At 71.8% G+C, this 115343-nt stretch carries 82 protein-coding genes and 1 pseudogene (2 of these 83 cut by a window edge); 50 read left to right on the top strand and 33 right to left on the bottom strand.

All coding sequences use genetic code 11. From position 1 onward, the window contains the following. Positions 1 to 2713, bottom strand: partial view of a vWA domain-containing protein gene (locus tag WMF19_RS32850; protein WP_437893976.1) — the 5' portion only. The gene continues 14 nt to the left of window position 1, outside the view; only the first 2713 of its 2727 coding nucleotides appear in the window; its start codon is at positions 2711 to 2713; its stop codon lies off the left edge, out of view. A gap of 570 nt (positions 2714 to 3283) precedes the next feature. On the opposite strand from WMF19_RS32850, the gene WMF19_RS32845 reads away from it, so the two are divergent. After that, positions 3284 to 3820 carry a hypothetical protein gene (locus WMF19_RS32845; RefSeq protein ID WP_437893975.1) on the top strand — a complete coding sequence of 179 codons (537 nt, stop codon included), beginning with the start codon at positions 3284 to 3286 and terminating at the stop codon, positions 3818 to 3820. 3 nt (positions 3821 to 3823) lie between these two features. Next, complete coding sequence (locus WMF19_RS32840) at positions 3824 to 4036, top strand: hypothetical protein (protein ID WP_437893974.1); 213 nt, start codon at positions 3824 to 3826, stop codon at positions 4034 to 4036. A 263-nt stretch (positions 4037 to 4299) separates the two neighbouring features. Here the strand turns inward: WMF19_RS32840 and WMF19_RS32835 are convergent. Continuing rightward, positions 4300 to 4560, bottom strand: a pseudogene (locus WMF19_RS32835) (JAB domain-containing protein); the annotation flags it as partial. Positions 4561 to 4785: 225 nt separating this feature from the next. Here WMF19_RS32835 and WMF19_RS32830 point away from each other — a divergent pair. From WMF19_RS32830 to WMF19_RS32810, 5 genes are all read left to right on the top strand, one after another. Beyond that, positions 4786 to 6099, top strand: a complete 1314-nt coding sequence (locus WMF19_RS32830; RefSeq protein WP_437893973.1) for a hypothetical protein — start codon at positions 4786 to 4788, stop codon at positions 6097 to 6099. A 20-nt stretch (positions 6100 to 6119) separates the two neighbouring features. Continuing rightward, complete coding sequence (locus WMF19_RS32825; RefSeq protein WP_437893972.1) at positions 6120 to 7778, top strand: hypothetical protein; 1659 nt, start codon at positions 6120 to 6122, stop codon at positions 7776 to 7778. Between the two features lie 34 nt (positions 7779 to 7812). Next, positions 7813 to 9360, top strand: coding sequence for a hypothetical protein (locus WMF19_RS32820; RefSeq protein WP_437893971.1), 1548 nt, complete (start codon positions 7813 to 7815; stop codon positions 9358 to 9360). Positions 9361 to 10182: 822 nt separating this feature from the next. Continuing rightward, positions 10183 to 16176 carry a hypothetical protein gene (locus tag WMF19_RS32815; protein WP_437893970.1) on the top strand — a complete coding sequence of 1998 codons (5994 nt, stop codon included), beginning with the start codon at positions 10183 to 10185 and terminating at the stop codon, positions 16174 to 16176. A 625-nt stretch (positions 16177 to 16801) separates the two neighbouring features. Beyond that, the gene (locus WMF19_RS32810; protein WP_437893969.1) at positions 16802 to 17512 is read left to right on the top strand and encodes a hypothetical protein; all 711 of its coding nucleotides are present in this window, start codon (positions 16802 to 16804) and stop codon (positions 17510 to 17512) included. Between the two features lie 384 nt (positions 17513 to 17896). Here the strand turns inward: WMF19_RS32810 and WMF19_RS32805 are convergent, their stop codons facing one another. The 6 genes from WMF19_RS32805 to WMF19_RS32780 all read right to left on the bottom strand — a co-directional run bounded on the left by WMF19_RS32805 (position 17897) and on the right by WMF19_RS32780 (position 31633). After that, positions 17897 to 18823, bottom strand: a complete 927-nt coding sequence (locus WMF19_RS32805) for a hypothetical protein (RefSeq protein WP_437893968.1) — start codon at positions 18821 to 18823, stop codon at positions 17897 to 17899. A 1553-nt stretch (positions 18824 to 20376) separates the two neighbouring features. Continuing rightward, on the bottom strand, positions 20377 to 20685 hold the full coding sequence (locus WMF19_RS32800; RefSeq protein ID WP_437893967.1) for a DUF6968 family protein: 309 nt from the start codon (positions 20683 to 20685) through the stop codon (positions 20377 to 20379). Between the two features lie 892 nt (positions 20686 to 21577). Next, positions 21578 to 25216, bottom strand: coding sequence for an FG-GAP-like repeat-containing protein (locus WMF19_RS32795; RefSeq protein ID WP_437893966.1), 3639 nt, complete (start codon positions 25214 to 25216; stop codon positions 21578 to 21580). Positions 25217 to 25348: 132 nt separating this feature from the next. After that, on the bottom strand, positions 25349 to 26881 hold the full coding sequence (locus WMF19_RS32790; RefSeq protein ID WP_437893965.1) for a hypothetical protein: 1533 nt from the start codon (positions 26879 to 26881) through the stop codon (positions 25349 to 25351). A 20-nt stretch (positions 26882 to 26901) separates the two neighbouring features. Next, positions 26902 to 29562 carry a TonB-dependent receptor domain-containing protein gene (locus tag WMF19_RS32785; RefSeq protein ID WP_437893964.1) on the bottom strand — a complete coding sequence of 887 codons (2661 nt, stop codon included), beginning with the start codon at positions 29560 to 29562 and terminating at the stop codon, positions 26902 to 26904. A gap of 235 nt (positions 29563 to 29797) precedes the next feature. Further along, the gene (locus tag WMF19_RS32780) at positions 29798 to 31633 is read right to left on the bottom strand and encodes a protein kinase domain-containing protein (protein ID WP_437893963.1); all 1836 of its coding nucleotides are present in this window, start codon (positions 31631 to 31633) and stop codon (positions 29798 to 29800) included. 1012 nt (positions 31634 to 32645) lie between these two features. Here WMF19_RS32780 and WMF19_RS32775 point away from each other — a divergent pair. Genes WMF19_RS32775 through WMF19_RS32765 form a run of 3 tightly spaced genes read left to right on the top strand, consistent with a single transcriptional unit; the run spans position 32646 to position 36851 of the window. Then, entirely contained in the window at positions 32646 to 34331 is a 1686-nt protein-coding gene (locus tag WMF19_RS32775) for an FHA domain-containing serine/threonine-protein kinase (protein ID WP_012238434.1), read from the top strand. Positions 34332 to 34346: 15 nt separating this feature from the next. Continuing rightward, positions 34347 to 34991 carry a hypothetical protein gene (locus WMF19_RS32770; RefSeq protein WP_272094732.1) on the top strand — a complete coding sequence of 215 codons (645 nt, stop codon included), beginning with the start codon at positions 34347 to 34349 and terminating at the stop codon, positions 34989 to 34991. Positions 34992 to 35003: 12 nt separating this feature from the next. Further along, positions 35004 to 36851 (top strand): hypothetical protein, encoded by a 1848-nt coding sequence (locus WMF19_RS32765; protein ID WP_437893962.1) that lies wholly within the window; start codon positions 35004 to 35006, stop codon positions 36849 to 36851. Here WMF19_RS32765 and WMF19_RS32760 read toward each other — a convergent pair. Continuing rightward, complete coding sequence (locus tag WMF19_RS32760; RefSeq protein WP_437893961.1) at positions 36808 to 37848, bottom strand: FG-GAP repeat domain-containing protein; 1041 nt, start codon at positions 37846 to 37848, stop codon at positions 36808 to 36810. The genes WMF19_RS32765 and WMF19_RS32760 overlap by 44 nt on opposite strands. A gap of 61 nt (positions 37849 to 37909) precedes the next feature. Here WMF19_RS32760 and WMF19_RS32755 point away from each other — a divergent pair, with 61 nt between their 5' ends. The 7 genes from WMF19_RS32755 (at position 37910) to rbfA (ending at position 46919) form a co-directional block, all read left to right on the top strand. Further along, positions 37910 to 39094, top strand: a complete 1185-nt coding sequence (locus tag WMF19_RS32755) for a phosphoglycerate dehydrogenase (protein WP_437893960.1) — start codon at positions 37910 to 37912, stop codon at positions 39092 to 39094. A gap of 383 nt (positions 39095 to 39477) precedes the next feature. Next, the gene (gene rimP, locus WMF19_RS32750; RefSeq protein ID WP_437792419.1) at positions 39478 to 40125 is read left to right on the top strand and encodes a ribosome maturation factor RimP; all 648 of its coding nucleotides are present in this window, start codon (positions 39478 to 39480) and stop codon (positions 40123 to 40125) included. A gap of 30 nt (positions 40126 to 40155) precedes the next feature. Beyond that, complete coding sequence (nusA, locus tag WMF19_RS32745) at positions 40156 to 41799, top strand: transcription termination factor NusA (RefSeq protein WP_272094725.1); 1644 nt, start codon at positions 40156 to 40158, stop codon at positions 41797 to 41799. Between the two features lie 38 nt (positions 41800 to 41837). After that, positions 41838 to 42989, top strand: a complete 1152-nt coding sequence (locus tag WMF19_RS32740; protein WP_437893959.1) for a YlxR family protein — start codon at positions 41838 to 41840, stop codon at positions 42987 to 42989. Between the two features lie 15 nt (positions 42990 to 43004). After that, positions 43005 to 46145, top strand: coding sequence for a translation initiation factor IF-2 (gene infB, locus WMF19_RS32735; RefSeq protein WP_437893958.1), 3141 nt, complete (start codon positions 43005 to 43007; stop codon positions 46143 to 46145). A gap of 10 nt (positions 46146 to 46155) precedes the next feature. Continuing rightward, positions 46156 to 46551, top strand: coding sequence for a DUF503 domain-containing protein (locus WMF19_RS32730; protein ID WP_437323808.1), 396 nt, complete (start codon positions 46156 to 46158; stop codon positions 46549 to 46551). Next, positions 46548 to 46919, top strand: a complete 372-nt coding sequence (gene rbfA / locus WMF19_RS32725; RefSeq protein WP_272094721.1) for a 30S ribosome-binding factor RbfA — start codon at positions 46548 to 46550, stop codon at positions 46917 to 46919. Before WMF19_RS32730 ends, rbfA begins: the two co-directional genes overlap by 4 nt. A 39-nt stretch (positions 46920 to 46958) precedes the next feature. On the opposite strand, the gene aat is transcribed toward rbfA, so the two are convergent. The 4 genes from aat to WMF19_RS32705 form a co-directional block, all read right to left on the bottom strand. Then, complete coding sequence (aat, locus tag WMF19_RS32720; RefSeq protein ID WP_437893957.1) at positions 46959 to 47681, bottom strand: leucyl/phenylalanyl-tRNA--protein transferase; 723 nt, start codon at positions 47679 to 47681, stop codon at positions 46959 to 46961. A gap of 61 nt (positions 47682 to 47742) precedes the next feature. Then, on the bottom strand, positions 47743 to 48744 hold the full coding sequence (locus WMF19_RS32715) for a glycosyltransferase (protein ID WP_437893956.1): 1002 nt from the start codon (positions 48742 to 48744) through the stop codon (positions 47743 to 47745). 54 nt (positions 48745 to 48798) lie between these two features. Continuing rightward, positions 48799 to 49557 carry a hypothetical protein gene (locus tag WMF19_RS32710; RefSeq protein ID WP_437893955.1) on the bottom strand — a complete coding sequence of 253 codons (759 nt, stop codon included), beginning with the start codon at positions 49555 to 49557 and terminating at the stop codon, positions 48799 to 48801. 86 nt (positions 49558 to 49643) lie between these two features. After that, positions 49644 to 52595 carry a carboxypeptidase regulatory-like domain-containing protein gene (locus tag WMF19_RS32705; protein ID WP_437893954.1) on the bottom strand — a complete coding sequence of 984 codons (2952 nt, stop codon included), beginning with the start codon at positions 52593 to 52595 and terminating at the stop codon, positions 49644 to 49646. A gap of 342 nt (positions 52596 to 52937) precedes the next feature. Here WMF19_RS32705 and WMF19_RS32700 point away from each other — a divergent pair, with 342 nt between their 5' ends. Next, positions 52938 to 54365: a sigma-54-dependent transcriptional regulator gene (locus tag WMF19_RS32700; RefSeq protein ID WP_272094714.1), complete on the top strand. Its 1428-nt coding sequence runs from the start codon at positions 52938 to 52940 to the stop codon at positions 54363 to 54365. Then, positions 54362 to 55369: an ABC transporter ATP-binding protein gene (locus WMF19_RS32695; protein ID WP_437893953.1), complete on the top strand. Its 1008-nt coding sequence runs from the start codon at positions 54362 to 54364 to the stop codon at positions 55367 to 55369. Before WMF19_RS32700 ends, WMF19_RS32695 begins: the two co-directional genes overlap by 4 nt. A gap of 207 nt (positions 55370 to 55576) precedes the next feature. On the opposite strand, the gene glmM is transcribed toward WMF19_RS32695, so the two are convergent. The 6 genes from glmM to WMF19_RS32665 form a co-directional block, all read right to left on the bottom strand. Continuing rightward, positions 55577 to 57019: a phosphoglucosamine mutase gene (glmM, locus tag WMF19_RS32690; protein WP_437893952.1), complete on the bottom strand. Its 1443-nt coding sequence runs from the start codon at positions 57017 to 57019 to the stop codon at positions 55577 to 55579. A 211-nt stretch (positions 57020 to 57230) separates the two neighbouring features. Then, positions 57231 to 58346, bottom strand: a complete 1116-nt coding sequence (locus WMF19_RS32685) for an SDR family NAD(P)-dependent oxidoreductase (RefSeq protein WP_437893951.1) — start codon at positions 58344 to 58346, stop codon at positions 57231 to 57233. Positions 58347 to 58367: 21 nt separating this feature from the next. Then, positions 58368 to 59690, bottom strand: coding sequence for a bifunctional folylpolyglutamate synthase/dihydrofolate synthase (locus WMF19_RS32680; RefSeq protein ID WP_437893950.1), 1323 nt, complete (start codon positions 59688 to 59690; stop codon positions 58368 to 58370). Further along, complete coding sequence (gene accD, locus WMF19_RS32675; protein WP_272094709.1) at positions 59687 to 60544, bottom strand: acetyl-CoA carboxylase, carboxyltransferase subunit beta; 858 nt, start codon at positions 60542 to 60544, stop codon at positions 59687 to 59689. The genes WMF19_RS32680 and accD overlap by 4 nt, the downstream gene beginning before the upstream one ends. A gap of 10 nt (positions 60545 to 60554) precedes the next feature. Further along, the gene (locus tag WMF19_RS32670; RefSeq protein ID WP_272094708.1) at positions 60555 to 61220 is read right to left on the bottom strand and encodes a CoA transferase subunit B; all 666 of its coding nucleotides are present in this window, start codon (positions 61218 to 61220) and stop codon (positions 60555 to 60557) included. Between the two features lie 20 nt (positions 61221 to 61240). Next, complete coding sequence (locus WMF19_RS32665) at positions 61241 to 61999, bottom strand: CoA transferase subunit A (protein ID WP_437323795.1); 759 nt, start codon at positions 61997 to 61999, stop codon at positions 61241 to 61243. Positions 62000 to 62361: 362 nt separating this feature from the next. On the opposite strand from WMF19_RS32665, the gene WMF19_RS32660 reads away from it, so the two are divergent. Continuing rightward, the gene (locus WMF19_RS32660; protein ID WP_437893949.1) at positions 62362 to 63675 is read left to right on the top strand and encodes a penicillin-insensitive murein endopeptidase; all 1314 of its coding nucleotides are present in this window, start codon (positions 62362 to 62364) and stop codon (positions 63673 to 63675) included. 150 nt (positions 63676 to 63825) lie between these two features. Beyond that, the gene (locus tag WMF19_RS32655) at positions 63826 to 64452 is read left to right on the top strand and encodes a hypothetical protein (protein ID WP_437893948.1); all 627 of its coding nucleotides are present in this window, start codon (positions 63826 to 63828) and stop codon (positions 64450 to 64452) included. 15 nt (positions 64453 to 64467) lie between these two features. Here the strand turns inward: WMF19_RS32655 and WMF19_RS32650 are convergent, their stop codons facing one another. After that, the gene (locus WMF19_RS32650; protein ID WP_437893947.1) at positions 64468 to 65643 is read right to left on the bottom strand and encodes a hypothetical protein; all 1176 of its coding nucleotides are present in this window, start codon (positions 65641 to 65643) and stop codon (positions 64468 to 64470) included. A gap of 42 nt (positions 65644 to 65685) precedes the next feature. Here WMF19_RS32650 and WMF19_RS32645 point away from each other — a divergent pair, with 42 nt between their 5' ends. Together WMF19_RS32645 and WMF19_RS32640 are read left to right on the top strand one after the other, a co-directional pair. Beyond that, a complete protein-coding gene (locus tag WMF19_RS32645) occupies positions 65686 to 68547 on the top strand; it encodes an ATP-binding protein (RefSeq protein WP_437893946.1) in 2862 nt (953 codons plus the stop codon). A gap of 65 nt (positions 68548 to 68612) precedes the next feature. Continuing rightward, positions 68613 to 69101, top strand: coding sequence for an acyl-CoA thioesterase (locus WMF19_RS32640; RefSeq protein WP_437893945.1), 489 nt, complete (start codon positions 68613 to 68615; stop codon positions 69099 to 69101). Positions 69102 to 69117: 16 nt separating this feature from the next. Here the strand turns inward: WMF19_RS32640 and WMF19_RS32635 are convergent, their stop codons facing one another. From WMF19_RS32635 to WMF19_RS32625, 3 genes are all read right to left on the bottom strand, one after another. After that, entirely contained in the window at positions 69118 to 69855 is a 738-nt protein-coding gene (locus WMF19_RS32635) for a M15 family metallopeptidase (protein ID WP_437323789.1), read from the bottom strand. 241 nt (positions 69856 to 70096) lie between these two features. Further along, a complete protein-coding gene (locus tag WMF19_RS32630; RefSeq protein ID WP_437323788.1) occupies positions 70097 to 70492 on the bottom strand; it encodes a VOC family protein in 396 nt (131 codons plus the stop codon). Between the two features lie 67 nt (positions 70493 to 70559). Next, complete coding sequence (locus WMF19_RS32625; protein ID WP_437893944.1) at positions 70560 to 70808, bottom strand: hypothetical protein; 249 nt, start codon at positions 70806 to 70808, stop codon at positions 70560 to 70562. A gap of 684 nt (positions 70809 to 71492) precedes the next feature. Here WMF19_RS32625 and WMF19_RS32620 point away from each other — a divergent pair. From WMF19_RS32620 to WMF19_RS32610, 3 genes are all read left to right on the top strand, one after another. Beyond that, a complete protein-coding gene (locus WMF19_RS32620; RefSeq protein ID WP_437893943.1) occupies positions 71493 to 72077 on the top strand; it encodes a DUF2378 family protein in 585 nt (194 codons plus the stop codon). Positions 72078 to 72922: 845 nt separating this feature from the next. Beyond that, positions 72923 to 73366 carry a gamma-glutamylcyclotransferase family protein gene (locus tag WMF19_RS32615; protein WP_437323785.1) on the top strand — a complete coding sequence of 148 codons (444 nt, stop codon included), beginning with the start codon at positions 72923 to 72925 and terminating at the stop codon, positions 73364 to 73366. A 170-nt stretch (positions 73367 to 73536) separates the two neighbouring features. Then, a complete protein-coding gene (locus WMF19_RS32610; RefSeq protein ID WP_437893942.1) occupies positions 73537 to 75264 on the top strand; it encodes an ATP-binding protein in 1728 nt (575 codons plus the stop codon). 65 nt (positions 75265 to 75329) lie between these two features. On the opposite strand, the gene WMF19_RS32605 is transcribed toward WMF19_RS32610, so the two are convergent. Further along, entirely contained in the window at positions 75330 to 76361 is a 1032-nt protein-coding gene (locus WMF19_RS32605; protein WP_437893941.1) for an isocitrate/isopropylmalate dehydrogenase family protein, read from the bottom strand. Between the two features lie 164 nt (positions 76362 to 76525). Between WMF19_RS32605 and WMF19_RS32600 the strand changes: the two genes are divergently transcribed. Then, positions 76526 to 77581: a serine/threonine-protein kinase gene (locus WMF19_RS32600; protein WP_272094694.1), complete on the top strand. Its 1056-nt coding sequence runs from the start codon at positions 76526 to 76528 to the stop codon at positions 77579 to 77581. An 81-nt stretch (positions 77582 to 77662) separates the two neighbouring features. Here the strand turns inward: WMF19_RS32600 and WMF19_RS32595 are convergent, their stop codons facing one another. Further along, positions 77663 to 78529: an oxygenase MpaB family protein gene (locus WMF19_RS32595; RefSeq protein ID WP_437893940.1), complete on the bottom strand. Its 867-nt coding sequence runs from the start codon at positions 78527 to 78529 to the stop codon at positions 77663 to 77665. Between the two features lie 336 nt (positions 78530 to 78865). On the opposite strand from WMF19_RS32595, the gene WMF19_RS32590 reads away from it, so the two are divergent. The 10 genes from WMF19_RS32590 to WMF19_RS32545 all read left to right on the top strand — a co-directional run bounded on the left by WMF19_RS32590 (position 78866) and on the right by WMF19_RS32545 (position 90857). After that, a complete protein-coding gene (locus WMF19_RS32590; protein ID WP_437893939.1) occupies positions 78866 to 79210 on the top strand; it encodes a sigma-70 domain-containing protein in 345 nt (114 codons plus the stop codon). Between the two features lie 250 nt (positions 79211 to 79460). Continuing rightward, positions 79461 to 79829, top strand: coding sequence for a ribosome hibernation-promoting factor, HPF/YfiA family (gene hpf, locus WMF19_RS32585; protein ID WP_012238397.1), 369 nt, complete (start codon positions 79461 to 79463; stop codon positions 79827 to 79829). 420 nt (positions 79830 to 80249) lie between these two features. Next, positions 80250 to 80729 (top strand): PTS sugar transporter subunit IIA, encoded by a 480-nt coding sequence (locus WMF19_RS32580; RefSeq protein ID WP_272094690.1) that lies wholly within the window; start codon positions 80250 to 80252, stop codon positions 80727 to 80729. Between the two features lie 44 nt (positions 80730 to 80773). Continuing rightward, positions 80774 to 82021, top strand: coding sequence for an HPr(Ser) kinase/phosphatase (hprK, locus tag WMF19_RS32575; RefSeq protein ID WP_437893938.1), 1248 nt, complete (start codon positions 80774 to 80776; stop codon positions 82019 to 82021). Beyond that, the gene (gene rapZ, locus WMF19_RS32570; RefSeq protein WP_437893937.1) at positions 82018 to 83079 is read left to right on the top strand and encodes an RNase adapter RapZ; all 1062 of its coding nucleotides are present in this window, start codon (positions 82018 to 82020) and stop codon (positions 83077 to 83079) included. Before hprK ends, rapZ begins: the two co-directional genes overlap by 4 nt. Continuing rightward, positions 83076 to 83360, top strand: coding sequence for an HPr family phosphocarrier protein (locus WMF19_RS32565; RefSeq protein WP_437792365.1), 285 nt, complete (start codon positions 83076 to 83078; stop codon positions 83358 to 83360). The genes rapZ and WMF19_RS32565 overlap by 4 nt, the downstream gene beginning before the upstream one ends. Next, positions 83357 to 85327: a phosphoenolpyruvate--protein phosphotransferase gene (gene ptsP, locus WMF19_RS32560; RefSeq protein WP_437893936.1), complete on the top strand. Its 1971-nt coding sequence runs from the start codon at positions 83357 to 83359 to the stop codon at positions 85325 to 85327. Before WMF19_RS32565 ends, ptsP begins: the two co-directional genes overlap by 4 nt. Before the next feature lie 5 nt (positions 85328 to 85332). Beyond that, on the top strand, positions 85333 to 87543 hold the full coding sequence (locus WMF19_RS32555) for a bifunctional metallophosphatase/5'-nucleotidase (protein WP_437893935.1): 2211 nt from the start codon (positions 85333 to 85335) through the stop codon (positions 87541 to 87543). Further along, positions 87540 to 88985, top strand: coding sequence for a hypothetical protein (locus tag WMF19_RS32550; protein ID WP_437893934.1), 1446 nt, complete (start codon positions 87540 to 87542; stop codon positions 88983 to 88985). Before WMF19_RS32555 ends, WMF19_RS32550 begins: the two co-directional genes overlap by 4 nt. A gap of 75 nt (positions 88986 to 89060) precedes the next feature. Further along, a complete protein-coding gene (locus tag WMF19_RS32545; RefSeq protein ID WP_437893933.1) occupies positions 89061 to 90857 on the top strand; it encodes a hypothetical protein in 1797 nt (598 codons plus the stop codon). Positions 90858 to 90941: 84 nt separating this feature from the next. Here the strand turns inward: WMF19_RS32545 and WMF19_RS32540 are convergent, their stop codons facing one another. Together WMF19_RS32540 and WMF19_RS32535 are read right to left on the bottom strand one after the other, a co-directional pair. Continuing rightward, the gene (locus tag WMF19_RS32540; protein WP_437893932.1) at positions 90942 to 91748 is read right to left on the bottom strand and encodes a helix-turn-helix domain-containing protein; all 807 of its coding nucleotides are present in this window, start codon (positions 91746 to 91748) and stop codon (positions 90942 to 90944) included. A 497-nt stretch (positions 91749 to 92245) separates the two neighbouring features. Continuing rightward, the gene (locus tag WMF19_RS32535; RefSeq protein WP_437893931.1) at positions 92246 to 93934 is read right to left on the bottom strand and encodes an acyl-CoA dehydrogenase family protein; all 1689 of its coding nucleotides are present in this window, start codon (positions 93932 to 93934) and stop codon (positions 92246 to 92248) included. A gap of 296 nt (positions 93935 to 94230) precedes the next feature. On the opposite strand from WMF19_RS32535, the gene WMF19_RS32530 reads away from it, so the two are divergent. From WMF19_RS32530 to WMF19_RS32490, 9 genes are all read left to right on the top strand, one after another. Further along, positions 94231 to 94710, top strand: coding sequence for an RrF2 family transcriptional regulator (locus WMF19_RS32530; protein ID WP_437323772.1), 480 nt, complete (start codon positions 94231 to 94233; stop codon positions 94708 to 94710). 9 nt (positions 94711 to 94719) lie between these two features. Further along, the gene (cysK, locus tag WMF19_RS32525) at positions 94720 to 95799 is read left to right on the top strand and encodes a cysteine synthase A (protein ID WP_437893930.1); all 1080 of its coding nucleotides are present in this window, start codon (positions 94720 to 94722) and stop codon (positions 95797 to 95799) included. After that, positions 95796 to 96692, top strand: coding sequence for a HesA/MoeB/ThiF family protein (locus WMF19_RS32520; RefSeq protein ID WP_437893929.1), 897 nt, complete (start codon positions 95796 to 95798; stop codon positions 96690 to 96692). Before cysK ends, WMF19_RS32520 begins: the two co-directional genes overlap by 4 nt. Beyond that, positions 96685 to 96963 (top strand): MoaD/ThiS family protein, encoded by a 279-nt coding sequence (locus WMF19_RS32515; RefSeq protein ID WP_012238383.1) that lies wholly within the window; start codon positions 96685 to 96687, stop codon positions 96961 to 96963. The genes WMF19_RS32520 and WMF19_RS32515 overlap by 8 nt, the downstream gene beginning before the upstream one ends. Before the next feature lies 1 nt (position 96964). After that, positions 96965 to 97303, top strand: a complete 339-nt coding sequence (locus WMF19_RS32510; RefSeq protein WP_437893928.1) for a hypothetical protein — start codon at positions 96965 to 96967, stop codon at positions 97301 to 97303. Next, entirely contained in the window at positions 97300 to 98250 is a 951-nt protein-coding gene (locus tag WMF19_RS32505; RefSeq protein WP_437323768.1) for a PLP-dependent cysteine synthase family protein, read from the top strand. Before WMF19_RS32510 ends, WMF19_RS32505 begins: the two co-directional genes overlap by 4 nt. Continuing rightward, positions 98244 to 98816, top strand: coding sequence for a Mov34/MPN/PAD-1 family protein (locus tag WMF19_RS32500; RefSeq protein WP_437323767.1), 573 nt, complete (start codon positions 98244 to 98246; stop codon positions 98814 to 98816). The genes WMF19_RS32505 and WMF19_RS32500 overlap by 7 nt, the downstream gene beginning before the upstream one ends. A 129-nt stretch (positions 98817 to 98945) precedes the next feature. After that, complete coding sequence (gene sat, locus WMF19_RS32495; RefSeq protein ID WP_437893927.1) at positions 98946 to 100691, top strand: sulfate adenylyltransferase; 1746 nt, start codon at positions 98946 to 98948, stop codon at positions 100689 to 100691. A 34-nt stretch (positions 100692 to 100725) separates the two neighbouring features. Then, on the top strand, positions 100726 to 102096 hold the full coding sequence (locus tag WMF19_RS32490; RefSeq protein WP_437893926.1) for a hypothetical protein: 1371 nt from the start codon (positions 100726 to 100728) through the stop codon (positions 102094 to 102096). 6 nt (positions 102097 to 102102) lie between these two features. On the opposite strand, the gene WMF19_RS32485 is transcribed toward WMF19_RS32490, so the two are convergent. The 5 genes from WMF19_RS32485 to WMF19_RS32465 form a co-directional block, all read right to left on the bottom strand. Further along, positions 102103 to 104076 (bottom strand): serine/threonine protein kinase, encoded by a 1974-nt coding sequence (locus WMF19_RS32485; protein ID WP_437893925.1) that lies wholly within the window; start codon positions 104074 to 104076, stop codon positions 102103 to 102105. Positions 104077 to 104506: 430 nt separating this feature from the next. Then, positions 104507 to 104833 carry a thioredoxin gene (gene trxA / locus WMF19_RS32480; protein WP_437323763.1) on the bottom strand — a complete coding sequence of 109 codons (327 nt, stop codon included), beginning with the start codon at positions 104831 to 104833 and terminating at the stop codon, positions 104507 to 104509. 224 nt (positions 104834 to 105057) lie between these two features. Further along, positions 105058 to 105504, bottom strand: coding sequence for an Rrf2 family transcriptional regulator (locus WMF19_RS32475; protein ID WP_437792337.1), 447 nt, complete (start codon positions 105502 to 105504; stop codon positions 105058 to 105060). Positions 105505 to 105606: 102 nt separating this feature from the next. Continuing rightward, complete coding sequence (locus WMF19_RS32470; protein ID WP_437893924.1) at positions 105607 to 107328, bottom strand: hypothetical protein; 1722 nt, start codon at positions 107326 to 107328, stop codon at positions 105607 to 105609. Positions 107329 to 107434: 106 nt separating this feature from the next. Beyond that, positions 107435 to 108895, bottom strand: coding sequence for a PLP-dependent aminotransferase family protein (locus WMF19_RS32465; protein ID WP_437893923.1), 1461 nt, complete (start codon positions 108893 to 108895; stop codon positions 107435 to 107437). A gap of 154 nt (positions 108896 to 109049) precedes the next feature. On the opposite strand from WMF19_RS32465, the gene yedA reads away from it, so the two are divergent. Further along, a complete protein-coding gene (gene yedA, locus WMF19_RS32460) occupies positions 109050 to 110234 on the top strand; it encodes a drug/metabolite exporter YedA (protein ID WP_437893922.1) in 1185 nt (394 codons plus the stop codon). A 138-nt stretch (positions 110235 to 110372) separates the two neighbouring features. Then, on the top strand, positions 110373 to 111476 hold the full coding sequence (locus WMF19_RS32455) for an SMP-30/gluconolactonase/LRE family protein (protein ID WP_437893921.1): 1104 nt from the start codon (positions 110373 to 110375) through the stop codon (positions 111474 to 111476). Between the two features lie 34 nt (positions 111477 to 111510). Here WMF19_RS32455 and WMF19_RS32450 read toward each other — a convergent pair whose 3' ends face one another. Continuing rightward, positions 111511 to 111795 (bottom strand): hypothetical protein, encoded by a 285-nt coding sequence (locus WMF19_RS32450; RefSeq protein ID WP_437893920.1) that lies wholly within the window; start codon positions 111793 to 111795, stop codon positions 111511 to 111513. A gap of 383 nt (positions 111796 to 112178) precedes the next feature. Between WMF19_RS32450 and WMF19_RS32445 the strand changes: the two genes are divergently transcribed. Together WMF19_RS32445 and WMF19_RS32440 are read left to right on the top strand one after the other, a co-directional pair. After that, positions 112179 to 114404: a hypothetical protein gene (locus WMF19_RS32445; RefSeq protein ID WP_437893919.1), complete on the top strand. Its 2226-nt coding sequence runs from the start codon at positions 112179 to 112181 to the stop codon at positions 114402 to 114404. A gap of 15 nt (positions 114405 to 114419) precedes the next feature. Further along, a protein-coding gene (locus WMF19_RS32440; RefSeq protein ID WP_437893918.1) for a M20/M25/M40 family metallo-hydrolase crosses the window boundary here: on the top strand, positions 114420 to 115343 show its 5' end (the start). The gene runs 1368 nt beyond the window's last position; the window shows 924 of its 2292 coding nt (coding positions 1-924); the start codon lies at positions 114420 to 114422; its stop codon lies beyond the right edge, outside the window.

Genomic DNA, 115343 nt, shown 5'->3' with positions numbered 1-115343 from the left:
ATCGCCCCGCCGTCTCCAGCAACATCGCGAGCACGAGCGGATCGCCGAGGCCTTGCTCTGCGCCCATGTGCGCGCGGAGGCGCGACAGGCGCGCCGCGTCCTCCAGGAACAGCGGCTCGTTCAGCCGGGTCGCAGCCTCGCGCAGGATGCCCTCGCGCTCGGAGAGGAGCGCTGCGGCGCCGGCGCGATCGCCGCGCGCCACGCGGGCAGCGGCCTCCGCGAGCGACTCGCCCGCGGCGAAGCCCTGGAGCGTGCGCGCCATCGACGGGTCGGCGGACGCCGCGCTGGCGGCGTCGCTGTCCGCGTAGCGCACCTCGATGGGGATCTCCTCGATCACGTTCTTTCTGGAGAGCCGATCTTTGTACCTGAGCTCGACGGTCGCGACGGCTCGCTTCCCCGCGCCGGGGCCGGCGCTCAGCTTGAACAGCAGCGCGTGCCGATCATCGCGGGCGAACACAGGCATGAAGAAGCGCATGCCGCCCTCGGCGTCGTCGCGTCGGTCGGCCGCGATCCGGTCCCGCGACAGGGCGGCGACGTCGGCCGCGATCTCCTGGGCCCGGACGCGAGAGGCCTCGGCTTCGTCCAGCCGGCGCGAGCCGTAGACGCGGAGCAGATCGACGCCCGCCTTCAGGCGCACGCGCACCTCGACCGCTGTCGCGACCGGGTCGAGGCGCTTGTCGAGCTCTGTCGACAGCGCGGGCGCGATCTGCTCCGGGTGCCGCAGGTAGTAGTAGCCGCCGGCCCCGTCGCTCGCGATCGAGCTCATGAGCTGTCCATCGAAGTCGTCGCCGAGCCCGAGCGCGCTCGTCTGGATGCCGCGCTGGAAGGCGTCGAGGGCGAGCCGCGCCAGGCGCTCGCCGTGGGTGAGGCCGCTCGTCGCCCGACCGTCGGAGACGAGCAGCACCACGCGCACGGCGTCCTCGGGGATGCCCGGCCGGCTCGCCTGCGCGTAGCCCAGCGAGAGCCCCGCGCCGATGTTGGTGCCGCCGCCCTCGCGGAGCCCCTCGATGGCGCGGCGGATCGCCGCGCGGCGCGGGCCGACAGGGCCGTCCTCGATCACCTCCTCGGCGTCGCTCGAGAAGGTGGTGAGCGAGAAGTCGTCGGTCGGCGCGAGCCGATCGACGAGCGCCTGCGCGGCGCGGCGGGCGCTGTCGATCGGCGCGCCGGCCATCGAGCCGCTCGTGTCGAGGACGAGGTGCACCGAGAGGTGCGGCCGCGCGGGCGCCGCCGCCGCCGCGGAGCGGAGCGCGAGGCGCAGGTGGAAGGCGCCGCCGCCCGGGCCGAGCGCGGCGCGCTCCAGGTCGGTGCGCAGGCCGAGCGCCTTGTCGGGGGCGAGCGGGACCTCCGGGGCGTAGCGGGCGGCGACGTCGCCGACGAGCTCGCGCTCCGCCGCGGGCACGACGCCGCGCGCGAGGGCGGCCTCGAACGCGGCCAGGTGGCCGCCCCCGGGCCGGTACGTGGTGGCGAAGCGGCCGTTCGGATCGAGGGCGACCTCGGGCTCCGGCGCGTAGGCGGCCGCGCTCCGCGCCGAGACCGGCGGCGAGGAGGCGCCGGCGCGCCCGTGGCCGCTCCCGAACCCCTGGCCCGACCCGGCGCCCGCGCCGTGCCCGATCGTCCCGATGGATCCGCCCCCGAGCGCCGCGCCGTCGCCGGCGGGACCTCCGTAGCCGAGGAGGGGGAGGCCCGCGCCGCCTGCGGAAGACGCGGCGCCGTCGAGCCCCCACGCCGCCGTGGGCGCGCTCGGATCGCCGCCGCCCCCGGCGTTGAGCAGCCCGATCATCCCGAACTCGGCCGCGTCGCGCAGCGCCTGCTGCTGCGCCACGTGCGGATCGGGGCTGTCGCTCGGGCCCTTGACCCCCCACACGTTCCCCATCGCCTCCGCGCGGGACGCAGGCGGACGGCCCATCGCCCCTTCCTCGCCCTTGGCTCGCGTCCCTGCGCCGCCCTCCTTCGCGTCGGCGGCGGGCCCCTCGGCGCGCTCGCCCTCGCGCTCGAGCGACGCGCGCAGGTCGCGCTCGTCCGCGGACGCGAGGTACTGCTGCACGAGCGCGATCCGATCCGCGCTCATGCCGGTGGACGGGTCGACGAGGGGCGGCGCCCAGCGCGCGAGCGCGCCGAGGAGCCCGAGGTGCAGGACCGCCGAGGCGGCGTGGAGGGCGAGGCTCTTCCGGCTCACGAGCGAGCGGCGCACGCGCTCGCCGGCGGCGACGTCCGCGTGGATCTGGATCCGCACGCCCGCGATCTCGACGTCCACGCGGCCGTGCGCGGGGAGGGGCACGAGTTTGGCGCCGGGGATCGCCGCGCGCGCCGCGCCGGCGTGCAGCTCCCGCGCCGCGGCCGCGGACAGCGGCGCGCCGCCCGGGGTGAGCGTGAGCGTCCCGGTAGCGGCGCCCGGCAGGACGAAGCGGACGCGCCCCGCGCCGTCGACCTCGAGGAGCGGCGCGCGGCGCGCGCCGAGCACGCGCTCGGGGAGGAAGCAGTCGCATGGGCGGCCGTCGTCGCGCCCCTCGCCGATGTCGAACGCGCGCGGCGGCGTCAGGTGCTGGACGAAGAGCACGGTCGTGCCCCAAGAGATGACGATCTCCACGGAGCGCACCGGGGCCTCGGCGGCCTCGCCGGCGCTCGCCGCGTCGGGCTGCCTCGCGGCCGTGAGGTTCGGATCGGTGGCGGCGGCGACGCCATCCCCGGCGTCCGTCGTGTTCGCGCTGGGCATAGATCTCCCCTGTGCGCCGCGCGGAGCGGCGCGCTCACGTCATCAGGAACCGCGCGGAGGGCGCGCGGCTCGCGTCCTTCAGGCGGGCGCTCGGCCGCGCTGGCCGGCTGTCTGTCGTGCCTGCGGAAAGACAGCGGCGGCGTGCGGAGGTTCCGGGGACGAGGGGCCGCGCTGCCGCGACGGGCCGTGCTGCCCGGTCCGAGCGCGCTCCGGCGCGGGGCGCGAGCGCGCTCCGGCGCGGGCCCCCTCCGGACGGCAATGCTCAATTTCGAGCAATGTTGCCGTCAGCCTGCTCGCCCCTGGTCGTCGCTCTCCACCTGCGCCGTCTCCGCCGGGTCGAGGCCCGCCAGTTCGGTGCGGCGCCCGCGCTGCGCCTGGCCACGGTCAACCACCGGCAGCGGGCAGCCGAACTGCGGTGTGGGCACGAAGTGCCCGGGTCGCGCCGCTCGCCGGCCGGCAACGTCGAAGGCGCGGGTCGCTGATCCTCGCGCGCGCTGGTTTATGCGGCCCTGGCATGCTGCTCGCAGCCAAGGTCCGTGCGCGACGGAATGCGGCGCGGGGAGGTGGTACATGCACACCAGGATCGGCCTGGCCATGGCCGCGCTCATGGGAGCGACGGCCTGCGGCGCGGCAGACGAACCAAGCGAAGCAGGGAGCGACGGCGGCGCGGAGGGCGAGGCCGCTGCGCCGCGCAGCTTCGAGGTGGACCTCGACGGCGAGACGACGACCGAGAGCGTGATCCCGCAGATCCTCGAGGCCGGGCGCCCCGAACTCGCGGCAGCCTGCGCGGACCGTCCCGAGGCGGCGATCCGCATCTTCAACCCGCTCGACCCGGGAGCTTACGCGGACGTCCCCTGCGCATCGACGCTCCGCGACGGCGATACGCGCGCCACGACGGCCCACGACCAGGGCGATGAGCAGATCGATACAGCCCAGCAGCCGTTGAGCCCGATCGGGCTTGGGTGCAGCATCTTCATGTTCGGGGTCACGATGGTAGCGACCTCCGCGCTTTGCCCCAGGGCAAGAGATCCACGGGATGCGCAGCGCTGTTCCAACTACTCGGGCGCCGCCCTCGGTACTCTGGGCGTTCTCTGCAGCCTCATCTGAGCCATGGACAGGGCCCTGAGAACCATCGGCATCCTGGCCTCCGGCGCGGCCATCGTCGTCGCGGCGTGGTTCGACGCGCCCACTCCCGGGGCCCTCTCGTTCGTCGGCTGGCTCCGCGCCGGCTTACCGATCTACCTCTACGTCTTCGCACAGTGCTGGCTGGCTGAGGGTCGTGCCCGCGAGCGGCGCGCCCGCGGGCTCAGGGACGAGGAGTAGCCGCGCCCGCCCGGATCGCCGGACGACCCGCCGCGCCAGGCGCCCGACCAGTTTCGGACGACCCGCCCCTCGGCCTGGAAGCCCCAGGCGAGCACCCGGCAGCGCTTCGCCTCCACCAGGCGGAACTCGACCCCATCCATCGAGCACGCCGTCACCCGCACGTCGACGCGCGCGTCCTCCCGGACGGCGCACCGATCAGGCAAAGTTGAGCACTCGGGGCCAAAGTTGAGCGTTACCCTCCGGACAGTGGCGCCGGTCCGTGCCTACTCGAGGACGGCGTGGTACCGCCCGCTGGGCGTGACGATGACGTGGGCCTGGAGCGGGACGTTCAGCGCATAGGAGAGGTCGCGCAGCTCCTGGGTCATCGCTTGGTCCTCCCCGGTCGGCGTCGGATCGCCGCTCGGGTGGTTATGGGCCAGGACGAAGCGGATGGCTGCCATGTCCAGCGCAGCGCGCAGGATGGTCGCGCGGCCTGCGTAGAGGGCGTCGTCGACACCGCGGGCGAGCATGCGCGTCTCGCGGACTTCGCGGAGCTCCGCGCGGAGGCCGTTGCCGCCGCCACCCATGATGAAGGTGCCGGGATTCATGCTCGGGATCGCAGGGATGTTCGGGACCGGAGCCGTGCGCGCCATGCCGCATGCTCGCGGCGCAAAACACGCGGCGTCAACGTGGCTGTGGTGGTGCGCGTGAGGCTGTCGTGACGCGCCGGCCGTCCGAACGTCCGTGGCGGCACGACCCAGGACGACAGAATGGCGGGTACGGTGCTGTCTCAAGCGGAAAGCGTGCGGCGGACGAGGCTCCTCGACGCGCGCACAGGCTCTCCGCCGCCGGGGACGGCCGAACGCATTACGCCATCGGGCCGAATTTCTCACCCGGAGCGTCGATTTGTGGTTTTTTCTCGTCTGTTGACGCCGTACGGCCGGCATGCGTACCGTCCAGCCGTGCGTTTCGTCGCGAAATCCCTGTGGATATGCCTGGTGTTTGGCGTCGTGACCGGCTCGACGGGTTCAGTCCGCGCGGAGGACCCCTATCCGGCACCCGGAAAAGGCGGCGACTCGACGGTAACGGATTATCTACGCCGCGCTAAGCACGCTCGCGCAACGGGAAAGTTGAACGAGGCAGTTGCCGCCTACAAAGCGGCCTTCGAGGCAGCCCACTCGATGTCTGCCACCGAGCGGGAACGCACCGAGATCGCCGGTGAGCTCGGGCTCTGTGAGCTCGCGCTTCGCAAGTACCGTGACGCGGCGGAGCACCTGGCGTGGAGCCTTGAGCAGGGCGAGGCGCCGTCTCTCGCGCAGCAACAACGGTTCTCGGAGGGACTGCGTAAAGCCCTGCCGTTCGTCGCCACGCTCTTTCTGGCAGTGGATCCCCCGGACGCCGAGGTGCTCGTCGACGGCAAGAGCCTCGGCCGGACCGCGCGAACGTACAAACTGTTCTTCGAGCCGGGCAAACACATGGTGCGGGGCCGTGCCCCGGGCTGTAAGGATGCGCTTCATCACTTGCGCGCCGTGGCGGGCGCGGAGCACGAGTTCACGATTCCGTTGCTGTGTGCGGCGGCGAGCAGCGCCAAGGAGGCGAGCAGCGCCAAGGAGGCCGCGGCAACGACGCCGACCCCCGCGCGCGCTTTGCCCGCTCCGCGCGCGCAGGCCCCCAGCCCGTGGGCTTCCTGGCCGGGGACGCTGCGTATCACGGGCATCGCCGTCACGACGGGCGCCGTGCTCGGGGGCGGCATCTTCATGATCAGGGCTAACAAGCTGGATGGCGACCTGAGCGAGCGGCGCGAGGGGCTAACGCGTGATTCGACGTCGAGCTCGTCCACGTGCTGGCAAGCGCAGCAGAACTCCCCGTGCGCTGACCTGTTCCGGTTGCGAAACGCGCGCAACCTGTCCGCCGGCGTGGGGACTGGCCTGGTCATCACGGGTGGTGTGATCGGGGCACTGACCGCTGCGTCGTTCTTCACCGACTTCTCCTTCCTGGGGCGCACGCCGACGCAGGGTCGAATTCACGTTGCGCCCGTAGCGACCGGGCGAGAGGCCGGCGTGAGCATCGAGGGGCTGTGGTGAGAACATCGGGGGTAGAGGACATGCGTTCGAAGAAAGGCCGGCGCGCGGCGACGTTCGTCGTCGCTGTCGCGATCTGCGCGTGCGGCGCGAGCATGCTGACGGGGTGCGGTTACACCGATCTTTGCGCGGAGGTGGCGGCGTGCGAACCCGATCCGGAGCCTCCGCCCGACCCCTGCGAGGGAGCGCCAGGTACCACGCCGGCGCTGGACAAATGCGGGATATTCGTCAGCCCGTCGTCGGGTGACAACAGAAGCCCTGGCACGAAGGACGCGCCGGTGAAGACGTTGCAACACGCGATCGATCTCGCCGCGAGCGGCCGAGGCGACAGCGAGACGCCTACCCGGCGCGTGTATGCGTGCGGCGGGGTGTTCGAGGAGGCGATCACGTTGCCTTCCGGGGTCGACCTCTGGGGCAGCCGTCGCTGTGATGACGGCGGCGATCCGTCGGATGAATGGCTGCTCGGCGGGCCGAATGCGTCGACCGTCATTGCGCCGCCCGTGGGCATCCCGGTGCGGGTCCTCGGGGAGGACGACCAGCGGGCCATTGCAGGCGACGACGTGATGTCGGAGATCGTCGGCGTGCGCGCCGTGGCGGCCGACGCCTCGGCGCCTGACGGCAAGTCGTCGATCGCGATGATCGTGAGCCCGGGGGCCAGGGCGATCGTGCGATCGAGCGAGATCGTCGCGGGCGACGGCGAGGACGGGGAGCCGGGCGAGGACGCGGACAGCAGGCGGGCAGCGGACGGCCTGGTGGGGAACGACGGCGCGCACGGCTGCACGGCGGACGGCGAGACGGGCGCCCTCCCGGTCGTCACCGTGTGCGGCGACGGCATCGAGTCCACGGGCGGCTACGGGGGCGACGGCGGGCTCGAGTCGGGGGGCGACGGCGCGCCGGGGCAGCCGGCGCCGGCGGAGAATCCCGAGGGCAAGGGCCGCGAAGGGCTCGGCGCGGGCAGCGAGCCGTGCACGGTAGGGAGAGACGGCGCCGACGGCGCCAATCAGGGTCGCGCCGCCGGCGCCGTGGGCCCTGGCCAGCTCACCGAGCAAGACGGGTGGGTCGGTGTCCGGGGTCAGGACGGGCAACGAGGGGCCCCCGGCCAAGGAGGGGGTGGTGGAGGCGGCAGCAAAGGGCGAGGCGACATGGTCGCGTGTCGCGCGGGCAGCCCGCAGGGCGGCGCGGCCGGCGGATCGGGCGGGAGCGGCGGCTGCGGTGGCCTGGGAGGCAAGGGCGGCGGCCATGGCGGGGCAAGCATCGGCATCGTCGCGTTGCAGGGGAGCGCGCTCACGCTGGAGGCAACCAAGGTCTTCACGGGCAACGGCGGCCAAGGGGGAGTGGGCGGAACGGGCCAGCTCGGGGGCAAGGGGCGCGCAGGCGGCCGCGGCGGGAACCATCCTTTCAGTGACAACCGAGAGTGGCGTGCGTGCGATGGCGGACTCGGCGGCAACGGCGGCCGCGGAGGCGACGCTGGCGGCGGCCTCGGGGGTCCGTCGTGCGCCGTCGCGTCCGTCGCGGCCCATGTGAGCTTCGGGCCGGACGCCACGCTACGACCCGGCGTGGCCGGCGACGGCGGGCTCGCGGGCAACGCAGCCTCGCCCGAGGACGACGAGGGCAAGGGCGCTGGCGGCGACGCGGAGCCCTGGTGTCCGTTCGACGTGCCCGACCCGGAGCCGCCCCGTTGATGGGCCTGCGCCCTGCGCCGCATGGAGAAGGACCATGAAGCCGACCTTTCCCGTCCACCTCGTCTCCGCCCTCCTGCTCCTCGCCGCCGGCTGCGGGACCACAACCGGCCCGCTCGGCACGGGCCCTGCGCCCTGCGAAGGCGACGGGGCGGCGTGCCCCGATGAGCCGCCGGCGGAGTCGGTCTGTCTCGATCATCTCGCCGCCGGTGAGCTACTCGATGGCTGCGGCGTGTTCGTCGGCGGTATCTTGAGCGGCGAGGACGACGCAAACCCCGGCACGAAGGACAAGCCGCTGCGGACGCTGCAGCGCGCTGTCGAGCTCGCGCGAAAGGGACGAGGGCGCGTGTTCGCATGCGACGACGGCTTTTATGACCCCCTGACGGTTCCCTCCGGCGTGGATCTGATAGGAGGGTACAATTGCCTGAACTGGAAGCGCGACCCCGAAAGTGGTGGGCCCACGCTGCAGGTCCCGCGCGACACGAGCGTCCTGCTGACCATCGAGCCGGCGGGCCCCGAGGACACGGGCGCCGCGGACGGTGTATCGAGGATCGTCCAGTTCAGGGTGGCCGCAGCCGGCCCGACGGCGGTGCTCGTGAAGTCCGGCGCCACCGTCGAGATCGTCCGAGGCTGGATTCGCGCCTCGTATGGATGGGCGGGCCGCGATGGCAAGGAGTTGTCCGGACCGGGGCACGCGCCAGACGGCGCGAATGGGGTGCGTGGCGGGGATGCGTGCTCGGCGGACACCGTCCCCGGCGGCGCCGCGGTGGTGAACCCGTGCGACGGCGGCATCCCGAGCATCGGCGGCAAGGGGGGCGACGGGCTCGCCGATGGCGCCGGCGACGGGGACGACGGGGAGCCGGCGCCCACGCCGAACCCCAGGAACGACGGGCGGGGAGGAGACGGGGAGTCGACAGGCACCCCGTGCGACGGTGGAACGCTGGGGATCAACGGCGCGTACGGCGCCGCCGGCGTGGCGGGTGAGGGCATCGGAAATCTCGACGAGACAGGATGGAATAGCAACAAGGCCGGCGACGGCGGCAGGGGCATGCCGGGTCAAGGCGGCGGAGGAGGGGGCGGACTGCGCGGCGGGCTCAGCGTATGCGGCACGGCCACCAAGGGAGGCGCCAGCGGCGGCTCCGGAGCCGCCGGCGGATGCGGCGGCAGGGGCGGCCTGGGGGGCGAGAACGGGTACCCGAGCATCGGCCTCGTCGCGCTCCACGCCAAGGTGACGGTGCGCGACAGCGTGATCATCACGAGCGCCGGCGGCCCGGGCGGCGATGGAGGGGCCCCCGAGGAAGGCGGCCTGGGCGGCCGAGGGCTGCGGGGCGGCGCCTTGGGGGACGACCGTTGGGCCTGTCACGGCGGCGACGGGGGCAGGGGCGGCGACGGCGGCTACGGCGGCCCGGGGCGCGGCGGCGACTCGATCGGCATCGCCTACCTCGACGAGGACCAGCTCACGCTGGAGGGGGTCACCTTCGAGCTGGGGCTGCCGGGCGAGGGCGGCGTGAGCTGGGAGTGGAATGGCGACGAGATCCGAGGAGAGGACGGCAAAGCGGCCGAAACGCTTCGGTTTCCTGAATAGCCGGACTGGAGCTCGCCCAGCGAACCGCGTCGTCCAACTTCAGCGGTCGCGAACGTCCAGATGCCACCCCACGGCCCGGTTGGTCCTGCCCCCGTCTGCCGGTACATGCTCTCAAGCTGCTCCTGGAAGGCGTCGTCGAACAGCTTGTGCCGGTTCGGGTGGAGAAACCCGAACAGCGTCCGCACCCGGCTCAGGCGCTTCATGATCAACTGCCCCCCGCTTCGACAGCTCTACCGGCGGCTTCCAATGATCCATGCGCACACCTCGCGGCGTGCAAGTGGTCACGACAGGGGCACCTTGTCGATCCCCGGCGGGCAAACGATCGGAATCACCGCAAAATCAAGCTAATCGGCGCTATAGACTTGGCCGCCGTCAACGAGCTGGCCAGCACCGCGGCCGCTCCTTGGTCGGCGTCCTCACCCCAGGCGCCCTGGAGGACGCGGACATGGCTCCACGATTGGTAGCGGCGAGGGCCGGCGTTCGTAAAGCGGAGCAGCCTGCCTCACTTCCAGAAGGCACGCCTCCAGGCGGCGCGCGGCACCAGCGAGTCCGAGGTCTCCAGCGTGGCCCGGACGATGCGCAGCCGGCTCGACCTGGGCCTCTCGGGCCTCTTGCGCACCCGGTAGGGCGGGAAATTCCGGCGGACGGACCGTCCTCTGCGGTAGATGGCCGTGATGGCGGTAGATGGCCGTGATGGACGGCGGCGCGCCGCCACCCCCGGCGGACAAGGCCACCGACCGTGCCGCTCCATGAACGATGGCTACCCAAGCTCGCACCGAAGCTCTATGCAGCCGACAGGAGTTCCTCTCCGCAGAGGCGGTCATGATGCAGAGCAACACCACCCCCACGCAATTCAGCGTCCGACTGCGACTCGTCGAGAACCAGAGCCCAGCGAACGAGATCCCACAGGCTGCGATATTCGACGACTCGTACCTGGATCATTGGCTGGTTCTGGATCAGACGATGCCCCTCGTGTCACCGGGGCCCGAGATCCCCGTGATACTCGAGCCCGGCACGCACAGGCTGGACCCGGGACATCTCGTGTTCGACGTCTACCCGGACCCGGACGGGAACGTCCAACTGCACCCGAAGACGCCGGGGTTGTCCGCCGACGGGGACTGCCTGACCGTTTTGATGACGCCGCTGACCTTGGAGACGAGGGACGGCGAGAGCGGCAGGCGGCGCGTCCCCGGTCTCTTGCAGATTTCGCTCGAGACGACGGACGAGCCCCGCTTTACCTTCGAGCGTCCGTGGAACAACAAGCCGCTCTCTCCGAGCTTTGCTACCATCTACATCCCGACCGGCCACTCGGCTGATCCCACGTCGCCCACCCCGCTCGACTTGAGCCTGCAACCCCAGGGGGCACGGTTGCAGTTGAGCGCCAGCAAGGTCGAGATCTCCGAGGACGCGACCCGATCCCTGTCCACGCATGGGCTCGCGGTAACCGTGACCATGACGCCCTTCCGCTTCACGCTCCAGCACGCCGGGAACCACGATGGGCGCGGTACCTCGATCATCCTGGGCGGCACGCTCAATCAGTCCCACTCTTCCAGTAACCAGACGTTGATCTCGTGCGATTACAAGTGGTTGCTCCCGGCGACCACGCGGCCGCCGATCGTCGCGATCCAGCAGAATGCGCAGGAGGGCGGGGCGCTCCGCGTCGAGGATCAGACGCCGCTCTGCCCACCATTGCCGCTGATCTCTGACGGCACTTCCTACAGTTTGCTGGTCTCGAGGTTGGACGAGCGGTGCGACGGCGCACATACCCTCCTGGCTGGTGTCCCCAGGCTGAAATACGAGGCCGGCGACTCGATCGACTTCGTCTACGCCTACCCGAAGGGCACGCTGCCGTCGCAGGAGTGCGGGGACGACGCGCAACTCGCCGTCCTGCTGCGGCCCGAGATCTCCTCCACCCGTAAGGCGCCAGACTGGTGGCCGCTCACGCCGTCGAGCGTCGTGGGAGATCCGCAAGGGCTACGGAAGGTCACGGTCACGCTGCCGTCCGACCTTCGCACGGATCGCTATCGCCTGCGCCTGGCGATGGTCCACCAGGGTAGCACGAGCGAAGACAGCAGAATCTTTCGCGATTTCGTCATCGGGGTCGTGAACCGCCGCAAGGTCGCCGTCACTGCGCTTTTTCTTCCAGCGAAGCGCTGGAGCTACGTCGCGGGCGAAGAGATCGAGGTGCAGTGTACGGTGCAATCGACGAGGCCGGAGGCGGGGCAAACGCCGCGAGGATCCGTCGAGGGGCTCCTGTGCTTGCGCATTCGCGGGGAAAATCTGGATGCGAGGCTGCAAGCCTGCCTGGTGCAGGAGCTCGCCTCCGACGGCGCCCGTCATGCGCAGGGATGGGTGCTGAGTGGGGCGCTGACCTCTGCGTTGAAGCCGGGCGAGTACGCCCTCACCGTCGTCTTCACCGACAAGAGCGGGGATGTCGTTGACGAGTCATGCCCGCAGTACGTGACGCTGACCTCCGCCGTACGTCGCACCCTCTTCCCCGGGATCATCGACTGCTACGGCAATGACTGGCTGAACTCCTCCTGGCTCAACTGGCTACCAGAGGTCGATCAGGCGAACCGGATGATGGCATACGGCGCTCGGCGGATCCTCGGCGTCGGCGCCGACGTGCTGCGCTTCGATGGTTGGTGGCAGACGCTCACCACGGGCGGTCCGTACCCGTGCGAGTCGGAGACCGAAGAGGGCGGTGCGCTGGATCGACCCGTGCTGCCCGACGACGACGATCTGCCGCCAGTGGAGGTCACGGCTGGTCCCCGAATGCTCTGGCGAGCCTTCGATCACGCCCTTCCGTACGGCACGGCGCTGCTGCCCAGCCTCTGCCCGGGCGACACGCCGCGCATCGAGACGAAGCTCGACGGTCTCCTCGCAGAGCAACGCCGCTTCGTGCGGCTGCAGACACAGTACCTCCGCCGTTACCCGAATTTCGCCGGTACTTCCTACTCCCACTGGAGCGGCGCCACCTACACCGGCTATGTAGGAGGCACCACGAACGCGCCGCCTCCGGAGGTGGTGACCGCGACGCGCACCGCGATTTGGAGGGACTTCTGCGAGACCTGCGGATTTCAAGACGCGCTCGACGATCCACCGCCGGACACTCCGGACGGCCAAAACTGGGTCAGCATCGGCACACCCACCGGGGGAGCGGCCACACCCACCAACAACAAGGATCTCTGGAGGAGCTGGGTCCTCTACACGAACAAGCTGCTGCCCTCTGTCCATGGCGACTGGGGGAGCGCAGCCGGTGAGATTTGCCAGCGCCTCGTGAGCACCGACGCCCGCGGCGCTCCGGGCTTCTTCGCCGGTCCGCGCTCCGCGTACGACGCCTACATCCCCGGCAACCATTACCTCTCGACCCAGGGCCTGAACCTGATCGAGGCCGTGACCAACGACGACTGGGGGATCGAGCCCTATTCACTCGAGCTGATGGCGGACATCTTCGGGTTCGGCTGGCGGCAGCGCAAGCCCGTCTGGGTGGGGGGCTGGGCGCACAAGGGCGTAGCCCAATCCGAGTACATGCGCGAGGCGATCGAGACCCTCGCCCGCGGCGCGCTGCCGGCGTTGTACGGCGGCTCTCTGGCCCCCGTCTTCGCGTCCCGCGCCAACGACGACTGGATGCACCAGGACTGGGGGCGACGGCAAGCGACCGAGCGCGTCTTCCAGATGACCACGGCCTACGGCGAGTGGGCGTGGAGCTTTGCGGTCGAAAAGCCGATCGCCATCCTCGCATCCTTCACCCAGAGCGCGATGGGCGAGCTGCGCAGCGGCTATGCGCGCGTATCACGGCATGGGGCGAGCATCTACGAGGCCTACGTGGCCTGCCTGCTTGCAGGGTACTCGCCGACGTTCGTCTACGAGGAGGAGATCGTCGGCGCCGGCCCCACCGCACCCGGCGTGCTGTCCGGCTTCAAGGCCGTGCTGCTGGTCGACATCACGGAGCCGCTGCCTGACAAGGTCGTCGCCGCTCTGAGGACGTTCGCGGGCTCCGTGTTCGTCGACAAACCGAGCGAAGTCCTCCAATTGCCATTCGCGACGTGCCTCGCGAAGCCGGACAACGTCACCTTCGATGCCTACTGGACCTACGAGGCCGACAAGGATCCCGACGGTCAAACCGAGTTCTCGTTGGAGATGAACAGCAGTGAGTATTCCAGCGGCTACTGGTGGCACATGCGTCGGGCTGCCGAGGGCCACCGCAAAACGTTGGTCGACGCGCTGGACGGCATCGCTCGACCTTTTGCCCAGACCGAGCGGTCTGGCATCCTGCTTTCCACCGGCAGTTTGGGGGAGCGCTGTAAACTGATCTACGCGGTAAATGATACGCCGCTACCATACGAATACTCCGTCGAGATGCCGCGCCCCTACGCGTACATGCATCAGTGTTGGACCTCGCCTCTGGCAGAGGTGCGTGTCACCATTCACGCTGAGAAGGGTGTGCTCTACGACGCGTTGCAGATGTGCCCGGTGGATCTGTCGCACACGGAGGGCGAGCTCTCTTTTACAGCTTCCTTTGCTCAGCTGAGCGGCACCCTGTATGCGTTCCTTCCGCGTCCCATCGAAGAGGTCGTCATCGAGTGTGGGGCTTCGGAGGGCGCGATCTCTCTGTACGCCTCCGTGGTAGACAAGGGCGGCGAGCAGATCCCGGCGCCGCTGGAGATCGTCGTTACCGACGCGGCAGGAGTCGAGCGTTACCACATCTACCGCGCCGCGGGGCTGAATGGATGGCGCGAGCAGCTGCCGGTGGCCCTCAACGACACCGCGGCGGTCGACGGCTCTTCGTGGTGGACGATCACCGTCCGGGAGCTGCTCTCCGGCCAGTCGAGGACGTGCTCCATCTTCCACGTCACCCCTCCCCCGTGGGGAGCCGTGAGCGGGACGAGCGCGGCTCGCCCCCTGATCATCGTCACCGACCGCGCAGCTTTGGCGGAGCTCTTCAAGTCGCGCCGCCCGTTGACGATTGCCCTCGATCGCCGACAGGATCGGGATACACTGACGAAGCTCGCCCACGACCTGGCGGCCTGGTTGTCGAATGCCGGGCAGCCCACCAAGTGCTGCTGGCTGGATCAGCTGCCACGCGGGCAGGTCACCTACTCGAAGCTGCTCTGGTCGGGCAGCGCGCTGCTCCCCGACGAGCCGGTGGAGGGTGCGCTCATCCTCCTGGGCAGGCCAGAAGAGAACGAGCTGCTGGCGCAGCTCGCTCGGGCCGGAGTTCTGTTGCGGGAGGCCAGCGCCAGTTACCCGGGCGGCGATGGAGCCGTGATCGCACACGTCTGGTCGGCGTTCTCCGGTGATAACCCGGTGCTGGCGGTGCTGGCGGCGTCGGACGATGGATTGGCGAACGCCGTCCGGCATATCACCGGCGGCGGGTATTATTATGATCCCGTACCCAGCCTGGAGAGTGCGCGCGCGCAGATGATGCCGCCGCTCTTCCGCGCGACCTGGGCAGGGCGCGCGCTGGAGCCGTCACCCGTTGCCTCCGCCACGCGGAGCACGCTGAGGCCGCTCGACGGCGCTCCACATCGGTCCTCTCGCCCGGTGATCCACCCGGCCGGTGACACCATCCGGGCGCTGGCGGTGAGCGATGACGGTCGCGTGTACGCGGCGGGCACCGACAGCGGCAGGGCGATCCGCGTCGACGCGGTGAGCGGAGCTGTCAAGGCGGTCATGATTCCGCAGAACGGGCGGTTCGTCCAGCAGATCGCCCTCACGCCGGATGGAGAGTATACCGTCGTCGCGAGCACGCAGCCGCCCGCCGTCTTCGTGCTGAACGCCGCCGGCGACGTCCGGTGGTACAAGACGGACGTCCCGTTCGACTGGGGCAGCGATCCGCGTTCGACGTTGCAAGGCATTCCAGCTCGAGACCGCGTGCGCATGAGGCACTACGATCCGGAGTACTTTGTGCATGACGAGCCCGACTACTTCGCCCTTGCCCCGAGTGGCAAGGTGGTGGTCCGGGAGAGCCGTCAGCGGCTGGTCTGTTATGGTACGGAGGACGGCAAACAGCTCTGGGAACGATCCTATTCGCTCATCTCCCCAGGCGGGGGAGTGTTTCGGGACGCCCACCGCCTGCGCTTCGCGGGTGACGAGCGCCTCGCCGTGTCGGTGGTCTCCTACGACGTGGACGCGGGCTGGCTGGATCGAGGTGGCCACTCCCTTCTGCTGTTGGACGGCGGTGGCAAGTTGTCGGCGCAGGCGGCGGCGCGCACCGTCCCCGCGTTCGTCACCGCGCCCCGCGGATCCATTTACCCGGCGTTCGTCGTGCCCGGGCAGAGCCCACGCCAGGATCTGGACCAACGCAGGCTGGTCTTGCAACCTCGGGTGCTCGGATACCACTTGGCCGTCTCCAGCAACGGCAGTTGCGTCGTCGCCAGCGATGAGTTCGGTAACCACAACGTCTATGACGAGTGCCTCGAGTTTTCTGCCTCCTATGCGATCCCTGGCCGACCGTGCCTCAGCCCCGACGGGAAGCTCCTGGCAGTCTACCGTGACGGAGTGACGGTGGTCGAGCTCGCGACGCGCAAGCACTGGATATTGACGCTCGATGGCGAGGAGGAAGTCAGCGACGTCGCATGGTCCGCCGACAGCCAGCGCCTGGCCGTCGCGCGCTGGGACGGCCTCGTGCAGGTGTTGACTGCGGTCGGGAAAGTTCTGGGAACGGTGCGTCAACCATCCGGTGTCGGCGCCGTGCTGCTCGCCGTACCCGACCGTGGGGGCAAGATCCCCGGTGGATGGCTTGCTGGTACGAGCCATGGCCACCTGCTGGAGATCTCGGCGAAGGGAGAACTGGTGAGGCAGCCACTATGACGACATCGTCGGGGCTCGCCAGGGGCGGGATCCGCGGGTGCGCCGCCTGGAACGTTCTCGCCGAGACCTGGCTCGCGTCAGCGCGACCCGCCACCATCGGGGCGGCGCTCGCCGGCGGCCTGGGCATGTGCGAGCGAACAGACGAGCGTGGTCAGCGGGCTATTGTTAGGTGCTCTTAGCCGAGCAGTGGATCGCAACGCTCGATCCGACAACGTTGTCCGTCGGGTATCCGATCAAAGTCGAGTGCATGGATCCACCCCCTTCTGTGTCAGTCGAGCGTGAAGTGTCCATTCGCCGAGCTATGCGTGCTCGACGATTGCGGCGATGGTCGTTGCAGGACGTGCCCCGGCGTCTGGGACCTTGATAACCTCATCATCAGCGGATGGTGCACCTACACCTGCTACGTCGGCCGGGATATCGTCGGCGCAGCCATCACGCTAAAGCCCCGCATCGGGAGCAGCATAGTTCCCTGGATCCAACTCTGTAGACCGAAGTGATTGAGGTACTCGCCATGGACGATGACGAAGCCTCGACGCGTGCAGCCCGGATGGCGGAATGTCTCGTAGGAACGCTCAACCTGGCGAGCTTGCTCGCGTCGCCACGTGCAGCGCGCAAAGCCGGAGAGATGCCGTCACGCGAACACCTTGTAGAGCACCTGAGCGCTCTCCAGAGCGAGATCGACGATGCTCCCTATGCAATGCTCGGCGCTGGACAGCGGGTGCAGGATGCAGCGCCGCAGGTGAAGAGACTTCTCGCGCTGTGCCACGGGTGGTCGCCCTCTCCGGACATCCCGGCCGAGATCCAGCATGCCGCGCGTGGCGTGCTCGCTGCGTTCGCTGTCCCCGAGCCGGCCGGTGGGTGGGACACCTGGGAAGGCGCGCCACCTGAAGCGCCGCCCGATCCAGAAGGCCAGGACCCGCGCCCGCCGCCTACCGAGGCGGAGCTGGCAGCGATCCCGGATACGGCCACCTTCGCCGCAGCCCTCGTGTGGTGCGGCTATCTCGCGTCGCCCAAGATGGTCGCGAAGATCCTCCCCGCGGATCTGCGCCGTCCAGCGCTCGGCCACGTCGACAGCTTGCTCGCCACCTTCCGGCCAGTCCGCCGGAATCAGCCGGAGACGCGGGCATGGTGGCTAGCGCTGCTCGAGCGCCTCGAGAGCTTCCGGGCGCTCTGCGAAGCATGGGACGGCACCACAGCGCCGCCCATGCCGTTGCAGGAGGCCGCACGGGCGGTCCTCATGTACCTAAATCACAAGTCGAGTTCGGAGGAGTACGAGGCGCTCGACGAGGAGGTAAGCCCGTTCTATCTCCAGCCTCCCAACCCGCGGGGCGCGTAGGCTCGGCGGTCCGCCAAGTATCGGAGCTTACAGACGACCACGCTGCGTCTCCGAGCGTGGGGAGTTCGTTCGCCGAATCGGTTGAGCTCAGTGCGGGCGAGCGGCACGGCGCGGCGTCTCGGAGCGGGGCGCGGGCGCCTAGAACGGGAGCGAGGTGTTGCCCTGGCTCCCGTGACGGAGCCATCGTCGCTCCTGCAGGACCAGAGGCAACTGGGCGATCAAACGCAGGACCGCCAAGGACCGCTTCAGCCGCGCGTTGCGGCGATCACATGCACGATGAGCTGAGCAACCAGCGGGAGGGCCTGCCCATGAAGCTGCGGGGTCACTACGTAGTCGACCCCGGCCTACCCGACGAACACGCCGCGTTCTCGATCCGGCGCGGCTTCAGACCGGCGCGCCTGTCGGCTCGCCCGGCGCAGGCTCGGGCGGCGCCGGCTCGCCCGGCGCAGGCTCGGGCGGCGCCGGCTCGCCCGGCGCCGGCTCGGGCGTCGCCGGCTCGTCCGCCGCGGCGGCGCTGCCGCGGCGCTTCGGGCGGAGCCGCCGCAGGGCGTTGCGGAACGAGGTGGCGCCGAAGCGGCGCTTGACCTCGGGCATGTCCCAGCAAGCGTTGACGCCGGCGGCACGCGCCTCGTTCCCGAGCAGCGTGGCGTAGGTCACGATGGAGTTGCGGAGCACCATCGCCTCTTCCCGGTTGCGCAATCCGAGGATGCCGAGCAGGTCGCGGCCACTCACCTCGTCGAGCAGCGCGCTGCCTTCGCGCAGGAAGTCCTCGGTGAGGCCGACGGGCGCGAGGCGGGCCTGGTGCTGCTGGGCGAGCCGGAGCAGCATGGCGAGATCGCTGGTCTCCTCGGTGAGCGTGCCGCTCGAGTTCACGTCGGCGAACTGCTCGGCGACGTCCGGCTCGAACGCGAACGCCTGGTCGGCGAACGCCTTGAGTCGCGCGCGCCAGGGCCGGCTCGCCTTGATCACCTGGTCGATGGGCCGCACCTGATAGGCGCCGGTGCGCTTGCCCTCGCCGAACCAGAGGTTCGCCGTATCGAGGAGCTGGATGGCGCCGCGGAGCAGCGCGCGACGCTCGGGGCCATAGGCCTTGCTCGCGAGGTGCGCCTCGTGCTGGACGACGGCCAGATAGAGGTCCCGGAGCTCCGTGAGGGTGGTCGAGACGGGTTGGCTCGGCTCCATCACCTCGCGGACGATGCGGTCCATCTCGGGCCGCGCGGTATCGAGGAGGGCCTGGAACTCCGCGGGGGTCGCGACCGCGCGGGTCTCCTTCAGGACGGCGTGTTGTTCTTGTGAGAGTTCGATTCCCATAACCTACCTCCAGTGGGGGTGGCGAGCGGGCGAGCGTAACACCACGGTAGAACTCGTCATGACACGGACAGGCTCGGCCGCCTGGAGAGCACAATGTCGACGCCGGGGGGCTGCGCCGGCGCGCCCGGGGCGCGTCCCAGCAGGCCGGGGCGCGAATCCAGCAGACCGTGGAGCGCGGCCAGCAGACCTGGAGTGCGGCCAGCGGGCCAGGAGTGCGGCCAGCGCCGCCGAGACGGCAAGAAATCGTGTCGGCCGGTCCGGGGAGGCGTACCAGCCGGTCCGAGAAAGCGTACCAGCAGGTCCGAGAAAGCGTACCAGCAGGTCCGGGGAGCCATACCAACAGCTCCGAGAAGGTGAACCAGCAGCTCCGAGAAGGTGAACCAGCAGCTCCGAGAAGCGTGCCAGCAGCTCCAGGGCGCGGTACCAGCAGGTCCGAGGAAGCGTACCAGCAGGTTCGAGGAGCCGTACCAGCGAGTGCTGGCACGCGTCCCGGGGTTGCTGGCGGAGCCGCCGGAGGTGCCGGCGCGGCGCCGGGCGACGCGGCGCGGACAGGGTAGAACGCGCGTCGCCGACGGCCCGGATGGAGGTAGCGAAGACGACGCCCCGACCTGCGGGGCGATTCCCACCCCTGATCCCCGGAGTGAGATCATGCCACGCCCACTCTACAGCCCGATCCTCGCGCTTGTGCTGCTGCTGGAGTGAGCACCGATCTCGTTAGAGTCCCGAGGAAATCAACAGAAGGGAAGAGCAACCGCAAGGGCGCGAGGGGCGCAAGGGGCAGGCAAGAGAATATCTCGTCTTTGGTCCCTTGCGCCCCTTGCGGTTGCTCTCTTTCCCGCATTCCTTGCCCTTGGAGCCTGCTTCCCGGCAGACCGCCGCCAGGACCCAACCATGGCGTCGAGCGGATAGCGCAGCCGTGGAGGTCGAGGTGCGCGTCGGCGAGATCGACGAGGCCATGGGCTCATGACAACGAAATGTCGATCTCTGGGAACCCGACACAATCCATTTCGAGCCGCGAGAGCCGGCCAACTGCTTCAACTTTGGATAGCATCGTCGGGATCAAGTAGAGCGCGCCATACAGCGCCTGAGATGCATCGACGGGCGGCGCCTTCTCCGCGGCAGCGCGGGCCGCGGAGGTCGAGGTGGGCGTCGGCGATCTCGGCGCAGGCACCGTTCACGTGGTCGGGCTCGCCCCGAGGGCGGAGCGGCCGGCGTCGGCGGCACGGACGCGCCGCAGGGCGCTCCTGGGCCAGGGATGATCTCCTCCAGGGACAACCACGCCAGCCGAGCGACCGGGCACGAAGCCCCTACATTTCGCAACGATCTTGGGCGGCGCGGCTTTTCGGGCGGCCGCGCGTGCCGCCGTTTCCCTCACCGGCGAGCTCGCCGCCATCCAGGTGGACGCCGGCGCGCGGGGCCGCCGTCTATGTCCAACTGGCGATCCCATCGGCTTGATAGCGCGAAGCATGCTGTAGGGCAGCTGGAACACTACTTATTGTGGCCAGCGGCTCGCCCTTGGGCCGGCCGCGCGTTCGCGCGTCAGCGCGCCGGAGTCACGGCTCAGTGAGTTTGATCTCTGGGAACCCGAGCCACTCCGCATCGAGCCACGAGAGCCGGCCATCTTCCTTATAGTGGTCGAGCATCACCGGAATTAAGAAGAGCGCGCTGTACAGCGCCTGGAAAGCATCGATGCCGGTTCCGTGGGTCTTATGGTTGTGCCCCGCTCCAGCAACTTCCACATCAGCGACCCAGCTCCGAAGAGATGGACTGTACTCGGGTGCCCACACTCGAACTCGGATGCTTTCTTGCGTCCCGCTCGGAAGTGTCAGCTCGATGGTACGTTCCGCGATCACGTCCGGCATGCCCCACCAGCTAGCGCCCTCTTCGGCGATGTCAAGCGCCCTGGCTCAACAGGAGCTCAAGCACTTGCTCTGCCCGTTCTGACGCGCCTGTTCGCAGATGCTCTTCATGAGGAACGGCGAGCGCTCTTCACAGTAAAGCTCCCATCGCGTCGAAAGCGCGAAGCATGCCGTAGGGCAACTGGAGCGGCACTTCTTGTAGCCCGCGGCTCGTCCTTCGTTGCTCTCCGAGTGGCAGTGACCTGCTTGTGGACGTGCTAAATAGATATCTAGCGCTGCGCCGCACATGAGAGTCCAGGTGTTGACGCCGTCGTCTACCGCGTTGTAGCACCTTTCTTCTGCTGTGATCGACTCTTCGTGCTCTAGCGCCTCCTCGTTCAATGCGGTCTCTGATTCTGGTGTCGGGGCAACCGTGCATGAAGGGGTGGAGCAGAAAATGAAAGCTGTTGTGATGGCGGTGGTGATTGTTCGCATGTCGCGTCTATTGCGATCGGCGTGCCGGGCTCATGTGTGCTTCCCTGGGGCGTGTCGCATCTCTTCCGAACTAGAAACCAAAGGCTTTGGGGCATGAACAGGTCACGTCGGGAACCGTCCTCTTGGTTCTCGCCGCGGCGCCCACCAGCCTCTTTCCACGTCGACCGCCCTTCCTCTTTCTGCTCCTCTGCTTAAGCGACGACGTGCGATGTCCGGGAGGGAGCTGTGGGCCGATCCGGAGCAGTTCCGCGGCCGAGGCGTCGAGAGGTGCGTCGGCGAGGTCGGGTCCGTCGCTGGCGTCGAGGCGTGTGCCGGGTCCGTCGCCGGCGGGCGGAAGTCGGCCCGCTCAGCGCTGGCGTCTGCGCGGCGTACATGGCGCCCATGCAGGTAAGGCGGCCGCGGCGTCGAGGTCACCTAGCGGTCAACAGCCCCTCCGCCGCCTCCCCCTCAGCGCCATCACCCCGACCAGCGCTGCCCCCAGCGCCGCGCCCGCGCCGCGAGCGCCGGACCCGCGCCGCGGCTCGGCGCCCGCGGCCTCGCACCCGCAGCCTCCGCCCAGCTGGAGGATGAGCGGCGCCTGCTGCGGGCCTTCGCACAGGTCCACCGTGAGCGGCCGCGGCGCCCTCCGCGCGCTCCCTTGCTCGAGCGGCGTGTCGAGGTTGCCCGTGTTCTGGTTGTCGTGATGGAGGCTCTCCCAGGCGATGAGCGCGCCTGTCGTCGCCTCGGTGTGCCAGGCGAAGAGCCAGCCGTCGCGCGTGCCCACCGCGATCTCGAGCGTGCCGTCGCCGTCGAGGTCGCCCACGGCGGGCGTCGTGGTGATCGACTGGCCGGTGAACTTCGGGAACCCGCGCGGCTCCCGGCCGCACCCGTCGAAGGCGTGAAGGAAGTAGCCGCTCGAGCCGCTCAGCACCTCGGGGTAGCCGTCGCCGTTCAGATCGACGACCGCCTGGCTGCCCGAGATCGCGTAGTCCTCGAGCACGAACGGGGCGCGAGGCAGCATCGCGCCCGACCTGCCGCTCCAGATGGCGAGCAGGTGAGGCCCCGGCTGCGCCGCCCCCTGCGCGCCCGTGAGGGCGAGCGCGGCCGCGTTCGACGCGCCCGCGGCGATGACGTCGGGGGTGCCGTCCTGATCGATGTCGCCGAGCGCGGGCTGCGACAGCAGCGGGATCATCGTCCGGGCGCCGGCGGCGGGCGACAGGGGCCCGAACGTCGGGTCGAGCCCGGCCTGCGAGCCGTCGCTCGCCCGCGGCAGCGCGCCCGCCGGCGTCGCCAGGAGATCGCGCTGCTCGCCGGGCGAGGCCGGTAGGACGAGCGGCGGCGCGCCGTTGCCCTGGACGACGCCCGCCAGCGCGCCGTCGAACCGCCCGACGACGCCCGAGGCCGTGATCCCCTCCGCGGCGAGCGGGTCGAGCGAGAGCGACGGCACCGTGACGGGCCACCCCGCGAGCACGGGCCCGGAGGGCGCGGTCGTGCCCCGCCCATCGATCACGTAGACCGCCCCGGCCTCGCCGTCCTCGCCGAGCCGCTCGCTCGACGCGACCAGCAGATCCGGCAGCCCGTCGCCGTTGAAGTCGGCCACGGCGGGCGTCGCGAGGAGGCGGCTCCGCGCCGGCTCCTCGGCGAGCGGACCCGCGTAGTGCACCTCGACGGGGAAGCCGCGCAGCGCGCGGCCATCCCTGTCGAACGCGTGGACCGTGCCGTCGAACGCCGCCTGGATCACGTCGAGCCGCCCGTCGCCGTCGAGATCCGCGAGGACCGGCGAGGCGAAGGCCCCGCGCGCGATCCGCGCGGCCGCGGACATGCACGGCGCGCTCGCCGGAGCCCCGGGATCGAGGGGGCAGGAGGGGATCTCGGGGAGGCGTATCGGCCACCCGTACCGGTCGCTGCCGTCCGCGCCGATGACGTAGATCGTGCCCGGCCAGGTGGAGATGGCGATCTCCTGCCTGCCGTCGCCGTCGAGGTCCGCGATGGCGGGCGCGCTCAGGATCGGCTCGCGGCCGAGCTCACTGTTCACCTTGCTGTACGCGGGGGCGCCGAGGTAATCGGGCGTTGCCGGGGACGGCGGCGGAGCGAGCAGGCCGTCGGTGGCGCGGGTCATGAACGGGAACCCCGGCAGCGGCTGCGGCCCCTTGGGCGTCACCTTCAGCACGTGCAGCGCGCCGCCGGCCGTCGGATAGACGAGCTCGCGGACGCCGTCGCCGTCGATGTCGGCCATCTTCGGGCTGCCCTCGCCGCTGTCGCCGACGCGGACGGGGAAGCCCTGGACCAGCGTCGGATCGCTGTCGACGTGGACCGTGCGCCGCGCCTCGCTCTCCACGTTGCCGGCGGCGTAGTGGGCCCTCGCGCGGACGCGCACCGTGATCGCGCGATCGTCCTCGCCGTGGGGGCTGTCGGGGTCGCGGAGGTGGGACGTGTCGATCGTGCGCACGTCGAGGGAGGCGATCGGGCCCTCGGTGCCGGTGACGACCGTCGGCGCCAGGTTCGCCTCCTTATGGATCACCTTGAAATCCGCCTCGAGCGGCTGCGCGCCTGCAGCCCACTCGACCCAGTAGTCGTAGGCCATCGCCCGCTTCGCCGAGATGGTGCCCTCGATCGGCACCGGGCCCTGGACCTGATCCTTGTAGACGACCTCGAACCACCGCGGCGACGTGATGTCGACGGCGGGCGGCACGCGCCCCTCGCTGAGCGCCTCCACGGCGCGGTTCGCGTTGACGCGGCCGTGGCCGAACCGCTGCTCGAACCCCGCCTGCGAGAAGCGGTACAGCGACCCGGGCTCCTGCGACTCCGGCACCGCGATGTCGTCGGCGGTCGCGATGAGCAAGCTCTGCACCTCCCCCGGGGACAGCGACACGCCGCGGTCGAGGGCGACGGAGTAGAGCAGCCCCGCGACGCCGGCGAGCTCGGCGGTCGCGTCGCTGGCGCAGCCGGGGCTCGACACGGCCAGGACGTTGTTGCCGCCGAAGCTCGAGCACGGGGACGCGTCGACGAACGTGGTCGACGTCGCGACGCTCTGGCCGTCGTAGCGGACGGCGCTCACGGGCAGCGCGTGGTTGCTCGTCGCGGGCACGCCGTGGTGGCGCGAGCCCTCGTTGCCCATCGACGCGACGACGAGCGTCCCCTGGGCGTGGGCGTAGTCGAGCGCCGCCTGGACGAAGCCGGTGTTGTCGACCGCGGTCACAGGGCACTGCACGACGTTGGCCCGGCCGTCGGCCGCGTAGAGGAGCGCCTTCGCGAGGTCCTGCGCGTCGGCGACGTGGCTCTCGCCGACGCGCAGCGGGATGACCCGGCACTGCGGGCAGACGCCCGCGCCGCCCAGCTGGTTGTTCGTCTGCGCGGCCGACGTCTTCGCGCCCTCGGTGCCGTGACCGTCGCGGGCGTCGTCGAACGGATCGTTGTCGTTCTTGAAGAAGTCCCAGCCCGCGATGTCGTCGACGTAGCCGTTCTGATCGTCGTCGATCCCGTCCGAGAAGTGGAGGAGGAGGTCGCCGGCGTCGAGCTGGCCGTTCCCGTTCCGATCGCCCCGCGGTCGCCCCTCCGACGCCGCGGGCGTGAGCTCCGGCGTGTCCCTGTAGTCCGCGACGGAGAGGACCCCATCGCCGTTGCAGTCGAAGCCCTCGAGCGCGCCGTCGCCGCCGCACGCCGCGCCGTCCGCGCGCAGCGGCTTGTGGGCCGCGAGCTCGCCCTGGTTGAGCCACACCTTCTCCAGGAGATCCCCCTCTCCCCAGAGGATCCCGGAGTCGGCGACGGCGATCCTGACGCGCGGATCCCCCTGGGTGAAGCGCCAGGCGAGATCGATCGCCATGCCGGCGGCGGACTCCTCTTGCCGGACGTACCCGCTCGAGGCCGGGATGAACGAGTAGAAGCTCCACTGTCCGCTCTGCGTGACCGACGTGCCGTAGTCGGGGTCGTTCGGCCAGTGCTCGGGCTCGGCCATGTCCTCTGCGCTGGCCGACATGGGCGGCGGCCAGCCGCCGGACGCGTCGGATGGAACGAGCACGCCCGCCGCGGCGCCGCCGAGCGCCCCCAGAAGAGCAAGCGAGGGAAAGCAAGTGCAGCGCATGCCGAGACCCTACCATCGGTCCGCGCGCGCGAGGCAACCGCCGCCTCCAGCAGGAAACCGGCGCTTTCGCCGCGCCCGAGCGCGGATCGCGGCGGCCTCCGCGCCGCTCGGGACCGGACGCCGCCGCCGCGCTCAGCGCGCGCAGGCCGCCGGCGTCGGGTGCTCGGCGCAGTACGCCTCGTCGTCCGGCGGACCGATGACCAGCGCGACGCGCTGCGACGCGAGGCGCGGCCGCGCGCCGCAGATCTCGCCGTCGGAGGTCTCGGTCTCCGACGGCGCGCACACGCCGGCCTCGTTGGGCACGGTCCAGGCCTGGCCGGTGCCGTAGATGAGGCTGAGCGCGTAGCGCCCCTCGGGCAGGCACCCGAACGCGACCCTGATCTCGCGCCCGAACTGCCGGCTCAGCGCCTCCTCGACCTGGGCCACGTCCCGCTCCGCGATGATGTCGTGCCCTTCCTTGTCGGTCTTGTGGCTGAGCACGAGCACGCCCCCCTGCTGCGGCTCGGTCGGGTGCATGCACAGCGCCGCGGGCCGGACGCCGACGAGCGCGCTGTCTCGCGGCTCGTTCAGCGGCTCCGGGCCGAGCGTCGCCGTGGTCAGGAGATCGTCGTAGATCGTGAGCCCCTGGAGGAGCACCGCGGGCGCGGCCTGGCTGGTCAACGGCTCCTCGTCGTCCTGCTTGGCGAACACCGAGATCGGGAAGAGCGCCGGGATCAGGGCCGAGTCGGGGACATGGTCGTCGCTGTCGATCGCCCCGTCGCCGTTCACGTCCTGCCGCGCGTAGGTGAGGGTCGGCGCGGCCTCGCCGCCCACCGGCAGCGACAGCGGGGGCTTCGCCGCGCGCGCGACCTCGCCGTCCGGCACCCCCGCGGCGAGCCGCAGGCGCAGGAGCGACGCCTCGGTGCCGGCGGGATCGGCCTGGCTGAACGTCTCCAGCTGGAAGTCGGAGGCCATGACCACCTCGCTCGGGCTCTGCGTGACGCCGGACGCCGGCGCGAGCACCTCGGCGACGTGGAAGAGCGGCCGCTCCAGCGGGAGCGGGAGCCCGAGGGTGACGGCGATGCCGCTGACGCGCGTGCCCGTCTCGGGGATGGGGGCGGCGATGGTGATCGCGCGGTACCGCGGCGCGGCGCCAGCGAGCACCTCGGTCGCGTTCTCGATCGCGCCGCCGGCCACGTCGCCCCGGGTCGGCAGGTTGGCGATGCCGAAGGTGGGGTCGAAGTTGCCGTCGTGATCGTAAAATCCGCGGATCTGGTAGGTGCCTGCGGCCAGGGGCGAAAGCCTCCAGGTAGCGCTCACGGTGACGGGCGGCGCGTCCGGCTCGGGGCAGTGGAGCGCGCCGTCCTCGGTGCGATCGAGCGCGGCGCCGAGGCCTCCGAAGAGCTCGTCGCCGGGGATCACGTCGATGCTCGCGGCCGAGGTGCCGAGCCCCTCGGGCGGCGGCAGCAGGCGCGCGTCGAAGCCGAGCACGATCGCTGCGCCGACGACGTGGCCGTCCTTCGTGCAGGGCCTGGGTCCGGCGTACGTCACCGTGCCGTCGAGCACCCCGGCGGGGCCGCTCTGGTCCGGCAGCGGGACGAAGACCTCCACGTCGTCGCAGCCCGGGAGGGCCGCGAGGAGTGCGCCGAGCAGGAGGAGACCGGTGCGGGGGCTGGGTCGGAGCATGGCGGTGGCTAGAGCGAGCACTAGAGCGAGTAGCTGAAGAATCCCATGAAGCGCCGGCCGATGCGGTTGCCGAACGGGTGCATCTGCAGCGCGTTGTCGCCGAGCCCGTCGAGCGCGTTGAACACGGTCGCGGAGATCTCGGCGCGGTCCAGGAAGCGGTAGCCGACGCGCGCGTTGAGCAGCGTGTACGCGGGCAGCTCGTACTGCTTGGTGGCGATGACCGTCCCCGTCGGGACCTGCTCGGCCCACACCTGCGAGGACTGGTAGTGGAGCGTGACCTCGCCGTCGACGCCGATCGGCGTGCGGACCTGGACCCCTGCGTTCAACTTGTGCCGGCTGGTGCGGGCATCCTCGAGCGTGTCGCGCCCGTCAGGGCGCCGGTGCACCGAGCGGTTGAGCGCGTAGTTGGCGAAGATGTCGAGCCCCTCGATGGGGTAGACGCGGCCGCCGAGCTCGCCGCCGAAGACGTGGTAGACGTCGCTCTGGTTCTCGAAGCCGCCGAACCCCGAGGTGTATCTCCCCGTCTCCGGGTTCAGCCCCCCGGACCCGTGGGCGCGCTGCGAGAGGGTCGTGCGCTGAGGCTCGGCGAGCACGATGAGATCGCTCACGCGGTTGTAGTACGCGGTGACCTCGAACTCGAAGTAATCGCTCTGCTGGTTCAGGTAGCTCGCCTCGGCGGTGATGATCTGCTCGGGGTCGATGGGGCGCTCGGAGCTGTCCGGCGTCCTCGATGTCGAGAGGAGCTCGAGGCCGGGCAGCGCGAGCTGGATGGGCAGGTCGACGTAGGCCTCGAGCGACGTGGGCGAGCGGAACGCCGTCGAGCCGGAGACGCGGATCGCCTGGCGCTCGGTCGGCTTGAAGATGACGGAGCCGCGCGGCGACGGGATGAGCCGCTCCAGGTAGGGCACGTAGTCGAGCCTCCCGGACGCGACCACCGTGACGCGCTCGCCGAGCTTCATCGAGTCCTGGAGGAACACCGAGCCCTGGTGCTCGAGCGGCATGTCGTCCTCGAGGTAGCTCCACGACGTCGCCTTGAGCCGGTAGCCGAGGCCGATGTGGAAGTCGTGCACGACGGGGCTGGGCGCGCGGAGCGTCTTCACGAACTCGAGCTCTGCGTTCACGACGTGCTGCTGCGGCCGCCCTGCGAACAGGGTGTGCCCGAGGTAGGCGGCGTTGAGCAGCGAGTACCCGTCGAGGTTCGAGTAGTACGTCCGCGCGTTGACGTTCTCGCTGCGGTACGCGACCGCGACGTCGGCGTTGGCGACCTCCAGGTTGTAGTCGTTGAACGGGCCGATGCCGTAGATGTCGAGCTCGCTCCGGGAGTAGCCGGCGCCCACCGTGAGCTCGCGCTGCGGCCCGAGCCGCTGCGACGTCCGGAGGTCGATGCGGACGTTCTGCGCGCCGAGATCCTGGCTCTGGCCGCTCGTCTCGAGGTCGATGCGGTCGTCCGCGACCTCGCGCGACCACCGGGGGTAGCGGGTGTAGCCCGCGGAGAGGCGGTACGCGAAATCGCCCTCGCGCGCGGAGGCCCACACCGAGGCGTAGCCCTGCCGGTGATCCCCGTAGCCCGCGCGGAAGCCGCTCTTCCCGACGCCGGGCTCGATCGTGATGATGTTGACGATGCCGGCGAACGCGTCGGCGCCGTAGAGCGCGGAGCCCGGGCCGCGCACGACCTCGATGCGCTCGATCTGATCCACGTCGATCGAGAGCGCCTCCCAGAAGGTCGAGCCGAGCACGTCGTTCTTGACCGTGCGCCCGTTCACGAGGACGAGGATCTTGTTGGCGAGGCGGCTGTTGAAGCCGCGCATCGACACGTTCTCGTCGCCGCCCGTGATTTGCATGACGTCCATGCCGGCGACGCGCCGTAGCAGCTCGGGGATGCGCGTGATCCCGGAGAGCCGGATGTCCTGCCGGGTCACGATGGTCGTCGAGTTCGGCGAGTCGAGCGGGCTCTGGGCGCCGCGCGAGGCGGTGACGACCGTCTCCTGGTAGACGTCCTCGGTCCGGGCCGCGCCGACGATCCCCGCGGCGTCGCCGGGGGCCGCCTTCGATCCTGGCCCTGGCGCCGGCGCTGCCGCCTTCGTCGCGGCCGCCGCGGGCGCGCCCTGCGCGGCCGGCTCCCCGGCGGGGGCCGGCGAGGCGGGCGGGGCGGGCGCCTCGCCCGGGGCGGGCTGCTGCGGCGCCGTCTGCTGCGGCGCGGGCGCCGGCGGCTGCTTCGGCTCGGGGATCGCCGCGGTGCGCTGCGCGGCGAGGCGCTGCTCCAGCTGCTCCACAATCCGCGTCACCTGCTCACGGTCCGGGGGATCGCTCGCGATGTACTCGCGGTAGGCGGCGAGCGCCTGCTCGATGTGGCCGGCCTCGGCGTGCGCGCGCGCGATGTTGAAGGTGACGTTCGGGTGCGGGAGGATCTCGTTGGCCTTCTGGAGCTGCCGGATGCCCTCGTCGAACTGCTTCTGGGCGATGAGATCCATGCCTGCCCGGAAGTGGAGGCGCGCCTCGGTGCGGGCGTCGGCGAGCGCGCCGCGCGCGGCGGTCATCGCGCCGAAGGCGACGGCGCAGGCGAGGAGCTTCCGCTGGAGCGCCCTCGCGCGGCGCGGCCGCGCTGCGCGGGCGTCGTGGGTCGGGTCGAGCGCCGGGACGGCGTCGCGGCGGCGGTGCGAGCAGGAATCGGAAGACGACATGAGTTCGCCCTGTCCTCAGCGGGCCGGGGAGCGACGGCGATCCCGGCGAGAGCTCGGGAGCGCTGACGGCGCTGCTCCCCACATCACACCGAACACGTCATCGACGGGTCGACGCGAGGAGCGTCCGGTGAGCTCTCGCGCGAACGCGAAGCCGCTGCGGCCATGGTGAGGGGTCGCAGCCGCGAGAGCGCGGCGACTCTACCAGAAGAGCGGCCGGGGCGCGTCCGCGCCCTCGTCAGTAGGGGTTGCTCTTGTACGGCTCGGGCTTCTGGATGTTCGCCCTGGGCTTGCTCAGGGCCGCTGGCGCCGCGATCGCGGCCGGGTCGAGCTTCGCGCGCACCTTCTCCTCGGCGCCGGAGACGCGCACCGTCGCGGGCTTGTAGCCCGGCTTCTCGAACACGAGCTCGTGCTCCAGCGCGAGCGCGGCCGCGGCCCCTCGCCAGACGATCTCGCACGGCGTCTCGGCGCAGAGCTCCTTGTTGCCTTCCCTGACGGCCGCGCCGGGCGGCGTGCTCTCGATCTGCAGCCCCCGCGCCGCCGGCGCTGCCGGGGCCGGCGCTGCGGGCGGAGGCGGGCTCGCCGCGCCCTGCTCGCGCGCCGCCGCGCCCGTCTGGGCGGCCGGCGCGCGCGCCAGCAGGACGGCGGTGACGCCGACCCCGACACCGAGGGTCGCGGCGAGCGCCCAGGGGATGACCTTTCGACCCGGGCCCGCGCCGGTCTGGGTAGAGGAGAGCCCCTCCGCGGGCGGCGCCGGGCGCGATCCCATCGCGTCGGTGATCGACGGGGGGACGAAGACGGGCGCCGCCGGCTGCTTGAGGGCGCTGTCCGTGGCGAGGGGGGCTGTAGAGGTGGCGGGTGCGCTCGTGGGGGGCGACGAGTTCGGCGTCGAGAGGCCCGGAAAATCGCTCGTCGTCGAGAGAGGAGGGGCCGATGGGTACGGCGTGGCCGGCGGATGCGAGGGCGCCGATGGGTACGGCGTGGCCGGCGGATGCGAGAGCGTCGACGGGTACGAAGCGGCCGACGGAAACGAAGGCGCCGATGGGTACGGCGTGGCCGACGGACGCGAGGGCGCCGACGGATACGAGGGCAACGACGCGCGGTAGCCCGTCGCGCCGGACGACATGGGCGGGTTCTCGCCCGTGTCTCGCGTGGAGATGCCGCCCGCCGCGAACTTGAGCGCGGTGACGAGCTCGTTCATCGAGGAGAAGCGATGCGCCGGGTCCTTCTCCAGGCAGCGATAGACGATCCCCTCCATCGTCTGCGAGATGGAGAGCTGCGGGTTGTGGGCCTGCATCGGCGGGAGCTGGTCGTGGACGTGCGACATGAGCGTCCCGACGCTCGCGCCCTTGTCGAAGGGCACCTGGCCCGACAGCATCTCGTACATCATCACGCCGAGCGCGTAGATATCGGTGCGCGCCGAGACGTCGTTGCCGGTGATCTGCTCGGGCGCCATGTACTTGGGCGAGCCCATGAACAGGCCCTGTTGGGTCAGGTCCTCGCCGCTCTGGGTGTCCTTGACGAGCCCGAAATCGAGCACCTTCACGTGATCGTGCTCGTCCTCGTGATCGACGAGCAGCACGTTGCCCGGCTTGAGATCGCGGTGCACGACGCCGAGCCCGTGCGCCTCGCGGAGCGACCGGCAGATCTGGCGCGCGATGTGGGCCGCGCGCGCCTCGGAGAACGGCCCTTCCTCGCGGAGCACGCGGTGCAGGGTCTTCCCCTCGATGTACTCCATCGCGATGTAGTAGATATCGTCGTCGCTCTGGCCGTAGTCGAACACGGTGACCGTGTTCGGGTGCGTGAGCTTCGCCGCGATCGACGCTTCGAGGAAGAAGCGCCTGTGGAACTCGGGATCGTGGTCGCCCTCGTACTTGGGGCTCAGCACCTTGAGCGCGCAGATGCGGCCGAGCGGCGCCTGCTCGGCCCTGTACACCTTCCCCATGCCGCCGCGGGCGATGACGCTGACGATCTTGAAGCGGCCGTTGATGACACGCCCCAGCAGCGGGTCTGTCGCGGCAGCCCTCGAGACCTTCGAGCTGCCGGTTACCTCTCGCTGTCCGCTATCAGGCATGTCGCGCCTCTCCTCGGGCAGCGGGAGGAGGTGAAGATTGGACACACAGCAGCCGCCTCGGGAGCAGTGTGACTGAGGCGACTCTGAGGTGTCAATCTGCAGTGCCACGATACAAGCAGGAAATGCGCGGCGTATGGTGCGCTGCCGTCCGTACGGTCAGTGATGCGTGGCGGGCCGCACGAGGCTGAACGTCGGTTTCCTTGGCGCGTCGCTGTGGCGCGAAGAACGTAGACGGATCGCGCGCAGGAGCGGGACGTCTGCATGGCCTGCGCATCGCCTCGGTCTGCGCGGTTCGCGGTCGGATCGCTCCGTCGTGGAGCGCTACGCGGCGCGCGGTCGGAAGGGGGTCGATCTGCGGCGGACACGACCACGGACAGGGAGCCGCGTTCAGCGCGAGGCCGCCCATCCAGCGGCGGTTCGCGTCGTCGGCGAAGAGAGAGGGCGAGCGACGCGCCTGCGATCGCGAAGCCCATGAGCGGAGCAAGGGAGCCGTCGGCGCGCACGCGTTGCGCACGCGGCCACCGTCGTCGCTGAAGGCGACGGGACGGCGACCGGCACGAGGAAGGCGACGGCGATCGGCGCGAGGAAGGCGACGGCGATCGGCGCGAGCGCGTCGCGCCCTCTGTGTCGTCCCGGACGAACATCGATCCGCTGGGCCGTTCTCAGGCCATCGCGGAGAGGCCGACCTTCTCGCCCGTCCGGTGGATGGACGTGGCTTCAACGGCTCGCTGGCCCGGCGTACAGCGCGCGCTCGCCGGCGTGCGCGGGGCGGTCGCGCCGGGCTGGCCGAGGCGCGTAAACAAATCAGCCGTCATCGTCAAGGGATCCCGGCGGCCGGGACGTTCGGAAGGGCGATCTTGGCCCAAATCAGCGGGGAAGCGGCCGCCTCCGCGCTGCGTCCGGCCTCTCCCTCCGAACGACCGTTGCGCTCTACGTTCAGATGGACGACGCTGTGCGCCGCAGCCGGTGTCGGGCACGCTCCGGTTCGCGCTCCTTTTATCCACCGCGGGCCGTGACCAAGACACCCCCTCCTCCCATCACTGCCGGAACGGTCATCAATGACCGTTACGACATCCGTCAGAGCCTCGGTAAGGGCGGCATGGGCGAGGTCTTCCTAGCCTTCGATCGCTCGACGCAGCAGACCGTGGCCCTCAAGGTGGTCCGCGAAGAGTCGCGCATGCCAGGCGACGACGAGGCGCTCCGCCAGGAGCTCCTCCTCGCTCGCTCGGTGGGCCATCCGAACGTCTGTCGCGTGCACGACCTCGCGCCGAGCCCGTGGGGCCCCATCCTCGTGATGGAGCAGATCCCCGGGCAGACGCTCCACACGCACATTCGTAAGCGCAAGGCCCAGGGCGGCTACTCGGCGGACGAGTTCCGCAAGATCGCGAGCGAGGTCTGCAACGGGCTCGCGGCCATCCACGCGCAGGGCCTCGTCCACGGCGACCTGAAGCCCGGCAACGTGATGGTCTCCGAGGGCCGCGCGGTGATCCTCGACTTCGGCTTCGCCCAGGAGCGCGCGCGCGCCTCGGCGCGCCGTCCAGGCGCCCCGCCCGACGGCGGCACGCCGAACTACATGTCTCCCGAGCGGCTGCGCAATGGCGGCGCGAGCCCCGAGGACGACGTGTACGCCATGGCCTTGACCCTCTGGGAGATGTGGACCTGCCGCGTCCCGGAGCCCGGCTACAAGCCGCGGGTCAAGACGATGAAGCAGCAGATCATGTTCGACGTCCCGGCGGGCCTGTCGATCGACGAGGTGCGGCAGATCTTCCGCGGCCTCAACGAGGACCCGTCGATGCGGCCGCAGGCGCGGCACATGCGCTTCTTCAACCCGTCGCAGCTCACGACGAGCCCGATCCAGCTGCCGCGCGAGCGCCTCGATCCAGGCCCGCCGCCGGGCGGCGCGCTCAAGCTGAACTTCACCCCCGGGGCGCAGTCGCTGCTCGTGACGTACGCGACGAACGCGCCCGAGATCGTGGGCTCTCTGCTGCCGCTGCACGACACGAAGCTCGCGCTCGGCCGCCGCAGCGATCAGAGCCTGTGCGTGCCCGAGGCGACCGTCTCGGGGGCGCACGCGATCCTGAAGTGGCAGACGGGCTCGTGGTTCATCGAGGACCAGGGCAGCACGAACGGCAGCTACGCGGACTTCAACTACGAGCGCAAGTCGCAGGTCTCGCTGCTGCACGGCGGCGAGGTGCAGGTCGGCGAGTGCCGGATGAAGCTCGTGACGTTCGGCCCGGACTCGCCGCAGCACCGGCGCGCGAAGCAGTACCTCGCGAAGCGCGACGGCCTCACGGGCCTGCTCGTGCGGGAGCACCTGATGAAGGCGATCGACGAGGACGGCCTGTTCGCCGACTGGGCCGAGGTGCCGATGCAGGTCGCGCGGTACGAGCTGCGCGGGCCGAACCGCCAGGTCAGCGAGCGCCCGACCATCCTGGAGATGCTCGCCCTGCGGAAGGCGGCGCAGCGGGTGATCGATCTGACCGAGATGCTCCTGCTCAGCCTCACGCCGGCCGTCGCGGGCCGGACGGGGCCGCTCAAGTTCGTTGTCTCGATCGTGGGTCCGAGCATCGACGAGGCCCGCCACGTGGTCGAGCAGGTGGTCGCGCAGGTTCAGGGGATGCTCCCCGAGACGCTGGAGCTCGGCGCGACGCTGGTGAAGGGCGAGCCCGGGCGCCCTGCGCGGACGCTCATCGATTGAGCCTGAGCGTGTCCGATGAACAGCAGGCCTCCGTTCCCTTCCACCTCCAGTCCGCCGTCTCAACCCTCGCCGTACCGCTACCTCGGTCGCGGCGGCAGCGAGCGCCCCGTGCGGCTCCAGATCATCATCGCGCTCGTCGCGGGCCTCATCGTGGTGGCGGTGCCGCTCTACCTGTGGCGGCGGCCGAAGCCCGAGTCGATCCCCTCCGCGGACGCCGCGACGGCTGACGCCGGCGCCTACGCCTGGGACGCGGGCGCGCTCTCCGACGCGGGCGCCGCGCTGGCGGAGGGCGTCACGCTCTCGCCGTTCACGACGATCAAGTGCGAGAACCCCGGCCCGGGCACCACCCCGCCCGAGCGCTGCGATCACGTCACCTTCTTCGAGGACGGCCTGTCGCGCGCGATCCGCGACAACGTCCAGTGCGCCCCTTCCGACAAGACGGGCGTCACGGTGAGCTTCGTCCTCGAGATGGACTTCCGGCGGAAGCGGACCAACCTCTACGTGGGCAAGTCGACGACGGTGAGCCGCGCGAAGACGAAGGAGCTGCTCCGCTGCGTGAAGCGCGCCATGCCGACGCCCGACTGGGGGACGATCCCGCACCAGTACGTGAAGTACAAGATCAACGTCATGGCGACGTACCCTGCCAACGAGTCCTTCTGAGGCGAGCGGCTCGTGCGTAGCGCATCGATCGTGCTGGTGCGCTTCGCGATCCCGGCCCTCGGGGCGCTCCTCTCGATCGAGGCGCAGGCCCAGCAGGGCGGGACGGCGGCGCCCGCCGCGAAGCAGGGCGGGACGGCGGCGCTCGCCGCGCCGGCTCGGCGCGAGGGCTATTCGAGCTACGAGAGCGCCACCATCGAGCGCGTCCTGTCGCGCCTCCGGGCGACCCTCGATCCTGCCCCCGAAGGGAAGATCGTCGAGGGGATCGACGTGGTCCCGCTCGAGGTGATCGAGGACCGCGATCCTGCGCCGGCCTTCCTGAACTGGTTCCACGCGCTCTCGCGGCCGTACGTCATCCGGCGCGAGGTGCTGCTCGCGGTCGGGCTTCCTTACGAGCAGGCGCTCGCCGACGAGTCGGCGCGCAACCTGCGCGAGCTGAGCCAGCTGTCGCTCGTCCTCGTCTTCGCCGTGCGGGGCGGCGCTCCGGATCGGGTGCGGGTCGCCGTCGTCACCAAGGACGTCTGGAGCCTGCGCCTCAACTCGGACTACCGCATCGCCGGCGGGCAGCTCGAGTACCTGTTCCTGCAGCCCAGCGAGCAGAACCTGCTCGGGATCCACCACGCCGTGGCGGCGCAGCTCGCGCTCGATCCCGGCGCGCTCTCGCTCGGCGCCACCTACGCGATGCCGCGCATCGGGGGCAGCCACGTGCGGCTGCGGACCCAGGCGAACGCGATCATCGACCGGGAGACCGGCGACTTCGAGGGCACGAGCGGCGAGTTCATCTACGGGCAGCCGCTCTACGCGACGCAGGCGGAGTGGGCCTGGGGAGCCGAGATCTCCTGGCGCGACGAGGTGACCCGCCGCTTCGTCGGCACGAAGCTCGCCACCTTCGACGCGGCGGCCACGCCGGGGGACGATCGCGTCCCGTACCGCTACCGGAGCGACCTCCTGGTGGGCAGCTACGCCGTCACGCGCAGCTTCGGCGGCGGCGCGGCGAGGTCCTCGGCCGTGAAGCACGACTTCTCGGTGGGCATCGAGGCGAGCCGCAAGGTCTATCGCTTCGACGCGCCGGAGGGCCTCGCCCCGGCCGCGATCGCCGAGTTCGAGAGGCGCGTGATGCCGGTGAGCGACACCCGCGTCGCGCCGACGTTCAAGTACGCGACGTACTCGACCCGCTTCTTGCGCGTCCTCGACTTCAACACGCTCGCGCTGCAGGAGGACTACCGGCTCGGGCACGAGCTCGCGATCCTGATCTATCCGGTCACGACCGCGCTCAACTCCAGCCGGAACTTCGTCGGGATCTCCGCCGCCGCGGCGTACACGGTCGCGCTCGGCGACGGCCTCGCGCGCGCCGTTGTCGAGAGCGTCACCGAGCTCGACGGCTCGCAGATCTTCGACGCCTCCATCGAGGCGCGCGCGCGGGTTCATACGCCGAGCTTCGGCGTCGGGCGGCTCGTGTTCGACGTGCGCCTGCTCGACCGATACAGGAACTACCTGAACAGGAGGTCGGTGCTCGGCGGCGACACGCGGCTCCGCGGGTACCCGACGGCGGCGTTCATCGGCGAGGACGTGCTCTCCGCGAACCTGGAGCTCCGCACGCGGCCCGTCGAGGTCTGGTCGTGCCAGGTCGCGGGCGCGGCCTTCTTCGACGCGGGCGACGCCTTCGACGGCTTCGACGATCTGCGCCTCAAGCAGTCGGCTGGCTTCGGGGTGCGAGCCCTCTTCCCGCAGCTCAACCGTGTCGTCATGCGCGCCGACTGGGGGGTGCCGCTGACGCGCGGCTACAAGGAGCCTGACGCGCTCCCCGGCGACATCCTCGTCACCTTCGAGCAGGCGTTTCCGATGCTCCCTGCGGACGAGTAGGGGCGCCGCCGGCGCCGGGCGGCGCCCCCCTGGCCGGTGGACCGCTCGCGGCCGCCGCCATCGCGCCCGCGACGCGCGCGCGGTGCGCGGAGAACGCGCCCCGGAGCGCTGGCGGCACCGGCTCTCGGTCGAGCGCCGCGAGCGCCTCGGCCGCCGGCCTGCCCGCGAGCACCGCGTGCCAGGCCCGCTCGAGCGCTCCCCGCAGGCGCGCGGCGTCGTCCTTCGGCGGCTCCTGCCGCTTGCCCTGGCCGGCCGGTTCCGCGCCGGGGCCTTCGGCGCGCGCTGCATGGAACGCCCGAGCGACGCTGCCGCGGTGCGTGTAGCGATCTCCCTCGAACCCCGCGACGTCGAGGAGATCCGGCGCGATGGGATCCCCCTCGTCCAGCGGGATCCGGCCGGCGAGCTCCAGGGTGCCGTCTCGATCGACGTCGAGCGCGAACCGCGGCGGCGCCGCCAGCTCGACGGCGTACCGGGCCGCGCCGAGCGGCTGCACGGCCCAGATCTCCAGCTCGCCATTCTCGTTTCTGAGCACGACGTCCGGAGCGCCGTCTCGGTTGAGATCGGTCCCGGAGCGGAACACCCCGAGCTGCTCCGTCGCCTCCGGCTCGGAGCCCGGGAGCAGCGACGGTATCAGCTGGGTCGCCTGGCCATGGTCCACGCGCCTGGCGTCGAGGGGCCCCGCGGCGAGGACCACGCCGTGCGGCGTCGCCACGCGGACCGCCGAGGTGCGGCGCCCGAGCGCGTCGGTCCCGCTGTAGCCGCGCACGACCACCGCGCCGCCGCGCCGTAGCGCGCCGCGGAGCTCGACCTCGAGCGTCAGCCCGAGCTCGGCGGCCTCCACGTCGATGGCGTGCAGCCGAGCGTCGAGGTCCGGCGGCGCGATGAACGCGCCGAGCGTCGGTCTGCCCGCTGCACCCCAGGGAGAGACCTGATGATCGCTGGCGCAGGAGCTGGCGCAACGGACGCAGACGCCGCAGACGAGGAGCAGAACGCCCATCGTCTGCGAGAGCTTTTCTGTTACGGTTCCCGTCCGCATGCGCCTGCTAGTAGCCGATAAGATGGACCTCTCGGCTCTGGAAGAGCTCAAGGTGCTCGGGATCGAGATCGAGTCCCGGCCGGAGCTCACCAGAGAGTCGCTGCCGGCGGCCCTCGACGGGATCGGCATTCTCGTCGTTCGTTCCACGGAGGTCACGGCGAAGGCGATCGCGTCCGGGCGGCAGCTCAACCTGATCGTGAGGGCAGGGGTCGGCGTGGGGACGATCGACGTCGCGGCCGCGAGCGCGCGCGGCATCTACGTGGCGAACTGTCCCGGCAAGAACGCGACCGCGGTGGCAGAGCTGACGATGGCCTTCATCCTCGCGCTGGACCGCCGCCTGGTCGATGCGACGTCGGAGCTCAGGGCCGGCCGCTGGGAGAAGGCGAAGTACTCGGTGGCCCGGGGCCTGTTCGGTCGGCGGATCGGGATCGCGGGGCTCGGCGCGATCGGCCGTGAGGTGCTCCTGCGCGCCCGCGCGTTCGGCCTCGAGCCGCACGCCTGGTCGCGCTCGTTGACGCCGGGCCGCGCTGCCAAGCTGGACGTCAGCTATGCCCGGACCTTGGAGGATCTGGCTGCCCGCTCTGACATCTTCACGGTCCATCTGACGGCCACCCCGCAGACGCGCGGCATCGTCAGCCGGAGCGTCCTCGAGGCGCTCCCCGACGGCGCCATCGTCGTGAACGCCGCGCGCCCCGAGGTGATGGATTACGCCGCGCTCGAGGAGCTCATTCCGCGCAAGGGGCTGCGGGTCGGCCTTGACGTGTTCGCCACCGAGCCTGACAAGAGCTCGGCGCCTTTCGAGTCGCACCTCCTCGGGCGAGGGCTCGTCTACGGCACCCCGCACGTCGGCGCGCAGACGGAGCAGGCCCAGCGCGCGGTGGCCCTCGAGACGGCCCGGATCATCCGCGCCTTCATGACGGAGGAGGAGCTGCCCAACGTGGTCAACATCTGCGCTACGTCGCCCGCCCGCTACGCGGTCGTCGTCCGGATGATGGACAAGGTCGGCGTCCTCGCGAATACGCTCAGCGTCATGAAGCGCCACGGGATCAACATCGAGGAGATTTCAAACACCGTCTTCGAGGGGGCCACCGCGACCTGCACGAAGATGCGCGTCTCCGGCCGGCCGAGCGAGGCCTGTCTGAAGGAAATCGCGGCGTTCGAGGAGGTCCTGCACGTGGATATCGTCGCGCTGCCGAATCTGGCGTAACTCGAGGGACCCGGCGGGCGCGACGCGAGGCTGTCGCGACTGCCGCGCGGCGGGGAGCGCTCCGGCGCTGACGCGCCGCAGGCCGCCGCAGGCCGCCGCGAAGACGCTGCGAAGACGCCGCGAAGACGCGAAAAACGCGAAGATGAACCGGCGGGAGATCCCCGGCCGCGCAGGGGCGGTTTGCCCGTATCCCCCCTTGCATGAAGGCCCGCATTCGACTAGGTTGTCCGCCGACAACTAGGCGGATCCGCGAGCCGGGTTCCCAGTTCGGGGAATCGGCTCTTTTTTTTTGGCGCAGTGGTACCGGGCACCCTCGCTCGGGGCCGATCGCGCTAGGAGGACCCGGATCCGCCGAGGGTGACGTCTCTCACATGCAGCAACCCATGGAGCCTTCGACCAGAGCCGTGTTCGATCTCGGGCGCGTCCGCGACGCCGTCGCGCCGGTGCTCGCCTCGCACGGGGTCACGCTCGTCGATCTGGAGTGGACCACGGAGCGGGAGCGGGCGGGCTGGACGCTGCGGCTCACGATCGAGCGCGAGAACGTGGACGACGTGGAGGACGCGGGCGGCGGGGTCACGCTCGAGGACTGCGCGGACGTGTCGCGCGACGTCTCATCGGTCCTCGACGTCGAGGATCTCATACCCAACCATTACAACCTCGAGGTCAGCTCTCCTGGCCTCGATCGGCGGCTGCGCACAGCGGCCGAGTTCGCTCGTTTCCTCGGCAGGACGGCGAAGGTGAAGCTGTCGCGCCCCGCGCCGGACGGCCAGCGGCTGCTCCGGGGCGAGCTCCTCGAGGCTCCGGAGGGGCAGGTCGCGGTACTGGTCGATGGCAAGCGGATCGCGGTCCCGTTCGCGGATGTCGTGGAGGCGCGCCTCGTCTTCGAGCTCCCGTCACAGCCCAAAGCCAAGAAGGGGCAGCGGCAGGGCAAGGAGCCCGCTAAGGAGTCGGGGCAGATCAGGCAGCTCGCGGAGGCGGCTCCGCGGTCGGGCTCGAAGCGGAGCGAGCGCGGCTCCGAGAAGCGCAAGTAGAGAGAAGAAAGATCAGGAGACAGGGACGTCATGGCAACGATGGCAGCGATGCCGACCTCGGAGACGAGCCTCGGCAGCATCCTCGATCAGGTCGCGAAGGAGAAGGGGATCGACAAGAAGATCCTCGTCGAGACGATCGAGGCCGCGATCTTGAAGGCCGCGCAGAGCGTCTTCGGCCCCACCCGCGAGCTCGAGGCGCGCTTCAACGAGGACACCGGGCAGATCGACCTCTTCCAGTACATGACCGTGGTCGAGGCCGTGACGGAGCCGGAGCGCGAGATCTCCATCACTGACGTGGACAAGCTGAAGCTGGACGCGACCCTGGGCGAGGAGCTCGGCTTCCAGGTCTTCTGGCGGCCCGAGGACGCGGAGAAGGCGCGCGATCAGGACAAGGAATACGGCGACATCCTGAAGCTCAAGCACGGCCGCACGACCTTCGGGCGCATCGCCGCGCAGACGGCGAAGCAGGTCCTGCTGCAGCGCGTGCGCGACGCCGAGCGCGATCTCATCTTCAACGAGTACAAGGATCGCAAGGGCGAGCTCATCCGCGGCATCGTGCGGCGGTTCGAGAAGGGCAACAACATCATCGTCGACATCGGCCGCACCGAGGGCGTGCTCACGTTCCGCGAGCAGACGCCGCGCGAGACGTACCGGCCCGGGGACCGCATCGTGGCGTACGTGAAGGACATCGATCGCGAGGCCCGCGGCCCGCAGGTCATCCTCTCTCGCTCCGATCCCCGGCTCGTCGAGAAGCTCTTCGAGGCCGAGGTCCCCGAGATCTACGAGGGCATCGTGCGGATCGTGTCGGTCGCACGCGAGCCGGGCGCCCGCTCGAAGATCGCGGTGACCAGCCGCGACGCGGACGTCGACCCGGTGGGCGCGTGCGTCGGCATGAAGGGCTCGCGCGTGCAGGCGGTCGTACAGGAGCTCCGCGGCGAGAAGATCGACATCGTGCCGTTCGATCGGGATCCGGCGCGCTACGTCATCGCCGCGATCCAGCCGGCCGAGGTGCACAAGGTGATCGTCGACGAGGCCGACGGGCGCATGGAGCTCGTGGTCCCGGACGAGAAGCTGTCGCTCGCGATCGGGCGCAAGGGCCAGAACGTGCGGCTCGCCGCGCAGCTCACGAACTGGAAGCTCGACATCATCAGCGAGACCAAGTTCAAGCAGATGGAAGAAGAGGCGATCTCCGCCTTGCAGCAGATGGACGTGGTGACGGAGCAGATCGCCAAGTCCATGTATCGGCTCGGCTTCCGCGCGCTCGAGGAGGTCAGCGAGGCCTCGGTCGAGGAGCTCGCGGCCATCCCGGGCCTCGGCGGCGCCGAGGCCGCCGAGCGCATCAAGTCGCAGGCGGACACGACGATGGAGCGGCTGCGGCAGGAGCGCATCCGCTCGGCGAGCTCACGCACCGAGCCGCTCACCGACCGCGAGCGACTGATGTTCATCCGCGGCGTCGGCGATCGGACGGTGGTGTTGCTGGAGGAGGCCGGGTACCGCAGCGTCGAGGACGTGCTGCGGGAGGACGAGGATCGGCTGGCGATCCGCACCGGCCTCGGCATCAAGAAGGCGCGCGCCATCAAGCAGGGGGCGCGGGATTTCGTTGAAAGCGAGCAGAAGGTGCTCGATGCGGCGCGGGCGGACGTTCGTCGCGCTGTAGAGGCGAGGCACGCATAGGCTGTCGGGGAGGAAGAGGATCGAGGATGGAATCGGCGGTGAGCAGACAGAGCGACGCGGGTGAGCGCGAGCCCTTCGAGAAGGGGCGAGTGCGCACGTGCGTCGGCTGCGGGGAGCGCGTCGGCGTCGACGACGTCCGCGGCGCTCGTCCGCTCGTCCGGCTCATCCTTGGTCCTGGCGGCGTGATCGCGGTCGATCCCGGCGACGGCGGGTTCGGGCGGGGCGCACACGTGCACCCGCGGAAGGACTGCCTTTCGGCGGCGGTCGCCCGGGGGCTCGCCCGCGCCGCGAAGGGACGTGTCCACGCGATCGTGGGGGCCGCTGGAGGAGGCGCTGAGGGCGCCGGCGATCAGGCCACGCAGGGCGTCGAGCCGCTCACGACCGTCTCGCTGGCGCGGGCGATCCGAGAAGCGACCGAGCGCCGGCTCCAGGGGCTCATCCGCGCCGCCGTCCGCTCCCAGAGCGCGGCGATCGGCGCCGATGCCGTCGTGGGGTCGTGCGTGCGGGGTGAGGCCGCGCTCGTCCTGGTCGCGTGCGACGCGGCGGCAGGCGCGGATCTGCCGGAGGTCCGGCGCGCCGTCGCCGAAGGGCGCGCCGTCGCGTGGGGCAGCAAGCTGGGGCTCGGCGCCCTGGCGGGCGGCCCGCGCGAGCGCGGCGTTGCCGTGATGGCGATCTCAGCGGCGCCGATCGCCGCTGCCATCGCGAACGCAGCGCACGTCGTGGACACGTGCGCGCGCGTCGAGCGAGGCGAGGACGCCGCGGGCGCCGCGGACGATGCGCGCCGCGGCGCCGGTCGCAGGGGGCGGCCTTCGCGCAATGCAGCCGCCCGATCAGAGGAAGGCGGGAGCCCCGAGCAACGGAAGGCGCCGCCTGGCCATGCTGGCCTCCGGCGTCGCCGTGAGCCGGGGACGTCGGGCGTGGAGCGCGAGAGCCCCGGGGTCGGGGTTCTCTCGGCGTCCGAAGAGGTCGGGGGAAGACCCGGCAGCCCGCAGGGCGCGCTTACGAGCCGCGAGGAGCGGCGGGGGCCGGAGAGTGAGTCCGGTCGGCTTCTTGCTACTGCGCCGGGCATGGGGGGAGGCGGCGCGGTCGGGGGCAGGGCGGCGATGTCCGGTCCTACCGGACGCGCCTCGACGGTGGACAGAGTGGCCGCAAATCGTCGCCCGCGCGGATGGGTGAGGCGGATTGGTTAACGTGGAGCGAGGTGCATGAGCAAAGTCCGGGTCTACGAGGTCGCCAAGCAGCTGAACATGGACCAGAAGACGCTGGTCGCGCTCTTCCAGTCCATGGGTATAGGCGACGTGCGCAATCACATGAGCGCCGTCGAGTCCGACGTCGTCGAGCGGGTGAAGCGGCACCTCGAGCGGCAGAAGTCGCCTGAGGTGGTGGAGGAGAGGATCCGCCCCACGGTCGTGAAGCGCCGCGCCCGGCCTGGGGCCGAGCCCGAGCCGTCCTCGCCGGGCCGCGGGCCCGACCTGTCGGAGGCGCCCGTTCGCGCTGCTCCGGAGCCTGCGCCCTCGCGGCCTGCGGCGGTGTCCGCTCCGGCTTCGCCGCCGCCCGAGCGCGCCGTTCAGGAAGAAGCGCCGCCCCGTCGCCCCGCTCCGCCGCCGCCCGCCGTTCCCGTCGCAGCGCCCTCGGCGCCGGCCCACGAGCCGGTCGTCGCCGCGAGCCTGCGCGAGCCTGCTCCCGCACCCGCGCCCACTGCGCCTGCCCCGGCGATGCCGCCTGTTGCGGCTGCGCCCCCTGCGCCGCCGCCCCCGGCGGCTCCCGCTCCCGCAGCAACCGCGCCTGCCGCGGCGTCCGCGGCCGCGGAGGAGACGAAGGTGACCTCGCCCGAGCCGAAGCCTGCGCCGCCTGTCGCGGCGCCGCCTGCCACCGCCGCCGCGCCGGCGCCCGCCCCCGCTGCGGCTGCGCCCGAGGCGCCTGCAGCCGCCCCTGCGCAGGCGGCTGCGCCCGCGCCGACCCCGGCGCCATCCGCTGCGCCCGCAGCAGCTGCGCCCGCCGCAGCCGCAGCGCCCGCGCCTGCTGCGCCAGCCGCAGCGCCCGCGGCCACCGCGCCTGCCGCAGCAGCCGCTGCTCCCGCAGCAGCCGCGGCGCAGGCGCCGGCCCGGCCGCAAGCCGGGCCCTCGGCGCCTGCTCCGGCGCAGGGCGCATCGCGGCCGACGTCGCCGCCGCCCGCGCCGCACCGGCCCACTGCGCCTCCGGCCGCGGCCCGCCCGGGCGCTCGGCCCACCACGCCGCCCGCGTCGGCTCCCGCGGCCAAGCCGGAAGAGCCGGCCGGCACGCCGGGACAGGCGCCGCGCCGCCCGTCCTCGCCGCCGAAGACCGGCATCGAGGTCTGGCAGGGGCGCCCCGGCGTCACGATGCCGGCTGCCCGCACCAGCACGCCGCCGGCGCGGCGCACGACCTACGATCCGCGCGCCAACGCGCAGCAAGCGCGCCCCGGTGGTCCCAGCTTCGGTCCCGGCGGCCGGCCCATGGGCGGCCGGAACACCCGCCCGGGGACGTTCGGGCGGCAGCGTCCGGGAGGCGGTGGTCTCCCGCGCAAGCCGGTCCAGGTCTCCACGCAGGAGATGGCCTCGCACAAGAAGGTCATCAAGATCGAGGAGCAGGTCACCCTCCAGCAGCTCGCCGCGAAGATGAGCCTGAAGGCGACGGACGTGCTCATGCGGCTCCTGTCGATGGGCATGACGGGCGTGAACATCAACAGCACGCTCGACGCCGAGACCGCGAAGATCCTCGCCAGCGAGTTCGGCTGGAGCGTCGAGGACGTGGCCGTCAGCGAGCAGGACACGCTGACCGCGGCCATGCAGGCCGGGGCCGAGACCGACGAAGAGGTCGAGATCCGGCCGCCCATCGTCACGGTCATGGGCCACGTCGACCACGGCAAGACCTCGCTCCTCGACAGGATCAGGAAAGCCACGGTCGCCGAGGGAGAGGCCGGCGGGATCACCCAGCACATCGGCGCTTACCGCGTCGAGACGCCGCGCGGCACGATCGCGTTCCTCGACACGCCGGGCCACGAGGCGTTCACGGCGATGCGCGCCCGCGGCGCCTCGCTCACCGACATCGTGATCCTGGTGGTCGCGGCCGACGACGGCGTGATGCCTCAGACCAAGGAGGCGATCTCGCACGCCCAGGCCGCGAAGGTGCCGATCATCGTCGCGGTGAACAAGATCGACAAGCCGGGCGCCGACGCGGACAAGATCAAGCGCGACCTCGCGGCCCTCGGGCTTCAGCCCGAGGAGTGGGGCGGCGAGACGATGTTCTGCAGCGTGTCGGCGAAGATGGGGCAGGGCATCGACCAGCTCCTCGAGTCGGTCCTGCTCCTCGCCGAGGTCCAGGACCTCCGCGCCAACCCGAAGAAGCGCGCCAGCGGCACCGTCATCGAGGCGCTGCTCGATCGTGGCCGCGGCCCGGTCGCGCGCGTCATGGTCCAGGACGGCACGCTCCGCACGGGCGACATCCTCCTGGCCGGCGCCGCGTGGGGCAAGGTCCGGGCGATGACCGACGAGCTCGGGCGCTCCGTCGCGGAGGCCGGCCCCGCCACGCCCGTCGAGGTCCTCGGCCTCAACGAGGTGCCGAGCGCGGGGGATCCCGTCCACGCCGTCAAGGACGGGAAGACCGCGGAGGAGATCGCCGAGACCCGGCGCAAGAAGGCGTCGAAGACGCTGATCCCGCAGGACTCGCGCGTCTCGCTCGAGTCCATCACGAAGAACCTGCAGGAGGCCGATCAGCTCGAGCTCAAGCTGATCATCAAGGGCGACGTGCAGGGCTCGGTCGAGGCGATCACCCACGCGCTGGCGAAGCTCTCGACCGAGAAGGTGAAGGTCACGATCGTGAACGGCGCCGTCGGTGGCATCACCGAGGGCGACGTCAACCTGGCGGTCGCGTCGAAGGCGATCATCGTCGGCTTCAACGTCCGGCCGGCCGGCAAGGCGGGCGCTCTGGCCGAGAACGAGGGCGTCGAGATCCGGCTCTACAACATCATCTACAACGCCGTCGACGACATCCGAAGCGCGATGGAGGGGCTCCTCCCCGCGACGAAGGTGGAGAAGGTCCTCGGCCGCGCCGAGGTCCGCCAGGTCTTCAAGATCACGAAGGCGGGCACGGTCGCCGGCTGCATGGCCATCAGCGGCTCGGTCAAGCGCACCGGCGAGGCGCGCCTCATCCGGGACAACGCCGTGGTCTGGACGGGTCGCCTGTCCGGGTTGCGCCGGTTCAAGGATGACGTGAAAGAGGTGGTCGAGGGGTTCGAGTGCGGTATCTCGCTCGAGGGCTACTCGGACATCAAGGAGCGCGACATCATCGAGAGCTTCGAGATCGAAGAGATCAAGACGAAGCTCTGAGCTTCATCCGATGTTCGTGGGCGTCCTCCGTCTCCGTCTCGATATCGTCGGGGCCCGCTCCCTCAAGGACAAGCGCAGCGTGGTGCGCTCCTTGAAGGAGCGGGCGCAGAGCCGGATGCGCGTGTCGATCGCCGAGGTCGGCGTGCTCGACGATCCGAGGCGGGCGACGCTCGGCGTCGCGGTCGTCTCGAACTCGTCGGTCATGTGCGACAAGGTCCTCGCGGACGTGGCCGCGATGGCGGGATCGCTGCCGCACGCCGTCCTCACGGATCGGGCGACCGAGATCGTGCCGTTCGGCGACGGAGGCGCTGGTGTGCAGGGCGGTATCGAGCAGGCGCTCGGCCGTGACGATGGAGATCTGGGAGCGCCCTCGGACATGCTCGAGGACGCAGAGGACGACGAATGAGCGGCGTGGTGAAGCGGGCGACGCGGGTCGCCGAGCGGCTCCGTGAGGACCTGTCCAACCTGCTCCGGGATCTGCGTGACCCGCGGATCGCCGGCGTGCTCGTGTCGCGCGTGGAGATCACCGACGACCTGCAGAGCGCGAAGGTCCACGTGCGCCACGAGTTCGGGGCGGAGGACGCCGCTGCGCGCCGCGCCCTGCTCAAGGGGCTGGAGGCGGCCTCGGGCCGGCTGCGCAGGGACGTCGCCCGCACGATGGGGCTGCGCGTGGTGCCGACGCTGCGCTTCTTCTACGACGAGGGACCCGACGCCGAGCGGCGGATCGAGGAGCTGCTCCGAGAGATCAAGGACGGCTCGGGCGAGCGCTCCTAGCGCGGGGTCGAGCGGCGCGCGGCCGAAGCTCGGCCGCGATCACCGCGAGATGAGCCGCTCGATCGACCGCGCGGGATCGAGGTCGAAGCGCCACGGTCCCATCTTCGTCGGGGCGTCGAGGGCCACCTTCAGCGCGCCGAGGAACTCGCGGCGCGGCCACTCGACGGCGCCGAATCGCTCCAGGTGGTCCGTGTACACCTGGCAGTCCACCAGCGCGAAGTCCCAGGCGACGAGGTTCCCGAGGAGCGTCGCGAAAGCGATCTTCGAGGCGTCGGGCGCGCGTGCGAACATCGACTCGCCGAAGAACATCCGCCCCAGCGACACGCCGTAGAGGCCGCCGACGAGCTCGCCGCTCGACCACGCCTCGATGCTGTGCGCGACCCCGGCGGTGTGCAGCGCCGTGTAGCCGGCGATGAGCTCCTCGGTGATCCACGTGCCGTCCTGCCCAGGTCGCGGCGCGGCGCTGCAGGCCCGCATGACCCGCTCGAACGCCGTATCGGTCCGCACCTCGATCTCGCCCCGGCGCACCCGCTTGCGCAGCGAGTGCGGGACGTGCGCCTCGCGCGGCGGCAGGACGAAGCGCGGATCCGGGGAGAACCAGAGGAGCGGCAGCCCCTCGTGAGGCCAGGGGAAGATGCCCCGGCGGTAGCCGGCCAGCAGCCGCTCCGGCGAGGCCTCGCCGCCCACGGCCACGATCCCCTCCGGGGTCGCGCGTTCTGGCGGAGGGAAGTCGAGCTTGCTCGTGAGCATCGGGACCCGCATCGCTGTGGGATCGAATCCTCCCAAAAGAGCGCGCGGTTGCAAAGCGTCGCCCGGCGCTCGCTCAGGAGGCGCACACGTAGTCGGAGCCCTCGACGAAGCCGCGCGCCGCGAGGTGGCCGCGGATGAGCGCGCGCGCCCCTCGCGCCCCCACGGCGACGACGAGGGTCTCTGCGCCGCGCTCCAGCCGCGACGGGTCGACGATCGGCGCGCCCTGCGCGATCCGGCCGATCTTGCGCGGGTCGATGTCCACGAACCGCGCGGGCGTCACGCCGTTCCGGGCGAGCGCCCTCGCCAGCCGCCGGCCTGTCTTTCCCGCGCCCCACACGGCCACCGGGCGCGCCGGGCCCAGCTTCCTCGCGAGGTAGTGCGCCTTTGCCTCGAGGAACCTCGCGATCGCGTACCGCGGATCGGCGAACGTGGCGCGCCCCTCGCGGTGCCGCCAGCGCAGGCCGAGGTCCGGGAGCTTCGCCATCCGCGCGCCCGCCGCGTCGAGGCGCAGCCACAGATCGTAGTCCTCCGCCCACGGGACCTCCCGGAACCCGCCCACCTGCTCCAGCGCGCTCCGCCGCAGCATCACCGACGGGTGGCACAGCGGCGACTCAACGAACATCTCGCGCGCGTGGTCCTCCGGCGTGATGATCGAGTTCAGCCAGTCGACGTAGCGCAGCATGCCCTCGCCGATCGGCCCGGCAGCGAACGCCTCGACGCGGGCCCCGACGACGCCGAGCCGCGGATCCCGGAGGAGCGTCTCCGCTTGCCGCGCGAGCCGCTCGCCGACCGAGATGTCGTCTCCGTCCATGCGGGCGAGGAGCTCGCCGCGCGCCGCCTCCGCCGCGCGCGAGAGCGCCCGCGCGATCCCCACGCCGCCCGTCGCGATCTGGAGGACGCGGCGATCGCGCTGCGCGACGCGCGCGACCCTCGCCGGGCCGCCGTCCGTCGAGCCGTCGTCCACGGCGACCACCTCCAGATCGACCGCGCGCTCGGCGAGCACGCTCTCCAGCGCCTCCTCGATCGTCGCTTCCGCCTGCCGGTACGGAAGCAAGACGGAGACGAGCGGCGCCACACGGAGACCATGGCGGCGCGCCCGCGCAGCGTCCACAAGAACGGGCGCGGACGCCTAGTGCTTCTTGAAGTCGCCGAGGTGCGTGATGTACCAGCGGCCCTGCCACGAGATGATCGTGTGGACGTCCAGGCTCGCCGGCTTCCCGTCGATCTCGTACTTCAGCTTGCCGTGAAAGGAGCGGTAATAGCCGATCTTGTTGACCTCGTCCCCAGGAGGCACCCACTTCGGCTTGGACCCCAACACGAAGCCGACGAACCGCGCCCCCTCCCAGCTCTTGCGCTTCCGATGCATCGACTTCACGTCGTTCGCGTAAGCGGCGTGGAGGTTGTCCCAGTACTTGCCGGGGTCCTTCACGTCCTTGAGCGGGATGAACGGCTCCTTGGGGAACCAGAAGGGGTCGGCCAGCGCCGGCTCCTTCTTCACGATGGCGTCGAACAACGCCCTGGCTCGCGCCGTGAGCTCCTCGTTCTCGAGCGCCGGCAGGATCTTGTTGTCCGCGCGGGCGGATGTCGCGGCGCTGGGGTCGGCGCCGGCGCTCGCCTCCGCTCCTGGGCCGGGCGACGCGTCGGCCGCGGGCGCCTCGGCCGCGCGATCGCCCCCGTCCTGCGGCGGCTCCGGCGCGCCTGCGTCCTCGGGCCGAGGCGCTGACGCCGCCTCGGCCGCGCTGGCGCCTGGCGTCGCTGCTGCCGCCGTGGGCGCGGCGCCGACCGAGGAGGGCCGGGCGCTCTCGGCCGGCCGGGCATCGGGCGCCGGGGTGGGCGCCGCGCAACCCGCGACCATCGCCAGCGCGGTCGCGACGACCTGCTTGATCATGCGCGTGCCCTATCGCAGCGCCCCGGCGCCGACAAGCGACGCCGAGGCGCGGCCGGATGCGGGGCCCGCCCGGCGGCGGACCTGGCTCACTTCTCCACGATGATGAACTGAACGCGCCTGTTCTTGGCCTTGTTGGCGGGCGTGACGTTCGGCGCGACGGGGCGGTCCTGGCCATAGCCCTTCGCGAGCAGCCGCGACCCGTCCACGCCGGCCCGGATCAGCCAGGCGCGCACCGCGTTCGCCCGGGCCTCGCTGAGCGTCTGGTTGTGCTCACGGCCGCCGGTGTTGTCGGTGTGCCCCTGGATCTCGACCTTGCGGATGTTCGGATTCCGCTGGAGCACGTCCGCGATCTCCTCCATCAGCGAGTTCGAGTCGCCGAGGATCTTCGCCGAGTCGGTCTCGAAGTGGATCTGCCGCGAGATCTTGATCTCGTTGCCCAGCACCTTCACGAGCGAGATCTTCGGCCGCTTGTTCACCGTGAGGGTGGCGCGCGTGTCCTCGCTCGTCCGGACGTCGGCCTCGTTGACGTGGTTCATGTAGCCCTGCGCCTCGACCTTGAGCGTCACCGCGCCGGCCGGCAGGTCGGGGAAGCGGAAGGCTCCGCTTCCGTCGGCCGTCGCCGTCTGCTCGCGGCCTGCTGCGTCGACGAGCCGGATCGTCGCGCCGGCGACCGCGTCCCCGCTCTCCGCGTCCTTCACCGTTCCGACGATGTTGCCCGTCTTGGGCAGCGCCTCGAGGGAGCAGTCGACGTCCACGAACGTCGGCCCCTGCGGCTGTGTCGGGCTCGGCGCAGCGCCGGGCCCTCCCGGCTGCGGACCGAAGGGACCCGGCTGCCCGGGCTGCGGGCCGAAAGGCCCAGGCTGTCCCGGCTGCGGGCCGAAGGCGCCGGGCTGTCCCGGCTGCGGACCGAAGGGGCCCGGCTGCGGGCCGAAGGCGCCGGGCTGCCCAGGTTGCGGACCGAAGGCGCCGGGCTGCCCGGGTTGCGGACCGAAGGGGCCAGGTTGCGGACCGAAGGCGCCGGGCTGCGGGCCGAAAGGCCCAGGCTGTCCGGGTTGCGGACCGAAGGCGCCCGGCTGCCCGGGCTGCGGACCGAAAGGCCCAGGCTGCCCGGGCTGCGGACTGAAGGCGCCGGGCTGCGGGCCGAACGCCCCGGGTTGCCCCGGCGCTGCCCCGCCAGGGAGGATCGTCGCCTGGCAGGTGCCGGGCTTGTACCCGTTCGCCCGGATGTTGAACGTGTACGTCCCCGGCTCGAGGTGCCTCGTGAGGAAGCGGCCGTCCGGCCCTGTCGCGTACGGCGGCTGAGCCGCGCCCTCGATCGTCACGATGGCGTCTGCCACGGCCGCGTCGGGCTTGTTCTGCTCGTGCACGAAGCCGCGCGCGAAGCTCTGCGGCGCCGGCACGAGCTGCGGCGGCTCCTTGATGATCTGCGGCGCAGCGGCCGGCGGCGGCTCCTTCTGCTTCGTATCGTACGCATAGCCAATCCCGAGATAGAGCGTCCACGGCGCCTGCGGCGCGACCTCCTCGATGAACACGGAGGTCGCCGACAGGCCGAGATCGAACGCCGCGTGTCCGGAGAGCCCGCGGAACGCCTTCTCGAACGGCGTCACCCGCACGCCGAGCGACAGCCGCGACGGCGCCGCGGCATAGCCCGGTCCGCCCTGGTTCTGCGGGTCAGGAGACGCGAAGTCGTCGAGCCCGAGGCAGACGTCGCCGCGCGACACGGTCTTCGTGTGGCACTCGTAACCCTGCCGGTTCACCGGGATGTCGAGGGTGTACTCGAGGTAAGGCTGCACCTTCGGCAGCGGCACCTCGACGCCGAGGTGCGTCTGGAAGAAGTCGACGCGGTTGATGCCGAGCCCGAACCGCTCGATCCGCGAGATCGGCTGCCGCTCGCGCCCGTCCGTGAACGCCTTCGCGCGCGCCTTCTCGACCTCCTCCACGAGGACGCCGGAGTTGTCGAGCTTGTAGCCGAGGTTCACGTTCACCCGCAGCGGGAACCCCTTGCCCTGCGGCTTGCGCAGATCGAGCGACGCGAGCCCGCGGAAGACCGCGCTCGTGCCGCCGCCGGCGAGGCCGACCTCGCCGGTCCCGTTGAGCAGGAGCAGCTGCGCCTCGCCGCCGAAGGAGAACGGCTTGCCGATCTTCGTCGGGGTGAACGCCTTCACGCCGAACGTCGTGTCGCCGAGCACCTGCAGCAGCCGCGGACGACCCTGATCGTTCGCGTTCGCGAACGTGCGGATCGACGCGTACCCCTCGAGGAAGGGCAGGGGGGTCGCGTTCAGCGCGAAGAACGCTCCGACGTGGCTCGCCGAGTCCTCCTTCGCGTCAGGACCGCACGTGATCGGGTAACCGGCGAGCGTCGACTCCGCCGGATCGCAGAGGAAGCCGCTCGTGGAGAACCAGTCGAGCAGGAACGACACCCGGAAGGTGCCCGGCGCGCCCGAGCCCGCGTACGACGTCCTGAGGAGGCCGGTCGAGCCCCACAGGTTCGGCTGTGCGGTGAGGGAGAGCGCGCGCTCCTCCTCGTCCCACGCGGTGGATCTCGGCGCCGCCGCGCTGGCCTGGAGGCCCTGATCACCGACCGATGCCTGCGCGCCGAACGAGAAGTTCGCGTCCGGCGGCGGCTGGCCAGGCTGCTGCTGGCCGAACTGCGGCGGAGCGTCGCCCGGAAAGCCCGGCTGCGGGCCGAACTGCGGCGGAGCGTCGCCCGGAAAGCCCGGCTGCGGCCCGAAGGGGCCGGGCTGGGCGGGCTGCGGCCCGAAGGGGCCGGGCTGGGTGGGCTGCGGCCCGAAGGGGCCGGGCTGGGCGGGAGGCTGCTCGGGCCCGAAAGCGCCGGGCGGCTGCGCGGGCTGGCCCGGCATCGGCTGCGGTCCGAAGGGCGGCTGCGTGGGCTGGCCCGGAATCGGCTGCGGTCCGAAGGGCGGCTGCGGCTGCTGCGCCTCGGCAGCGCCCGCGAGCGTGAGCGAGCCGACGAGCGGCAGCGCCGTGAGCGCAGCGCGCCGGGGCCTGTCGGCAAACACCTTCCGAAGCGTATGCATCGAGCCTCACCCGCGAGGTCGAACAAGGAAACGCCCGCCAATCGGGACGGTGGAGACCTCGCGCGCGGCCCGTTGTATCACTCCGGGCGGCGCGTGAAACAGCGGTTTTCGCTGGCAGCAGCTCCGCGACAGGCGCGCCGCGCGGCTCGATAAGTCCGGCATCACCGCGCGGTGATGCCGCGTCTTTCGGCCTCCTCTGCGCGCGTCACGGCGCTGCGCCGCCGCGCCGGCACCCCGGTCGCAAACGTGCTCGACCAGAGCGCCCCGGCGCCCCGCCGCCGCTCGGCCGGCGCCGAGCAGCCGTCCAATCCGGCAGGCGCGCATGCTAGGAAAGCCATCACCATGGCATCCCGGGGGCGCATCCTGATCGTCGACGACGAGGCCAACGCGCGCGCGGCGCTCTCCGAGATCCTCCGCGAGGAGGGGTACACGACCGAGACCGCGGCCGACGGCTTCAAGGCGCTCGGCAAGCTCGAGGAGTTCGCGCCCGACGTGGTCCTGACCGATCTGAAGATGCCCGGGCTCGACGGCATCCGGATGATGGAGAAGGCGCAGCTCGCGCTGCCGGACGCGACCTTCGTCGTGATGACGGCGTTCGGCACCATCTCGAGCGCGGTCGAGGCGGTGAAGAAGGGCGCGTACAACTACCTGACGAAGCCGCTCGATTTCTCGGTGCTCGCGGTCGTGGTCGAGCGCGCGGTGGAGCGGGCGCGGCTGCTCCAGGAGAACTCGCGGCTCCGCGAGCGGCTGCGCGAGCGCAACGCGTTCGGGCACGTGATCGCGAGCCACCCGAGCATGGCGAAGGTCCTCCGGCTGGTCGAGCAGGTGGCGCCGAGCCGCGCGAGCGTGCTGATCGTGGGCGAGACGGGCACGGGCAAGGAGCTCATCGCCGAGATGATCCACCGCGCCAGCCCGCGGGCGAAGGCGCCGCTCGTCCGGCTGAACTGCGCCGCGCTGAGCGAGTCGCTCCTCGAGAGCGAGCTGTTCGGCCACGAGCGCGGGGCCTTCACCGGCGCCGTCGGCCGCCGCGAGGGCCGCTTCGAGCAGGCGAGCGGCGGCACCCTGTTCCTGGATGAGGTGAGCGAGATCCCGCTCGCCACGCAGGTGAAGCTCCTGCGCTTCCTGCAGGAGCGGACGCTCGAGCGGGTGGGCGGCAACGAGACGCTCAAGGTCGACGTGCGGATCCTCGCCGCGTCGAACCGCGATCTGCGCCAGCGCATCGCCGAGGGTCTGTTCCGCGAGGACCTCTATTACCGGCTCAACGTCGTCACCCTGGAGATCCCGCCGCTCCGCGAGCGCCGGAGCGACATCCCCGAGCTCGCGACCTTCTTCCTCGGCCGCTATGCGCAGGAGAACGGCAAGCGCATCGAGGGCTTCACCGACGAGGCGCTGTCGGCGCTGACGTCCTACTCGTTTCCCGGCAACGTGCGCGAGCTGGAGAACGCGATCGAGCGGGCAGCGGTGCTCTGCGACGGCGCGCGCATCGAGCTCCGGCACCTGCCGGCGCAGATGTCGTCCGAGCCGACCGAGTCCGTCGACGCGATGCCGCGCGTCCCCGGGAGCACCATCTACGACCTGGAGCGCTACGCGATCCTGCGCACGCTCGAGGCGTGCAAGGGCTCGACCTCGAAGGCGGCGACGATCCTCGGGATCAGCCCGCGCAAGATCCAGTACAAGCTGCACGAGTACAGCGCGGCGAACGCGCGTGGCCGGGCGCGGCCGGGGGACGGCGCGCCCGGCGAGATCCCCGAGGGGGAGGAGGGCGCATGAGCAACGCAGCCGAGCGCATCGTCGAGCCGCGCGACCCGGGTGCCGCGCCGGCCAGCTCCGTCGGGGAAGGGGCGCTGGACGGCGAGCTGCTGATCGACGTCCGCGGCCTCCTGAAGACGTTCCAGGTGGGGTTCCTGCGCCGGAAGGCGGTCGAGGCCGTCAAGGGGGTGAGCTTCGGCGTACGGCGCGGCGAGATCTTCGGCTTCCTCGGGCCGAACGGGGCCGGCAAGACGACGACGATCAAGATGCTGACGGGCCTCATCGCCCCGACCGGCGGCGAGGCGTACCTGTTCGGCGCGCGCGTGCCGTCGCCCGAGGCGCGCCGGAAGATCGGCTTTCTTCCGGAGAACCCGTACGTCTACCCCTACCTCACCCCGCGCGAGTTCGTGGAGCTCTGCGGCCGCCTCTCCGGGATGCGCGGCGCGGCGCTGCGCAGGCGGGCGATGGAGGTGCTCGATCAGGTGAAGATCGGGTACGCCGCGGATCGTCAGGTGCGCCGGCTGTCGAAGGGGATGCTGCAGCGCACGGGGCTGGCGGCCGCGCTGGTCGCCGATCCGGAGATGCTGATCCTGGACGAGCCCATGAGCGGCCTCGATCCGGTCGGCCGCAAGGAGGTGCGCGATCTCATCTTCGCCGAGCGCGATCAGGGCCGGACGATCTTCTTCTCGACGCACATCCTGAGCGACGTCGAGGCGATGTGCGATCGCGTGGCGATCCTGCGCGAGGGCCAGGTGGTGGTGAGCGGCGCGATCCGCCAGCTGCTGCGGGGCGACGTGCTGCGCACCGAGGTCACGCTGGCGGGCGCGAGCGAAGCCCTCCTGGCCGATCTCGGCGCGAAGGGCTTCGCGACCACGCGCCGGGGCGACGTCGTGGTGGTCGATGTGGAGGGCGAGGCGCGCGTGCGCGACGTGCTGCAGGCGTCGCTCGCGGCGGGCGCGCAGGTCGTCGAGGTGGCGCCGCGCCGCGAGACGCTGGAAGACCTCTTCATGCGCCGCGCGCTTTAGCCAGCGCCGTGGCCTCCCTCAGACAGCCGTAGGCCCCCGGAGAGGGTGTCCTCTGCGCGGGGTGGGGGATGGGCCGATGTTTGAGGCGCACGGATGGATCATCCGGCAACGCCGGATGATCCATCCGTGCGCCGAGTTCGGCGGGGCCCCCACCCCGCGCAGAGGACACCCTCTCCGGGGGCCGGTCAGCCCCAGCTACGCCCCTGGCTACGCCGATGCCCCAGCGACGTCCTGCTTCGCGGCCTCGATGATCTCGAGCGCGTACGCCCCGATGGTCGAAGCGTCCTCGCCCTCGACCATGACGCGGAGCTTCGGCTCCGTCCCGCTCCAGCGCACGAGGATGCGCCCCTTGTCGCCCAGCGTCTTCTCGATGCGATCCACGGTGACCCGCGTCCGCTGCATGCTGTCGAGCGGCAGCCGCGTCGCGAACGTCGCGTTCTCCAGGACCTGAGGCACCCGTTGCATCGCCTTCGAGGCGAGCTCGCTCAGCGGCTTGTCCTCCTCCATCATGATGGCGAGCACCTGCAGCGCTGCCACGATGCCGTCGCCCGTCGTCGCGTGATCCAGGAAGATGAGGTGCCCCGACTGCTCGCCGCCGAACGAGTAGCCGCCGTTCCGCATCGCCTCGACGACGTAGCGATCCCCGACCGCCGTGCGGACGACGTGCCCGCTCTGGGCCTTGAGCGCCCGCTCGAGCCCGAGGTTCGACATCACCGTGGTCACGATCGTGTTCCGCGGCAGCTTGCCGGTGCGCAGCATCCGGAGCGCGCAGAGCGCCATGATCGCGTCGCCGTCCACGACCTCGCCGCGCTCGTCGACCATGATCACCCGGTCCGCGTCGCCGTCGAGCGCGATGCCGATGGCCGCGCCGCGCTTCAGCACCTCGGCCTTCACGTGCTCCGGGTGCAGGGCGCCGGTCTCGCGGTTGATGTTGCGGCCGTTCGGCTTCACGCCGAGCGCCGTCACGTTCGCGCCGAGCTCGGTGAACACCGAGGGCGCCACGCGGTACGCCGCCCCGTGCGCCGCGTCGACGACGATTTTCACGCCGTCGAGCGAGAGCGCCGTGGGGAACGTGCTCTTGCAGAACACGACGTACCGACCGCGCGCGTCGTCGAGCTTCACCGCGCTGCCGATCGCCGCCCCGACCACCCGCGCCTCGTCGAGCTCGTGGCTCTCCATGAGCCGCTCGATCTCCTCCTCCGCGGTGTCGGGCAGCTTGTAGCCGTCGGGGCCGAAGATCTTGATGCCGTTGTCCTGATACGGGTTATGGCTCGCGCTGATCACGACCCCGGCGTCTGCCCGCATGCTCTGCGTGAGCTGCGCGACCGCCGGCGTGGGGATCGGCCCGCTCAGCATCACGCGCCCGCCCATGGCGCACACGCCGGACGCGATCGCGGTCTCGAGCATGTAGCCGGACAGGCGCGTGTCCTTCCCGATCACCACCCGCACCTGCCGCGACTTCCCGTGGCTCGCGACGAACGCGATCGCGCGCCCGAGCCGCAGCGCCATCTCGGGCGTCATCGGCGGCTGGTTCGCCACGCCGCGCACCCCGTCGGTGCCGAAGAGCTTGCGGCCTGCGGCCTGCTTCTGCGGTTCGCCCGTCGCCGACGGAGCGCCCTCCCTAGGATCCTTCTTGGTGTGCTTCGGCACGGTCCCTCTCTGTGGTGTGGGGCTGAGGAGACCACCCTTAGCAACCTTTGCCAAGAAGGCCTACGGCCAATCGCCGCCGCGGCGACGGTGACGCGGTCGCTATCGCGCCGTATTTGCAGCGCGGTCGCTACCGCGCCGCTGTTACAGCGCGGTCGCTATCGCGCCGCTGTTACAGCGCGGTCGCTATCGCGCCGCTGTTACAGCGCGGTCGCTATCGCGCCGCTTCCGGCGGCGCCTCGTTGTTGCGCCGAGCGGCCTCGTTGCTCAGGCGCAGCAAGACCGACCCCTGCGCCGGCGTGCGCAGGTCTCGGCCCCTCGTCGTGCCCTCGCCGCCGCCGGGCGGCGGAAGGAGCGCGTTGATGAGGCCCATCAGCCTCACCGTCGCCTGTGGCGCGATGCCGTGCGCCCAGCTCAGCAGGTGCGACGACAGCCCGAGCTTCACCTCGACGCGCCCCTCGCGCGCCGCCGCCACCACCCGCCGCGCCGCGCGCCGCGCGTCGATCGTCGCGATCGGCAGGGACGAGGCCAGGCCGAACCAGCCGAACTCGTGCTGCGGGCTGCCGCCGAACGCAGCGTTGTAGATCGACCCCGTGCGCATCGGCCCCGGGATCACCGTCGTGACGCGCGGGCCCTTCGCGCCGCCGTGCGTGAGCTCCGCCTGCACGCTCTCCGAGAAGCCCATCATCGCGAACTTCGACGCGTTGTACCCGAGCAGGTGCGGCACGGCGACGCGCCCGCCGATGGACACCACGTTCACGATGCGCGCCGCGCGCCCCTGCCGCCTCAGGTGCGGCAGCGCGCGCAGCGTCGCGTGGACCGCGCTCCAGAAGTTCGAGCGCATCGCCTCGTCGAGCTCCTCCACCCGGAGGTCCTGCATCGGCGCGACCTGGATCACACCGGCGTTGTTGACGAGCACGTCGATCCGGCCGAACGCCCTCGCCACGCCGTCGATGAACGCCTCGGCCGCGGCGCGGTCGCCGAGATCACAGGCCGCCGCGTGCACCTCGACGCCGAGCGCCTGCAGCCGCTGCTCCGCCCGGTAGAGCGCCTCCGCGTCGCGGCCGGCGATCGCCACCCGGGCGCCGTGCCGGCCGAACTCCTCGGCCAGCAGCAGCCCCAGGCCGCGAGAGCCGCCCGTGATCACCACGACCCGGCCGCGCAGATCGAGCTGCCGCAGGGCGCGGAACGCCGTCCGCGCGAGCGCGGCCGCCACGAGGGCCGCCGCAGAGAAGAGCACCGGAGAACGCCGCTTCCTGAACGCCATGCCGCGGAGGACGGCATCGCCCGTGCCACGCTGCGCGCGCCGGCGGCAGCGACGCGCCTGCACATCGCGCTGCTCGCGCCCGCTTCAGAGCGTGACGACCGGATCCGCCGCGATGCCGAGCAGCGCCGAGCGCACCTCGCCGACCAGGTAGATCGAGCCGGCCACGACGACGAGCCCGCCCGGCCCGGCGGCCTCGATCGCGCGCGCCACCGCGGCGCGCGGATCGCCGATCGCCTCGCCCGGCGCCACGTCGCGCAGCGCATCGAGCGAGGCGGCCGCGCGGCCCTTCGGCGTCACATAGAGCCGGCGGTGCGCTCGTGGCGCGAGCGTCTGTAGCATTTCGCCCCACCCCTTGTCGGCCATCGCGCCGAACACGAGCGTGGTGAGCGCTGCCCCCGGACCCTCCTCGTCGAGCCACGCCGCGAGCGCCTGCGCGCCGTGCGGGTTGTGCGCACAGTCGAGCAGGACACGTGCGCCGCCCGCGTCGATCTGCTCCAGGCGACCGGGCCAGCGGGCCGCGGCGAGCCCACCCGCGAGCGCCCGCTCGACCTCGGGCCACCGCCCGGCGAGCTGCCACGCGATGCCGCACGCCACGCCCGCGTTCTCGGCCTGGTGCGCGCCGCGGAGGCCGAGCTCCACCTCGATCTCGCGGCGCCCCGGCCCGGCGACGCGCGCCGCGCGCGCCCCGCGACCGCCGCGCCCCACCGCGATCTCGCCCGCGCTCCCGGCGCGCTCCGCCCGCGCGACGCGGAGGCGAGGCCCGGCGCCGATCGCCTGCGCCGCAGCCTCGATCGCGGCGTCGGCCTCCGGATCGAGGGGGCCCAGCACCGCGGGAGCGCCCGGCTTGAGGATGCCCGCCTTCTCCCGGGCGATGTCCGCCAGCGTCGGGCCGAGCACGGCCTGGTGGTCGAGCGCGATCGACGTGATCGCCGTGCAGAGCGGCGCCGAGATCACGTTCGTCGCGTCGAGCCGCCCGCCGAGGCCCACCTCGAGGATCGCGAGGTCGACGTCCGCCTCGCGGAAGGCCACGAACGCGGCCACCGTCAGCGCCTCGAAGAACGTGAGCGGCGAGGGGACACGCTCGAGCGCGGCGGCGAGCGCGCGCTCGAGCGCCGCGTCGCCGATCATCTCCCCCCCGACGCGGATGCGCTCGGCGAAGCGGGACAGGTGCGGCGACGTGTAGAGGCCGGTCCGCAGCCCGGCCTCGCGCGCGATCGACTCGACCATCGCGCACACGCTGCCCTTGCCGTTCGTGCCGGCGACGTGCACCGCGGGGAGGCCTTCGTGGGGATCGCCGAGCGCGGAGAGCGCCTCGCGGACCCGGCCGAGCCCGAGCTCCATCCCCCGCGGCGCCCGCTGCCCGAGCGCCTCGAGCAGCGCGGGCAGCCGCGGCGCCGCCGAGGTCATCGCCGCGCCCGGCGGTTGGACGTGAGGTGCTGGAGCAGCGTCCCGATGTACGCCTTCATCTCGGGGCGCGGGACGATGGCGTCGACCATCCCGTGGTCGAGCAGGAACTCGGATCGCTGGAAGCCCGCCGGCAGCGTCTGCCGGATCGTGTTCTCGATGACCCGCGGGCCGGCGAAGCCGATGAGCGCCTTGGGCTCGGCGATGTTCGCGTCGCCCAGGAAGGCGAAGCTCGCCGCGACGCCGCCCGTCGTCGGGTGGAGCAGCACCGACAGGAACGGCAGCCGCGCCTTTCGGTACCGCTCGAGCGCGGCCACGCTCTTCGCCATCTGCATCAGCGAGAGGATGCCTTCCTGCATCCGCGCGCCTCCCGACGCCTGGAGGAGCACCACCGGGAGCTCCTCGCGCGTCGCGCGCTCGAACAGGCGGGTGATCTTCTCGCCGACGACCGAGCCCATGCTCCCGCCCATGAAGGCGAAGACGAACGCGCCGTAGGCGATGTCGCGGCCGCCCAGCCTGCCGCGGCCGATCTCGATCGCCTCCTTCGCGCGGCCCTTCTTGTGGAGCGCCGCGACGCGGTCCCTGTAGCTCTTGCCGTCGCTGAACCGGAGGGGGTCGTTCGGGACGAGGTGCTCGTCCCACGCGGCGAGCTCGCCGTCGTCGAGCAGCAGCCTCCGCCAGCCGTCGGCGTCGAGCTTGTGGTGGTGGCCGCACTGCGAGCACACCTCGAAGGTGCGCGCGAGCTCGGCGGCGTCGTGCGTGTGCGAGCAGCCGTCGCAGCGACGGAACACGCCCGCTCCCAGCGAGCGCTTCTCGCTCGCGTCGGTCGTCGGCAGGGTCTTTTCAGGCCAGGTCATCGGCGAGCCCTCAGGCGCTCCGCAGGTCCATCTCCTTCACGTCGGAGGGGACCCGGAGCGTTGGTTGTGTCTTCTCCTGCACCTCTCGGGCGCTCACGCCGGGCGCGAGCTCGCGCAGCACGAGCCCCTCGGGCGTCACATCGAGCACGGCGAGATCGGTGATGATCCGGTGGACGACGCCCCGCCCGGTGAGGGGCAGCGAGCACTCGTCCAGGATCTTCGGCGCGCCGTTCTTCGCCGCGTGATCCATGATCACGACGACGCGCTTCGCGCTCACCACGAGATCCATCGCCCCGCCCATCCCCTTCACCATCTTGCCAGGGATCATCCAGTTGGCGAGATCGCCCTTCTCGGAGACCTCCATGGCCCCGAGGATCGCGAGATCGATGTGGCCGCCCCGGATCTGCGCGAAGGACTCGGCGCTCGAGAAGATCGCGGAGCCGGCGAGCATCGTCACGGTCTCCTTGCCGGCGTTGATGAGATCCGGGTCCTCCGCGCCCTCGATCGGGTAGGGGCCGATGCCGAGCAGCCCGTTCTCGCTCTGGAGCACCACCTCGATCCCCGCGGGGATGTAGTTGGCGACGAGCGTCGGCATCCCGATGCCGAGGTTGACGTAGTAGCCGTCCCTGAGCTCCAGCGCGGCGCGCTGCGCGATCTGTTCCCGCGTGAGTCCCATCGTGTCCCCTGTCCCCGCGCCTAGGCGGCCGACGCCTTGCGCACCGTCCGCCGCTCGATCCGCTTCTCGTAGCGCTCGCCCTGGAAGATCCGGTGCACGAAGATCCCGGGCGTGTGGATGTGGTCCGGGTCGAGCGAGCCGACGTCGACGAGCTCCTCCACCTCGGCGATCGTCACCTTCGCGGCCATCGCCATCATCGGGTTGAAGTTCATGGCCGTGTGGCGGTAGACGAGGTTGCCGAACCGGTCGCCCTTCCAGGCCTTCACGAGCGCGTAGTCGCCGCGGATGGCGGGCTCGAGCACGTAGTCGCGGCCGTCGAACTGGCGCACTTCCTTCTTCTCGGAGTACCTCTTCACCGCGCCGCCTGGGCCATAGAGCACGGGCAGCCCGCCCTCGCTGATGGCCGTGCCCGCCCCGGTCGGGGTGTAGAACGCAGGGATCCCGGCGCCTCCGGCGCGGATGCGCTCGGCCAGCGTGCCCTGCGGCGTGAGCTCGACCTCGAGCTCGCCGCTCAGGTACTGGCGCTCGAACTCCTTGTTCTCGCCGACGTACGACGAGATCATCTTCCGGATCTGCCGGTTCTGAAGGAGGATCCCGAGGCCGAAGGCGTCGACTCCGCAGTTGTTGGACACGACCACGAGATCCTTCGTGCCGAGCTCCCGGAGCGCCGCGATGCAGTTCTCCGGGATGCCGCAGAGGCCGAAGCCGCCCGAGAGGATCGTGGCGCCGCCCGGGATGTCCCTCACGGCATCCAGCGCGCTCTTGTAGACCTTGTCCATGGCCGACCGAGAGGTAGCCCAACTGGCCGCGAGGCAAAAGCCTCCGCTGCCGCCGCGGTATGCCATGGCGCCGGCGCCGCAGCGCGGCACAGGGGCCGGGCGGCGCCGGCCGCTGCACGGCGCCGCGCGGTGATCCGCGCTTCCGGCGAACGACGGAAGCTCGCGTGTGTCCCGGGTGCATGAGGCGCTCGTCGCGTCCGCCTGCGCTCGTTCAGCGCTCATTCAGCCAGCGCTCGTTCAGCGCTCGTTCAGCGCACATTCGGCGCACGCTCAGCGCACGGTTCAGGAGCGGCCCTCGGAGGGCGCGGCCAGGCGGCGCCGGCTTCTTGGCCCGCCTCAACGAAACCCCGTAACGCACCGGTGTGCCTCGACCGCTCTCCGTGCTGTTCACGATCCTGGCGCTCTCCCTCTCCGGCTCCCGGGCGGCCGCCGCGGCGCCGGATGCGCCGGCGCGCTCGCACGCGCGCCCCACCGCGGAAGCAAAGCCGCGGGACGCCGCCGCTGCCGCCAAGGCGCGCGGGGCGACGAAGCGCGCGCCGCGCGCGCGGCTCGCGAAGGACGACGTCAAGGGCCACCGCCCCCGCGCCGGCGACGCGGGCCCGCGCTCGCCCGAGCCGGCCACGAAGAAGGCCGCGCCCCAGGCGCCCGCCTCGTCGGTCGGCCACCCCAACGAAGGGCGCCTCGAGGGCGGCGTGCGGCTCGACACCTCGCGCAAGGACATCCGCGTCGTGCCCGCCTACGCCGGCGCCGACGTCCGCTGGGGGCTGCCGGCGCTCGTCGGCATGATCGAGCGCGCGGCGCGCGGCGTGGCCAAGCGCTTCCCGGGCGCCGTGCTCGGCGTCGGCGACCTGTCGCGCCAGCGCGGCGGCGACGTCCACCGCCACAACTCCCACGAGAGCGGCCGCGACGTCGACCTCGGCTTCTACGCGCTCGACGCGCGCGGCAAGCAGGTCCACGCGCCGGTCTTCCTGCGGTTCGACGCCCGGCTCGTCTCGACCAACGTGCCCGGGGCGCGCTTCGACCTGCCGCGCAACTGGCTGCTCGTGCAGCACCTGCTCACCGATCCCCGCGCCCGCGTGAGCCACATCTTCATCTCCGATCCGCTCCGGTCCGCGCTGATCGCCCACGCCAAGCGGATCGGCGTCTCGCGCGCGCTGCTCGTCCGCGCGCAGCTCGCGATGATGCAGCCCACGGGCGCCGAGGCGCACGACGACCACATGCACGTGCGCATCTCCTGCCCCGCGGCCATGCGCGGCAGCTGCATCGAGCTCGCGAAGAACGCTCCCTCCCATGCCCGCGCGCGCATGGCGAGGAAGACGGACAGGGCGCTCCGGACACCGTCACCGCCCGCGCGCGCGGAGGCCGCGCGCCCCCCGAAGGCCGCCGCGGCGCCCGCGCCGGAGCGGCCCCGCGAGGCCGGCGCCGGCCGGCGCGGCCCGGCGCAGCCCTCGCGCCGCGACGACAGGCGACCTGAACGGGAAGCGCGCCGCGCCGCTGCCGACGCCGAGGCGCTGCCGCTCGCCGCCTCGCGCGCGGCGGCGCAGCAGCCGATGGGCGGCCTCGATCTGTCGTTCCTGCGGCCTGCTGCGTCCGAGGTGGAGATCGAGGCAGATTCGGACGGCGCCGACGCGAGCGGCGCGCTCGACGACAGCGGGGTGCTCAAGATCACGGACTGAGATCTGCCGGGTGCCGTTCACTACAAAAGCGGCAAAGAGCCGGTAACGCAATGCATTGCAGGAAGTTCCGCAATCTCTGACCTGGGCGCCGTCGCGCCTGGACCCGGAGAGAAGTCCTCGGGCAGACTGGGGCGGATCAAGGGGGTGTTCATGCCGCAAGAGGACTCCCACACCTCGATTCCCACGCCGCCGTCCGCGGCATCGCTCGTCGCCAGCGATCACGATCGCCGCGCGCTGCTCGCGGCGCTCACGTTCGTCGGCAGGCCTCCCCGGAGCGCGGGGGCGCTCGCGATCTGGTTCGAGAAGCACCTCGTTGCAGCCGGGAGGATGCAGCGACCGGCCTACGTGACCGAGGGCTTCTCCAAGCAGGTAGCGCTCGGCCCTCAGGTCCCGGCGGCCCCGGATGCATCCGAGATCGAGCAGCTCGTCGACGCGGCGCGGCTCCGGGTGCTCGCCTCGCTTCGCGCCTTCATGCCGCCCGTCGCAGACGATCGCTTCCTCGCCGCGGCCATCGACGGCGGGCGCGTGCGCCGCGCCGGAGGCCTCGCGCCGTGGGAGCCGTGCCCGTGCGAGGAAGACCTGCTCAGCGACATCGTCCTGAGCCTCTTCGCCGCGGACATCCTCAACTTCCGCGCGTTCCACGACGCCCATCTCTGCGTCTGCAAGACCTGCTTTCGCATCGATTTCGATCCGAGCCTGTCCGGTCGCACCGGCTGCCCCGAGCACGAGCCGACCGTCGCGCTCAACGTGATGCGCCGCAGCCGTCCGTCGCTCTGACGCGTCGCCCTGGGCTCAGAGGCAGCCGAGGCGGCACTTGGACGCCTGCGCCAGGCAATCCGACAGGCATCCCTGGTAGCGCTGGTATTGCGTGCTCTGCGTTGGCTCTCTACCGCACTGCGTCGCCCTGCACGCCTGGTGTCGCCGCTCGCACGCGCCCAGGCACCCGGTGTTGCCGCCGGCGGGCGCAAGGCCAGCCGCGGCCGCCGCACGGGGCCCCGCCCCTGGAGACGCCGGCGGCGCGTCCGGCGCCTGCGCGGCAGGCGGATCGCTCCGCTGCGCCGGGGTGGTCCGGTACCCCGCCGAGGCGGGCGACGGACCGCAGCGCTCGAAGGCGCGGCGCATCACGTCCTCCGCCGAGCCGGGCTGGATCTCGCACGCCCGCGCGAGGCTCTCGATCCTGCGGTCGATCGCGGCGGCCGCGCGCGACGCGATCCCGTCCGGCCGCGCCGCCGGCGGTGGGGCGCCCCTCTGCGTGGCGCTCGCGGACGCGGTGATCCCGCGCACAGCGTCGTCCCCCGTCGCGCTCGACGCCCTGCCGATGAGGAAGGCCACGATGAGGCTTACCGCCACGAGCCCCAGGGCCGCGAGCGCGAGCCGCGGATCGATGCGGCGCGGCCCGCGCGCCGGCGCGCCGGCGCGCGGGGAGCCGGCCGGGAGATGCGCCGGCCCCGCGGCGCCGGGCGGCGGCGCCTTTTCGGGCTGCGGCCCGGTGACGTTCGGCGTCCGCGGGGTAGGCGCGATCGCCGGCGGCGCCAGCGTCGCGACCTCCAGGGGAGGCGATGGGGCCACCATCGGCGAGAGGTTCGGCAGCGGCGCCGGCCGGGGGATGTCCGTGTGCGCCGGTTCGCTCGACGCGGCGGACGGCACCGTCGGCGTGTCGGGCCACTCCACGAGCGGCCTCGTCGCGCGGAGCCTGTCGACGAGCGGCCCGAGCTCGCGCCGCTGCTCGAAGCGCCGGACGAGCTCGTACGCCGCTCCCTGGATCCCCCGCTCCCAGGGGATGTCCGGCACGCCGAGCTCCTCCGCGAAGCGGCGCAGCTCGGCCAGGCTGAAGCAAGCCGTGATGCGCCCGCGGATCTCCGCGGCGCTGCGCGCCGTGCTCCCCGACGTCCCCGTGCCCTCGCCGTCCACGCCCGGCAGCTTACCGCACACGCCACCGAAGCCGAACCTGGTATAGGCTCCGGACATCGTGTCCGGCGCTGCGGCACCCGGGGACGTGGAGGCCAGGAGATGAGCCGAGAGGACAGTGCAATTGGCGCGGCGCCGCCCGCCCTCGCGCCGCTGATCGGGCGCGAGGCGGAGCTGTCGGCCCTGGCCCGCGCGCTCGACGCGGTGGAGAGGGAGCGCTCCACGCGGACCGTGACGCTCGTCGGCCCGCCGGGCATCGGCAAGAGCAGGCTCGTGCGCGAGTTCCTCGAGCGGCGGCGCCAGGGCTCCGCCGCGCTGCGCGTCACCTCGGGCAGCGCCGGCGACATGGCGTCCGCGTACGGCGTCTTCACCCGGCTCCTGCGCGCCCGCTTCGGCCTCTCCGACGGCATGGACAAGGACGCGGCCCGCGCCGAGGTCCGCTCGCAGGTCGCGCACGTGATGGGCGACCGCAAGGTCGGCGACGTCATCTACTTCCTCGGCCAGTTCATCGGGCTCGCGTTCGGCGACAGCCCGCTCACCCGCGCGGTGCAGGACGATCCCGCGCAGGCCGACCTCATCCGCCGCGCCGTCCTGAAGGCGTTCCTCGAGGCGGACGCCGTCCACGGCCCCCTGTGCCTCGTCTTCGAGGACCTCCACGCGGCCCACGACGACTCCCTCGCGCTCCTGCGCTACCTCATCGAGTACCTCACGGGCCCGGTCCTGATCGTCTGCGCCGCCCGCCCCGAGCTGCTCACCCGCCAGGACGACTGGGGCAAGGTCGGCGACCGGCGCCACGCGCTCCTGGAGCTCACGCCGCTCGGCGAGGCCGCCGCGGCGGAGATGGCGAGGGCGCTGCTCGCGCCCTGCGCGCCGCGCGGGAGCGACGACGTCGTCATCATCGACGTCGTCGACGCCGTCGACGGCGTCGACGTTAAGCGCCCCGACTCGCAGCCCCAGCCGGGCGTGCCGTCGGAGCTCGTCGAGGCGGCCTGCTCCTTCGCGAACGGCAACCCGGCGCTGCTCGAGCAGATGGTCCGCATCTGCCACGAGCAGGGCGTGATCGAGGAGCTCTCGCCCGACTCCGCGGGCGGGCCGCGCTGGCGCGTGCACCTCGGGAAGCTGTCGACGGCGCGCCTGCCGATGACGGTCGAGGACGCCGTGAACGTCCGCCTCGCCGCGCTCGATCACGACGGCCGGCAGCTGCTCGAGCAGGCCGCGACGATCGGCCCGGTGTTCTGGAGCGGCGCGCTGTTCGTCCTCGGCAGGGCCGGCTGCCAGGCCCCCGAGCTGTGGGGGGAGGAGCAGAGCGACAAGGATCTCGACCGGATCAACGCCGCGCTGCGCTCGCTGTGCGACCGCGGCTACCTGCGCAAGCAGAGCGAGTCGAGCTTCGCGGGCTCGGACGAGTACGTGTTCGTGCACGCCAAGGAGCGCGAGGCGCTCCAGAAGCGGATGAGCGCCGCGGCCCAGCGGCGGTACCACCACGCCATCGCCGAGTGGCTGGAGCAGCAGGTGGCGGTGCGCGCGAGCGAGGAGTTCCTCGCCGAGCTCGCGACGCACCGCGAGCGCATCGGCGACGCGGTGCGGGCGGGGCTCTCGCTGCTCGACGCCGGGGACGTGGCGCGCGGGCGCTACTCGAACGCGAAGGCGGCGGAGTACTACGCGCGCGGGCTCTCGCTGCTCGGCGACGCGCACGTCGCGCGGCGCATCGACGCGCTCCACGACTACGGCGACGTCCTCCAGCTCGCCGGGCGCATCGACGACGCGCTCGCCGCGTTCCGCGAGATGCTGACGCTCGCCTACCGGCTCGACAACCGGCGCAAGGGCGGGGCCGCGCACAACCGCATCGGGCGGCTCTACCGCGAGAGCGGCTCGCTCGACGAGGCCGGCAAGCACCTCACGACCGCGCTCCGCCTCTTCGAGGGCGCGCGGGACGAGCGGGGGATCGCCTCGACGATCGACGACATCGGCAAGCTGCACTGGCTCCGGGGCGAGTACCAGGAGGCGCTGAAATGGCTGCGCGACGCGCTCGCCCGCCGCGAGCGGATGGGGGATCGCCGCTCGATCGCGCTGTCGCTGAACAACCTCGGCCTCGCCTTGCAGGACTCCGGCGAGTTCAAGCAGGCGCTCAACACGTTCGAGCGGTCGCTCGCGATCCGGCGCGAGATCTCGGACCTGCTCGGCGTCATGATGAGCCTGAACAACCTCGGCATGATCGCGCAGGACCAGCGCGATCACCGCCACGCCCTCGAGCTCTTCGAAGAGGCGCTGGAGGTGGCGCGGCAGGTCGGCGATCGCAACCGGACGGCGCTGATCCTGACGAACATCGGCGGGACGCTCTACCGGAGCGGCGATCCCGACGAGGCGGTGCGCGTGCTGCAGCAGGCCGAGGAGCTCTGCGACGGGCTCGGCGACCGGCTCGGCCTGGCCGAGGTGCGGCGCGCCCTCGGGAAGGCCTACATGCTCCGGGGCGATCTCGAGAAGGCGCGCGACTCGATCAGCCGGGCGGTGGACCTGTTCGCGTCGGTCCGGAGCAAGGTGCACCTCGGCATCGCGCTCCGGACGCTCGGCGAGATCACGGCGGCGGGCGGCTGGGGCAGCGCGCACACGAAGAGCGCGCGCGCGTACTTCGCGCGCTCGGTGAGCATCTTCGAGGAGACGGGGAACGAGCTCGAGCTCGCGCGCACGTTCCAGGCCTACGCGCGGTTCCTGACGACCGACCGCAGCTTCGTGGCGAACATGGCGGCGCGGCGCGAGGCGGTGGCGATGAACGAGAAGGCCGAGGCGATCTTCGGGCGGCTGAAGGTCACGTCGGTGCGCCTGGAGGACGAGCCCACGCTCCCGACGGGCCCGCCGGGCCAGTCGGCCCCCACGAAGTCGTCGGTCAACGCGAGCCCTGGCCGCTCGCCTACCCCCGAAGAGCCGTCGTTCCCGAGCCCGGGCAGGGCCTCGACCTCCAGCTGAGGCCGGGTGATCCAGGCGGGCCGGCGTGCTCTGGCGCGGGGGGGCGCCCGTGATACGCATGCCGGGTGAAGGCCCTGCACGAGAAGCGCGTCTCCGAGTCGGTCACGACGATGACCGAGTACGTCCTGCCGACGCACACGAACGCGCTCGGCTCGATCTTCGGCGGGCAGGTGCTCGCGTGGATCGACCTGTGCGCCGCCATCTGCGCGCAGCGGCACACCGGCAGCGCGGTGGTCACCGCGGGCATCGACGACCTCTCGTTCGATCATGGGATCAAGGTCGGTCAGGTCGTCCGCCTGGCCGCGCGGGTGACGGCGACCTTCCGCACGTCGCTCGAGATCCTGGTGTCGGTCGAGGGAGAGGACGCGATGACGGGCGCCATCTGGCCCATGGTCACGGCCTTCGTGACGTTCGTGGCCGTCGACGCGTCGCTCAGGCCGACCGCGGTGCCGCCGATCGTCCTCGAGACGGACGACGATCGCCGCCTCGCCGAGGCCGCGGCGGAGCGGCGCGCGCGGCGGCTCTCGCGGCGCGGGGGCGGCCGCGGCGCGTGAGCGTGATCGCCGCGCGCTACTTCTTCTTGATCCGGTCGGGATCCCCGAGGAACTCGAAGTGCATCGTGTCCTCGAGGTCGTCGTGTCCCAGCCAGTCGAAGCCGTAGCGCTCGAACGCCTTGATCCAGCAGCGGGACAGGGCCGTGCGCTCGTAGGCAGTGCGCTTCTTCTCCTGGCACAGCGGGCTCGTTGGCCACGGGTCGACGCAGCCGCAGCACGGGTTGCGGTCGGGATCGATGTCGATGGCGATGCCGAAGAGGTGGTTCGAGATCTCGGCGCCGCGGTAGCTGTTCGCCGTGCGGAACCCGCCGACCGCGCGCGGCGTGTAGCGGCGGGACTTGCGGGTGCACGTCGAGCGGATCCGCTTCTCGACGCAGTGGAGCGCGGGCGCGATCTTCTCGTGGATGGAGAGCGGGAGGCCCATGAACTGCACGGTCGTCGCCTGGGAGTGGGCGCTCTCGGAGTTGTGGCGCCGCGTCTCGTCGGTCTCGACGTGGCCGTAGTGCTCGGCGAGGTAGCGGACCGCTTTGGCGTGCTTCGTCGGGTTGAGCATCCCCTTCTGGACGAAGGTGCGCCGCTTCAGGAACTTCTGCGGGCTCTGCACGCGGCACTCGTAGCTCTTCGCCTTTTTTCCCCGGGCCGGCTCCTTGGCCTCCGCGACGGGCCCGCCGCCGAGCCCCGAGGGGCCGGCCGCGAGCAGGGCGATCGCTGCTGCCACGAGCAGGTGCACCCGTGTCCGTCCGTTCGCGTTCACGGCCGGAGGTTAAGCAGGCCGTGTCAGGCGCGGCAAGGACTTGCCGTAAAAGCCTGTCAGGAGAACCACCGTCAGGGAGACGAGCGCATTCTTGCAGCGGGCAGCGGACGGCGCGCTGCATCGCTCGCAGCCGCACGGTCCGTGCGAGCTCATGGGGTGAGCTGCGGCGAGCTCATGGGGTGAGCTGCGGCGAGCTCATGGGGTGAGCTGCGGCGAGCTCATGGGGTGAGCTGCGGCGAGCTCATGGAGAGGTCCACGGCGAGCAGATCTCCACGAGGACGCCGTTCAGGTCGCGAACGTAGGAGACGCGCTGTCCCCACGGCTTGTCGTGGGGCTCCGATACAGGCGCTGCGCCGGCCTTCACGGCGCGCGCGAACGCCGCGTCGACGTCCTCGCTCGTGACGATGATCTCGAGCCCGGCGGGGCGCTCCCCTGGCCGGTTCTTCGCGAGCTCGGGGAGGCCCTTCTGGGCGAAGTCCTCCTGCACGAACCCGAGCGGCACCTTGCCCTTCAGCTCGCAGTATTCTTTGCCGTTGGAGACGAAGCTGCGCTCGAAGCCAAACGCGCGCTCGTAGAACGCGGCAGCTTCCACCGCATCGGGCACATAGACGATCACGCCACCCAGTCCTGTGTTCATGAGGTCCTCCTCGGGGGTCCTGCCCCACGCGCCGGCATCCTAGGGCGGCGCTGCTGACAGCGTCCGGTCAGCAGCCTCGCTCGATGTATGGGCGCGAGCGAGGCGCGAAACGCTCGCGCATGAACCCCCTCACCACGCTTCGATCGATGGCAGAGCACGACGCCCGGTTGAACCAGAGGCTCCCCACGCTCGACGCCGAGGTGCATCTTCTGCGCGGCCGAAGTGCGGCTTCTGCGCGGCCGAAGTGCGGCTTCTGCACGCGGACCACGTCCAGGTCGAGCGCGTGGGGAGCGCGCAGGTCCACCTCGTCGTCCACCAGATTCATCGTGGGCAGGCGCACGTGATGCTCGCCGGTGCTCGCGTGAAACCGCCGCCGCTCGACGGTTCTTCAGGGTCGAGGAGCTTCCGCGGCGCGAGCGGAGCTCCGCGAGATCGGCACTCCGGGTGCGTCAACGCGACGCCTCACGGCGCGTCGAGGCGAGTCGTGGAGCGTATCGATGCGAATTTCAAGGCACGTCGAGGCGAGCCTCGAGGCAACTTGACGCGAGCCTCACGGCGCATTGACGCGCTGTTCCTTCGGCTCGGCACGTTGGCGGGTGTGTGCCGCCGCAGACGCGTGCGCCGGCGGGAGCGGAGAACGACACCGTCCCGGTCATCTCCACGCGGTTGCACCGCTGAACCAGCGTTTCATCCATGCAAGGGAAATCTGGCATGAACCCCGGGTTCACGCGGTGACTCGTTCAGTGAGTGGTCGGCATGGCCGTTGCTAGATGGGTCGTGTGCCCTTCGCTGCGGCGGTTGCCGCAAGCGGCCTTTGTGTTGAGTCTTTTTTTGCGGCGAGCTCCCTATGAAAGAGGTCCGCAGCGACCAGCGCCGGCAAGCGAACGAGACGCCCATTCCCAAGAGCGGTGTCATGCGCGCCGTGCCCCGAAGCGTCGCGCCGCCGAGCGCACCGTCCACAGAGGGGCTGCTTGTCGGGCCGAACGGAGCTTCGTTCGAGGTGCGTCCTTCCGATCCGCTCCTCGGCAACATCGACATCGACGCCGTGGTGGCGGGGGTCCCCGAGTCCTACGCGATGAAGGGGATGTTCTTCAACGCGCTGGCGGCGACGCTCGGGGAGCGTTTCGCTCAGGTTGTGTCGACGTTGTCGAGCCCGCCGAGGGGAGGGCTCTACCTGCCGTTCTCAAACTATCCGACGCGCGACTTCCTGCGCCTCTACGACGCGGCCGCGCGTCTCTCGCACCCGAACCGGAGCTCGCGGGAAGGCTACCGCCGCCTCGCGCGGCAGCAGGTCGGGGCGTTCAGGGAAAGCGCGCTCGGCCGGATCACGATGCACCTCGCGACCGACCCGGGCGCCGCGCTGATGCGCTACACGGGCAGCCTGGGCGCGCTCGTGAAGGGGCCGTTGGCCAGGGCGCGGCAGCTGGGGCCGTCGGAGGTGCAGATCGACATCAGCAGCCACCGCGGTACGCTGGAGTACCCGCTGGGGAACTTCGAGGCGCTCGTCATGGGGTACGGCGCCAAGCCGACCATCTCGGTCGAGGTGCGGGGGGCGGAGACGCTTCAGTTCCTCGTTAGCTGGTAACCCGCGGGCCGGTGGGCCGCGCCGGCGGGAGGGTCCACGCGGCGGGGGCGGGCGGGCGCTCGGCCATCCGCCAAGACGGGGACCGAGGCGCTTGCGCTGAGAACACCACCCGGCATGTCTCCCTTCGGGCCATGCCTGCTGGGACGTTGTGTTGCGCGCCACATAAGGCGCGCCTGAGACGTAGAGCCCCCTGCAACCTTATGGCACCTCGGTCGGTGCTCGCCGCGCCCACCCGCCCCCGCCGCGTGGACCCTCCCGCCGGCGCTACGGTGGTAGGGGGAGGGGGATCCGGGGTGGAGCGGGGGGCGACTTCGATGAGCGTTTGTCGTGCGCGCTCGCGGTGAGGGCGGGGCCGGATCGGGGCGGGGTAGTCGAGACATATAGAATTGCGATGATTTGAGTCGGCTTGCAGCCGCCTTATCGAACCTGGCGACCATCGATATCTTCGTTCAGCGCGAGGTGATCTTGAATCGATGGCGGGGAGGGATCGAGGTCGCCTCCGAGAAGTGGATGTCGCCTTCCCAGATAGTGAATGCTTGGTCGAATGAGAGCCGCATTCGCGCTGAGCAGGAGAATTGGGGGCTGTGCGCAAGACTGCGCTCGAACTGCTGTCGAACGCGAGCGTCGAGCGAGCATGAGGCGCTGTAGGAACTGGTGGATGCTCCTTGGAACTGGCGAGTCGCTCGCGGGAAACGCAGCTCGCCGCAGGTGCGCAGGTGCAACATTCCTCTGGAGCTACATGATCATCACGGCCTCGCCAGCGTCGCTCCGACGAGCCTTGCGCTCGCGCCCTCCCTTTGCGAGCGTCTGAGGCGGGCCGCAGAGCCCGTCCGAGGACCACGCCAATGACTACCCACGAGATCGTCCTCTTCGTCTACGACAACCTCATGACGGGCGAGGAGCAACACGAATGGCTCGCATCAGCTCGCCCGCTCGGTGCGGCGACCACGACACCGCAGTACGCGCTCGTCGACCTCGGCACCAGCGGCGCCCTCGTCCAGGGAGGGCTCATCGCCGTGACCGGCGAGCTTTATGCCATCGCTCCGGCCGCGCTGGCCGCGCTCGACGTGCACCGCGGACACCCGGTCTTGCACCGGAGAGCAACCATCCGCCTCGCCGATGGCCGCGAAGCGCAGGCCTATCTCCTCTCCATGGAGCAGGCCGCCGGCTGCCGACGCGTCCGCGAGGGCGACTGGCGGAAACGCCGCGGCGCGCCCGGCGCAGTGCGGACCCGGGACAACAGCCCACTCGTGAGCTGGGCGAAGCGCCGCTTCGACCCCTCCCGCTGACCAGCCTGCACGCTCCTCTCTCGGCGCTCGGCGCGAGTCGTCGCTGCGCAGGCACACAAGCATTCCGTCGACGCACTGCGCATACTGTACCCTGGGAGCAGGCAGGGCGCGTCGCTCGTGGAACGGCGCGTGCCAGCGCAGGTGCTATGGGCATGGCGGCGAGGGAAAGCGTGGCGGGAATCTCAGCGCACGACCAACTCGGCGACGGCGACGGGGAGCCTGAATCCGCCGCTGCCCAGCTCGCCGAGGTCGTCGTCGAGGCGGCCGCCGCGCTTTCAGGGAAGTTTCAGCCGCAAGCGCTCCGCGAGATCATCGCCGAGCAAGCCGCCCGGTCGCTCAACGCAGACCTCTCGCTCCTGTACGGCGCCGCAGTGGAACACCACGCGCGGCCGATCCGGCTGGTCGCCTCCTCCAACCTGCCGAGCGCGTTCGCCGCGCAGCTCGCGGACCTCACAGGCACGTCGTCCCTCGTGCTGCGCGCCGCGGAGAGCCGCCGAATCGAGCATGCCGTGGTCGACCAGGCCGCCTGCGAGCGCTTCTCCGACCTGAGCGCGCTCGCGGCCAGCACGAGGCCCCACTGGGTCCTGTCTGCGCCCCTGCTCAGCGCAGACCGGCTCTTCGGCGTCCTCTTCTGCGCGTTCGGGAGCCGCAGCGCACCTTTGCAGGAGATCCTCCCGTGCGTGCAGGCCCTCTGCGCGCTGTTCGCGCTCGCGCTCGCGGGCGCCGAGCCCGCCGCGGGCGCGCGAACGCGCTCCGGGGGCGCCGAGTACGTGCGGGGCGCGGACGCGCCGGGGCCCACCGAAGCCGCTTTGCACGAGGTCGAGTGGCGCCTCGCGGAGGAGCGGCGATGGCTGCGCAGCGTCATCGAAGACTTCCCTGTCGCCATCGCCATCCTGGACGAGCGCGGCGGCCCCTCGCTCCTCGCGAGCCGCCGCTGCCAGGAGCTCTGCGGCGGGCCACACCCGCTCGAGGTGCTGCATATGGGGCGAGGTGCGCTTTTGTGTGAACCAGGGGGACGGCCGCTCCTGCTGCCTGAAATGCCCCTCGTTCGCGCGGCGCGTGGCGAGGGGACGACGTGTAAGGAACTGTGGTTTCGAAGGACGGACGGGAGCTACGTCCCCGTCGTGGTGAGCGCTGGGCCCATCCGGGGCGAGGGGGGCGCGATCCATGGGGCCATCGCGAGCTACGAGGACGTCACCAATTTCAGGGAGATCCAGCGGCTCCGCGAGGAGTGGACCTCCCTCGTGGCGCACGACCTCAAGCAACCGCTCTCCGCGATCTCCGCCTACGCGGGCATGCTGTCGCGGCTGCCCGAGTCCGCCGGTGCAACGGCGTGGACCCAGAAGATCCTGTCGAACGTCCGCCGCCTCGATCGGATGGCCGAAGACCTGCTCGACGCCTCCAAGATCGAGGCGAGGCATCTCTCCCTCGAGCGGCAGCCGACGGACGTGCGCGCCCTGCTCCACGCGAACGTCGAGCTCGCAGCCGCTGAGAGGCCCGATCGCGCGATCGTGCTGACGGCGGACGAGGCCGTGCCGCTCGTCCTCGTGGACGCGGCGCGCATGGATCAGGTGCTCGGGAACCTCCTTCTCAACGCCGCCAAGTACGGCGATCCCGACGCGCCGACCCGCGTGACGCTCTCTCTCCGCGACGCCGAGGTCGAGGTCGCGATCGAGAACCGCGGGCCGGGCATCCCCCCGGACGAGCTGCCGAGGCTGTTCCAGCGCTTCCAGCGGCTCTCGTCACCCCCGTCCCGGGGCCGACCGCCCGGCACCGGCCTCGGGCTCTACATCTGCAAGGGCATCGTCGAGGCGCACGGCGGCCGGATCTGGGCGCAGAGCGAGCTGGACAAGACGACGTCCTTCCACTTCACGCTCCCGCTCTCGCGCGGCGGCTGACCCCGCGGCCACCGCGGCCTGCTCCGCGGCGATGGGGCGAGATCCGCCGTGCTGACGTCGCCCGCTCAGCCGTTCTTGATGCGCGCCACGATGGCGTCGGTGAGCGTCTTCGTGTCCGCTTTGCCGCCGAGATCGCGGGTGCGGACCCCGTCCAGGTTCAGCGCCCCGTCGATCCCGGCGCGCAGGCGGCCGGCGAGCTCCCGCTGGTCCACGTGGTCGAGCATCATCGCGGCGGCGAGCATGAGCGCGATCGGGTTCGCCACGCCCTTGCCGGCGATGTCCGGCGCCGAGCCGTGCACCGCCTCGAAGATCGCGGCGTGCTGGCCGATGTTCGCCCCCGGCGCCATGCCGAGGCCGCCGACGAGGCCCGCGATCTCGTCCGAGAGGATGTCCCCGAAGAGGTTCGTCGTGACGATGACATCGAACTGCCACGGGTTCAGCACGAGCTGCATCGCGCACGCGTCCACGATCCGCTCGTCGGTCGCCACGCGTCCCTCGTAGCCCTTGCCCACCTCGCGCGACGTCTCCAGGAAGATGCCCGTGAGCGCCTTCATGATGTTCGCCTTGTGGACGATGGTGACCTTCTTGCGGCCGTGCTTCTCCGCGTAGTCGTAGGCGAACTCGGCGATGCGGCGCGAGCCGACCCGGGTGTTCACGCCGGAGCCGATCGCCACCGCCTGCTCGTCGCTGCCGATCGGGATGTAGTGCTCGAACCCCACGTAGAGACCCTCGAGGTTCTCCCGCACGAGCACGATGTCGATGTTCTCGTAGCGACCGCCCGGGATGAGCGTCCGCGCGGGGCGCACGTTGGCGAAGAGCTTGAACTCCTGCCGCAGGCGCACGTTCGACGAGCGGTACCCGCCGCCGATCGGCGTCTCGAGCGGCCCCTTGAGCGCGAGCTTCGTGCGGTGGATGCTGTCGAGCGTGGCCCGCGGCAGCGGGTCGCCGGCGTCCTTCACGCCGGCCATGCCGGCCACGCACGTCTCCCATTCAAAAGGCGCGCCGAGCGCGTCGAGGGCGCGCAGCGTCGCGTCCACGATCTCGGGGCCGATGCCGTCGCCGGGGATGAGGGTCGCAGGGTGCTTCTGTGAGGTCACGGGCTGTCTCTCGATCTCGGGGTGAGTCGTCGCGTCGACGAGGAAAGGCGCACGCATAGCCGAGGTGCGTGCCGCGATCCACCTCGCCGGAGCTGCGCCGCGCGCCGCCCGCCCGCAAGTCCCTTGAGGATCCCCGCCCCCGCCGCCATCATGACGCGGGTCCCATGATTTGCCCGCGCTGCCACCGCGCGTACACCGATCGCTCGTACGGCTTCTGCCCCGACGACGGCGCGCGCCTCGTCCAGTCGCTGTCGGCCGCGCCGCCCGCGCAGCCGACGCGGCAGTTCGGCGCCATCCTCGAGGATCGCTATGTGATCCAGGGCTTCATCGGCGCCGGCGGCATGTCGCGCGTGTACCTCGCCGCGGACAGCCGCACGAAGGAGCAGGTCGCGATCAAGATCCTGAACCGCAGCTTCGCCGCCGATCGGGCCCAGCGCGAGCGGTTCCTCCGCGAGCTCGAGGTGGCGGCCGAGCTCGGGCACCCCAACATCGTCCGGGTCCTCGACGCGGGCGAGCGCAAGGACGGGTCCCCGTTCATCGTGCTCGAGCTGCTCACCGGCGAGTCGCTCGGCGTCCTGCTCCGCCGCGAGGTGGCCGTGAGCGAGGCCGTCGCGCTTCCGCTGATACGGCAGGCGGCGTCGGCGCTCGCCTTGGCGCACGCGGCCGGCGTCATCCACCGCGACGTGAAGCCGGACAACCTGTTCCTCGTCCGCTCCCCGGGCGGCCCGCGCGTGCTCAAGATGATGGATTTCGGCTTCGCGAAGCTGAAGACGGGCCCCACCACCGCCGCCGGTCTCGTGCTGGGCACCGTCCCCTACATGGCCCCGGAGCAGGCCCTCGCCGATCCCATCGACGGCCGCACCGACGTCTATGCCCTCGGCGTCACCATGTTCCGCATGCTCGCCGGCCTGCTGCCGTTCTCCTCGCCGGACGACGTGGTGGTCGTCGCCCAGCACGCCTGCACCCCGGCCCCCCGGCTCAGCACCATCCGGCCCGGCATCGATCGGCGCATCGAGGCGCTGGTCGCCACCGCGCTCCGCAAGGCCCCCGAGAACCGCTACGACTCGATGCAATCGCTCCTGGAGGACGTCGAGCGCATCCTCGGTGTCCGCCCCGGCGAGCCGATCGGCGTGCCGCTCAGGAAGACCCCGGACGTCTACGAGCCGGTGAACCGCGCCGCCCGGGAGGCGCTCAAGTTCCTGCGGCGCCAGCTGCCCTGAGCCGGCAGGCAGCCTTGAGCCGGTAGGAAGCCGCTCGCCCGGCGCGGCGGCCGGGCTCGCCGGCCCGTGGAGCTGCGCTGGTCACCGCGCGCCTAGATCCTCGATACGGTAGCCGTCCGGATACGTGCGGTTCCTCTGCCGGGTGAGCAGGCGCGGCGAGCGCCGGCGCGGCATGGCCCGCAAGAGCGGGCCGCGCGCGCGGAGCGCCGCCTGCACGAGGCTGCGCAGCCCGGGCGGAGGCCGCGGCAGCCCGACGGCGTCGAGCATGCGATCATCGATCATCGCGTGGAGGACCGGCGCCCCGAGCGGCCATAGCGCTCTCGGCAGCGCCCAGCCCAGCACGAGGTCCCGCGTCGCGACGGCGAGCCTCCGGTTGTCCTCCGAGAACCGCAGGTGCTCCGCCTCGTAATCGAGGTTGAACCGCTCGAACGCCTCGTAGCTCGGCGGGATATCCTTGATGTTCATCAGCCCCCCGACCTGCTTCCAGTAATGGTACGCCGCGAGCTTCTCCTTTTCGAGCAGCGGGCGCCAGGCGAAGCGCTCGTTCCAGCGGATGGGCTCGAAGATGAACGTCGACAGCGTGTACAGGTACTCGTCGTTCGGGATGGCGTAACGCCCGTGCTGCCGGTTCATGCGCCGCAGCGCCGCCCGGCCGCGGTCGCTGTCGTATCCGTTCTCCAGCATCTCGGACAGGATGAGGACCGTGTCGTCGTAGCGCTTCTGGGTGCGCTGGAGGAACTCCCCTGTCTGCACCAGGAGCGGTGTGCCCTTGGCGATCCCGAACACACGGAACAGCGCGAGCTCGAGGGCGTGCTGCGTGTCCCAGGGGAAATCATAGCACGTCGAGAGAAATGCGATCTCCTGATGATCCTTGACCGGATCCAGGTTTGCTTCGATGTGGTCGCGGATCGCATAACGCGATCGCGATTCGGGAGGGGCCCAGCGCATGGAAGATCTCCTGATGTGTATCCGCCCGATGACGCGTCCATTTCTATCATGCCTCGCGCATCCTGGCGGAAACATCGCTGAACAGATGAAGACATCGGTTGTGGCGAGCGTGGCGAGACGAGGTGAGGTGCGGTTCACCGTGGAGCGCCGTGATCATGAGCCGTGATGCGGCGGCGGGCCCGCGGCGGGCGAGCCGGCTGGCCAGGCTCCGCGCGGCGAGGCCGCGGAGCGCGGCGCCGAGACGCTCGATCAGCTCGGCCTCGCGCTCGGCTTTCGGGCCTGCTTTCGCGCGCGCAGGCGCGTGCGCGGCCTGCGCGAAGGTGGCACGCTAGCGCCGTGCCGCCTGTCATCGACGACATGATCCAGGAGCTCCTTACACGCCATAGGTCGACCGGTCGGGTGGACCTCAACGACATCGCCGAAGTCGTCGACCGGCGGGCGGTCTCGTACGAGGAGGTGGAGTACATCATCGACCGGCTGGAGTCGGAGGGCCTCCGCGTCGCCGAGCCGCTCGATCCGGGCGATGTCGAGGTGCTGCGCGCCGTCCTCGCGGGCGCGAGGCGGCTCGCGGCCGAGCTCGGGCGCACACCCACGATCGGCGAGATCGCGCTGGCCTCGGGCCATGCCCCGCACACGGTGCGCCGGGCGCTGGAACAAGCGGGGCGTGCCAAGGCTTGTTGAGAGGAGGCGCGCTCGCCGCGCAGGACGCAGCGCGGCAAGCCATGGTGACGCGTGGGGACGACGAGGTGCGCGAGAGGTGGCAAGCCGGGGCAAGGCACGCAGAAGCGGAACGACGCCAAACAAAACGAAAGCGCTGCGCCGTTGAGTGCAGACCAGAGCTCTACATCAGTGTTACGATGGAGATGGAGGGGTGCTCTGTAGCCGTAGTCGATTGTTTCATCTACGCATCAGGGAAGGAAGGCTGGACCCGATGAACATCACGATCACGTTCCGCCATATGGTGGGTACCGACGCCGTGAAGAATTATGCCCATGAGAAGGTGGCCAAGCTCCAGAAGTTCCTTAGGCAGGCGATGACGGCGCAGGTCACCCTCTCCGTCGAGGGTCTGACGCACGTCGCCGACGTTCGCCTCTCCTCCGGCAGTCTAGCCTTCCATGCGACCGAGCGGGGTGAGGACATGTACGCGTCGATCGACATGGTCCACGACAAGCTCGAGCGGCAGATCCGGGATGGGAAGGGTCACACCATAGCGCGGAAGCGCGGCGGCACGAGCGCCGGCGAGTACGCCGTGGAGGTGGAGCGCGAAGCGGTGGCCGCGACGGGACGCACCCGATCGTGAGCCGCCGCGCGCGTCGCCCAGGCGCGGCGCGCGAACCGGAGCGAGGGCCGCCGCGCCCGCTGGAGGTGGCGCGCTCCCATCCTGTGAGCCGCTGCTCCGGGGCGAGGTGGCGCGCTCCCTCCGCGTGAGCCGCCGCGGCGAAGGGCGCTCGTCTCCATCAGCTCACCCTGCGCATGCCCAACCTGCCCGGGAGGGCCTGCCTGGAGCGGCGCGGCGGTCGCCCAGCGATCGCGACGCGAAGAACGCGAAGAACGCTCCCTCCTGGGCCGCTCGCCGCGATAGCGTCCTTGAGTCGCGTACCCGAGGTCCCCAGGGTACGATGGCCACATCGGCTCGCTTGGCCCTGGCCGAGCGCCGCGCCGACCGTGCCACGTGCGCCCTTCCAGAGCCCTCTCACCTCGCCCGAGCGCCGAAATCAGCATGCAAGTCCGCGACATCTTGACCGCGCACCAGGTATCCGTCGCCAGCGAGCAGGAGGGGGTCGTCCGCTCGAAGGCGGACGCGCTCCGCCGGCTCGCCGCCCTGCTCGCGACAGGACAGCCGGGGGTCAAGGCCGACGACATCGAGCGGGTGCTCGGCGAGCGCGAGCGCCTGCAGTCCACCGGCGTCGGGAGCGGCGTGGCCATCCCCCACGGCGCGATGGAGGGCGTCGACCGGCTGATCGGCGCGGTCCTGATCTGCCCGAAGCCGATCGACTTCGACGCGATCGACGGGGCGCCGGTGTCGATCCTCGTCGCCGTGATCGGGCCGAAGCGCGCCACGGGCGAGCACCTGAAGACGCTGGCGCGCATCTCCCGCCTGCTGAGGGACGAAAGTTTCAGGCGGCGGCTGCTCGGCGCCTCGACCGGGCGCGCGGCGTTCGAGCTCATCGCCGCCGAGGAAGGGAGGTCGGTGTCATGAACGGCCCGCGCAGCAGCGGACAGGAAGGGGAAGGAGGCGGCCGGATGCCCCCCTCCACCGGCGGAGGGCGGGCGGACCGCCCCGCCATCGCGGTGCGGAGCCTGATGGCCGACGAGGGGCTCGGCATCGATCTCACGCTCATCGCCGGCGCCGCGGGCCTCGACCGGCCCATCATGAACACCCGCATCCAGAAGTCCGGGCTCGCGCTCGTCGGCCACTTCCACGGCATCGTGCCGACGCGGGTGCAGATCCTCGGGCAGACCGAGCTCTCGTTCCTCCACAAGCTCTCCCGCGAGGACCGGCTCCTGTCGCTGCGCGGCTTCTTCGAGCTCGGCCTGTGCTGCGTCATCGTCACGCAGGGCGACCAGCCGTTCGAGGCGAACGGCTCCGGCATCGGGTTCGTCCCTGTGCCCGAGCTCGCGCAGTGCGCCGAGGAGACCGGGACGCCGCTCCTCGTCTCGGCCGTGCGATCGAGCGCCACGATCACCGCGCTGCACGCGCTGCTCGACGATCGCCTGGCGCCGCGCCTGCGCCTGCACGGCGTGCTCGTCGACGTCTTCGGCGTGGGCCTCCTTCTCATGGGGTCGAGCGCGATCGGCAAGAGCGAGTGCGCGCTCGATCTCGTGATGCGCGGCCACCGGCTCGTGGCCGACGACGCCGTGGAGTGCGATTACCGCCCGCCTGGCATGGTCTTCGGGGCCCCGGCGGAGCTCCTCCGGTACCACCTCGAGGTGCGTGGCCTCGGCATCCTCAACGTGAAGGACCTCTTCGGCGTCACGTCGATCCGCGAGCGCAAGCGGATCGACGTCGTGGTGAAGCTTGTCGAGTGGTCGAAGGACACCGAGTACGATCGGCTCGGGCTGGACGAGCGGTACCACACCATCCTCGGCGTGAAGATCCGGGAGCTCGTCATCCCGGTGCGCCCGGGCCGCGACATGGCGTCGATCCTCGAGGTCGCCGCCCGCAACGAGCTCCTGAAGAACGCGGGGTTCCACGCGGCCCGCGAGTTCTTCGGCAACGTCGAGGGCGAGCTGCTCCGCGAGCGCTCGCCGGAGGAGTCGTCGATCCCGCCGCCGGCGAGGCTCGCCGAGGAAGGCGCCTCGCGGAGCGCCGCGCCGCCCGGCCCGCCCCGGCCTCCGCCGTCCGGCCGCGGCGTGGACGCGCCGAACCCCCCGAGCAGCGCCTTCCGGCCGCCCGCGGATCGGGGCAGGCCGCCCCCTGATCGCCCGAGCTCCGGGTTCAGCCCCACGGAGTCGTCCGTGAGCCTGCCGCGGCCGAGGAGGCGAGGGTGAGCAACGCAGGCGATCAGCAGCAGCACGGCCTGCACGGGCCCGACGGCGCGCCGGGGCGCGTCGTCGTCGTCACGGGCCTCTCCGGCGCGGGCAAGTCGACGGCGCTCCACGCCCTGGAGGATCTCGGCTTCTTCTGCGTCGACAACCTGCCCACGTCGCTCGTGCAGCCGGCGGTCGAGGCGTGCGAGTCGGGCGGCATCACCCGGATCGGGCTCGGCATCGACGTCCGGGTGGGCTCCTTCCTGGCGGGCGCCACGGCGGCGCTCGACTCGATCCGGAACGGACGGGACGTGGTGATCCTCTTCCTCGACGCCTCGGACGAGACGCTGCTCCGGCGCTTCAGCGAGACGCGGCGCCCGCACCCGCTGACGACCGGCGGCAGCGGCGCCATCGCGATGCTCGACGGCGTCCTCCTCGAGCGCGAGCGGCTCGCGTCGTTGCGGGCCAGGGCGACCATCGAGCTCGACACGACCCGGCTGTCGACGCACGACCTGCGCCGCGTCGTCATCGAGCGGCTGCGCCCTGCGAAGGTCGAGGTGCCCCGGATGTCCACCCGGTTCGTCTCGTTCGGTTACAAGTACGGCATCCCGCTCGACGCCGATCTGCTCTTCGACGTCCGCTTTCTCGACAACCCGTATTTCGTCCACGGCCTCCGCGAGCTCACGGGGAACGACGAGCCGGTGCGGGAGTACATCCTGAAGAACGCGGATGCCCTCGAGTTCATCTGCAGGACAGAGCAGCTCCTCTCGTTCTGCATGCCGCGCTACGCCAGCGAAGGAAAGAGCTACCTCACCGTCGGCATCGGGTGCACCGGCGGTCGGCACCGCTCCGTCGTGCTCACCAACGCGCTCAGCGACAGCCTGCGGCGGAAGACGGGGCTGCCCATCACGGTCGTGCACCGGGACGTCGCCCGGGTGAGCGCGAGTGGTGTACCCTCGGGGGTGGGAGAGGGCATGGCCGGGGCGCCCGGCGTGGATCTCCGGCTGGCGCAGCCGGGAGCGACCCCGTCGGAGCCTCGCCCGGCGTCGGACACGAGCGTGACGGGGGGCGAGCGGTGACGACCGAGGCGGTAACGAGGCGGTTCACCATCATCAATGTGCGCGGGCTCCACGCGCGCGCCGCGACGAAGCTCGTGCAGCTCGCGGGGCGCTACGACTGCGAGATCTCGCTGGCCGGGCCGGACGGGCAGTCGGCCAACGCGAAGAGCGTGATGGGCGTGCTGCTGCTCTGCGGCTCGATGGGCACCCAGATCGAGGTGAGCGCGACGGGCGATCAGGCCGCCGACGCCGTCTCCGCCATCGGCGAGCTGATCGCCGCGCGCTTCGGAGAGCACGAGTGACGCGCGGCCCGAGCGCGCTCTCGTCGGACGCCCCGGACGAGCACCCCGCCCCGGCGGACGCCGTCCGGAGCGACTCGGCGGCGCCCGGCGCCCGGGTCGACTCGATGCCGCCCGGCGCCCGGACGGAGACGCTGCGGGGCATCGCCGGGTCGCCCGGCGTCGCCATCGGCGCGGCCGTCGTGATGGGCGGGCATCGGACGAACCACCCGCGCCGCCGCGTCGGCTCCAGCGAGATCACGGCGGAGCTCGAGCGCTTCGAGGCCGCGGTCGAGCGCGCGCAGGACGAGCTGCGCGACATGGCGAAGCGCGTCGGCGATCACCGCGCCGAGGCGTCGATCCTCGAAGCCTACCTGCTGATGCTCGGCGACGAGGCGCTCGCCGACGCCGTGAAGCGTCAGGTCACCGAGGAGCGCCGCTGCGCCGAGTGGGCGGTGGCGGCCGCGTGCGAGGCGATCGCGGGCCGCTTCGCCGCGCTCGACGACCCGTACCTGCGCGAGCGCAGCCACGACGTCATGTTCGTCGGCGAGCGCCTCCTGCGCGCCTTCAGCCTCCCGCCCCAGGAGCCGCCGTCGTCGCGCGACACCTCGCCGCTCTCCACGCGCAGCCTGATCGAGCTGCAGAACTCGATCGCCATGCCGGCGACGTTCGGCGCGGCGCTCCCGCGCTTCTCCGGGCCGACGATCCTGATCGCGCACGACCTGTCGCCGGCCGACACCGCGGCGATGGTCGACGAGCCGGTCGTCGGCTTCGTCACCGAGGTCGGCACCCGCACGAGCCACACCTCGATCATGGCGCGCGCGCTGGAGATCCCGGCCGTCGTCGGCGTCAGCGACGTGCTGCAGCGCGTGATCACGGGCGACGTCGTGGTGATCGACGGGCTGCGCGGCACGGTCGTCGTTCGCCCCGGCCCCGCCGAGCTCGCGGACGCGCGCGCCCGCGCCGAACGCTACGTCGCGCTCGGCAAGGAGCTCTCGGAGTCCAGGCACCGGGCCGCCCAGTCGAAGGACGGCGTCAAGGTGTCGCTCCGGGCGAACGTCGAGCTCCCTGCCGAGGCGATCCTCGCGCGCGACCAGGGCGCCGACGGCATCGGCCTCTACCGGACCGAGTTCCTCTACATCGACCGCTCGTCCCCGCCCTCGGAGGACCAGCAGTTCGAGATCTTCCGCGCCGTCGTCGAGGCGCTCCGCCCGAAGCCGGTCACGCTGCGCACCTTCGACATCGGCGGCGACAAGTTCGTCTCCACGTTCCAGGTGCCGCCCGAGATGAACCCGATGCTCGGCCTCCGCGCGGTCCGGCTCGCGCTCTCGCGCCCCGACGTCTTCCTCGAGCACCTCCGCGCCATGGTGCGCGCCTCCGCCTACGGCGACGTGCGGATCATGATCCCGATGGTCGCTGGCCTCGGCGAGCTCCGGCAGGTGCGCGCGCTGCTGCACCGCGCGCAGGAGCAGGTGCGCGCCCGCGGCCAGGCGTGCGCCGACGAGATCCCGCTCGGCGTGATGATCGAGGTGCCCTCGGCGGCGGTCATGGTCGACCATTTCGCGCGCGAGGCCGCGTTCCTGAGCCTCGGGACGAACGATCTGATCCAGTACGCGCTCGCGGTCGACCGCACCAGCCGCTCGCTCGCCTACCTGGCCTCGCCCTTCGATCCGTCGATCCTTCGGCTGATCACGAAGGTGATCCAGGCAGGACAGGACTTCGGCAGGCCGGTCTCCCTCTGCGGCGCGATGGCGAGCGATCCGCTCGCCGCCCTGCTGCTGCTCGGCCTCGGCCTCCGCGACTTCTCGATGGAGGCGGCGGCGATCCCGGAGATCAAGGAGACGCTCCGGCGCATCACGGTCGCCGAGGCCGAGGCGGTCGCGGCCGAGGCGCTCGCCTGCGCGACGGCGGAGGAGGTCGAGTGCTGCGTCGCCGCCGCGTTCGCGCCGGACCTCTACGACCTGCTCACGGGAGAGCGCGCCACGCGGTGAGCGGCGTGCTCGGTGCGGTGGAGCCGACGCCTGCGGCGCCGGTCGCGTCCGGCGTGGCGCGCGCGCTGGCCGCCTGCGCGGTGGCGCTCGGCCTGTGCGCGGCGGGCTGCGAGGAGGAGGCGCCGCCGACGCGGCTCGTCGGCCAGGTGCACCTGACGCTGCTCCACACGTCGGACATCCACTCGCGGCTCTTCCCGTACAACCTGCAGCTCGGCCAGGTGGACGCGGGGCTCGGCCTCGGCGCGGCCACCTCGATCGTCAACGTCGGCGGCGCCGCGCGCATGTCCCATCTCCTCGGCCGCGAGCGCGCCCGGTCGTCGCGCGCGCTGCACCTCGACGGAGGAGACTGTTTCCAGGGGGCGCCGATCTTCAATTTCTACTCCGGAGAGGCCGAGATCCGCGCCCTCGGCGCGATGGGCGTCGACGCCATGATCGTCGCCAACCACGAGTTCGACCGCGGCGCGCTGAACCTCGGCATCCAGCTCCAGCAGAACGCCGGCTTCCCCGTCCTTGCGGCGAACTACCAGCTCGAGGACCCCGCGCAGCCCGGCGCCTCTCCGCTCGGCGCCATCCTGCAGCCGTTCACGGTCTTCGACCTCGAGGGCCTCAAGGTCGGCGTCGTCGGGATGGGCAACCTCTCCAGCCTGACATCGATCTTCGAGGCGCCGAACCGGCTCGGTGTCACCCCGCTGAACACGACCGAGGTCGCCCAGTTCTACGTCGATCTGCTCCGCCCCACGGTGGACGTCATCGTCTTCGTCACCCACCTCGGCCTCGACGGCGACGAGCGGATGATCGAGACCACGACGGGCATCGACGTCGTGCTCGGCGGGCACAACCATATCGTCCTGCAGCCGCCGAAGCGCGTCCGCGACTGCTCGCGGTACTACGACGAGGAGCAGCAGAGCCACTACATCCTCCTGAACGACGAGCGCTCCCCCGGGGAGGGCGCGAAGCGCCGGCGCTACTGCACGCCGCGCGACGTGGTGCTCGCGCACTCCGGCGCGTTCGCGAAGTTCGTGGGCCGGCTCGACCTCGTGCTGTCCAGGGACGCCTCCGAGCTCGGGGGCGGCTACGACCCGCTGAACGGCTTCGAGGTGCTCTCGGATCGGTACGAGCTCTTCCCCGTGACTGAGGACGTGCCCGCCGATCCGATCGTCGCCTCGGCGCTCGAGCCGTACGCGCAGGGGCTCGACGCGCTCGCGAACCTCGATCTGCTGGTCGGCTACGCGCCGGGCGGCTCCCGCGGCGCCTCGCCGAGCGGCGGCGACCCGCCGCTCGGCAACCTCATCGCCGGGGCGATGTGGCTGCGCCTCGGCATCCAGACCGACTTCGCGCTCACGAACACGACAGGCATCCGCGCCGACCTCGCGCCCGGCCCGGTGACGGTCGAGCAGATGTTCAACATCTTCCCCTTCGACAACTCGATCTCGAAGATGCAGCTCTCCGGCCTCGAGGTGCAGGAGCTCTTCGACCTCGTGGCGCGCCGATCGAGCGGCCGCGGGTGCGTCTCGCAGGCGCAGATCGCGGGCGCGCGGGTCGTCATCGACTGCGCCGCGCGCTCCGAAGGCGGCGCCGCGCCGGGCGTCGCGACCCACGTGTACATCGGCGCGCGCCAGCCGGCGATCGCGTGCCCGAACGGCGACGCCGACTGTCCGGGCGGCGAGGTGGGCAGCTGCGACGTCGAGGCGAGCCGGTGCTGGCAGCCGATCGATCCGATCGCGACCTACGAGCTCGCGACGTCGAGCTACCTCGCCGAGGGCGGCAGCGGGTTCCGCGTGCTCCAGCGCAACACGACGCAGCTCGACACCCAGGTGCAGCAGCGCGACGCGCTGATCGACCACATCCGCGCGGGCAGCCCGTGCGGCGCGGACGAGCGCGGAGAGCTCGCGTCGTGCCGGCGGGACGCCGACTGCGCGGGCGTGGGCGAGGGCTTCGTCTGCGCGTGCCCCGAGTCGGTGGTCGAGGGGCAGGCGTGCAAGACAGGCGCCGCGCCGTGCTCCCGGGGCGCGTGTGTGCTCGCGCGTTGCCGCGACGACGTCGCCGCCTACCAGCGCGACGTCTGCGCCGAGGCCCCGACCGACTGGGTGCGGGAGCGGTGCGAGAGCGCGCTCGCCCCGTGCAGCGCCGCGGGCGAGCAGTGCAAGTACCTGGCGTGCGTCGACCGGCGGCTCGGCAACTTCTCCGACGGCCGCTTGCGGATGGTGGGCCAGTGACGCCGCGGGCGCGGCATCGAGCGGCGCTCGCGGCCGCCGCGCTCGCCGGGTGCAGCAGCGACTTCGAGCCGCCCCGGGGCGTCTCGAGCTTCTGGGTCCAGGTCGAGCAGGTGAACGGGGAAGCGCCGCCCTCCGCCGAGGCGCCGTTGCCGGCCAACCGCGGCGACACGGTGGACGCCTGGTCGTTCAGGATCGAGGCGCGCGACGCTGCCGGCCGCCGGGCGCCCTTCGGCGGAATGGTCAGGCTCAGCGTCGATCCCGGGGCGGTGCTCGACGTCGCGGCCGAGGACGAGGGCATCGCGGTCGGCCGCAACATCCGCCTGCGGGGGGGCGTCGCCGAGGGGATCGCCCACGTGACGGCCGTCTACGGGCCCACCCGGCTGTGGGTCGAGGACGTCGGCTACCGGCCCGCGTCCCGGGGAGACCGGCCCGCGTGCGCCAACGGTGTCGACGATGACGCGCCGGGCGACGTGCTCGTCGATTTCCCTGCAGATCCCGGGTGCGCCTTCGCGGACGACGACACCGAGGAGGGCGGCTCCTTCAGCGCCGGCGTCTCGAAGCCGGTCGCTTACGCCGTGCCGCGCATCGCCGACGTGCAGGGCGGCGGCCCGGCGACGCCCTACCCGACCGAAGCGATGCAGATCAACACAGCGGCTCCCCAGCAGGTCGTCGTCACGCGCGTCTCGAGCGACGGCTTCTACGTCACCGATCTGACGGGCCAGGGGAGCGGCTTCAACCACCTCTTCGCGTACAATTTCAACACACCTTCCAACATGCGTGTCTGCGATCGGCTCGAGTACCTCGCCGGCACCGTCGACGAGTTCTTCGGCTTCACCGAGCTCTCGTTCCCTTCGTACGAGATCGCGCGCGAGCAGCGAGGAGCGGAGTGCCTGGTCCCGGAGCCGACGGCGCTCGACGGGCCCACGATCGCCGGCGCCTCGGCCATGGAGCGCCTCGAGAGCGGGCTCGTGCGCGTCGAGGGGTTCCACATCGGCGAGCGCTTCGGTCCGAGGTCCGCGAGGGACAACGTCTTCGCCGCGGAGCAGTCGAACTGCGATCTGAACGGCGACGGGCGGGTCGATTTCGACAGCCAGGCCGAGCGGAGCTGCGCGAACGCGTGCTCGGCCGACCCCGAGTGCAGCGAGTGGACGAGCTACGCCGCGCGCGGCAATTACAAGATCACGGACGGGTCGAGCATGATCCAGATCCAGACGGGCACGGTGAGCGCCTTCGATCCGACGTCCCACCGGGGCGAGGTGATCGACGCGGTGACTGGCACGCTCCGGAACTTCTCGGGCGGCTCGCTGAACTGGACGATCGAAGCCCGCTGCCCGGACGACCTCGTCTGCGCGGCGCCCGGCTGCGCGCCCGCAACGAAGCCCTCGAAGGAGGCCTGTGTCCGGACGCGCAGCCTCGACGACAACGACGCCGAGACCAACTAGCCACCTCTCTTCACCTTCGCCGCGGTCGCGCCGCGCCCGCCGGATCCCCCAGGCCCACGAAAGCCACCTCCCGACATGCACCGAAGCGCGCTCCTCGCCCCTGCTGTCTCCGGGGCCTTGCTGTTCACGCTCGCGCCGCCGGCGCTAGGGCAGCCGCAGCCGCCGCCCGGTCCTGCTGCGCCTGCGGCGCCAGCGCCGGTGCCGCCGGGCCCGGACCAGGCCGCGCCGGCCCCAGCGGCCGCCGCGCCGGCCACGGCGTCTCCGATCTCGCAGCCCGCACCCGCGCCGGCTGTCCCCACCCTCCCACGGCTCGAGCCCTACCTGCCGCCGGCGGCCGAGGAGCCGCCCGTCCGCGTGGGGGACGCGATGGACACGCGCCTCACGTGGACGCTCGGGGACGACGATCTGCTCCACGACACCGGCCAGGCGCAGCCGCTCTCGCCGAACCTCAGCGTCGGCGATCGGAAGCAATACCGGCTCTTCTTCGACAACCTCAACTCCCGCTTCACCGGGCGCGAGAACCTGACGCACCTCGCGCTCTACAAGAGGATGCCGGGGTTCATCGAGCGGCTCGACACCGAGGCTTCGCTCATCCTGCGCATCGATCTCGCCGCGCTGTCCAGGAACGACAACAACGTCAATCAGGCGTTTTACGACGCGGGATCGTTCATTCGCGCCTTCTGTCACACCGACGGCAAGGCAGAGGGGAAGACCGGTATCGGCGTCACGCTCTGGCCCATCGACACGGACCGGTTTCGACTGGGCTACCTCTACGAGATCTCGTGGGGCGGGACGAACGCCTCCGCCAACCAGTCCATCTTCCCGCGCATCATCGGAACCGCGCCCGGCGCGAAGGTCCAGCTCGACTCCGACCGGTTCAGCGTGTACGCGGGGTTCAAGGTCGCGAGCCTCACCCAGGTCCAGGAGGTGCGCACCCCGGGCACGAGCGAGACCGAGGAGATCCGAATCGCTCAGACCAACTGGGGCTTTCTCCTTGGCGGGGAAGCCGATCTCCACCCCTCCGTTCACGTCGACCTTGGCGCCGGCTACTTCCAGCAGGGCCGCTTCGACTTGCCCGACGTCGCCGGCGACCCGGTCTACACCTACGGCGCCTCGGCCCGGATCGTCGCGCATGCCAGGAACGAGCCCATCCCGCAGTCGGTCGACTTCCTCCTCTATCGCAACGATCCCGACAAGCCGCAGATCATCTTCAAGCCCGAGACGTACACGCCGGGCAAGACGACATGGGCAGTGATCCTCGAGGCGACGAACCTCTTCCAGAACCTCAAGGACTTCGAGTCCGCCGGCGCCACCACCCATCAGCCGGCACGCGCCGGCGCCCTCCAGGCGGTCGTCAAGTCCGGATACGCGCGCGCGAGCGTCACCGGCATTTACAGGGACCTGCCGTTCGTGCTGCGCAACCAGCCGAGCTTCATCCCCTTCCAGACGATCCCGAAGACCGCCCAGACCTCGACGGCCGACGAGCTGTTCTTCGCGCTCGCGGCCGACTACTACCTCGCATCCGCGCGGCTCACGCCCGGCCTTGGCGTCGGCCTGCAGTTCCCCGCCGCGTTCAGGACGATGTCCATCGACACCATGAGCGCGGTGATCGCGCGCACGTCCGTCGTCCGAGACCAGGGGAATGTGTCGATCCTCCCCTTCAACGCCTCGGCTGTGCCCATCTTCCAGGCCCGCGTGAGCCTCAAGTGGGATATCAGCAAGATCCTCTCCGCGGTGGCGTGGGCTCAGGTTGTGCGTGACAACAACGGCACGTTCATGGAGCGCGATCCCTCCGAGGGAACCGTGGCCCTGCGCACCTTCGTGAACCCCGACTTCTTCGGCCTCGGCACGAGCTTCCAGGCCCGCTTCTGACCCGACGCCCGCGATGCGCGCGCCCGCGGCGCCCGCTCGCCGCGCCTGCGTTTCCCCCGCTCACCGCGCCTCCGCCGCCGCCGCTCATCGCGGCTCGAAATCCTTGAACGCCGCCACGGCCCGCTGCGACGTGCTCACGGTCTCGACGATGCGGAAGCCGCCGCGCAGGTAGAAGCCCTCGAAGTGCAGCACGCTCTCGCCCTCGGCGGGCTCGATCTCCCAGTAGCGCGAGCGGTCCTTCGACGTGCCCAGCACAGCGATCCGCCGCCACCCCGCCGGGATCATGCCCGTCCACTCGGGGCCGCGCTTCTCCGTCAGCTCGAAGTCGTCGCGGCTGTGCTTCACCCGGAAGCTCGCGTCCGGCCCCGAGCCGATGCGCGCGTCGAGCGCGGCCCCGGGCGGTCCCTTCGCCATCTGGTCCTGGCGCCGCGGTCCCCGCTTGCTCACCCGGTAGCCCGCCACCGACTGCGGATCGAGGTAGTAGGTGCCCCCTTCCTTGCTCGCGCGCAGCCGCCCCGCGTAGATCGCCTGGCGCACAGCGCTCTCCGAGATGCCGAGCCGCTGCGCGGCGTCCGGCACCGTCATCGTGAAGCGCGTGCGCGGCGTGAGGACCGCCGAGTCGGGCGGCAGGCGCTTCCGCGCGACGCAGTCGAGCATCACGTGGAAGGTCGGGTCGCGGTACACGTCGGCGGTCGCGACGCTCCGGCCCGCGACGGCGGTCCTGTCCAGCAACGGGTTCTCCTGGCCGAGCACGAGATCCAGCAGCTCGACGTCGGACACCGACGGATCCCTGGCCGCCACAAGGACCCGGGACAGAAAGGCGCCGAGCTCGCCCGCCGGCGTCGGGAACTCGACCGTCTCGCCGGACAGCAGCGTGTATTGCGTCTTCATCTCGCCTCTTCGCAGCTCGTCGTGTGCGCTCGCCCACACCGCGCGCCGCACGCGTGCCCGGGGCCACGCGAGCCCGATCCGTCCAGGAGGCGGACGAAGTCCCACGCACGCGCCGGAGGCACGCGCAGGCGGATCTCACCCCACCGGGGACGCCGCGCCGGCGGAGCCCGCCTCGATGGACGGGCCCGCCCGCACGTCGCCCGCGTCGGGCACGCGTTCAGCGCCGCAGCTACGCATTACTGTAAGCCCGTTCAGGTTGTCCCGTCTAGTGCCTTCGCAAGCCGCTAGGACAAATGCCGTCCGCTTCCAGGGCGGACACGCGTTCGCAACCGTCCGAAACCAAACGTTAATTCCGTATGATCAGAACGCGGCGCGGCCCAGGAAAAATCGTCGAGGCGCGCGGATGGGCACGGATCACCGCGCCAGGCCCGCCTCGCGCCGTCGCCGCACCCGGGTTGCCGGAGGGATCTGTTCAGTGGGTGGACCCCACCGTTTGTTCAGGTGTCGGGCCGCTGTCGCGTCTCGGCGAGGGCCTCGATCGTGTCGCGATCGTGGTCCCGGATGCAGTCGACGCCGTTGCGCTCGAACTGGACGGCGGCGGCCAGCGCGGTCCGGCTGCGCTCGCGGTCGATGGCCCACGCGGCGTGTCGCACGAGCAGGGCGAGCTGCAGCGCCCGGCCCAGCGTGATCGCGACCCGGCGGGCGCCCGCCTCGAGGCCGGGGCGGTCGGCGGAGGCCATCTCCTTGATCCACGCGCGGGCGTGCGACACCGCGCGCGACGCGGACGTCTCGGCCTCGGCGAGCTTCGGCTCGACCACGCCGGTCAGGAGGCGCGCCACCTCGGCCGCGAGGATGTCGAGCGAGCCGTCCTTCAGGATCACCCGCAGCGCGTCGAGGGCGAGCACGTTCGTCGTGCCCTCCCAGATCGTGAGGACCTGCGCGTCCCTGAGCAGGCGCGGCAGGCCCGTGTCCTCGACGTAGCCGGCCCCGCCGAACGCCTCGAGCACCTCGCTCAGCACCGACACCGCCTGCTTGGCGGTCGTGAGCTTCGCGAGCGGGATGATCAGCCGCAGCAGCTTGGCCTCCGAGTCGGTGAGCGAGCCCGTCTCCTCGCGCCCGAGCAGCTCGATCGCGCGGAAGGTCAGGTGGAAGGCGCCCTCGAACTCGGCCTGGAGCTCGGCGAGCGTGTCCATGTGCAGCGGCTTCTCCGCCAGCGTCGTGCCGAACTGGACTCGGCTCTGGGCGTACGAGCGCGCCAGCGCGAGCCCCCGGCGCATCCCCGCGATGGCGCCGATCGCGTTCCATGTGCGCGTCACGTTGAGCATCGGCGCGATCGCCCGGACGCCGTTCGAGAGGCCCGCCACCGGCGTGGCGAGGACCCCGTCGAGCGTGAGCTCGGCGGTCGGCACCTTGCGCGTCCCTAGCTTGTCCTTCAGCCGGTTGATCAGCACGCCCTCGCGGCGGCCCGCCTCGCCCGCGAGCTCCACGTAGAAGAGCGCGAGGCCGCGGCTGCCCTCGGGGTTGCCCTCGGGGCGCGCGAGCGTGAGCGCCATCTCCGACGTGGTGGCCGAGGCGAACCACTTCGTCCCGTGGAGCCGGTAGGCCCCGTCGGGGCCGAGGCGCGCCGCCGTCTCGCTCCGCCCCACGTCCGAGCCGCCGGTGCGCTCGGTCATCCACTGGCCCGAGGTCCACGCGGCGGCGGGGTCGCGGCTCGTCAGCCGGGGCACGGCGCGGTCGATGAGCGCGTGGTTGCCGCTCGCGAGGAGCGTCCGCGCGGCGCCGTCGGTCATCGCGAGCGGGCACGTGTACACGTCGCTCGACGCGTCGAAGAGGTACGCCAGCGCGAACTGATGGACGCGCGAGAAAGCGCCGTGCGCCCGCTCGTAGGCCGTCGCGACGACCCCCCGCTCGCACGCGATCCGGGCCGCCTCCTTCCAGAGCTGGGTCACCTCGACCTGGTCGACGCGCCTTCCCCAGGCGTCCCACGACGTGAGCTTCGGCTCGTTCGCGCGATCGGCGAGCTGCAGCTGGTACAGGCGGCCGCCGGCGAGCTCGCCCATCTCCCGCAGCGAAGGGGTTATCGACGCGGCCACCTCGCGCGGCAGGGCCCGCGCGAGATAGGACCGCAGCACGCGGTCGTCGTCGTACTGGTTCCCGAGTGTGGGGGGGTCTTGATAGAAAGCCACCGGCCGACTCCTAGGTTGGTGCGCCGCAACCCGAACCGTGCGACGCCCGCGCGCCGATCACGTTCCGCGCGCCCCTCCGTGCACGCGCGGCGACTCGCAGCCTCGATAGAGCTCGAAGCTACTGAACCCGTCCCATCCGGTTCAACAGGAAGCCGAGGCCGCGTCGCGGCGACGCGGCGAACGGTGAACCTCTGCTGGTAATTTCGCCGCGACCGCCGGTTTTTGTGCGCTGTTCGGGTGCTGTGTCGCACGGAAAGAAGGGTAAGTCGCTGAATGTGCCGTTCTTGACTTCTCCGATGCACCAATGCATATGGCTGGCGGTGAAGCTCTCGAACAAGGGTCGCTACGGTGTGCGCGCATTGTTCGATATCGCATTCCACAACGACGGGCGGCCGACCCAGATCCGCGAGATCTCTGAGAGAGAGCTCATCCCTGCGCGCTTCCTGGAGCAGATCTTCCAGGACCTGAAGAAAGCCGGGCTCATCAGCTCGAAGCGGGGGCCGCGCGGCGGTTATCACCTCGCGCGGCCCGCGAGCGAGATCAGCCTGGGCGACGTCGTCCGCGCCCTGGAGGGGCCGGTCGCCGTGATCGCGCCGGATGACGACGGCAGGCCGGAGGGCTCGCCGCTCGACCCGCCCACGGCCGTGTTCCACGATCTGGCGCTCGCGATCGAGCGCTGCTTCGACTCGGTCTCGATCGCCGACGTCTGCGAGCGCGGCGTCGAGCTCGGCGTGCGCCGCAAGGGGCGGCCAGAGCGCTCGACCTACGTGATCTGAGCCGACACCATGAGCAGCCCCGAACGATCCTCACAATCCACCGGCGCACCCGGCGCACCCGGCGCACCCGGCGTACCCGGCATACCCGCGGAGGGCGCAGCGCAGCTCCCGCCGCTGCCGTCGCACCCGCGCGTCGTCGACAGCCTCCTCGACCTCGTCGGCGACACGCCGCTCTACGAGATCCGCCGCGTCGACGCGGCGACGCCCCGGGGGCGCGTCTTCGGGAAGGCCGAGCAGCAGAACCCGGGCGGCTCGCTGAAGGACCGGATCTGCCTCGCGATGATCGAGGGCGCCGAGGCGCGCGGGCTGCTCGGCGCGGGCGGCGTGGTCATCGAGCCCACGTCGGGGAACACCGGGATCGGGCTCGCGATCGTGTGCGCGGCGAAGGGGTACCGCTGCATCCTGACGATGCCGGCGAGCATGAGCCTGGAGCGGCGCCAGCTGCTCGAGGCCTACGGCGCGGAGGTCGTCCTGACCGAGCCCGAGCTGCAGATGGAGGGGGCCATCGCCCGGGCGCGCGAGCTCGCGGCCGACATCCCGGGGGCGCTCATCCTCAGCCAGTTCGACAACCCCGACAACCCGCGCGTCCACGCGGAGACGACCGCGCGGGAGATCCTGCACGCGATGGCCGGCCTCGACGCGCCGGGGCGGCCCGGTCCCCGGCAGTCGCTGACGATCGACGCGTTCGTCGCCGGCGTGGGGACGGGCGGGTCGGTGAGCGGCGTCGGGCGCGTGCTCAAGCGGCTCCGCCGGGCGACGCGCGTCATCGCGGTCGAGCCCGAGTCGTGCGCGACGATCTCGCGCGGCGAGCGCGGGCCCACCAAGATCCAGGGGCTCGCCGCCGGGTTCGTCCCCACGAACTACGATCCGAGCGTGGTCGACGAGGTGCGGACGGTCAGCGATCGCGCGGCGTACGACACGAAGGCGGCGCTGGCCCGGCAGGAGGGGCTGCTCGTCGGCATCAGCGCGGGCGCCGCGGTGCGCGTCGCGCTCGACGTCGCCCGCGAGCTCGGCCCCGACGCCAACGTGGTGACCGTCCTCTGCGACACCGGCGAGCGCTACTTCAGCCTGGACGAGTATTTCCGATGAGCGGCGGCGGCGAGGCGATCCGCGGGTGCGTCCTCCTCGTCGGGGCGGGGGGGATCGCCGCGCCCGCCGCGCTCGCGCTCGCCGCTGCCGGGGTGCGGGAGCTGCGGGTCGCGGACGACGACCAGGTCGAGCTGACGAACTTGCATCGTCAGATCCTGTTCGACGACGACGACGTCGGGCGGCCGAAGCTCGACGCGTTCGCGGAGGCGCTGCGCCGCCGCTTCCCCGGGCTCCGTGTCGATCGCCGCTACGGCCGCTTCGCGCCGAGCGCGGCGGCGGGGCTGATGCCGGGCGTCTCCGTGGTGGTCGACGCGACCGACAACTTCGCGTCGCGGTTCCTGATCGCCGACGTGTGCCGCCTGACGAGGACGCCGGTGGTCCATGCCGCTGCGATCCGCTGGCGCGCGACGGTGATGGCGGTCGCGGGGGAGGGGGCGCCCTGCTACCGCTGCCTGTTCGAGGACCTGCCGACCGGGGACGCGCCGGATTGCGCCACGGCCGGCGTGGCTGGCCCGGTGTGCGGCGTGGCCGGCGCGATCGCGGCGGATCGCGCGCTGGCGATCCTCGCGGGCGACGCGTCGATCTTCGGCCGGATCGCGACGTACGACGGCCTCACGGACACGCTGCGCAGCGTTCCTGTCTCCGCGCGGCCCGCCTGCGACCTCTGCGGGGCGCGCGCCGCGATCGCGACGATCGACGCATCCCGCTACGTCGTCGCGTGCGCGGCCGAGAGCGGATCCCCGACCCACGTTGAAGGGGACCGCGAGAGCGGATCCCCGACCCACGTTGAAGGGAACCGCGAGAGCGGATCCCCGAGCCCTGTTGAAGTTGAAAAGGACCGCGAGAGCGGATCCTCGACCCACCTCAAGACTGGAGAGCAAGACCATGGCTGACACCGCGACCGTCCGCATCCCGACCCCCCTCCGCACGCTCACCGGGGGGCAGGACGAGGTCAAAGCCGCCGGCGGCACCGTCGGCGAGCTGATCGAGAACCTCGAGAAGAGCTACCCCGGCATCCGCGACCGACTCCTCGACGAGAAGGGCGTGCGGCGCTTCGTGAACATCTTCGTGGGCGACGAGGACATCCGCTTCCTCGACGGGCTGAAGACGCCCGTGAAGGGCGGTGACCAGGTGGCGATCGTGCCCGCGATCGCCGGGGGCTGAGGTGGACGACCCGCGCTATCTCCGCCAGGTGTTGCTCGCGGAGATCGGTCCAGAGGGACAAGCGAGGCTCAAGGCGGCGACGGCGCGCGTGCTCGGCGGCGGCAGGGACGCGCCGCCGCTCGCGCACGAGGTGGCGGAGCGCTACGCGCGCGGCGCCGGCTTCGGCGCGCTCGCGGAGGGCGCGATCGACCTCGCTGCGCTCGCGCCCGCGGAGCTCGTCGCCTCGCCCGCCGCGCGCGCCGTGCTCGCGGGCGCGCGCGCGGCGCTCGCCGAGATGCGCGCCGCGCTGGCTCAAGGGAGCGCGGGGCAGGGGAGCGCGGGGGAGGTCGACCCGTCATGAGGCACTCGCTCGCCCGCTCCCGGCGCCTGGGGTCGGTCGTCGACGCCGTGGGCGACACGCCGCTGTTGCGCCTCTCGCGCGTCGGCCGCGAGACGCCGTCGGTCGAGGTCTACGCCAAGCTCGAGTTCGCGAACCCCGGCGGCTCGGTGAAGGATCGCGCCGCGCTGCGGATGATGACCCGCGCCGCCGCGGACGGGCGCCTCACCAGCCAGAAGACGCTCATCGACTCGACGAGCGGCAACACCGGGGTCGCCTACTCGCTCTTCGGCGCGGCGATGGGCTTCAAGGTGGCGCTCGTCATGCCGTCGAACGTGTCGAAGGCGCGCAAGGACATCGCGCGCGCGTTCGGCACGGAGCTCATCTTCAGCGACCCGATGGAGGGCTCCGACGGCGCCATCCGCCTCGTGCGCTCGCTGGTCGAGAAGGATCCGGAGCGGTACTTCTACCCGGATCAGTACTCGAACGAGGACAACCCGCTCGCCCACTACCACGGTACGGCGCGCGAGATCCTGGAGGCGGTCGGCGACAGGATCACGCACTTCGTGGCCGGCATCGGCACGAGCGGCACCATTGTCGGGACGAGTCGGCGGTTGCGCGAGCACCACCGCCCGATCCGTTGCATCGCCGTGGAGCCCACGGAGGCGCTCCACGGGCTGGAGGGGCTCAAGCACCTGCCGAGCTCGCTCGTGCCCGCCATCCACGACGAGGGCGCGTACCACGAGACGATGCGCATCACGACGGAGGACGGCTGGGACATGTCCGATCGCCTCGCGCGCGAGGAGGCGCTGCACGTGGGGCACTCGGGCGGCGCGGCCGTCTTCGCGGCCTTCGAGGTGGCGAAGCGCCTGCACCGCGAACAGCAAGGAGGGTGCGTCGTGGCGATTGTCCCGGACCGGGGCGACCGCTATTTTGCGCCCATGAAATGGGAGAAGCGTTACTTATGGTGATGTCTCCACAGCCGTGGACCGCCGGCGGGGTCGTCCTCAAGGCGAGCGTGCTCAAGGCGGTCGAGGACGAGGCGCTCGCGGGCTACGCGCGCGACGAGGAGGCCTGCGGGTACCTGAAGGGGCCCGCGGCCGAGCCGCTGCTCTGCGACGAGCACGTCCGGATGGACAACATCGCGAACAAGCTCCACGCCGTCGATCCGGAGCGGTACTTCCGGACGGCGCGGACGTTCTTCGATTTCAACGGCAAGCGCTTCTCCGACGCCGTCGAGAAGGGCGCCTCGGCGGGGCGCCCGGTGAAGGTGCTCTATCACTCTCACCTCGACGCCGGCGCCTACTTCAGCCCGACGGACGCTGCCATGATGAGCGGCGGCGAGCCGCCGGCCGAGGAAGGGGCCCCGATCGTGATGGGGCCCGGGCCGGCGTTCCCGCTCGCGTTCCTCGTCACCAGCGTGCGCGGCGGCTCCGGCGAAGGGCGTCCGGAGGAGGCGCCCCGCATCGCCGAGCACCGCCTCTTCGTGTGGGACGGCGCCGCGTTCGTCGCGTCGACGTTCTCCGTCGTCGATTGAGCTCATCGCGCCGGGGCGCGCGTCCACGCGCTCTCGCGCAGCCCTCCTCCGCTCGTCGAGGGGTCCGCACCCGAGGCCCGGAGCGGCCGAGTCCGTAGTCGTCACTTGATCATCGAAGGAGTTGCCTAAATGTCAGGTTTTGTTGTCTGGTTCACCGGTTTGAGCGGCGCTGGCAAGAGCACGCTCGCGGCGATGCTCTCGGCCGAGCTCCGCGCCCGCTCCGTCCACGTGGAGGTGCTCGACGGCGACGAGGTGCGCACCAACCTCTCGAAGGGCCTCGGGTTCTCGAAGGAGGACCGCGATACGAACATCCGGCGAATCGGATACGTGGCGAAGCTCATCGCCCGGTCGGGCGCGTGCGCGATGACGGCCGCGATCAGCCCTTACAAGGCGATCCGTGACGAGCAGCGGGCCCAGATCCCCCACTTCGTCGAGGTGTTCTGCTCCTGCGAGATCCCCGTGCTCGCCGAGCGCGACGCGAAGGGGCTCTACAAGAAGGCGCTCGCGGGCGAGATCAAGAACTTCACGGGCATCGACGATCCGTACGAGGCGCCCGAGAGCCCCGAGGTGGTCGTCGACACCGGCAAGGAGACGAAGGAGGAGAGCCTCGCCAAGATCCTCGCCAAGCTCGAGGAGCTCGGCTACGTCCCGCGCCGCGGCGCCGCGGTCGCCGTGTCCGGCGCGGCCGCCGCGGGGGCGGCCGCGGGCGGCGCGCGCGGGCTCATCGCGCCGCACGGCGGCGAGCTCGTGAACCGGTGGGTCGAGGGCGCGGCGAAGGCGTCGCTCGCGGAGCGGGCGAAGGGGCTGCCGGTCATCGAGCTCGACGAGCGGACCGAGAGCGACGTCGAGATGATCGCGATCGGGGCGTTCTCCCCGCTGCGCGGCTTCATGAACTCGAAGGACTACCTGCGCGTCGTGCGCGAGATGCGGCTCGAGAGCGGCCTTCCGTGGTCGATGCCGATCACGCTCGCCGTCTCCGAGCAGGCGGCCGAGGGGCTCCGCGTGGGCTCCGAGGCGGCGCTCCGCGCGCGCGACGGGCGCATCGTCGCGGTCATCGAGCTGAGCGACAAGTGGCGGCCCAACAAGGAGCTCGAGGCGCAGGAGGTGTTCCGGACGACCGAGACGAAGCACCCGGGCGTCGCGTACCTGATGAGCACGGGCCCCGTGTACGTCGGCGGCGAGATCCGCGTGCTGGAGCGGCCCGTCGACTCGGCGTTCCCGACGTACGACCGGAGCCCGGCGACGACGCGGGCGTACTTCGCCGAGAAGGGCTGGCGCCGGATCGTCGGGTTCCAGACGCGGAACCCGATCCACCGGGCGCACGAGTTCATCACGAAGACGGCGCTCGAGATCTGCGACGGCCTGATGATCCACCCGCTCGTCGGCGCGACCAAGTCGGACGACATCCCGGCGGACGTGCGGATGCGTTGCTACGAGGAGCTCATCGCGAAGTACTATGTGAAGGACCGCGTGCTGCTCTCGATCTACCCGGCGGCGATGCGCTACGCGGGGCCGCGCGAGGCGATCTTCCACGCGCTGGCGCGGAAGAACTACGGCTGCTCCCACTTCATCGTGGGGCGCGATCACGCCGGCGTCGGCAGCTACTACGGCACGTACGACGCGCAGGAGATCTTCAATGCCTTCAGCCCCGGAGAGCTCGGCATCACCACGCTCAACTTCGAGAACGCGTTCTACTCGACCGTGGTCGGCGCGATGGCCACGGCGAAGACGGCGCCTGGCGATGCGTCGACGCAGGTCAATCTGTCCGGGACGAAGGTGCGCGAGCTGCTCCAGCGTGGCGAGCTGCCGCCGCCGGAGTTCTCCCGTCCGGAGGTCGCGCGCATTCTCATCGAGTCGATGCGCAGCTCGTCGTAGCCCCGGGCGCCTGAGGGCCGCGGCGGGCGGCGCCATGGAGCGGGGCCGCGCGGCCCCTCACGTGGCGCGCGCGGCGCGCGCCGCGGTCCTCTCGCTCCTCGCCGCGCTCGCTGGCGTCTCCGCGGGGACGCCGGCGCGCGCGGATCTCAGCGACGATGCCGCGCGCGTCGCGCGGATGTGGTCGCTCTCGGGCGCGCGCGTCGCGCGCCTCCCCCCCATCTTCCTCGAGCACGGCCGCGCCCGAGTCGTGGCGATCGATCCGCCCGCCGGCCCGGCCCGCGTCGCAGGCGCGGCCGGCGCGGCGGCGGACGAGTGCCTCACCGCCGCGTTCCTCGCGCCTCGCACGGCGGAGTTCACGCTCTCGCCGGAGGGGCCGTCGGGCGGCGTCCCCGCCCTCGAGGGCCTCATCCACCGGCTGCGCGGCGCGGAGCCCGAGGACGACCGCCGCGTCCCCAGCGTCACCGGGGTCGCGGCGATCACGCTGTGCGGGGCCGAGCGCGAGGGGCTGCGCAGCTTGGCGGTCGAGGTGCTGTCGACGCGCAGCGCGTTCGATGTCGTCGTCGCCGCGTCGAGCGCGCCGCTGGAGCGCGTCGAGGCCATCCTGCCGGAGCGCGCGTCCGGGCCCGTCGCGCCGCGCGGCGACCCTGGGCGGCCCTCCGAGCCGGGGCCGCTCGACGCCCGGGTCGCGCGGGCCGCGCGTCGCGCGCAGGCGGAAGGGGCGCCGCGCGTCGCTCCGACCGACATGCGCGCCTCGTCGCTCGGGACGGGGCAGTTCTCGGTCAGGCTCCCCGAGGGCTGCCACCGCCTCGACCTGATGGCCGAGGTGCCGAGCGCCACGTTGCGCCGCGCGACCGACCTCGACGCCGAGGCGCGCGAGGAGACCACGGGCAGGGTGCTCGATCGCGACAGGTCCGACGCGCCTGACGCGCGGCTCGACTTCTGTCTGGGCGAGCAGGGGGTCGTCGAGGTGCCTTTCCTCGGGGCCGCGGGGCCGGTGAAGGTCGTGCTGTCCGACGCGCAGTGGCCGATGTCCGCGTTCGTGCCGGGGCACTTCGGCGCGCGCGCCCGCGGCAACCTGGCCGCCGCGCTGCGCCGCCGCCACGCGCCCGCGCCGCGAGCGCAGGCGATCGCCGAGGCGATCGGCGCGCAGGGCGACACGCTCGTCCCGGTCCAGGTCGAGCCGGGCCGCTGCTACTTCGCGGGGGCGGCGCTGGCCCGGGGCGAGCTGCGCGCGCTCCGGATCTCCGTCGAGGTCGGCGACCGCGCCGGGCGCGACGACGCCGGCGAGAACGGCGAGAGCGCCGGCGTCGCGTTCTGCTCCGAGATCGAGGAGAGCGCCGCCCTCCGCGTGTCCGCGCGCGGCGGCTCGCCGGTCTGGGTCGTCGCTGTCTGGCCGATGGACTGACCCCGCTCACGCCGGGGCGCCGGGGCGCCTCGGGCGGCGGCGCGGGGCCTGCTCCGGGCCCGGGTTGGTCACGGCGCCGGGCTGGGCCCGCTCCGGCAGCAGCTGGCGGAGCTGCCAGGCCTGCAGGAACGCGCGTCGCTCCGCGGCGCGCAGCGCGTGCTGGTGCTGGCCCATCATGAACGCCGGCACGACCAGCATGAACAGGGTCGTCAGCGTCAGCGCCGTCATCGTCGCGATCTTCGAGTGCTCGACGGCCTGGGGCAGGATGACCATCGCGCCGCCCGCGAACTCGTACGAGCGGGGCAGGACGCCGGAGTACTCGATCCACGCGGCGGCCAGCACAGCGACGCAGCTGGTCACGACGACGGCGAAGCGGTAGGCCGTCCGGTACGTGAACGAGTTGCCGTACGTGAGGATGACGAGCAGCATCGGCATGAAGAGCAGCGGGCCGAAGCCGCGGCCGATGCACAGGAAGCTGAGCACGTTGAAGACGAAGCCGGCGTAGGCGTACCACTCCGCGGAGGGGCGGTGGACGACGCGCGCGGCGAGGAACTTCATCAGCGCCGCGAGGGCGGTGAAGCCCAGGATGAAGGCGAAGACCTGCCACTCCCGGATGCCCAGCCACACGGCGGCGACCAGCGTCGCGATCGCCGTCGCGAGCAGCTCGGCGCGCATGCCCGCGCGCAGCTGCAGCCGGTGCCGCGCCGCCGCGGCCGCGTCCAGCTCGGCGAGCACCTCCGCCGGCATCTCGCGCGGCGGCTCGGTCAGGACGCGCCGGAGCGTCTCCAGGGCGCGCTCGTTGGACGGATCGAAGGCGAGCGCCTGGCCGACCTCGCTGAGCAGCGCCTTCCGGGCGCCCTCGGCTTCCTTGCCGCCGGCGAGCGCCTCCGTCACGCGCTCCTCGGCCAGCCCCGCGTGCCGCGCCGCGAGGTCGCGGCGGAGCTCCACGTCCTTGTCGCCGTCGAGGAACCGCTCGACCGCCTCGTAGAGCGCGCGGGCGGACGGGTAGCGCTCGGAGGGCTCGCGCCGCGTCGCCGTCACGCAGATCGCGTCGAGCTCCGGCGGCACCTCGCGCTCGGGCGCGCGCACCGACGCCCGCGCGTCGGCGCCGTGGATGAGCGAGTCGAGCATCTCGGTGCGGTCCTTCTTCGGGTGCAGCGGCTTGAGCGTGAGGAGCTCGAAGAGGATCGCGCCGAGCGAGTAGACGTCGCTGCGCACGTCGAGCGTGTCGACGCACCCCTGCGCCTGCTCCGGCGACATGTACCCCAGGGTCCCGAGCACGTCGCCCGGGATGGTCCGCGTGCTCATGGGATCTTCGCCCATGTCGATGGTCTGGAGCGGCGTGTCGATGAGCTTCGCGACGCCCCAGTCGAGCAGGTACACCTCGCCGAAATCGCCGAGCATGATGTTGGCGGGCTTGAGGTCGCGGTGGAGCACGCCGCGCGAGTGCGCGAAATCGACGGCGATGCAGACCGACGAGAAGGCGGTGAGCAGCCTGCGGCGCGAGAAGCTCTGGAGCGCCGTCGCGTCGCCCTCGCGGAGCTCGTTCAGGATCCTCGCCAGCGTGAGGCCACGGAGGCGCTTCATCGTGAAGTACGCCGAGCCCTTGCTGTCCACGCCGAGGTCGTAGACGGGCACGATCGACGGGTGCTCGAGCTGGCCCTGCACCCGGGCCTCGCGGAGGAACCGGTGGCGCAGCGTCGTGTCGCCCTGGTGCTCGGCGCGGATGACCTTCATGGCCACGTCGCGGCCGATGCGGCGGTCCCTGCAGAAGTGGACCTCGCCCATCCCCCCGACGCCGAGCAGCGACCGCATCTCGTAGCGGGGACCGTCGCTGGACAGATCCGTGAGCTCCGCGCGGGCGCGCCCGAGGCTCACGGGGGTGGGGCTCTGGCCGTGCGAATCTCCGCCCTTCCCGCGAGATTTTCGCATCTCGGGGAGCTGCTCGAGCGTCTCGAAATCGTCGTCGAACAGGGCCATGGCGTCCGGGAAGCCAGGCTCGGTCGCGCCGTGCCAGAAAAACCCACACCGGCAGGGCTCCGCGTGGCGACCCTCGACCGCCTCGACAGGCGGCAGCGAGCGGCGTTGCGGAGTGCTGGGCTTCCTCGGACGAGAAAATCTCGTATCGGGTGGTCGTGTCAACGGGATGCTGCGTCCGTAGAAGACGGCCGACGCGCAATGCGACGGCCGCGCGCCGCGCACATCCCGTGCGACCGGGGTGAAGGCGGGGGCCGCTCGCGAAATGAAGGTCGATGTCGGGTGTCCAGCGGTCCTGGCGCGAGCTGTGGTGGCGTCTCCGTCGCGCGGGGTGCGCGATGTGGGGCGCGTCACCGCGCGGGCGATCGCCGGCGGAGGCTCGATGCGCGCGAGGCGCTCGGCGCGCTCGATGCCCTCGGCGTGCTCGACGTGCTCAACGTCCGAGGAGCGCGAGCAGCGTCTTCTTGTTCGTGAGGCCGATGTGCCGCCCGACGGGCTCGCCCTTCTGGAAGGCGACCACCGTCGGCAGACCGCGGATGCCGAAGCGCTGCGCGGCCGCGGGCGACTCGTCGACGTCGAGCTTGACTACCTTGACCTGGCCCGCCGTCTCGGCGGCGATCTCATCGACGATCGGCGCGAGCCGCTTGCAGGGGGCGCACCACGATGCCGAGAAGTCCACGAGCACCGGCGTGTCCGTCTGCAGGACCTCCTGAGCGAAATTCTGGTCGTTGACTTCGATGACATTGCTGCTGCTGCCCATGGCGCTGTCCTTTCGGTCTTCTCTGGATTGAGCGGGACCTGGCTGCGATGCGCCGGCGCGATGCCGGCCCGATCCTCGACAGCCACGCTCGCTCCAACTGTTATATGCACGGTTTCAGTTTCTGCCAGGGGCGAGGCCTGGCCGCCCACAGGCGTGGCGCCGTCGCGTGCGTCCGCGGCAGGGGGCCGGGCGCGGCGTCGCCGCGCGGCCAGGCGCCCGAGAGATCAGCCGGCCTTGACCGACGCAGACGCTGGGCGGCCGAGGTGCTGCGCCCGGAGCGCGATGTCCGCGACGGTCTTCTGCGCGAGGCCGCGCAGCAGCCCTGCGTTGGCCGCCTCCGCGACCTCATCGAACGCCCGCTGGATCCCCGACCCGATCGGGCACCTCGCGTTCGGCTCGCACGGGCTCGGCGCGATGGCGCCTTCCGGCTCGACGGCGGCGTACACCTCGCTCAGCCGGATCTTCTTCGCCGGCCTCGCCAGGCGATAGCCGCCCGAGCGGCCCTCCCGCGCCTCGATGAGCCCGGCCTGCGACAGCCGCGCGAGGATGCGCCGCAGGAAGGCCGGGTTCGTGTTGATGCTCGCCGACAGCGCGTCGCTCGCGCAGCTCTCGTCGGACTGGGCGAGCAGCGCGAGGGCGTGCGTGGCGATGGCGAAGCGACCCGAGGACATCGAACGGCCCCTCGGCCGTTATCTGAGGGCTCCGGGGGCTCCGCTGTCAAGGCGCGGCGGGCGGTCGAGCGTTCGCGCGCTCGCGCGCTCGCGCCTGCTCGTTCAGCGCGACCTGGGCGACGTGCGGATCAGCACGAGGGCGTCTCCCTTGCCGTCCGCGAGGCGCAGCTCGATCGACGCGGGGATGGCCGCCGGGCCGGCGCAGCGGCTGTCGGACACGACGTGCCGCGCCCTGGCGAGCGAGCTCTCCCCCGTCGAGGTGTCGACGAGCCGCAGATCGACGCCCGCGCCGTCGGCGTCGAGCGCCGCGATCACCTCGGCGCACGTGTTGGCCGGGATCGCGAGCGGGAGGATCTTGAGGCGCGCGGCGTCGAGCGCCACCGCCTGCGCGCCGGCCGCCCCCGCGGCGTCGGCGGGGCCGGCGGCGCTCATGCGCCCGAGCAGCCTCGCGGCGGCGAGCGGATGGGCGACGAGCGCCGGCGGGGCCTCGGGCTCCTTGCGGACCTCCACGGCGAACGGGCCGGGCTGCGCCATCGACTCGACGTCGACACGGGCGGGGCCGCCGCGCCCGCAGGTGAAGAGCGTCGCCCGGGCGCCGCCCCGGGCGCGGCCGAGGAGGGCGTGGCCCTCGCTCCAGAGCTCCGCGAGCACGTCGGCGAGCGGCTTGCCGGCCAGCACGTCGATCCGGGCGCAGCCGGCCGGCAGCTCGATCGGCAGCGTCGTCCGGCTGCCGAGCCGCGCGGCCCCGGTCGACACGCGCGGCGCGCCGTAGCCCCGGCCGGCGAGCGCGCGGCCGTGGTCCGCCCGCGCCTCGGCGAGGTCGCGGCCCTCGGTCACGCGCTCGATCGGCGTGGCGCCGGAGATCTCCGCCTCGGCGCCCGGCTGCGAGCGGCCCACGACCACGGCCACGAGGCCCTGCGTGCCGCGCGAGCGGATCGCGATCGAGAGCTCGACGGAGACCGCAGAGCAGAGGAGCAGCGAGCGATCCTGGCCTCGCTCGCGCGCGCGCGCGACGACCCTGCCGGTCTCGTCCTCCGCGACCACCTCGAGCGAGGCGACCTCGTCGCTCGGGGAGACGAGCACGTCGAGGCAGCGGCCGCCGTCGAGGGTGGCCCCGATACGGCTCGCGGTCCTGGAGCCGACGGGCAGCGCGACGCGCCGGACGTCGTCCCAGCGCGCGCCGACGGCGGCGCGGCGCGCCCTGATCTTCGCCTCCAGGCCGGGCCACGACTCGAGGCGCCCGCTCTCGTCGCCGGACCTGCCGCGCGCGTCGACGGCGCGGGCGACCGCGTCGGCCACCTTGACCGGGACGCTCTGCACGCCGACGCTCACCGCCCCGGCGCCCGACATCACGCGCGCCATGACATAGAGCCTCCGCGGGTGCGGCGGGCAGACGAGGATGGAGGCGCGCGCGTCGGCGGCCTCGTCGGTGGAGAAGGCGCTGCCGTCGTCCTCGAAGGCGAACAGGTCGACGTCGCTGATCGTCGGCGAGACCCGCGCCATCGCGAGCATGCACTCGCCGGCGGGCACCTCGACGAAGGCGCCGAGCCGATCGCCGTCGGACGCCATGTCCGCGCCGATCACCCGGAGCGCGCTCGCGCCCGCCTGCGCTGCGCGCTGCGCGTCCGCGCCGAGGAGGGTGCTGCCGTCGATTCGATCGGGCAGCGCGCGGAGCGTCTCCGGCGCCGGCGCGCCCTGGGAGGCGCTCGCCCCGGCGCGGCACGCGGGCAGGACAGCGAGCGAGGCCGCGAGCGCCCAGGCGGCGCGGGCGGGCGTCGGCAGGGGCGCGGGCGAAGGAAGGGACGCGGGATGTCGGGGGCGCAAGGGCGTGGGCTCGTCGGGGCGGGCGCTCGATCGAGAGAGAAAGTTCTACTTCAGCGCGGGTACGGCATCCAGGGCGCGCCGGCCGTGGCCGCGGCCGTCCACCGCGTCATTCCTCGGCGGCCTCGGCGCAGATCCGTCCGAGCGTCCGGACCGCGTGCTCGCTGAGCTCCGTGAACGGGTAGCCGCAGTTCACCCGGATGTAGTTCGAGAAACGGTGCTTGGCCGAGAAGATCGGCCCCGGCGCGACGCTGATGCCGTGCTCGAGCGCGCGCTCGTTCACGTCGAGCGCGCTCGTGCCGGGCGGCAGCTCGACCCAGAGCACGAAGCCGCCGGCGGGGCGTGAGATGCGGGTGCCGGGCGGGAAGTGCTCGGCGATCGCCTCGCTCATGCGCGCGACCTGGGCGGCCAGGCGGCGCCGGAGCGTCCGCAGGTGGTGATCGTACCCGCCGATCTCGAGGAACTCGGCGATGGCCATCTGCGGCAGCGTCGCGGTCGCCACGCTCTGCGCGAACTTGAGCTGCTCGACCTCGTCGAGGAAGCGGCCGGGCGCCGTCCAGCCGACCCGGTAGCCCGGCGCCACCGTCTTCGTGAACGACGAGCAGAGCATCACGAGCCCCTTCTTGTCGAACGCCTTGGCGGGGCGGGGGCGGACGTCGCCGAAGTGCAGGTCGCCGTAGATGTCGTCCTCGATGAGCGGCACCTCGCGGCGCGCGAGCATCGCGACGAGGCGCTCCTTCGCCTCGTCGGGCATGGCGCTGCCGAGGGGGTTGTTGAAGTTCGGGATCGCGAGGCACGCCTTGATGCGGTGGCGGGCCAGCATCTCCTCGAGGACGTCGAGGTCCATGCCGGTGCGGGGGTGCGAGGGGACCTCGAGCGCCTTGATGCCGAGGCTCTCGATGAGCTGGAGGAGCCCGTAGTACGCGGGCGACTCCAGCGCGACCGTGTCGCCCCGGCGGGCGACCGCGCGCAAGCAGAGGTGGAGCGCCTCCATGGCGCCGACCGTCGTCACGATGTCGTCGGGGGAGAGCACGACGCCCCACTCGACCGAGCGCCGGGCGATCTGCCGCCGCAGCGCCGGCAGGCCGGGCGGCGGATCGTACGAGACGCCGGCGCCGCCCGCGCTCCGCGCGATCGCGCTGAGGATCCGGTTCAGCTTGTCGGTCGGCAGGAGCTCCGGGCTCGGGCACGCGGCGCCGAACGGGACGATGTGCGGGTCCCGACACGCCCGGTAGACCTTGGAGACGAGGCTCTTCACGCTGACCCGCGTGGCGGTGGTGCAGGCGCGCGCGGCCCGGGGCTCGGGCAGCGCCGTGCCCCGGCGGGCGCGGACGTAGTGCCCCGACTGCGGGCGCGCCTCGATGAGCCCGCGGTTCTCGAGCTGCATGTACGCCTGCAGCACCGTCGCGACGCTGACCCCCTGCTGCCGGCTGAGCCGCCGCACCGACGGGATCCGGTCGCCCGGCCGCAGCGTGCCGCGCGCGATCAGATCCGCGATGTGCGCGGCCACGCGGTCGTAGAGGTGGGCCTCGTCATCTGCTTCCGCTTCGATGGGCGCCTGCACCTGCACGAGACGAAGTGTACAGCCGGGCGGGCGCTGCGGTACCGGTACAGCTGCCGGGCGTGAGGACCAGCACAGTCGCCTGTTCCGAAAACTGTACCGGCCTCAATTACCGACCGACTGCCTCTGTACCGGTCGCTCGCTTGACCCCACCCTTCAGGCCATGAAATTGACCTCACTTGTTTCGGAGCCGCCATCGCGCCTCCTGGAGGCGTCGCGGATCGATCTGGGGAAGGGGGGCCTGTGGACGCACCGCCTGCGGGGCGGCCCGCTGCGCCTGAGCTGTACCGCAGGCGCGGTCTGGATCACCCGCGAGGGGGAGCCGGAGGACGTGGTGCTGGAGGCCGGCGCCAGCTATGGAGGCGAGGGGCGCGGGCTCCTCGTGGTGGAGGCGCTCGAGCCGGCGCAGATCGCGGTGGCGAGGGGCGAGGCAGCGAAGACGGCGCGCGCCGTGCTGGCGAGGGCGCGGGGGAGCTGGCTGGTGCTGCTCTCGCTCCTCGCGCTGTACGTGATCTGGGGCTCGACGTACCTGGCGGTCTCGGTCGCGCTCGAGACGCTGCCGCCCTTCCTGCTGGCCGGGACGCGCTTCATGACGGCGGGCGCGCTGCTGTACGGCGTGCTCCGGCTGCGCGGCGCCCCTCGCCCGACGCTGCGGCAGTGGGGCGCGGCGGCGCGGGTCGGGGTGCTGCTGCTCGTCTTCGGCAACGGGTTCGTCGTCGTCTCGCAGCAGTGGGTGAGCTCGGGCGTCGCCGCGGTCGTGGTGTCCACGATGCCGCTCTGGCTGGCGCTCTTCGCCACCGCGCGGGGCCGGGGCGCCGCCGGCGGCGCGCCCGCCGGCGCCCCGGAGGTCTCCCGGCGCGAGTGGATCGGGCTCCTCGTCGGGTTCGCGGGCGCGGCGCTGCTCCACCTCGGCGGCGATCTGCACGCGGCGCACGCCGGGGCCCTGCTCATCTTGCTGGCCCCCGTGTCGTGGGCGCTCGGCTCGCTGTACAGCCGCTCGCTGCCGCTCCCGGAAGGGTCGATGGCTGTCGCGGCGGAGATGCTCGCGGGCGGCGCGGTGATGCTCGGGGTGAGCGCGCTCTCGGGTGAGCACCTCGCGGCGGCGCCCTCGTCGCGGTCGCTCCTCGCGCTCGCCTATCTGGCGGTGTTCGGATCGATCGTGGCCCTCAGCGCGTACACGTACCTGCTCCGGAGCACGCGCCCGGCGATCGCGACGAGCTACGCGTACGTGAACCCGATCGTCGCCATCGCGCTCGGCGTCCTGCTCGGCGGCGAGCGGGCCTCCGCGACGACCTGGGCCGCCGCGGCCATCGTCGGCGCCGGCGTCGTCATCGTCTCGCGGCGCTAGGCGCGCTGCGCTCTCGGACCACCCCGCCCCGCTCCGACGGCGCGTCGCGCCGGCCGCCTTCGCGCCCCGCGCGCGCGCCGTCGACCGTAGGCAATGCGGGGGGCGGCGTGTAGTGTGCGCAGCGAGGAGGCGAGGTAGATGAAGCGAGGGTACCGGCTGCTCGGCTGGGCGCTGCTCCTGTCCGGGGCGCCGTCGGCGTGCAGCGGCGGCCACGTCGGCGCTGCGTCGAGCAACGGGGCGAGCGCGACGTCGGGCGCGAGCGCAGGCGGCGGCGAAGGCGGCGGCGCGGCCACGAGCACCGGGGAGGGCGGCGGCGCGGCGGTGGGCGCCGGCGAAGGCGGCGGGGCGGCGGTCGGCGCGGGCGCGGGCGCGGGCGCGGGCGCGGGGCCGAGCGGCGAGTGCGCGGCACTCGCGCCCGGCCCCTTCGAGCCGGCGCTGGTCACGGCCGTGTTCAGCGGCAGCGAGGACTTCGCGTTCGACGGCCGGGGCTACCTCGTCGCCAAGCAGGGGTCGAACCTCGTTCGCTTCGACGCCACGGGCCGGACCTCGAACTTCGCGTCACTGCCGGGCCCCCAGGGCCCCGTGCCCGGGCTCCGATACCGGCCCGACGGGACCCTCGTGGCGGCGCTGCCGGCCCGGGGCGCCGTCGTCCAGATCTCGGCGACCGGAAGGGTCGACGACTACGTGACAGGCCTCACGGACCCGAACGGCCTCGCTCCGGACGCGCAGGGCAACGTCTGGGCGACCGACCTCGCGGGCGATCGGGTGATCCGCCTCAACCCCGATGCCACGATCGACGAGATCGCGAGCGGCGCCCCCGAGGTGAGCGAGCCGAACGGAATCGCCTTCGACCCTGCGCGACGGGTGGTTTTCTACACCAACTCCTCTGCCGGCGAGATCCGCAGGATCGACCTGAACAACCCTGGCGAACGTCCCTCGCTCGTGGCGACGGTCGCTTCGTCCGTGCTCGACGGGCTCGCTCTCGATACGTGTGGTTACCTCTACACGGTCGATAGCGAGAACCGGACGCTCTATCGGGTGAGGCTCGACGCGGGCGGCGCCGCCCTGGGGGAGGCCGAGCTCCTGGCGCGCTTCCCGACCGGGGTGGCCAATGCGCAATTCGGAGCGGGCCCGGGGTTCGATGCGAGGACCCTTTACGTCGGAGGCGCAGCCGGCTCGATCTACGCTGTTGCCGTCGGCATCGCCGGCGCGCCGGTCCCCGCGCCGCCAGAAGCGCCGTGATGGACGCTCCTCGGCAGCGCGCTGGAGGGGAGGCTCAGCGGGCGCCTTCCGCGGCCACTTCGCCCTTCTTGAGCTTCTCTTGAAGCTCGCCGAGCTTCCCCGCCGACCGCTCGAGGGCGCGCGCAGCGCCCTCCAGCGCGATCCGCCCGTAACCGATGGCCACCCCTGCCCAGGAGGTGCCCAGCTCGCGCAGCGTCTCGACGAACGGCGGCTTGATCGCCGGCGCCCCGGCGCTGGCGTCCGACGCCTGTGCGTGCCCGGCGCTCCCGTTCACGCTGTTCTCGGCCTTCGGCTCCGTGATGCTCTGGGTCTCACTCATGGTCTGCCTCCCACTTCGTTATGTCCCCCCGCGACGACCGCGGGCGCACAGAAATGATGAATCAAGCGTTGACCCCCGTGCCCCGCGCGTCGCCCGCTCTCGCGGGCTCGCAAGACGCGATGTGCACTGGAGCGAGGGGAGCCCCGCCGCACGGCCGTGCCCGCGAACAGAGCCACCTTGTGGCTTCGTCGGAGGCACAATCGCGACGCCACGACACTGCGACGCGACGCGTTAACTGTCAAGGCCTCATGTCGATTTTGTTGCCGTCGTTTTTCCCTAGGTTGTTTGATGAGGACGCTGCGGCGGCCATCGCGTTCGCTCGGCAGGTCTAGGAAGGGAGTCACCCTATGTCGCTCGCGCGCTGGAACAAGGCCACGCCACCAATGCTGTTGTGGCTTCTCGTGGTGCTGTCGCTGCTCGCCGTTCCGTCGCTCTCGATGGGGCAGGCGCCTGACGCGCCGACGGCGGCGCCTGCCGCGGGCGCGGCGCCATCAGCGCCCGCGGCGAAGGGCGCCGCGGCGCAGGCGCAGGCGCACGGGCCTCCGCCCGATTCGTGGGCTGGACAGTTGGAGATGCTCTCTCGCTGGGTCGATCAGCGCGGCGGCTCGGGGGGATGCGAGGAGCGATGTTACGCGCTCGATCGGCTGCGCATCACCGGCGCGGTGGGCGAGGGGCCGCTCCAGTTCGAGCTCTCGGGCGGGGTGCTCACGGACCGCCCCGTGGCCGTGCCGCTCTTCGGGCCGCCGGCGCACCTCCGCATCGAGGCCACGCTCGACGATGGACGCCCCGCGTCGCGCCGCGAGGCCGCGCCGATCAGCTTCGAGGACGACCACTACTACCTCTGGACGGCCGCGCGCCGCTTCGTGCTCCGGGGCACCCTGTGGCTCGAGGGCGACCTCACGCTCCTGGTCGCCGGTCCGCTCAACACGTTCGAGGCCGACATCACCGGCGGGTCCGTCGCCGAGGGCGCGCAGCTCTCGGGGCTCCGCGGGGCGACGCTCCACTTCACCCCCGACGGGGGCGCGGGGTCGCAGAGCGCGGGCCCCACGGTCTTCCAGCTGTCGCGCGCGGTGCGGGTCGGTCGGGAGATCGGCTTCGAGTACCGGCTCGTCATGCGGTCGGGCAGCGACCTGGGCGTCGTGCGCCTTCCCCTCGCGTTCGGGGAGAAGGTGCTCGACGTCGCGGGCGCGAGCGGCTTCCGGGTCGAGGGCGGGGAGCTCGTGCTGCCCACCTCGGGCCGCGCCGCGGAGATGAAGATCTCGGGCACGCTCCCGACGGTCGGCGCCTTCTCGCCCGATCCGCGCTCCGCCTACGAGTGGTGGCTGTTCGAGTCCGACGCGGAGCACCGCCTCACCGTGAAGGGCGACGCGCGCCAGGTCGACGCCGCCGAGTCGCCGATCCCGCGGACCCAGGCGACGTCGCGGCTCCTGCTCGTGCAGCGAGGGCAGCGCGTCGAGGTCGCGGTCGAGCCGCTCTCGGGCGTCGAGGTCCTCGCCGCCGTGGTGCGCGACCACCGCCGCACCCTGGTCCTGACCGAGCGCGGAGACCTCGTGGCCGACGACGCGCTCACCTACGAGAACAACGGCATCGATTACCTGACCTACGCGCCGGGCGGGCGGCCGATCTACCTCGCCACCGACGGGAAGGCCCAGCGGATCATGCACCAGGGCAAGGCCGCGGAGGAGGTCCTCGTGCCGCTGCAGACGGGGAGCCACACGATCCAGGTGCAGTCGCTGGCGCAGGCGGCGGTGCACGCGCTCGGAGGGACCCTGGAGCTGCCGATGCCGAGCTACCCGCTCACCGCGAGCGAGGTGGCGCTGACGGTCGGGCTGCCCGATCGCGTGGTGCCGCTCGCGCTGCTCGGCGGCGACCGCCCCGTGTGGTTCGCGGACGCGGGCGACGCCTTCGCGGTGGCGATCGGCTTCGTGGCCGCGTGGATCGCCGTGCGCCCCGGCGGGGCGACGAGCCGCGGGCGCGTTCGCGCGCTGCGCGCGCTGGGCGGGCTGCTCATGGCGGGCCTGTGGTTCCTGGCGCCCGCCACGTTCGTGGCGCTCGTGGTCGGCATCGCGACGGCCGTGGCGGCGTGGCTCGCGGGGCGGCTCCTCGGAGGCCGTGGCCGCGCCGCCGCGATGGTGGTGCTGCTGGGCATGGGCGGCCTGGCGCTCCTGGTCGGGCTCTTCGCCGTCTCGGCGAGGAGCTACAGGGCGGAGCGCTGGAACTCCGCGTACAGCGAGTCGGCGGCGCCGTCGCCCGCCGCCGTGCGCAGGGCGAAGGACGACGATCTGGTCAAGGGCGGAGGCGCGCTCGCCCCTGGAGGCGCGGTGCTGGAGGGGGTGACGCCGGTCGCGCTGTCGCTCCCGGACTACGAGCGGTCCGTTCAAGCGCGCCGTGAGCTCGTCACGCGCGAGCGCGCCTTCCGCCCCGTGCTCGTCTACACGACCTCGTCGGCGCTCGTGCCGCTCGTGCTCCTGTGGCTGGCCGGGGTGACGGTGCTCCTCGCCGCGCACCGCGCGCCGCTCATGGCGCTCTACCGGCGCGCGGCCGCGCGCCTCGCGCGCAGGCCCGAGGACGACCTCGCCCAGGGAGAGCCCCCGGCGCCGGCGCGCTGAGATCGACCGATCGCCATGGCGTGGTCTCCTCGCCTCGCCGCGGCCCTCGCGCTCCTCGCGCTGGTCGCGCTCCGCATCGCACAGCTGAGCCCCCCCGACGTCGTCCCGGCGAGCGCGCCGCCCGAGGTGTTCTCGGCCGAGCGGGCCAGGGCGCACCTCGCGCAGATCGCCGCCGAGCCGCGCCCCACCGGTTCGGCGGGCCACCGGCGGGCGCGCGACTACTTGCTCGGGGAGCTCTCGAAGCTCGGCGTGCAGCCCCAGGTCCAGCGCGCCTCGGTCCTCAGCCGGCAGTGGGGCCTGCCGTACGACGCGGCGCACGTCGAGAACATCGTGGCGCGGCTGCCGGGCGCGGACAGCACCCGGGCGGTCGCGCTCGTCGCGCACTACGACTCGGTGCCCGGCAGCCCGGGCGCCGCCGACGACGGCAGCGGGGTGGCGGCGCTCCTGGAGGCGCTGCGCGCCCTGAAGAGCGGCCCCCCGCTGCGCAACGACGTGCTGCTCCTGTTCACCGACGCGGAGGAGGGAGGCGTCCTCGGCGGCAAGGCATTCATGGACGAGCACCCGCTGCGCGGCGAGGTGGGGATCGCGCTCAACTTCGACGCCCGCGGGGCCGGCGGCGTGGTCGCGATGTTCGACACCGGGCCCGGCGACGCCTTCCCCGTCCGCGAGCTCGCCAGCGCCGCGGCCTACCCGGTGGCGTCGTCGCTCTTCCCCGAGGTCGCGCGGCGCATGGGCCACAGCACCGATCTCAGCGTCTTCAAGCGGGCCGGGATCCCCGGGCTGAACTTCGCCTTCAGCGACGCCGCCGCGCACTACCACGCCCCGTCCGACACCGTGGGCAACCTCGACCTCCGGAGCGTGCAGCACGCCGGCGACTACGCGCTCTCGCTCGCGCGGCGCTTCGGCGCGCTCGACCTGCGGGATCCCGGGCGCGGGGAT

The organism is Sorangium sp. So ce124 (assembly GCF_051525235.1).
Lineage (GTDB): Bacteria > Myxococcota_A > Polyangia > Polyangiales > Polyangiaceae > Sorangium > Sorangium atrum.
The sequence above is the reverse complement of the archived record's forward strand: the minus strand, read 5'-3'. Positions and strand labels throughout refer to the sequence as shown.

Coding starts and splice junctions, on each gene's coding strand:
- WMF19_RS32845 (WP_437893975.1), top strand. CDS start 3,284: ATGCACACCAGGATCGGCCTGGCCATGGCCGCGCTCATGGGAGCGACG.
- WMF19_RS32840 (WP_437893974.1), top strand. CDS start 3,824: ATGGACAGGGCCCTGAGAACCATCGGCATCCTGGCCTCCGGCGCGGCC.
- WMF19_RS32830 (WP_437893973.1), top strand. CDS start 4,786: ATGGCGGGTACGGTGCTGTCTCAAGCGGAAAGCGTGCGGCGGACGAGG.
- WMF19_RS32825 (WP_437893972.1), top strand. CDS start 6,120: ATGCGTTCGAAGAAAGGCCGGCGCGCGGCGACGTTCGTCGTCGCTGTC.
- WMF19_RS32820 (WP_437893971.1), top strand. CDS start 7,813: ATGAAGCCGACCTTTCCCGTCCACCTCGTCTCCGCCCTCCTGCTCCTC.
- WMF19_RS32815 (WP_437893970.1), top strand. CDS start 10,183: ATGATGCAGAGCAACACCACCCCCACGCAATTCAGCGTCCGACTGCGA.
- WMF19_RS32810 (WP_437893969.1), top strand. CDS start 16,802: ATGCCGTCACGCGAACACCTTGTAGAGCACCTGAGCGCTCTCCAGAGC.
- WMF19_RS32805 (WP_437893968.1), bottom strand. CDS start 18,823: ATGGGAATCGAACTCTCACAAGAACAACACGCCGTCCTGAAGGAGACC.
- WMF19_RS32800 (WP_437893967.1), bottom strand. CDS start 20,685: ATGCCGGACGTGATCGCGGAACGTACCATCGAGCTGACACTTCCGAGC.
- WMF19_RS32795 (WP_437893966.1), bottom strand. CDS start 25,216: ATGCGCTGCACTTGCTTTCCCTCGCTTGCTCTTCTGGGGGCGCTCGGC.
- WMF19_RS32790 (WP_437893965.1), bottom strand. CDS start 26,881: ATGCTCCGACCCAGCCCCCGCACCGGTCTCCTCCTGCTCGGCGCACTC.
- WMF19_RS32785 (WP_437893964.1), bottom strand. CDS start 29,562: ATGTCGTCTTCCGATTCCTGCTCGCACCGCCGCCGCGACGCCGTCCCG.
- WMF19_RS32780 (WP_437893963.1), bottom strand. CDS start 31,633: ATGCCTGATAGCGGACAGCGAGAGGTAACCGGCAGCTCGAAGGTCTCG.
- WMF19_RS32770 (WP_272094732.1), top strand. CDS start 34,347: ATGAACAGCAGGCCTCCGTTCCCTTCCACCTCCAGTCCGCCGTCTCAA.
- WMF19_RS32760 (WP_437893961.1), bottom strand. CDS start 37,848: ATGGGCGTTCTGCTCCTCGTCTGCGGCGTCTGCGTCCGTTGCGCCAGC.
- WMF19_RS32755 (WP_437893960.1), top strand. CDS start 37,910: ATGGACCTCTCGGCTCTGGAAGAGCTCAAGGTGCTCGGGATCGAGATC.
- rimP (WP_437792419.1), top strand. CDS start 39,478: ATGGAGCCTTCGACCAGAGCCGTGTTCGATCTCGGGCGCGTCCGCGAC.
- nusA (WP_272094725.1), top strand. CDS start 40,156: ATGGCAACGATGGCAGCGATGCCGACCTCGGAGACGAGCCTCGGCAGC.
- infB (WP_437893958.1), top strand. CDS start 43,005: ATGAGCAAAGTCCGGGTCTACGAGGTCGCCAAGCAGCTGAACATGGAC.
- WMF19_RS32730 (WP_437323808.1), top strand. CDS start 46,156: ATGTTCGTGGGCGTCCTCCGTCTCCGTCTCGATATCGTCGGGGCCCGC.
- rbfA (WP_272094721.1), top strand. CDS start 46,548: ATGAGCGGCGTGGTGAAGCGGGCGACGCGGGTCGCCGAGCGGCTCCGT.
- aat (WP_437893957.1), bottom strand. CDS start 47,681: ATGCGGGTCCCGATGCTCACGAGCAAGCTCGACTTCCCTCCGCCAGAA.
- WMF19_RS32710 (WP_437893955.1), bottom strand. CDS start 49,557: ATGATCAAGCAGGTCGTCGCGACCGCGCTGGCGATGGTCGCGGGTTGC.
- WMF19_RS32705 (WP_437893954.1), bottom strand. CDS start 52,595: ATGCATACGCTTCGGAAGGTGTTTGCCGACAGGCCCCGGCGCGCTGCG.
- WMF19_RS32700 (WP_272094714.1), top strand. CDS start 52,938: ATGGCATCCCGGGGGCGCATCCTGATCGTCGACGACGAGGCCAACGCG.
- WMF19_RS32695 (WP_437893953.1), top strand. CDS start 54,362: ATGAGCAACGCAGCCGAGCGCATCGTCGAGCCGCGCGACCCGGGTGCC.
- WMF19_RS32680 (WP_437893950.1), bottom strand. CDS start 59,690: ATGACCTCGGCGGCGCCGCGGCTGCCCGCGCTGCTCGAGGCGCTCGGG.
- accD (WP_272094709.1), bottom strand. CDS start 60,544: ATGACCTGGCCTGAAAAGACCCTGCCGACGACCGACGCGAGCGAGAAG.
- WMF19_RS32670 (WP_272094708.1), bottom strand. CDS start 61,220: ATGGGACTCACGCGGGAACAGATCGCGCAGCGCGCCGCGCTGGAGCTC.
- WMF19_RS32665 (WP_437323795.1), bottom strand. CDS start 61,999: ATGGACAAGGTCTACAAGAGCGCGCTGGATGCCGTGAGGGACATCCCG.
- WMF19_RS32655 (WP_437893948.1), top strand. CDS start 63,826: ATGCCGCAAGAGGACTCCCACACCTCGATTCCCACGCCGCCGTCCGCG.
- WMF19_RS32650 (WP_437893947.1), bottom strand. CDS start 65,643: ATGTCCGGAGCCTATACCAGGTTCGGCTTCGGTGGCGTGTGCGGTAAG.
- WMF19_RS32645 (WP_437893946.1), top strand. CDS start 65,686: ATGAGCCGAGAGGACAGTGCAATTGGCGCGGCGCCGCCCGCCCTCGCG.
- WMF19_RS32630 (WP_437323788.1), bottom strand. CDS start 70,492: ATGAACACAGGACTGGGTGGCGTGATCGTCTATGTGCCCGATGCGGTG.
- WMF19_RS32615 (WP_437323785.1), top strand. CDS start 72,923: ATGACTACCCACGAGATCGTCCTCTTCGTCTACGACAACCTCATGACG.
- WMF19_RS32600 (WP_272094694.1), top strand. CDS start 76,526: ATGATTTGCCCGCGCTGCCACCGCGCGTACACCGATCGCTCGTACGGC.
- WMF19_RS32595 (WP_437893940.1), bottom strand. CDS start 78,529: ATGCGCTGGGCCCCTCCCGAATCGCGATCGCGTTATGCGATCCGCGAC.
- hpf (WP_012238397.1), top strand. CDS start 79,461: ATGAACATCACGATCACGTTCCGCCATATGGTGGGTACCGACGCCGTG.
- WMF19_RS32580 (WP_272094690.1), top strand. CDS start 80,250: ATGCAAGTCCGCGACATCTTGACCGCGCACCAGGTATCCGTCGCCAGC.
- hprK (WP_437893938.1), top strand. CDS start 80,774: ATGCCCCCCTCCACCGGCGGAGGGCGGGCGGACCGCCCCGCCATCGCG.
- WMF19_RS32545 (WP_437893933.1), top strand. CDS start 89,061: ATGCACCGAAGCGCGCTCCTCGCCCCTGCTGTCTCCGGGGCCTTGCTG.
- WMF19_RS32540 (WP_437893932.1), bottom strand. CDS start 91,748: ATGAAGACGCAATACACGCTGCTGTCCGGCGAGACGGTCGAGTTCCCG.
- WMF19_RS32530 (WP_437323772.1), top strand. CDS start 94,231: ATGCACCAATGCATATGGCTGGCGGTGAAGCTCTCGAACAAGGGTCGC.
- cysK (WP_437893930.1), top strand. CDS start 94,720: ATGAGCAGCCCCGAACGATCCTCACAATCCACCGGCGCACCCGGCGCA.
- WMF19_RS32520 (WP_437893929.1), top strand. CDS start 95,796: ATGAGCGGCGGCGGCGAGGCGATCCGCGGGTGCGTCCTCCTCGTCGGG.
- WMF19_RS32515 (WP_012238383.1), top strand. CDS start 96,685: ATGGCTGACACCGCGACCGTCCGCATCCCGACCCCCCTCCGCACGCTC.
- WMF19_RS32505 (WP_437323768.1), top strand. CDS start 97,300: ATGAGGCACTCGCTCGCCCGCTCCCGGCGCCTGGGGTCGGTCGTCGAC.
- WMF19_RS32500 (WP_437323767.1), top strand. CDS start 98,244: ATGGTGATGTCTCCACAGCCGTGGACCGCCGGCGGGGTCGTCCTCAAG.
- sat (WP_437893927.1), top strand. CDS start 98,946: ATGTCAGGTTTTGTTGTCTGGTTCACCGGTTTGAGCGGCGCTGGCAAG.
- WMF19_RS32490 (WP_437893926.1), top strand. CDS start 100,726: ATGGAGCGGGGCCGCGCGGCCCCTCACGTGGCGCGCGCGGCGCGCGCC.
- WMF19_RS32485 (WP_437893925.1), bottom strand. CDS start 104,076: ATGGCCCTGTTCGACGACGATTTCGAGACGCTCGAGCAGCTCCCCGAG.
- trxA (WP_437323763.1), bottom strand. CDS start 104,833: ATGGGCAGCAGCAGCAATGTCATCGAAGTCAACGACCAGAATTTCGCT.
- WMF19_RS32475 (WP_437792337.1), bottom strand. CDS start 105,504: ATGTCCTCGGGTCGCTTCGCCATCGCCACGCACGCCCTCGCGCTGCTC.
- yedA (WP_437893922.1), top strand. CDS start 109,050: ATGAAATTGACCTCACTTGTTTCGGAGCCGCCATCGCGCCTCCTGGAG.
- WMF19_RS32455 (WP_437893921.1), top strand. CDS start 110,373: ATGAAGCGAGGGTACCGGCTGCTCGGCTGGGCGCTGCTCCTGTCCGGG.
- WMF19_RS32450 (WP_437893920.1), bottom strand. CDS start 111,795: ATGAGTGAGACCCAGAGCATCACGGAGCCGAAGGCCGAGAACAGCGTG.
- WMF19_RS32445 (WP_437893919.1), top strand. CDS start 112,179: ATGCTGTTGTGGCTTCTCGTGGTGCTGTCGCTGCTCGCCGTTCCGTCG.